A 108384-nucleotide genomic window follows, 5' to 3' on the forward strand; every position below is an offset into this window, starting at 1 on the left:
CATTGTATTACTTCTATTGTAAAACAAAAAAGACTGAAGACAAGCACGATTTTAATCGAGTTTGTCGACAGTCTGAAAGCTTGGGATGTCCCAAGCTTTTTTTGTCCGCTAATTGTATTGTTAACTCCCTTGCTATTTACGTAACGGAAAAGTATGTTATTTTATTTGCGATTTCAAGTTTTCTCCACATTATCTGAACTACTTAGCTAATGACGGGGGACTTTTTTTATAGCTAAAACAATTTTCGGAAAAATAACACTTGTGCGACAAATAGACAAAAGTTTATAATCTAGACAAAAGTCAAAAAAAGACAGGGCTGATCCATTGTGAACGATAAAGAACTATTCATTTTGCAGCTGATTAAAGAGGATCCATTTATTGCCCAAAACGAGCTGGCTGACAAAACAGGGCTCTCAAGGTCCGCTGTAGCCGGCTATATCTCCTCACTGACCAAGCAGGGGAAAATTCTTGGCAGGGCTTATGTCCTGCCGCAAAAGAAAGAAGTGCTTTGTGTGGGAGGGGCCAATGTGGACAGAAAAATACAGACAACCGGACAGCTCCAATACGGAACATCGAATCCCGCCGAGAGCTCACAATCCTGCGGAGGTGTGGCACGGAACATTGCCGAAAACCTTGGCAGACTGGGCTGTAATGTAGGTCTGATGACCGTAGTGGGAGGCGACCCGGAAGGCGAATGGCTTCTGGAATATACGAAAGCCTTTGCTGACGTGACACCTTCACAATCCCTGGGAGGGGCCGTTACTGGAACCTATACAGCCGTGCTTGATCTGGAAGGGGAAATGGCTGTGGCGTTAGCTGACATGTCCATTTATGAAAGCGTTACCAGAGAGTTTGTCGAAAAAAAGTGGGGGTACATGGCATCAGCTGAGATGGTCATTTTGGATACCAACTTTCCACCAGAAGTTTTAAAGCAAATCATTACAAGGTGTTACGAAGAGAGTATTCCGCTATGTATCACACCTGTTTCAGCACCAAAAATAAAGAATCTTCCGGAAAATCTGCAGGGGGTTACCTGGCTGATTGCCAACAAAAATGAGGCAGAAGCCCTGACAGGGATGGAAATCATCAAGGAGGGAGACTTCTTTAAAGCAGCACAGGAAATGATCAATAAAGGAGTCGAAAAAGTGGTGATTAGCCGAGGAGATAAAGGGCTGATCTACTTCACAAAAACAGGTGAAGCAGGTGTGCAGCTGCCGCCAAAAGTGAAAATCGCTGATGTGACAGGTGCAGGTGACTCGCTTGTATCGGGTATTATTTTCGCCCATTTAAAAGGCTTAAGCACAGAGGATGCCTGCAAAATTGGCATGTCCTGCTCGATGCTTGCCCTGCAGTCCATTGAAACCGTTAATCCCAACCTGAACAACAAACGCCTCCAAGAAACATTCAATCAATATTTCGACTAAGGAGAAGTGACATCATGTTAGAAAAATGGCTTGAGTACTCAGAAGAAGTGTTAGAAGCGAAGAAAGCAAATAAACCGGTTGTGGCCCTTGAATCCACCATCATTTCACATGGAATGCCATACCCGCAAAACGTCCAGACAGCAAAAGAGGTGGAGGACATTATCCGCAAAAACGGTGCGGTTCCTGCAACCATTGCCATTTTAAACGGGAAAATTAAAATTGGTCTGTCAGATGAGGAGCTGGAGTTCCTGGCACAAAGCAGGGACGTTGAAAAAGCAAGCCGCCGCGACCTTCCATATTTAGTTGCGAAGAAAAAAAATGGTGCCACAACGGTAGCAGCCACCATGATCTGTGCAGAGCTTGCCGGCATTGAAGTCTTTGTCACAGGCGGAATAGGCGGCGTTCACCGCGAAGCGGAAACCACCATGGACATCTCAGCTGACCTTCAGGAGCTGGCGATGACCAATGTCGCCGTTATCTGTGCAGGTGCGAAATCCATCCTGGATCTCGGTTTAACGCTTGAATACTTAGAAACCTATGGCGTACCGGTAGTTGGGTTTGAAACAGATGTATTGCCTGCCTTCTATACCCGTACTAGTCCGTTCAGCGTGAACTACCGTGTGGACAATGCAGAAGAAGCAGCCGAAATGATTCGCACAAAATGGGAGCTTGGCCTAAAAGGGGGAGTTGTCATTGCCAACCCAATCCCTGAAAAAGATGCAATGGAAGAGGCGTTTATTAATGGGGTTATTGAAACAGCTTTAAAAGAAGCGAATGAAAACAATATCTCAGGGAAAAAAGTGACTCCATTCCTTCTGGGAAAAGTGAAGGAATTGACAGAAGGAAGAAGCCTGACAGCGAATATTGCATTGGTGAAGCATAATGCGGAAGTGGGTTCTAGGATTGCTGTAAGTTTGCATAAGTAAAGGGAAAGCCAGGCTTGGGAAGTCTGGCTTTTTTATACTGATAGAATGATAGTGGTGATGATGATGCCTAGATATAATAATAATCTTAAAAGATTGATCATTAGGATAACGTCCCTTCTGGAAACCCATATAGTAAAGGATATGTACAGGTTCTTGGATGGGGGACGGGTGTTTGTCTAGATGAAGTAAAAAGGGCACTTGAAATTAAAAAAAGAGAGCTAAGTGTGAATCACACTTAGCTCTCGGGAACTTTTCATTTAGCTTCTTCTGAGGTGGTTTCTGCATTTTCGGATGGGGATTCGTTTTGTTGTGGTGTTTCACTATCACTCTCAGATGTGCTGTTTTGTTCCTCTTGTGGCTGTTCTTCTTGTGATTGTTCCTCTGTTGGTTGCTCCACTTCTGGTTCATCAGCAGGTTTGGTTTCCACCTCATTTGGCTTATCATTAGTTGGAGGTGTTGCTGGCTGCTCTTCAGGAGGCTTGTTTTCTTTCTTTTTCTTATCAGCGGCTTCCTTTTCAGCTTTTTTCTTTTGTTCAGCTTCCTGTTGTTCTTTTTCAAGCTTTTGAATTTGAGCATCGATATCTGAAATACGGCTATTCAGATGATCAATGCTGCTTTCAAACTTAGAAATCTCGTCCTGAATATTGCTTTCCATATTCCTTAACTGATTTAGTTTGTCATTATAGCTTTTGATCTTTTCCAGGGAAGCGGTTTGTTCCTCTTTGGCTTGGGTTATAAGAGTTTCAGCATCCTTTGAATAACTCTCCATCTTGGTAATTTGCTCTTCAAAGTAAGTTTCTTCATAAGTGCATTCTGTGATAGCTTGATCTTTGAATCCGTTTATTGTATCTAAAAGGGTTGTTATTTCTTCAGTATGAGTTTTTGACTTTGTTACTGCAGTTTCGAGAGCGTTATTGTAATTCTCCAGCTGCTGGATTGAAGCAGATAATTGACTGCTTAAGGAGCTAATCGCATTTAAGTCCTGTTTAGCTGTGGATATGTTATTTTGCAGACTGTTTATATGTGATTCTAACGAAGAACGGGTAGCTGTTAGCCCTTTTATTGAGGCACTGCTATCAGATGCTGGTTCGGATGGATTGGTATGGCCGTTGGGATAAGGCTTTACGTTCTTTAGTTTAGCATCAGCATCTATTTCAGAAATACTGCTTTTTAGAGACAATGCCTGTTGTATTTCCTCATCCAATTTTTTGAAGACATCTTCTGACTTGATTACATAATCTTGTTCTATTGTTCTGGGAAAAATAAAGCATGCCTCAATAGTCGAGTTTGCTTCATCAGTGCTGTTGAATTGAGCATATGTAGGCGATATGAAATGTGCTCCAACAACAATGGAGGATGAAAGTGCAAAACTGGAAGCAGCGGCTTTTGCCATTTGTTTTCTTCTTTTCCTTCTCATTCTTTTAATTCTCACCCCTCTCGGTTCCATCAATGTAACCTCCTTTGAATGTTCATTATTAAAATTGAATTTGTTCTTTATATAGAATTAAAATTCATTATACTATTAGGAAAGTAAATTTGGAAATGGAATAATTTAAGTTTTTGGCAGGTAAATAGTATCTTTTCTCTCATTATCTAGATTTTACTCAAATTTTCGCATAGATATTCTTTATTGAGAACATTTCATAAAATTTAATTTAATTAACTAATCTTTTAGCAGATAAAATATAACGATTTGGTGCATTTCCTACATATGAAAAAGGATAGCAAGTGGAAACAGTGAGAATTTCTTGTGGAGCAGTGGAATTAATCACTGTAGTATCATCCGCATCAACAATCTCTGTTTCTGTTATCTCATATCTATATTCTCCATAGGGCATGATAACTTGAAGTATATCTCCAATTTCAAGTTCACCAAGCCGGCGAAAAACTGTATCCCGATGCCCTGATAATAAAATTTGATCAGACTGGCCCGGAAGAACAGTTGTTGAGTAATGGCCAACCCCCTTTTCAAGTTCATCCTCATCTGTTCCTTCTATAATGGGAAGTTCAGCTTCCAAGCGGGGGATCTTTAGAATCCCAATGGCTTCACCCTGCTCAAAGGAAACATCCAGTGGTTGTTCTGTTTGGAGAACATTTCTTCTTTCTTTATTCACTGCGTTATGAACTCTTTCTTGTGCCTGGGCTAAAGAATCCTTGGTTTTCTTCTCCTGAGCGTACATTTCCTGCAGTGAAAACAGGACCACACCGCCTCCGATTAGAATAAGGAAGGAGGCAGCTATAATCAGCAAACGGCCTCTAACCTTCAACTAAACGTTCCCTCCATTCATTTTCTTAAATTTAATGAACTCAAGATAATAGGAGAAATCCTCTTTTGTGATTCCCTGCCTGATTGCTTCCTTGACAAGGGAAACCCACTCCTCATCCAGCTTAGACAAATCGGTAATCTGTTCTTTATTCTCCTCCAGCAGCTCTTCAAGATTAGCATCCAGTGTCCTGGCGATTCGCGATAAAACCTGCAGTGAAGGGTTCTCCTGTATACCTCTCTCAATGTAGCTCAAATATGATTTGGATACCTCGGCTTTTTCGGAAAGCTCATTAATCGAGTATCCCTTTTTGATCCTCAAACTTTTAATCCGGCCACCTATCATAGGCATAATACTCCCTTATCATAAAATATAAAGATATTTTCATTATAACGAACAAAACGTTCAATAAAAAATACAAAATAGTGAGAATTCTCGAGATATACTTAGAAAAAGAACGAAAAATGTTCTTTAAAACGAAAAAACGGCTGAATTTGGAATTTTTCAAAATAAGAAGGATGGACTATACTCGACTTAACGGTTCGATAAAAAGAACAAAACGAACATAAAGAAAGAACAATCTTCTTTCTTTAAAGGAAGGTGACGGTGAATTGAAAGTTAGCTGGAAAACAGCAGGAAAGATTATTAGCAATTTGATTACAGCAATATTGTTTATCAATTTAATCATTATGGCAGTGCTCGTTGTTTCATCTAAAGCCTCTGGCGGAGAACCTCAGGCATTTGGTTACCAGCTTAAAACCGTGTTATCAGGTTCAATGGAGCCAACCTTTATGACAGGATCTGTCATTGCAGTCAAGCCGGTTGATTCATCCCAAAGTAAAGACTTGAAAAAGGGAGACATCATTACTTTCCAGGCCGATGAGCAAAAGCTGATCACCCACCGCATTGTTGGTGTCACTACAAGCGGCGAACATGTCATGTATGAAACAAAAGGGGATAACAATAACGCTGCAGACATGGACCCAGTGCTTTCTGAAAATGTAAGAGCCGTATACTCTGGTTTCACGATTCCATATGTGGGATATTTCATAGATTTTGCACAATCAAAAGAAGGCGGAGCGATTCTGCTGATTGGTCCGGGAGTTCTTCTTCTGGCATACTCAGCATTTAGCATCATGCAGGGCTTAAGAGAACTTGATTCCAAGAATAAGAAAAATGATTCAAATGAAAAAACGGCTTAGCTTTGGTTGCACTCCTTGTTAATAACAAGGGTCAATATAAAAAATCATACATACCCGAATGGGGTAGAGGAGGAAAAGGGAAATGACTTTAAAAAAGAAATTAGGTATGGGTATTGCATCTGCAGCACTAGGGATTTCATTAGTTGGTGGGGGAACATTTGCTTATTTCAGTGACACTGCTGAAGCAAATGCTAAATTTGCTGCTGGAACGCTAGACCTAAGTGCAAATCCTACTACAATTATTGATGTGGGAGATATCAAACCTGGTGATACTATGTTGCGTTCTTTCCAACTTGTAAATGGAGGTTCGCTTGATATTGCCACTATTGATTTAATGACAGATTATACAGTAACTGATGCAAATAGTAATAATGCAGAAGATTTTGGTAAGCATATTCGAGTTAATTTCTTACTTAATGCTGACAAAATTGATACACCAATTTGGTCAACAACATTATATGATTTGAAAAATATGAGTCCTGATGTGATTGAGGGTAACTTCTGGAGTGGTTGGTTCGCTGAACACGGAGGAAATTTAGCAGCCGGTACAACGGATACACTTTATGTTCAATATGAGTTTGTAGATAATGGTCAAGAACAGAACGAATACCAGGGCGATTCTTTAGAACTAGAATGGACATTCGAAGGTAAGCAAGGCGAAGGAGAAGCAAAATAATCATCTCTTAAAACAAGGGGTGGGGAATTTCCCCGCCTCTTGTTCAATATAATTTGTGAGGTAATGCCATGAAATCAAAATGTTTATTGGCAAGACCACTTATATATTCAATTATAGCATTTTTACTGTTTGTTATCTTTTTAGGAGAAAAAACTGCATTAGCAGCTGATAAAGAACTAGATATCAACACAAACATAAACGGCTACTTTTTCGAAGTAGGTGACCTCAAACCAGGTGACTGGATGCCCCGAGATATAACCATCCTAAACCAGGGAAAACAGGATTTCAGATACACAGCGCAAATTGGAAAGAAAAAATCCGTAAAAGGGCTTTTCGAAGAACTTGATCTTTTGGTTAAGAAGGATTCAGATATTCTATTTGAAGGAAAGTTAAAAGACTTTGAAGGGTTTACTCCAAGGAAGCTGGCAAAGGGCAGCTCTGAGCAGTTATTCTTTCAAGTTTCAATGCCTTACACTCTTGGAAATGACTTTCAGGATTCTTCTGCTGAGGTAGAAATCATATTTCTTGCTGAGGCATTAACGGATCCAACTGACCCGCCAGATGATGGAGACCCGCCAGATGATGGAGACCCACCAGGAGATGGAGACCCGCCAGATGATGGAGATCCACCAGGAGATGGAGACCCGCCAGATGATGGAGACCCGCCAGGTGACGGAGACCCGCCAGATGATGGAGACCCGCCAGGTGACGGAGACCCGCCAGATGATGGAGACCCGCCAGATGATGGAGACCCGCCAGGTGACGGAGATCCACCAGATGATGGAGACCCGCCAGGAGATGGAGATCCTCCAAGTGAAGAAGAACCTTCTGATGAAACCACGGACGAAGGAGCGAAACCTGGTGATTCTAAAGACAATATTGTTATAAATCCTGAAATGACCGATAATCTTTTGCCAAACACAGCTACCAATACTTATAACTTACTATTGATCGGCGGATTGTTATTGGGAACAGGAAGTGTATTAATCCTTGTTTTTTATAGAAGGATAAGAAGTGAACGATAGAGAAGGCCAGGAGAGTAAAAACTTCGTGGCCTTAATTTTTATTTATAAATACTCACCTTAGCTAAAAAGTGGTGATCACATGAAAAAGCTGCTTTATTATCTTGCCATCTTAAATCTGCTGGACGGATTTCTTACTGCCCTAGGACTCCACTTTAATGTTATAGAAGAAAGCAATCCGCTAATGGGTAATCTTTATGACCTTCACCCTTTTTTATTTCTTTCTCTTAAAATAATTCTTTCTTGTTTACTTATCATATTATCAATAGTTATCTCCGCAGAATCTAAAGTCAAGCTATTAGCAGCCGGAGCTTCAATTATGTATTCAATCGTATGCCTGCTGCACGCTGTTTGGCTTTTCTCATTAATTGCTTAACAGCATTCATTAAAACCCAAATAGGAAATATATATCAATATAAAATAGTTCAGGCGGTGTCTCATGTATCAAAAAAACTGCACTAAATGCCATAACCCATCTTTCAGCAGCACTGAAACCGGAGAGTGGCTTTGCCCGGTTTGCGGAACTGATTTGACGAATGAAACTTTTCTGGATGCGATGACACGGGAACCGGCCCATATTATCTATAAGAAAAAGAAAATTTCGCACACCTATTCTCTGCAGGAAATTAATAAGAATTATAGGAAAAGAATCGGCCATTCTTACTATTCTAAACAGAGAACACTTAAATAAGTGAGGGATTTGAGAGACTTTTGTCGAAAAATAAATTAATTTAATATTAAAATAATTAATTATATTTACAAAAAAAGACACCATTAGCAATACGCCCATAGTAGAATACATCTATGGAAAATATTTCTTTGAGCCGATAGGCGCAGAAAAAGGCAAACTCATTGAAAGATGGGGACGCAAAGTCGCGGGTCTAAGGTATTGAAAAATACTACGATGGCTGGATTGCCTGGAATACGATACGTATCCTGGGGGGAAGAATGTTGACAGAGCAAAATATTAAGGTCGAAGAGATTGATTTAGAGTGGCTGCAGTTAATTATGGAAGCAAGAAACTTAGGCCTGCAAAAGGAAGAAGTTAGAGAGTTTTTACATAATAACAGAGCCAAAGAGGTTCTGATCGAAGCTTAAATATCCGATATTGCTAAGTATTTCTGTTAGAGGCATCTCTAAATGGAAATGCTTTTTATTTTTGCCAAAAAAATAAGCCTGTGTATTCAGGCTCATGGCTATTATGATTTTTGTCCGCTTTTCCACTTATTAAAATCCAAAAACTCCCTAAATTGCTCCTTGGAAACACCAGACTCCATGGCTTCTTTCACAATTTTCATCCATTCGGAATCCAGATCTTCCTTGTTGATCTGCTCATGGATCAAATGGTCCACGGGAACATTCAGGACACCTGCGATTTTTTCAAGGAATTGAATCGATGGATTGGTCTGCAAATTTCGTTCAAGTGAGCTTAAGTATGATTTTGCCACACCGGCCTGGTCTGCAAGCTCGGATAAGGACATTTTCTTTTCCTGGCGAAGTTTTTTTACACGATCACCGATCATCGTATACCACACACCTTATTTTGTATGTAATAGGATTATATCATAATGAGTTCCATATTAAGAACGTTTTGTTCAATATTATTATCATCATACCACAGTGTCAACCGATTTAAATAGCTAGTTATCACAGTTTTTAAAAAATATATCTTTTGTCGCTCTCAAAAAGTAATGCTCCTCGTCATAAGACGGGAGCATTTTGCTTCTCAATTATTTGAATAACCTGCTGTGCAGCTGCTTCCACATCATCTGCATTCACATGGTGGAATTCGCCTTCATAATCATGCTGTTTAAAAGCATAGCGCGGGTCGTAATAGTGTTCTAATAAAAGCTTAATAAATAGCTCGTAGTTCTCCGTTTGAACTGATTCATCCAGCTGCTCGCGGATTTCGGTATCCTTCAGCCGTTTTTTAATAAACACAAGGCTTTCATCCACTTTCGGCTTGAACCATCCTTCTTTTTGATATGGTTCCACATAGTCCCTCAGAATACGCTGGACACGGGATTCGATGCTTGCAAACATATCAATGTGGATTGCGTTTTTTTTAGTATCGAGCAGCTCGTCCGGCTGAACCACCTTGCCAATCCGCTTGCTTTCAGCTTCCATAATAATATAAGGGGAGCCTTTAACCTCAGAAAGGGCTTGATACAAAAGAGCATCAAATGTTTTCTGTGTGCTGCCTTCCCCCATGCCAAAGGAGCCGAAGATCGATCCGCGGTGTCCTGCCATTTCTTCCAGATCAAGAACAGGATATCCTTTTTGACTTAACACCTTCAGCACATCTGTTTTCCCGACGCCGGTCATCCCGTGGATCACAACTGCTTTTTCAGGAATCAGGCTTGCAGTGTTTTCAAGTATATATTGACGGTACGCTCGATACCCTCCAATTAAACGGGGGATTGAAACACCGGCATATGTGATAAATGTAGTAACGGCTTTGCTGCGCATGCCGCCGCGCCAGCAGTAAATGACAGGCTGGAAGCCATCATTTTTCAGGTCTCTGATTTTCTGCATCATGGACGGAATTTTAGGTGAAACGATTTCCATCGCTCTCCACTTAGCCGCATCAGAACCTTCTTTCTTATATAATGTTCCGATTTCCGCACGCTCTTCATTAGTGAAAAGAGGCACATTGACAGCACCGGGAATGCTGCACTCCTCGAATTCAATTGGAGACCTGACATCGACCGGAACTGCGTTGTCCATCTGGATATATTGTTCGACTGCTATTTCTCTCATTTTATTGCCTCCAAAATTAAAGTGAAACTCCGATCAGAGGGGGTGTTTTCCGCTGATTGGTTAGTTGAACTAATCGGGCCTTACGGGCAGTTTGGCACCATTAATTCACCTTTGAATTTTACTGCAGTTTCTAGTGGGGATCTTACTGCCCGTTAGACTGCGGTATTGCTATATATCGCCCTAAAAGGAACGTTAATTGATTTGACTCTCTCTATTATACAGGATTTTGAAATTATAGGTGTCTATCACAATCATACTCCTATTTTCAAAAGTTTGTTCTTATAATTTTTTCCAGACTTTGTAATATCAGCATATCCATTGGTTTTGCTTTTTAAAAAGAAGGTTAAATAAAAGGCAAAGGTGGTGGAAATATGTCCTTGAATACAGAGGTTGCCATTATAGGCGGAGGGATTGGCGGTTTGACACTTGGACTGAAGCTGGCCCAAGCCAATCTGGATGTCACAGTTCTGGAAAAGCTGGATGCCCCCTCTTCCGTTTATAAGGGAGAACTCCTGCAGCCAAAGAGCCTGAAAATCTTTAATCAGCTGGGTGCTTTGGATGAAATCCTTGATAATGGCTTTTCATTTTCCCGGATTGCGTTTGAGGAAGGGGAAAAAGAGTTTGCCATGGATTACAGCATCCTCCCTGGGAATTATGATTACTCGCTTATGATCGAGCATGAAAGGCTGAAAGGAATCCTTCTGAATCAGGCGCTTCAATATTCGAACTTTCATTATCTGTCAGGGTCCCTGGCAAAAGGGTATGACAAGGGCCAATTATTGGTTGAGCGGAAGGATGTAAAGGAGCAGCTGACAGTGAGGGCTGACTTTTTTATAGGCGCTGAAGGAAGGAATTCCATTACCAGAAAAGAAATGAACAGCAAAATTAAAAAGATTGAGTACAACCATCAATTTCTAACGGTAACCTTCCCCCGGCCTCAATCATTGGAGGAAGGGAAAATTATCTCTAAGGATGAGCGGTTCCTCGGATTATTTCCGCTGCCGGATGCGAAAGTGCGATCTGTTTATTTAATTCCTGAGGGCACGTATAAGGAGCATCTCAAAAAAGGAATTCACTATTTCCATAAAAATTATGTAGAGCTTTTTCCGGAATTGGAAGGGTATGTGACCAGGCTGAAAAATTGGAAGGATATTCAGTTAATGATTCCGACAGCCTTTTATGCAGATAAATATGTGGATGGAAGACTCGCGATATTGGGCGATGCGGCCCATACTGTCCACCCGATGGCAGGGGAAGGCATGAATATGGCGATTCAAGATGCCGATGTGCTTGGGGAATTGCTTGCAGAGATGTATGCGAGCGGAAGATTTTCGCCGGACAAGCTTAAATGGTATGAAAAAGTCCGCAAGCCACGCGCTGAAAACATGATTAGTCTCAGTCACTTATCCGCCATAGCCTATTCCTATTCGAACCGGGTTATTACAGGAATACGCCGCAAAGGCCTAAAGCAGATCGAAAGAGACAAAACTCTGCAATATAAGCAAATGCTGAATGTTTCAGGTCTTGGATATTGGCCGGAGAGTCTTTGGGACCGATTGATTCAGGCAGGAATGCTGCCGGCAAGAAAAACAGAATTATCAGCTGCTGATAAAAGCCATTATTTTTATACAGAAAAAGAAGACTATCCCTGGAAGAAGGTTGAACAGCCATGATAAATGAATATGTGAGATTGCTAAAAGCACGAAATTGGATGAAAAAGAACCAGCCCTTTTTATACAGCTGGCATGCATATGTTGGATTTGAGCTCGACCTTTTTTCACAGTTCCGCAGCTGGAGAACGGTAAAAGAAGTGGCCTCAAGCAGAAATCTTCAGGAGGAGCTGCTTTTAAGATGGGTGGAGGTGGGGCTGGCGATCCGCCATTTGAAAAAGAAGGGGAAGGATAAAATCAAGACAGCTTCTAAATTCAGCCTTCCATCCACGCCGAAAAACCCCCGTTCCACAGGAATCATCCTGAAGGAAATGATGGAATTGCATATCCCGACTTTACTCTCTTATCCTGAACTGCTCCGTTCCAATACGAAAAATACTTTTGATCATGAAGAGCATGGACCAACCGTCGCAAGAACTTCATCACTGCTTGAACAGCTTGCACTGCCGCGGCTTATGAAAACCATTAAGAAGAACAAAATGGAAAGAATTATTGACATTGGCTGCGGGGAAGGCGGCTATTTAAGCAGAATCAGCCAGAAGTTCCCGCATGCAAAACTGGCGGGAATTGAAATTAATGAAGACGTCGCAGAATCTGCCCGAACCAATTGCAAAGACATTCCCAACATTAATATTGTGACTGCAGATGTTCATGAATACTCACCTGATCATCAGGCTGATTTAATTATGGTCAACAACCTGCTGCACTATATCCAGCCGGAGGATCGCAAGCAGCTGCTGTCCCGATTGAAAAGCTGGCTTAGCCTTAAAGGATCCATTACGATTATCACACCCATTCTTCATTCAAAAAAAGGCGAGGAGTTTTCAAGTGTGTTTAACAGCTTCTTTTCAGCCTTTGAAAATCTTTATCCAACCCCGACTGAGGAGGATATCCACCAGCTTGCGAAAGAGCTGAAGCTGAAAGTGAAAACCTTCAAACCTGTTGTAACGGAAGGCGGGTGGTATTTTATCCAGCTGTCCAACCGATAATTCAAAGCAAGCTTGTTTAATGGTAGAATGGTGTTAACTTGACTGAAATGGTGATTGAAATGAGAAATAATAAATATTTAGTGATTTATGAGGAGCTTGCCCAGCAAATCCAGGAAGGCAAGTATCCCGCCAGATCCATTCTGCCATCTGAACATGAATTGACGGAGATGTATTCCACTTCAAGAGAAACCATCCGCAAAGCCTTGAATTTGCTTGCCCAAAACGGATTTATTCAGAAAATCCGCGGAAAAGGATCGATGGTCCTTGATTTGAAAAAGTTGCAGTTTCCCATATCGGGTCTGGTCAGCTTTAAAGAACTGGCCGGAAAGATGGGGCAGCGTGCTGAAACGATTGTGGACGAATTTTCACTTATTCAGCCTGACGCAGAGAAGATGAAGCATCTCCATATTGATAAAGATGAAAAAGTCTGGAAAGTTTATCGGGTCCGGAAAATTGAAGATGAGCGGATTATTTTGGACAAGGACTTTTTAATTGAGAAATATGTCCCCGGCTTAACGCAGGACATATGCCAGAGCTCTATTTTTGCCTACATTGAGGGCGATCTCGGCAAAAAAATAAGCTTTGCCAAAAAAGAATTTACAGTGGAAGAACCGACTGCTGAAGATCGCAGGCTTCTGGATATGGAAGGATTCCATGCCATTGTCGTGGTGAAAAATTATATTTATTTTGACGATGCCACCCTTTTTCAGTACACAGAATCCAGGCACAGGCCGGACAAGTTCAGGTTTGTTGATTTTGCGAGAAGAATGGACAGCGGAGTGTAACATGCTTTTTTACGTTTAAGATTGTTCATTCAGGGAAATCTCCTTATGTGAAGATTTTTAAAAGGAGATGGTATAGATGAGTAAAAAAATCGCATGCTTAATTACCGAGATGTTCGAGGATAGTGAATACACGGAACCTGCAAAAGGCTTCAAAGAAGCAGGTCATGAAGTGGTTACAATTGAAAAGGAACAAGGCAAATCCGTTAAAGGCAAACAGGGTGAAGCCACTGTTCAAATAGATCAGAGCATTGATAACGTAAATCCGCAGGACTTTGATGCACTGTTCCTGCCAGGCGGATTCTCACCGGATCAGCTTCGTGCCGATGACCGATTCGTCCAATTTGCGAAATCATTCATGGACGATAAGAAACCAGTCTTCGCGATCTGCCACGGACCGCAGCTGCTGCTGACAGCCAAGACTCTAGAAGGCCGCGACGCAACCGGCTACAAATCCATCCAGGTTGACATGGAATACGCAGGAGCCAAATTCCAGGACTCAGAAATCGTCGTCTGCCAAAACCAGCTCGTCACAAGCAGACAGCCGGAAGATATTCCTGCATTCACACGTGAATCACTTAAATTGTTAGGATAATGAAATGGACAGCCCTCTGCCTGATTTGGCAGGGGGTTTTTAATGTTTGATTAATGTATTACTTTCAGGGATTATCCATCCGGGCTTTGATATTGGAAAATTCCTTATTAATACCGTGCTGATTGGAGCGGAGGGGCCTCGATCCTCGAAAATGCTGACGCATTTTCTTCGTGCGGTGTTCAATCAGGGAAGCTTATTCAATGTCCTACGGGAGTAGCGAACCAGGGGAGGTCCCGCAGCGGAAATCAGCACCCTAGCTCAACAGCTGCAAATTCAGTCATATGCATAAACAAAAAGCAGCCCTCAAAAGGCTGCTCACATATTATTTATTCTTCCTCAAATTCCCAAGCTCCTCAACCAAAGCCTGCATTTCATTCGGACTAAACGAATCCTTTTTCATAACAAGATCATAAATATCCTTCAATTCCTCATACATTTCCTCATCAAAATGCGAAGGCTTAATAGCACCTAAATTCAAAACCTTCAGCTTCTCCTTAATAGCCTCAATCATAAACTCCACATTCTCAACCGATTTCTCCGATAAATTATTCATTACAGACACCCTCTCATAGCTATGTATTAGGACGAACACACTTTTCTTATCATCTTTCCACGATATCAGCAAAATGTCAACTTAAATTAGACTTGCATGTACCAAGGAAATTAGTAGAAAATAAAGGGGAAGTTTGTACAAATTACATAAGATAATACAGGAAAAGGACGAGTCAGGTTTCATTAAACGAAAAAAAGGGAAAAATTGAATAAAATTTTCATATAATAATTTTACTAAAGGAGAATAAAATATGGGGAAATCATTGTTTTGGAAAGGTGTACTATATGGAGCACTTGCAGGCGGTGCGCTAAGCCTTCTTGACAAATCCACAAGGGAAACCGTTTTTGATAATTGCCGGAAAACGTCCAGCAATGTTGGCTATTACTTAAAACACCCAAGTGAAGCAGTGAATCAGGTGAAGGATGTTTCCAACAAGGTCAAAACCGCTATTGACCAGGTTAGTGAAGACGTCGCTTTTATTACTGGCACTGTGGAAGAAATAAGAGAAATGGCACCGGAAGTTACACAGATTGTTCAGAATACAAAGCAGGCCTTTTCAGATATTAAGCTGAAGGGATCAGGCGAACTGCCGGAACAACCGGCTGACGATTCGGTTCAGATTCCGCATTAATGACAAGTGAGGTGTTGGAATGGGACGAACTTTTTCGGCTCTGATTCCAAACTTATGGAAAAGAGTAGAAGAAGATGATGTATTTGGACTTGCTGCCCAATTGGCCTATTTCTTTCTTCTCTCTCTTTTTCCTCTGCTGATTTTCCTGGTCACGCTCGTTCCTTATTTGCCGATCACGCAGCAGGATATTTTAAATGTTGTTCGTGATTTTGCACCTGGAGAGACCATGAAGCTCATTGAAACCAATATCTATGAAATAACGCAGCGAAATGGAAAGCTGCTTTCCTTCGGGATCATCGCTACGCTCTGGTCGGCTTCAAATGGAATCAATGCCGTGGTGAAGGCTTTTAATAAGGCGTATGATGTAAAGGAAACCCGTCATTTTATTATTGCACGCGGAATGGCGATTCTGCTTACATTTGCGATGATTTTTGTGTTTGTAATGGCCCTGCTTCTTCCTGTTTTCGGAAGACAGATAGGCTTATTTATATCTTCGGAATTTGGTTTATCAGGCCAATTTCTGGCGATATGGAATATGGTGCGCTGGTTAGTGAGCCCTTTCATCCTTTTTATGGTGTTTACAGGGTTATACTGGATTGCCCCCAATAAAAAATTAACCTGTATCAGCGCTGTGCCAGGTGCCATTTTCGCCACAGTCGGCTGGGTCCTGTCCTCGCTTGCTTTTTCATACTATGTCAGCAGCTTTGGCAATTTCTCCGCGACATATGGAAGCATTGGGGCCATAATCGTCCTTATGATCTGGTTTTACATATCCGGCATTATCATCATTCTGGGCGGGGAAATAAATGCCATCTATTCGAAGATCAATAAAGAGGATTGCTGATAAAAGTTTCCTTCTTAAAAAGTCCCTCTCCGTTACACACTAGTAATGGGGGAAAATGAATACATTGGAGGGGACCGATATGACAAAGCACACGAAAAAAGACGGCGGCACTAAGCAAAAAGGCAAAAACAAACCAAAACAAAAAACATCCGGTTCTGCTAACGGGCAGAACGGTTACCACTAAAAAAAAAGCGGAAGGGCCTTGCTTACCCCCGACACCTCGAGGGGGGCAGGCTGCTTGCGCCAGACATAAAAAAGCCTGGGAATCTGAATTCCCAGGCTTTCCTTATGATCTCAATAACCTCAGGCTGTTTAAAATAACCAAAATGGTTGATCCTTCATGGCCGATTACGCCATAAGGAAGGTCAAGCAGCTGCAGGAAGTTGGATGCAATTAGAAACATGATAACCGTGATGGAAAAAATGACATTCTGCTTGATGATCTTATTCATGCGTCTTGAAAGTTCGATGGCTTCCGCAATTTTCGGCAAGTCATTTTTCATTAAAACCACATCAGCCGTTTCAAGCGCTACATCCGTTCCTTCGCCCATGGCAATACCGACATTGGCAGTGGCCAGGGCCGGGGCATCGTTAATTCCGTCTCCGACCATGGCGACATTGCTGTATGTTTCCTTCAGCTTCTTCAAATGCTCCACTTTGTTTTCAGGCAGGCATTCGGCAATATGCAAGTTGACATGGCTTTCGCCCGCAATTGCTGCTGCTGTTGTCTGGCTGTCACCTGTCAGCATGATCGTGTAGATTCCCTGTTTCTTTAAAAGGTCAATGGCCTGTTTGGTTTCTTCCCGGACAACATCCTTCAGAGAAAGGAGGCCGATGATTTCATCGTTTTTCTGGACAAATACAACCGTCTTTCCTTCGCTTGCCATGCTGTCGGCAGCTCCGTCTGCAAATGCCATGGCCTCAGTTTTACCGACAAAAGAGGCTTTGCCGATTTTCCATTCATCATGATCAACCTTCGCTTTGACCCCGAACCCGGTAACATCTTCAATGCTCTCCGGGTGGATAAGGGACTCTGAAAGTGTGCTCTTGGCATATTTGACAATGGCATTAGCCAGCGGGTGGTTTGAATGACTTTCAATGGATGCGACCTTTAGAAGCAGTTCTTCTCTGGAAAGCCCATCCTTGACTACAACATCGGTTACTTCCGGTTTTCCTTTTGTCAGTGTGCCGGTTTTGTCAAAGGCAATAGCCTTAAGATGACTCAGGTTTTCGAGGTGCACACCGCCTTTAAAAAGGATGCCGTGTCTCGCTCCATTTGAAATGGCTGACAAAGTCGCAGGCATGATCGATGCGACCAGGGCACAGGGTGATGCTACAACAAGAAGGATCATGGCCCGGTAAAAGGTTTCAGTCCAGCTCCATCCTAATAGAAAATGTGGAGCAAACATCATCAAAACAACAACAGCCAAAACAATTTTGACATAGGTGCCTTCAAACTTTTCAATGAAAAGCTGGGAAGGGGATTTCTCGCTTTGAGCTGATTGCACAAGCTCAATAATTTTTTGAAAAAGGGTTTCGTTATTCGGTTTTGTGATTTCAACCGTGATCGATCCGTTCAGATTCACAGTCCCGGCAAATACCTGGTCATCCGCGCCTTTTGAAACAGGCAGGGACTCACCCGTAATGGCTGCTTCGTCCAGCGACGAATGGCCTTTTACAATCGTTCCATCAGAGGGAACCCTCTCACCCGGCTTCACCAGGATAAAATCCCCGATTTCAAGCTCTGAAACATGGACACGCTCCTCTGAACCGTCTGTGATCCTCAGGGCTTCTTCAGGCTGCAGCTCCATAAGAGAAGAGATTTCCTTATGGCTTTTGTTCATGGTGTAGGTTTCTAATGCACCGCTGACAGCGAAAATAAATATCAGGATTGCGCCTTCTGTCCAATAGCCGATAATCGCTGAGCCGATTGCAGCGAAGATCATCAGCATTTCAACATTCAATTCTTTATTCTCAATGGTTTCTTCGATGCCTTCTTTCGCTTTCGCAAAACCGCCGATTACGAAAGCCAGCAGATAAGCGGTAATCGATGGTGATTCCATTCCGCTTCGGTCTAACAGCCAGCCTGTCAGAATCAATACACCGCTCAGAAGTGCGGCAATTAATTCAGCATGGGGTTTGATTTTTTCTAAAAGATTTTCTTCAGATCGATTGCTGTTTTTAAGCAGGGCCTTTGCCTCCATACTCATCGTTTGTCCTCCTAAAAATGGTTTTAATGTTTTTCAGTTATCTTATTGAGAAGAATAATCACATTCAATACCCCTAAAAAACAACGAAAGCTGCCACCAGATAGGTGACAGCGTTAAAATCAGTAATGCAGCTTGCACTATGCAATTATGGTATTCTATTACACTTATATTACTATATAGCCTATGAAAAGAAAAGTTAAACGGTCTTTAAAAATTAATAAAATTAATTTTAGGTTACGAATTGTACCCGTTGATTTCCGCTGCGGGTACTTGCTTTCCGCGGGGAGGAACAGAGCTCCTCGGCTTCGCCTGCGGGGTCTCCCGCTCCCTCTCCTCCCGCAGGACATTGAATAAGCTTCCTCGGATAAACACCGCACGAAGGAAATGCGTCAGCATTTTCGAGGATCAAGTACCCTCCGCTCCAATCAACTCAGTAATTTAAACTTAATTTGCATTTGGAAGCTCAAACTAATATTAATCTTTTGAAGCTCCAACTATTACGAAGCTTAGAAAGACTGGCTTTTCTCCAATACCTGCCCTTTGTTCCCGAATAAGGTGACGGCACCAAAAATAATCAGCAGCATCACACTGATAATATTGAAAAAGCTGATTGTCTTGAATAAATCAATGAAAAGGCCGCCGAAGTAGGGGCCAATCAGGCTTCCAATGCTGAAGGCTACGCCGCAAAGCAGGTTGCCTGTTGGAAGAAGGTTCTTTGGCATTAAGTCTGCCATATAGGTGATCCCAAGTGAAAAGGTTGATCCGACGGCCATGCCTGCTATGAATAGGCAAATGGTTAGTGCTAGCACGATTTCCTCGAGCAGGCTTGCTGCGACAAAGCTGATAAACCCGATAAAAAGAACACTCATTAAAACATGGCGCCTTCCGAATTTATCACTCATGATGCCTAAAGGAAGCTGGAATAGGATGCCCCCGATCGCAAATGAAGTCAGCAGCAGGGAAACACTTGAAACTTCCAGCCCAATGCGCAGGCCATAGATGGGAAAGCTGCCATTCAATGAAGCTTCAAGAAATCCGTAGCCTAATGCCGGCAGGAAGGCAACCCAGCCATATTTTGACGCTTTTGAAAAACGCTTCATTGTTTCTCTGAATGAGTTAATTTCTATGGACTGATCAGGGAAATCATTTTTCAATGAGAATAAAAACAGCCAGGCAATCAGACATAGAATGGAAGAAATGATAAACGGCATGGTTTCATTGATTTTGATAAGCGGTGCCACTAATGGACCCGCAGCAAATCCCACTCCGAAGAAAAGTCCGTACAGGGAGATATTCCGGCCGCGTTTATTTTCCGGAGAAAAGGATGTGATCCATGTTTGCGTTCCAAAATGCAGGGCATGGTCGCCGATGCCGATAAGAAGCCGCAGTATGAACCAGAACCAAAACGATTTCCACAGCGGAAAAAGCATGAGAGATACAACAACTAATAATCCTCCAAGGATAATGACCGGCTTGTAGCCGTATTTTCGCAATGGATATTCCATAAAAGGTGAAATTAAAAGGATTCCAATATATAAACCAGTTGCATTTAAACCATTCAAGCTGGAGGAAATGCCGTCATTCTCAAAGATAATGGCAATTAACGGCAGGAGCATTCCCTGACTGAAGCCGGATATGGCCACAATGCTGATGAGAATCCAAAAACGCATTGTTTCTTTATTCATAAAAAAACCTCTTTTTCTGACGTGAAGTATAAATGTCTCCTAAATGATGGTATCGGGAATAGATTCTCTTGGCAAGAGTAAGTTTGTGGTCATAATAGTTTTGTTTGAAAGCAAAATAGTGTAATCTCTACTAATAATAAGATAAAAAGGGGCGAATACTATGGAATTTAAAATGAAGGAAGAAGCAGGCTTTTATGCCGATTTGCCATTCGGGCGTCTGGAGGTTTCCGGGGATGAAGAGTATGGCTTCAGGCCGTACCAGCTGCTTGTCGCTTCGCTGGCTGTTTGCAGCGGCGGTGTTCTGAGAAAAATCATGAAAAAAATGCGCATGGAATTCGAGGATATCCAAATAAAAACCAGTGTAGAAAGAAATCCTGAAATCGCTGACCGTGTGGAAAAGGTGCAAATCCACTTCATTATTAAAGGAACGGATTTAAATGAGGCGAAACTCCACAAGGCATTGGAATTGACCAGAAAGAATTGTTCAATGGTGCGCTCAGTGGAAGATAGCATTGAAATAGAAGAGACATTTGAACTTATTTAACATGCAGACAGGAAAGGGGATGCCTCTTTCCTGTTTTTTAATACAAGCGTACTTTTGTGAAAGGCGGGAGAATAATAGTATAATAATTCCTATACAAATAATAAGAATTTGAAGTGGAAACGAGGTGCCCCACATTGAAATTTCAAGACTTAAAAACCGCCGAAGAAAGAATCGTGCTCATGGAAGAGCTCTCACACAATTTTTTATCAAGAGCCGCTAAAAATGATGAAGAAGGTCTTTTTCCGTTTGAAAATATGAAAGAACTAAAAGAATCCGGCTACACCTCCTTGACCGTCCCTAAACGATACGGGGGAAAAGAAATCTCCCTTTCTGAATTCCTGCACCTCCAGGAAAAGATAGCGGAAGGTGATGGATCCACCGCCCTGTCCATTGGCTGGCATATGGGAATTATCAAAAGTCTTGGAGAGAAGAACAACTGGGATGAAGCTGTATTTAAGAAGCTGTGTGAAGATGTCAAAAAGGGTGCCCTAATGAATAACTGTGCAACAGAACCGCAGACGGGCAGCCCTACAAGGGGAGGGAAGCCTGTTACCTCTGCACGAAAAGAGGGGGATTCCTGGATCATTAATGGCCGGAAAAGCTTCACAACCATGGCTCCCGTGCTGGATTATTTTAATGTGAGCGCCACGATTGAAGAAAGCGGGGAAATAGGAAACTTCCTAATTCCGGGAAATTCCGCTGGCCTGGAGATTGAGGAAACTTGGGACAGCATTGCTATGAGAGGAACTGGAAGCCATGATCTTCTTTTAAAGAATGTAAGAGTGAGGGAGGATGCGCTTGTTGAGCTGTTTCAGCCCGGCAAAAAAGGCGCGGCCGGCTGGCTTCTCCACATTCCGGCCTGTTATTTGGGTATTGCACAGGCTGCACAGGATTATGCGATTAGGTTTGCGAAAGATTACTCCCCGAACAGCATAAAGGGTGCCATCATTGATTTGCCCAATGTTCAGCAAAAAATTGGCGAGATGGAATTTGAACTCATGAGAGCACGCCATTTCCTTTATTCAGTTGCAGATAAATGGGATGAAGCAGACGATGAAACGAGAAGCGGGATGCAGCCTGAATTGGGAGCGGTCAAGCTGGCTGTAACGAACGCGGCCATTACAGTAGTCGATTTGGCTATGCGGGTGGCAGGTGCCCGCAGTTTATCAGTAAAAAATCCGCTGCAGCGCTATTACAGGGATGTGCGTGCCGGGCTGCATAACCCGCCAATGGATGATATGACAATTCAGGCATTAGCAAAAAATGCGATAAAGTAACGAAGAAAGCTGCTGTTTTAGACGGCAGCTTTTTATATGCCATCCGCGGCAAGTTTGAGTTTTCCCAAAAATGGCTAAAGAGAAAGTACGTTTTACATAAACTCTCTGCATATAATCACATAGGCAGGAATGTGCAGGCAATACTAAAAAATATTATAAAACGTAAGGAGGTAAAGATATGACAAATAAAGTGTTCATGGTATTGGCGTTTGCGGGTGTTCCGCTGTCTGTCATCGGAACATTGATGCACTGGTCCAATATATTGCTGTTTGGGATATACTGCATCACGATTATCGCATTGGCCAGCTATATGGGAAGGGCGACAGAAAGCCTTGCCGTAGTAGCGGGTCCCCGAATTGGCGGATTACTGAATGCCACCTTTGGAAATGCGGTTGAACTGATTATATCCATTTTCGCGTTAAAGGCCGGCCTGATCAGTGTCGTTCTTGCATCACTGACTGGATCTGTTTTGGGGAATTTGCTGTTAGTAGCAGGATTATCATTTTTCGTGGGTGGGGTAAAATACAAGACCCAGTCCTTTAATGTCTTTGATGCACGCCACAACTCAGGGCTTCTGATGTTTGCTGTCATTGTGGCCTTTGTGATTCCTGAAGTTTTTGCTATGACCATGGATGAAACTGAAACGATTACGTTCAGCATCGGCATTTCTGTCATTTTAATCGCTCTGTATTTAGCGGCTTTGTTCTTCAAACTGGTCACCCACCGGGGTGTCTATCAATCAAAAGAAGAAGGCAAAAGCTCTCATGAGGAGGAAACCCCGGAATGGAGCAAAGGGAAGGCCATTGCGGTACTTGCCATTTCGACCATTGCCGTTGCCTATGTATCGGAGAATCTGGTGCACACCTTTGAAACAGTCGGAGAAGCGTTTGGCTGGACAGAGCTGTTTATAGGGGTAGTGATTGTGGCCATCGTTGGAAATGCGGCAGAGCATGCTTCTGCCATCATTATGGCTTATAAAAATAAAATGGACATTGCTGTTGAAATTGCTGTTGGTTCCACACTTCAGGTGGCGATGTTTGTAGCGCCAGTCCTCGTACTGCTTTCGCTGCTGTTCCCGACAGCCATGCCGCTTGTTTTTACATTGCCTGAGCTGATTGCCATGGTGACGGCTGTCCTGCTGATGATTGTCATTGGCAATGACGGGGAAACCAACTGGTTTGAAGGAGCTACTCTGCTGGCAGCTTACGTGATCATGGGAATCGGATTTTATCTTTTATAGCACATAGAAAACCGGCTCTGAAAATTCTCAGGGCCGGTTATTTATATGGGTATTTAAGTACTTTTCTTAAAGGATTATGTTTTTTCAGAGAATTGTTCTGTTCGCTTTCTGTCATTGATCACCAACCTTCATGCTGATTTTTGATCATTAACCTGACTTGCAGATGACTTAACAAAAAAACGATTCTCCTCCTTTTACATTAGTAGTGGGGTTGATTTCCACTGCCCTCCTTTAATTTAGTAATCTCATTATAAACCTTTATTTGATATTTGTAAATATTCTGATTTTTACAATTGTGTTACAAAATAATCGAAACAAAGCTTATTTTTCATGGGAGGGATAATATCCCCTTTCTCCGAAAAAACTAATATCAACCTAAAAAGATTGTGACTTGAAAGGAGAAAGACACCATGAAAAAATACGTAAGCATTCTTTTTTTAGGTCTTATACTATTGCTGTCATTCCATCCGGCCGCAGAAGCGCAGAAAGGGGCTGAGAAGCCGGCAAAACAGCCAGCGAAAGCAATCACTATCCCAAATTCGGTGCTGAATATAACGAAGGAAAATACGTATCCGAACCCTGCGCAGGATATGCCGACACTGCAGCCGAGCGAATTAACCCAGCAGCTCATTGATTCATCGAAGGTTACGATCGAAAATCCGGATCTCATCCGGATGCTGAATGAAACCTCTGTCAGCAGCACTCCATTCGCGCTTGGCTATAGAGCGATCGTCTATCTCGGACAGTGGCCGCTAAATTATGAGTCTGCCGAAACTTCCCCAAATTGGGAATATCAGCGGATAAACACGAATTATTTCGATAACCGGGGCGGCAAAGCGCCTTACCAGATTCATTATGTGCAGGAAGCCCAGAAGGTTGTCCGCGGGGGTCTGACTGCCAAGGTTCCCAATGCAGAGGATGTTAAAAAGATGATGCTCCTCAAAGCCATGGAGAAGTCAGGTCTGCCACTTGCTTTTGAAACGATTATAGGCGCGGGCACAAAAAAGGATCACATCTATAATATTCCGCCTAAAAGATTAGGCTATCTATACGGCTATGCTCCTGCCATCAACGAAAAGGGGAAAGTCACGTATGGAGAAGTGTATTTGATGCTGAAAGGCAGCAAAAAAATGATCGTCATTAAAAATGTCACTTCACAGGGAATAGGTGCCTGGATTCCGATCCAGGATCATGTGACATTCGGGTTTGTTGTTTCGGAAAGGCCGAGGTAAAAAAATCAGCCAGCCCAATATCCGGGCTGGCTGATTTTTTTAGATGTTCGAGCGTCTCGTCTTAAAGTTGGTTTCTTTATAATAACTGTTCTTCACAAGAACGTTAGGGCCAAGGCATTTAACACCGGCACAATGACAGTTCAGTGAATCGGCAAGCTCCGTTCTGCTCCACTTCTGATAAATATCCTCAAGCTGATCGGTCTGGATATTCCCGAGCGGCGGTGCATCGCCAAAATCAGTGACAATGACATCGCCCGTGAAAATATTAACATTAAGACGTGATCTTCCGTCAGGGTCATTTCGGACCGTCACATTTCTGGAAGCGTGCAGTCTTCTCAGCAGCTCCAGGTCTTCCTTCTGACTGCTGCAGGCATAAAAGGGGAGGGTGCCAAACAGCATCCAGGTATCCTCATGCCGGACATCGAGAAGATGATGGATGGCTGATCTCATTTCTTCAAGAGTTAACGTTTCTAATGAGGAGGCGAAGTCTGATGGGTACATAGGATGCACCTCATGGCGCTGACAGTTCATTTCTTCCGTAATCTGTTTATGGATGTTCTCAAGATAAGGCAATGTCCGTTTATTAAGCATGGTTTCAGCGGAAACCATTACCCCGGCTTTTACGAGCTCCCTGCTGTTTTCAATCATCCTGTAAAAAAGGCGCTGGCGTTGCTCTATTGTCGGCTTTCGTTCCATCATTGCAAAGCCGCCTTCAATAAAGTCCTCCTCTGTTCCCCAGTTATGAGATATATGAAGGACATCCAAATAAGGAATAATTTTTTCATAACGGGCTAACTCAAGCGTCAGATTTGAATTAATCTGTGTTTTGACCCCTCTGTCGTGTGCATAGCGCAGCAGCGGCGCAACATAGTTTTCAACCGATTTTTTGGAAAGCATCGGCTCCCCGCCTGTTATGCTCAGTGATCTTAAAAGGGGAATTTCATCCAGCCTTTTGAGAAGCAGATCGATTGGCAGTGCGTCAGGATCTTTCGGCTGAAGGGTATAGCCGACAGCGCAGTGTTCGCAGCGCATATTGCATAAGACTGTTGTGGTAAATTCAATATTTGAAAGCACCATTTTTCCGTGCTGATCGATGTCGGAATAAGCTTCCCATGGATCATATTCCGGTGTGATGGGTGAAAGTTGTGTTTTCATATGTATCTCCTTAAAAAATCTAAGTCCTTTGTCATTATTTAATCTTTGGGATCTATTGTCAATCGATAGTTAGTACTAAAAATAACATAATAACGTTTAATTTCTCCTCCTGCGGGAATTAACTCAATATCAAACGAGAAACACTTTTAAACCAAAGAGGAGGAAATGAACATGGAACAGAATAACACTTATAATACGACAAACACAACAACTGCTTTGAGGTCTGATTACGGTCAGAATATGGACATGAATTATGACAATGGACAAAACAGCAAGCTGATGAAAGGGATTGTGATTGGCGGTATTATTGGCGGTGCCTTAGCTATGCTTGATACCTCAACAAGAACGAAAGTGAAAACGAAAGCAATGGATCTTAAGGATTCTTCTGCAAATCTCATTTCAGAAGTAAGGGAGAATCCCGGTGATGTAAAGGAAAATATGATTAACCAATTCAAGAGTGCTTCCAATACCCTGAAAGATGCCATTAAAGACGCACAGAGTTTATATCAGCGGGTCAATGAAGATGTTTTCGGCAACATGGATGTGGTAAAGGAAGTGTCAACCGACGCTATGTCAACAGCGAAGGATGCGAAAAGCGAGCTGGCTGATATCGGTTCAAAAGTAAAAGAGGCTGGCTCGGAATTAATGGAAAGCCCTGTTGAAAACAGTGGAAATTCCACAGGCTCAAACTATCAAGGTACAGGCGCAGTGAGCAGCACAAATACTGCTTTTCCGGCAGAGCGCGGTGAAAGTGCAGTTACTTACAGCCCTGAGACTCAAAAAAACAGCAACAACCTTTAATAGATGATATGAAAATCCTCTGCTCTTATGAGTGGAGGGTTTTTTATTGGTTTTTTTTCCTTATGATGGTTGTTTTATAAATACACGGCGGGGGTAACCCTTAATTATAGGTACAGGACAATTTTTGGAGGTTACATTATGGGTTATAGACGAGGGAAATCATTATCAAACGATATGGAAAAGCAATCACACGAAAGAGAAACAGCTGTTGGTACTGCGGGGATGGTCGTCAGTCCTCATTCAGTTGCCACAGATATAGGTGAAAAAATATTGCGGGAGGGCGGCAATGCAGTAGATGCTGCAGCAGCCATTCAATTTGCTCTTAATGTCGTAGAACCAATGATGACAGGTATTGGCGGAAGCGGATTTTTAATGGTATACGACAATAAAAAGAAAGATGTAAAAATATATGATGGCCACACGCGGGCGCCAAAAGGCGTGCATCCGGAAATGTTTCTCGATGATAACGGGGAAGTAATCGATTTTCGCAAACGCTCTACTCATGGGTCAGCGGTGGGCATTCCGGGTATCTTAAAGGCTTTTGATACAGCTCTTGAGGAACACGGCTCCAAGCCGTTAGCCGATCTGATCCAGCCGGCAATCGAAGCTGCTGAGAGCGGTGTGGAAGTGAACTGGGTACTGGAGGAAGCTCTTCAGAACTTTCATTACAGACTTGGTGAAGAGGCTAAAGCTTTCTATTTTCCTGAAGGAAAAACTCTGAAGGAGGGCGACAGGTTAGTTAAGGATCATTTAGCCCAGACATTCCGGATCCTGCAAAAAGAAGGCATTTCTTCTTTTTACGAGGGGGAGATCGCAGAAGCAATTATAAAGAGTCTTAAAGAAGAAGGCGGCTTTATGACGCTTGAGGACCTGAAGAATTACCGTCTTACGATTGATGAAGCGATATGGGGCGAGTATAAAGGCTATAAGATTGCTTCGTCCGCACCACCGAGTGCAGGCGGAGTAACCGTCATTCAAATACTGAAAATCCTGGAGAAGTTTGATCTAAGCCAATATGATCCAAAGTCCTGGGAGAAGTATTATCTGATTACAGAAGCCATGCGCTTGGCGTTTGCTGACAAAGTTGCCTATTCAGGTGATCCGGAATTTTCAGATCTCCCGATTGAAGGGCTGCTTCACGATGATTATATTGCTGAAAGGGTCAAATTCATTAATTTTAAAAGAAGAAATGATGCCATCGATTTTGGGAACCCATGGAAATACCAGGAGGGCGAACCAAAGCAGATTATCCGCCAGCCGGATGATTTAGAGAAAAGTGAAACGACCCATTTCACGGTTGTCGACCAATGGGGCAATATTGCTGCATGTACATCAACCGTTGAGCACCCATTTGGGTCAGGTATTATGGTAAAGGGCTACGGATTTTTATTAAACAATGAGCTGACAGACTTTGATGCCAACCCTGGCGGCATCAATGAACCAAAACCGGATAAAAGGCCGGTCAGCTGTAAAAGCCCAACGATTCTGTTTAAAGATGATCAGCCTGTCCTGACACTCGGTTCTCCAGGCGGACCGACCATTATCGGCTCGGTTTTCCAGACGATCGTGAATGTTATTGATCATAACATGAATTTAAAGGAAGCGATTGAAGAGCCCCGGATTTTTGCCACAACAGGTCCGCTTATTGAATGGGAACCGGGCATCAGCATGGAATCCAAGGGAGAAATGGAGTCCATGGGGTACGAATTTGGAGATAAGCCAAGCCGGATTGGAAATGTTCAGGCCATCCAGATCGACCGGGAGAAAGGCCGTTTATTTGGAGCGGCTGACTCCAGCCGTGAAGGAAAGGCAGCCGGAATTACTGAGGAGCAAATAAAGAGCTGATGCCGTTTTGGCATCAGCTTTTCTTTTGGCCAATATCAGACAGGGTGCTCATCGTGCTGGTTGAACTGCTCCTTTGAATAACTGACATACTGCCGTCAGTTTCAAACACAACCGCTTCAATTTCATCCATTGAGGAATGACCGCCCGAGCGCACTGCCTGCAGCACTTCTGAGCGTAAAACCCTGTTCTCTTTTAAAGCCGATTCAACGAAATGGCCTCTATAATAGAGAAGTTCTGGACTGGCTTTTACGAGCTTATTGAATTTGGCTGAATGAAGAGATAGCCAGGAAACGATATACTGCAGGCTGATCAGTAGAATATAGGCAGTCAGCCCCTCGGCAAGTGATACCTGTTTATTAAGGAATATAGTGGCAAGGGTAGAGCCGATGGCAACTGTCACCACTAAATCAAATGCATTCATTTTGGTTAACGTTCTCTTTCCTGCTATCCTTAGGAATATAACCAGGAATATATAACTCATTGCCCCAATCGAGAGAACTCTCCATATGTCCTGCCAGCTGGAAAAAAGCATGGTTTGCCTCCCTTCTATATAGTTTCTATTCCTTTAAAAGGAAGACAATAAACAGACGATTTTTAATCAATTTTCATGTTGCAGGGTGGCATTGACGGGTATATTAAGTAAAAATACTTATTTGCTGAAATAACAGATTTCATGTAGGATGTAATCGAGACGAAAGGAGAGAACGTTTTGGGCAGTCCGATTCAAGATAAAAATTCACAGGTTACTTTTCTAAAGCAGCGCTTAAATATGTTCCTGGACGTACTGGAAGCTATTGAGCCGGAAGACACTGAAATCGAAGACATCGACCGTCTGATTGAAATGATCGATGACCTCGAATCCAAATGCCGTGAATTTAATAACCGCGATTAACAATAGGAGCCTGAGGGCTCTTTTTTAGTTGCGGAAAATTCCTTTTTCACCCTGTAAACGATTGCAACCTTTGTCTTTAAATACAATCAAGATAGGAGTATAATGATAGACGATTAATAATTATAATTTTCATAAAAGATATAGCGATATAGGGAGCAAAGGGAAGGGGACTAAAGCAATGAATATCGACAAATTTCAGGAAAGCATGTATCAGCTGATTGTTCAGACATCCACGAATCTTCCGCGTGACGTGCGCCGTGCGATCAAATCAGCGAAAGAAAGAGAAAATGCCGGCACGAGAGCGGCGATGAGCCTGGATACAATTACGAATAATATTAAAATGGCTGATGATAATGTCTCGCCAATCTGCCAGGATACCGGCTTGCCGACATTCAAAATCAAGACGCCTGTCGGTGCGAACCAGCTGGTCATGAAAGAAGCGATTAAAAACGCAATTGTCCAGGCAACCAAGGACGGAAAGCTTCGCCCAAACTCTGTTGATTCTTTGACAGGAGCCAACAGCGGGGACAATCTTGGCTTTGGCACTCCCGTTATTAAATTCGAGCAATGGGAAAAAGACTATATTGACGCACGCCTGATTCTAAAAGGCGGCGGCTGTGAAAATAAAAATATTCAATACAGCCTTCCATGTGAACTTGACGGCCTTGGCCGCGCTGGACGCGACCTGGATGGAATCCGCAAGTGCATCATGCACTCTGTTTACCAGGCCCAGGGACAAGGCTGCAGCGCCGGTTTCATCGGTGTGGGAATTGGGGGAGACCGCTCTTCAGGCTACGACCTGGCCAAAGAGCAGCTGTTCCGTTCTGTAGATGATGTGAACCCGAATGAAGATCTTCGCAAGCTTGAAGATTATGTGATGGAAAATGCCAATGAGCTTGGCATCGGAACAATGGGTTTCGGCGGGGAAACAACGCTTCTAGGCTGTAAAGTCGGTGTGATGAATCGCATTCCGGCAAGCTTCTTCGTATCTGTTGCTTATAATTGCTGGGCGTTCCGCCGACTTGGCGTGGCAATCAGCATGGAAACAGGCGATATTAATGAATGGATGTACCAGGAAGGCGAGCACATCGACTTTGGTGCAGCTGAAGCTGAACTTGAGACAGCGGCAGCAGCAGAAACAGCAGAGCAAACAAACATCGTGACACTGCAGGCTCCGATTACGGAAGAACAGATTCGCGGTCTTAAGGTCGGTGATGTCGTTCAAATCAACGGCATGATGTACACTGGACGCGACGCCATCCACCACCACTTAATGGATCATGATGCACCAGTTGACCTTAATGGACAGGTTATTTATCACTGCGGGCCGGTCATGATGAAAGATGAACACGGCAAGTGGCATGTAAAAGCAGCCGGTCCGACTACAAGTATCCGTGAGGAGCCATATCAGGGCGATATCATGAAAAAGTTCGGCATCCGTGCTGTTATTGGAAAAGGCGGAATGGGGCCGAAAACATTGGCAGCACTTCAGGAGCATGGCGGCGTTTACTTAAATGCGATTGGCGGAGCTGCACAATATTATGCAGACTGCATCAAGTCTGTTGAAGGTGTGGACCTGATGGAATTCGGTATTCCTGAAGCTATGTGGCACCTTAAGGTTGAAGGCTTTACCGCAGTGGTGACAATGGATTCACACGGCAACAGCCTTCATCGTGATGTAGATAAATCTTCACTTGAGAAATTGGCTCAATTTAAAGAGCGTGTATTTTAATATTGGAACGAGAGAGAGACTGCATGCGGTCTCTCTTTTTTTGTGCATTTTTGCCAGCCGGCCCTGTGAATGTTTTTTTTTCATTCACAAACACTAAGAAAAAATATTGGAGGAGCTCAGATGAAAAAATTAAGTATCTTCCTGAGTGTTTTTATTCTGTTTTTTTCCGGAACAGCTTATGCGAACTACGGCAATTCGCCGGTTCATTGGGGATTTAAAAAGGCTAAAAATGAGGTGCCCGCTGAAGCAGGCAAGCCGCTCGATTCACTTCTTGAACGGCATGGCTCTTATTATAAAGGCGACACAAGCAAAAAGGAGATCTATTTAACATTTGATAATGGATATGAAAACGGCTATACCGGACAGGTCCTGGACGTTTTAAAAAAGGAAAATGTCCCTGCAGCCTTTTTTGTGACAGGCCATTATTTAAAAAGCGCACCGGACCTCGTCAAGAGGATGGCGGCTGAAGGGCATATCATAGGCAACCACTCCTGGCATCACCCTGATATGACCAGAGTGAGCGATGAGAAATTTATCAGAGAGCTCGAAATGGTCCGTGCTGAAACCGAAAAGCTGACTGGTGTTAAGCAAATGGCTTATTTGCGGCCGCCGCGCGGGATATTCAGTGAGCGTACACTGGCTCTTGCTAAAAAGGAAGGCTACACGCATGTATTCTGGTCACTCGCTTTTGTAGACTGGCACACGGACCGGCAGAAGGGCTGGCAGTATTCTTATGACAATATTATGCGCCAGATCCACCCTGGCTGTATTCTGCTTCTGCACACAGTCTCCAAGGACAATGCCGATGCTCTTGAAAAAGCCATCCAGGATCTGAAAAAACGCGGGTACACGTTTAAGAGCCTCGACGACTTGACATGGGAGCAGGCGATTGGGGAGCGGATGCTGTACTAAAGTTTGGCAGGAATACAATGATCGGAGAAATAGACCCGGCTCGTCAGGGTCTATTTTTGCATAGGTAAACAATTTTAGCGAAAAAATGCTATAATCGGGGAAAATGATAAAGGACGGATTCTTCTTGGAAAAGATACAAGTAGAAGGACCTTATAATTTTGATCTCGTACTGGACAGGCTTTCGAACGATCCTCTTAATCAGGTTAATATAGAGGAAAGATCTGTGAAAATACCTATGATGCTTAAGCGTCAGCCGGTCGTGGCAGAAGTAAAAGCTATCGGAACAACGGAACAGCCGGAATTTTTAATTTCCGGAACGGATGGCCCCCTTAAAGAAAAAGCAGCTGAGCGCTTATCGGAAATATTCCAATGGCATCTGCCGCTTGAGACCATTCACAAACATTTTCAAAACACAGAATTACAGCCGATATTTGAAGAGCATTATGGTACGCCTATTGTGCTCGACTTTGATCCATACGGCTGTATCTTGAAATGCATTATCCACCAGCAGCTGAACCTTGCGTTTGCACACACATTAACAGAACGGTTTGTGAAAACCTTTGGATTTGAACAAGACGGTGTGTGGTTCTATCCGCTGCCTGAAAAAGTGGCAGAATTGAAGGTGGAAGACCTAAGAGAACTGCAGTTCAGCGGACGGAAGGCGGAATATGTCATTGGCATTGCAAAAGAAACAGCCGCGGGAAATATAAACTTTGATGAGCTTAAAAATCTTTCAGATGAAGAAATTTATGATAAACTGATCAAATTGCGCGGTGTCGGTCCCTGGACTGTCCAGAATTTCTTAATGTTCGGGCTTGGCCGGCCAAATCTTTTTCCGGCTGCAGACATCGGCATCCAGAATGCCTTGAAAAAATTATATAAATTAGAAGCGAAACCGACTCTTGAGGAAATGGAGACATTTTCAAAGAGCTGGAATCCTTATTTGAGCTATGCTTCGCTTTATTTGTGGAGAAGCATCGAGTAATTTGGAGTGATGAAGGATCATGAAACAAGAACAAACAGCTAAATTAAAACTAAAGCAGACGTTCCCGCTGACAATCAAAAGGCTTGGCATCAATGGCGAAGGTGTCGGTTATTTTAAAAGGCAGGTCGTATTTGTCCCGGGTGCTCTGCCAGGCGAGGAAATTGTAGCAGAAGCAACAAAGGTAAATCCAAAGTTTTCTGAGGCCAAAATCAAGAAAATCCGCAAAAAATCGGAGTTCCGCGTCCAGCCCCCATGCCCGGTCTATCATGAGTGCGGCGGCTGCCAGCTGCAGCATCTCCGCTATGACCAGCAGCTGAAGGAAAAGCGAGATATCATTATTCAAGCTTTAGAACGGCACACAAAGCTGAATCCTGAGAAGCTGGATATAAAAGAAACCATTGGAATGGAAGATCCATGGAGCTACAGAAATAAAAGCCAGTTCCAGGTTGGCCAAAAAGACGGGAAAGTGCTGGCCGGTTTATATGGCATGAATTCGCACCGCCTGATTAATATTGAGCACTGTGCGGTCCAGCATCCGCAGACAACAAAGGCAACAGAAGCAGTGAAGCGGATTCTTCAGGACCTGCGAATCCCCATTTATAATGAGAGAAACCGCAAAGGCATCGTAAGAACCATCGTTGCCAGGGTGGGTATACAGACAGGCGAGCTGCAGATCGTATTAATTACAGCTCAAAAAGAGCTTCCTAAAAAAGAAATCATTATCGAAAAAATAAAAAGTGAGCTGCCTGAAGTAAAGTCCATCATCCAAAACGTGAACGGTGAAAAAACCTCCATTATTTTTGGGCAGGAAACCACCAATCTGGATGGAAACGACTTTATCCAGGAAACACTTGGAGACCTTCAGTTTGAACTATCGGCCCGGACTTTCTTCCAGCTGAACCCTGAACAGACCGTCAAGCTTTATAATGAAGTCAAAAGAGCAGCGGCTTTAACCGGCAAGGAAAAAGTAGCTGACGCATACTGCGGCGTAGGAACGATTGGACTATGGGTAGCCGATCAGGCAGCCGAAATCCGCGGCATGGATATCATCAGAGAATCCATTGAAGATGCAAAGAAAAACGCGGCCCGCCATGGAATCAAGCATGCCCAATACGTAGTCGGCAAAGCAGAAGAATGGCTTCCGAAATGGACAAAAGAAGGCTGGAAGCCGGACGTCATCATTGTTGATCCGCCAAGAACAGGACTGGATCAGCAGCTGTTAAAGACGATTTTGAAAGTCCAGCCGAAGAAAGTGGTTTATGTCTCGTGTAACCCATCCACATTGGCGAAGGATATTTCAGTCTTGAGTTCCAAATATAAAGTAAATGGGATACAGCCTGTGGATATGTTTCCGCAGACTGCGCATGTTGAATGCGTGGCCCAGCTCATTTTAAATGGAGGCAACTAACCCTTATGGGCGTTGCCTTTTTACATTTCTTGAAATGGATTAACGAAGCTGTATTGAATCTGAACACTGCGGTCATGCTCACATGTGATATTTTCTGCGAGTGACCATTGGCCGTAACCAATCGAAACTCCAGCCGAACCGTTACTACATGAAGTCGTTCCCACTTTTCTAAGTCTAGCTTAGCGTGACTTAAGGGCACTCCCACGGTTATTCCTATCAGCAGTTGTTTACATATAATGATATTGCCATAAAGAAGTGGCAGCCTTGCTTATAAATCTCGAAACTTAAATACTCAATTCACAGTATCCTGTCTACTGTAAAATTGGGTTTTTTTCTATTGAAAGGAAAAATTTACACGTGTTTTAAAGAATACTTTTTTTATATAATTAGCGAGATTAATAAAAATTTAATCAAAATTTAATAATTGTAAAAAAAGTTTTTAAGAGTTTCGATATAAATCTGAAACTTTTAAACTGAAAATTGGGGGTAAAGTTTAAATTAAAATGAATAAATTATTTAAAGTTATCGTAATAGTAGGATTAAGTTCTAGTTTATTGCTCTTAGGTTGTTCATCAAATACATATGGACTTACAAGTGAAGAGTATAAACTTGTTGATAAGTATTTTGATGCAGATAAATTGGCAAAGGATCTTAAACAACTGGGATATAGTGATCAAGAAATTGAAAAACAGTTAAGAGCAGCACTAGCTGAGGCTAAATCTCAGAAATCTGGAAACAAAATATGCGGATATACTGATGAAGAATGGGAGTTACTAAGTTCAAAAGGAGTAAACGATAAGAGCATAGATGAAATGATATCTAATGCATCTAGCCCAGGAGTGGTATGTGAAACTCTAGATGGAATATTATACTCTAGCGGAGATTCTGATGAAGATTTATCAGAAGAGGAAGAATACTCGGTAGATGAGGAAAAAGTCGAAGAACCAGTTGACGAAGAAAAAACACCTCAAGAAAAAATTCATGATGAGTCAATGGTCAGTCACAAGGTATTTCTAACAGAAGAACTGCCTTCTCTCTTACAACCTCTTGATGAAGCTGGCATTGAATATGAAACTGAAATAGCTATTCAAGGAGCAGAGAGTACTGGGAGTGTTTATATCCGTGTAGTCATTGAAAATACTAATTATTCTTCATGGGATATTAAACAACTTATCCCTAAAAGCACAAATGAAAAGTATATTAATGTTATATATACAACAATTGATGGTGAACGTCTTGCTTATGAAATTTATTAAAATTGCCCTGCTTTAGCTGTTTTATACTTAAAACTCACCAGCACCCCTTGTGTTGCCACAACACTCTGGATATGTTGAGTGTATAGTGTCAACATATCTAAAGGATGAAAAATAAAGGGACGCCTTACCTTTATAAAGAAACGAAAAGAAGCTCATGCTCTTTTTACTTTATCAGATTGCATCTCAGAACTTGTAATTGCAAATAAGCAAACATTGATATAGCTATAACATGAGAAAAAATATTTTTTAGCCTTGTTTCAGAATCCATCCTGAAACAAGCCCGAAGGAGGAGTGGTATGCTGACAACCGCTCTTTTTTTGTTGAAATAACAAAATGTTATGCTCGAACGATGAACCTGTCCCCCTGACCCGCCTGATGAATTCAGTTTGACCCCTTTGAAGCATGCCCGCCTGAGCAAACCAATACCATAGAGTACTACAAAGAATACTTACAAAATGATATACATAGCCTCACTTTTTCAGTCAGCTGAAAGGTTTCATTTCTGATGTTTTAATCAGTCATATTAAAAATTTTTTAATTTACCCTGTCCTTTTTGCTGTTTTCTTTATATATAAGGGGTGAGGGAGCTGAATCAATGGATAGTGTCAATGATGACCTTTTTGAGATTCAGCGAACCATTTCTGGAGATATTCTGGAGGGATTCAAATGAGCAAGTTTTTGGTGGGGGAGCGGCCCATTATAGTGATTCCATCGCTCGCGGTGAAGCTGGGAATGAAGGAGGCGATAGTGCTTCAGCATGTCCATTATTGGCTTTCGGTCAGCAGGAATGAGAAGGATGGCCGAAAATGGGTTTACAACACATATGAAGAATGGAAGAAACAATTGCCTTTCTGGTCGCTGAGTACAATTAAACGGACGATTGCCATTCTTGAGGAAAAGGGTTATCTCCTGTCGGATAACTTCAATGCACATAATTGGGATCAGACGAAATGGTATTCGATTGACTATGAAAAGCTGAAAGAGATTGAGGGAGAATTAAAGGGGCCAATTCAAATGAAGGGCAGTGAATATTCCCATCAGGATGGCGAGGAAACGGACATTCCGTATGCTGCCATCATCCAATATCTTAATGAGAAAACGGATTCGGGCTACCGGGAGAGCTCCAGGAAATCGAGGAGTCTGATCAGGGCCTGGTGGGAACAAGGCTTCACCTTTAAGGATTTTCAAAAGGTTATTGATTTGAAGGCGGCCGAGTGGAAGAGAGACCCGCAATATTCCCGCTACCTGAGACCTGAAACACTGTTTGGCTCAAAATTTGAAGCGTATTTAAATCAAAAGCCGCAAACGAAACAGCTGCGGGAGGAAGATTTTAACCTAGACTGACTAACTGGAATTGCTAAAGAGCCGCTGATTAAAAACTAAGGAAAAAATATCTAATGTGAAACCTCTGCAGGCAGTTTGATAAAAAGTGACCAACCATGGTATAAGTGTATAAGTAGCAGAAATAGGCTGCTTTTTAATTTTGGGATATGGGTAAGCATGGTATCCCATAATGAGAGGATTGGAATGTAAAGATGAAAGAAAATTTCTGGCGTGAGTTACCGCGGCCATTTTTTATACTGGCACCCATGGAAGAGGTGACAGATGTTGTTTTCCGCCATGTGGTGAGTGAAGCAGCAAGACCTGATGTGTTTTTTACAGAGTTTACAAACTCAGATAGTTATTGTCACCCTGAGGGGGTCAATAGTGTGCGCGGGCGTTTGACTTTTACTGAGGATGAACAGCCAATTGTCGCACATATCTGGGGAGATAAGCCTGAATACTTCCGTCAAATGAGTATTGGGATGGCGGAAATGGGTTTTAAGGGATTGGATATCAATATGGGCTGTCCGGTCCCCAATGTGACCCAGAATGGGAAGGGAAGCGGGCTGATCCGCCGTCCCGAACTGGCAGCAGAACTAATACAGGCAGCCAAAGCAGGAGGTTTGCCTGTAAGTGTAAAGACAAGGCTTGGTTTCACGGAGGTAGATGAATGGAAGAACTGGCTGAAGCATATTTTGGAGCAGGACATTGCGAATCTTTCCATCCATCTGCGTACACGGGACGAAATGAGCAAAGTGCCGGCGCATTGGGAGCTGATTCCTGAGATTAAGGAACTTCGTGACCAGGTTGCACCGGATACCCTTTTGACCATCAATGGAGATATTCCTGATCGTCAAAAAGGCTTAGAGCTTGCCGAGAAATACGGGGTTGATGGAGTCATGATTGGACGCGGCATATTCCATAATCCATTTGCCTTTGAAAAAGAGAAGAAGGATCATACTAGTGAGGAATTGCTGGACCTCTTAAGCTTGCATATGGATCTCCATGATCAATATTCACATTTAGAGCTGCGGCCGTTCACCGCTCTTCACCGCTTCTTCAAAATCTATGTCAAAGGATTCCCAGGGGCAAGTGCACTAAGAAATCATTTGATGAACACAAGGTCAACAGACGAAGTGCGTGAATTACTTGATGTCTTTGCGTCAAAGAACCTTGAACAAAATAACTGATTACTATAGGAGGATGGGCTTGTGGTCCATCCTCCTTTTTTAAAAATAAATTTTGGCTTTTTCACAAGGTTTTTTGCTTTTTGTATTGTATTTACTGAGTTGATTGGAGCGGAAGGTGCGAGATCCTCGAAAATGCATTCGCATTTTCTTCGTGCGGTGTTTACTCAGGGAGCTTATTCAATGCCAGCGGGAGTAGCGGGACAGGTGAGACCCCGCAGACGCGGAGCGCCGAGGAGGCTCACCGCCCGCCCCGCGGTTCGCTGAGCAGCCTGGAGCGGAAATCAACGGACAGCATTGCTAAGCGAAAACAACAATTTATACGCAAGAGCCAAAATATTAAACTTGAGGTATGAGGATGAAAGCTTTTTTATTATGCACATTCATAGTATTTTCTTTTGCAACCATATCAGGCTGTCAATCAGCTGAAACAATGGTTCTGCTTGATGAAGAGATCAGAGAAATCAAAGTTTCAAAATCAGAGGGTTTAGGCGGAATAAATGAAGAAAGTTTTATTGCTTTCAAGGACAGAAAATCGATCGCTATATTTGAAAAAGCAATAAAAACTGCGGTAAAACAGTCAGGGAAGGCAGATATCAGGAAACCTGAGTATGATATAGCAGTTGAATACAAAGGAGATCTCCCTTCTCACGGCATTCATTTATGGCTCGGCGAGGATAATAAAAAGAGCGCCTTCATGTATATTACCAATGAAGATATTTACCAGACCTCACCGCAAATGACAAAGAAACTAAGAAGCCTAATCCTCTCAGACTAACTCCCTCAAGGAACATTCCGCCTCGATTTGGAATATTATCCCATATGGTTAACGATCAGAAAAAGGGGTATATAATCACTAAACCAAAAGGAGGTGGCCAAAAATGGAAGTAGAAGTTTTGTGTAACGTGGAAAACTGTAAGTACTGGGCTGAAGGTGATAAATGTGTAGCTGACTCTATTTATGTGATTGGCCAGAATGGCCGGGAAGCGGATGAAATAGAGGAAACAGCCTGTAAAACGTTTGAGCAGGATGCATAAGCATGAGAAAGCCTGACCGCCGGAGGATTAAAACAATCCCGGCTGTCAGGTTTTTTTACATACAAAAAGATGCCCGCTATGTTTTACAAGAAAGGGTATAATAAAGAAAATGACTATAAAACCATGAAAACAAGGAAGGAGTTATGATGACAATTAGCAATGAAATCGGATGGAATTTTGACAATAGCTATGCGCGGCTCCCGCAGACATTCTTTTCAAAAATGAAGCCCAACCCTGTACAATCCCCTGAGCTGGTGATCCTTAACGGGGAACTGGCGAAGTCTCTGGGATTAAATATGGATGCATTGACAAGTGAAACAGGTATTGAGGTCCTTTCAGGCTCTCAAGTTCCAGAAGAAGCTGAACCTCTCGCTCAAGCTTATGCAGGACATCAGTTTGGACATTTTAATATGCTTGGGGATGGCCGGGCAATGCTGATTGGCGAGCAGATAACACCAGAGGATAAAAGGGTCGACATTCAGCTGAAGGGCTCCGGCAGAACGCCATTTTCGCGCGGCGGAGATGGGCGGGCGGCACTGGGCCCTATGCTTCGGGAGTACATTATCAGTGAAGCCATGCATGCCCTTGGAATTCCCACTACCCGCAGTCTGGCGGTTGTAACAACAGGGGAAGCCATTATCCGGGAAACCATGCTTCCGGGTGCGATCCTGACAAGAGTGGCGGATAGCCATATACGGGTGGGGACTTTTCAATATGCGGCGAATTGGCGGCCTGTTGGGGAACTTAGAATCCTGGCAGATTACACGATTGAGCGTCATTATCCTGAAATCAAAGAAGATGACAATCCTTACCTGGCTCTCCTAAAGAAAGTGATCCAGCGTCAGGCTGCACTCATTGCGAAATGGCAGCATGTAGGCTTCATCCATGGAGTCATGAACACCGACAATATGGCAATCAGCGGAGAAACGATTGATTATGGTCCGTGCGCCTTTATGGATAAGTATGATCTGGCAACTGTCTTCAGTTCCATTGACAGGGAAGGCCGTTATGCTTATGGAAATCAGCCGTATATTGGCGGCTGGAATCTGGCGAGATTTGCGGAAACCCTTTTGCCTCTGCTGCATGAAGAGGAAGAGGAAGCTGTTAAAATAGCTCAGGGCGCTATTTCAGAATACAATAAAATGTATCAGGACTATTGGCTTGCCGGCATGAGGGCAAAGCTTGGGATCTTTAATGAAGAAGCAGAAGATGAAGCCCTTTTTACCGGACTTCTAAAGATTATGCAAAAGTCTGAAGCCGATTATACGAACACATTCCGTGCCTTAACTCTGGGCGACCTTGAGAACACTGTGTTAGGTAATGATCAGGAATTTGCCGGCTGGCATGGTCAATGGCAGGAAAGGCTGACCAGGCAGAAGGAAACCAAAGAAGAAGTAAATCAGTTAATGAGGGCCAGCAACCCGGCCATCATCCCGCGAAACCACCGGGTGGAAGAAGCTCTGGAAGCAGCGGTTAACAATGGAGACTACAGCGTAATGAAAAAGCTTCTTGCAGCGCTGGAGAATCCTTATGCTTATAGGGAAGATCAGGAAGAATACTGCAGACTTCCAGAGCCAGCCGGCGCACCATATCGAACATTTTGCGGAACTTAATAACAATAAATAGGCAAAGCCTGACCCCATTATCGGGTCAGGCATTTTTTATTATGCAGGAATTTTCATTTTAGAAAAGAATACTATCTATGATTAAAAAAAGGAGGAAATTTCCATGTTAAATCAATTATGTGTTATTACGATCAAAGTAACGGATTTGAAACGTGCGGTGAATTTTTATACTGGGGTTTTAGACTTCAAAGTATCGAAACATTATGGAGATAAAATTGTCAGTCTTGTACATAATGATGTGCCGGTTGTTCTGGAAGAAAGCGCAGATGAAAAAACGGGATCAAACGTATTGCCTGGAATCCTCTCAAAGAATATCGAAAATGATTTTATCAGAATGAGAGAAGCTGGTGTGAAAATGCTTTTTGAAAATCCTCAGCCATGTCCACCTGGACGTTACTTCATTATTGAGGATCCTTCAGGAAATCAGATTGAAATAGTTGAGTTCTCTAATTGATAGAAGAGTTCTAATGGCAGGAGAAGCTAGTGCTTATTGTTGACATCATGAACTCAAAGTGTTACTTTCAATATAGAACATACATTCGATTTGGTGATTGACTTGAACATACAGCTTAAAGAAATTATATCAAAAAGTATCTTAACACCTGCAAAAGGTGCTATAGACAATTTTACTCATTCAATGAACCCCTATGCAGGCTGTACGTTTGGATGTAAATATTGCTACGTAAGGGAGCTCCCTGTTTCCATTTTCCGTGAAGAGGAATGGGGTTCGTGGATTGATATAAAATCAAATGCGGCCGAGCTTTTGGAAAAAGAATTGACTAAAGCTAAGAAAAGGGGAAAAGTTTCTTTATTTATGTCCTCTTCCACTGATCCTTACCAGCCGATTGAATATACCTCAAAACTGACCAGAAGTTTATTGGAAGTTATGCTTGAAAATCAGCCTGACTTTTTACATGTACAAACCCGTTCACCACTGGTGAAGCGGGATATCGATTTATTCCAGCAATTCAGAGACAGAATCAGAATTTCTATGACAATCGAGACAGACAAAGAAGAGGTCAGAAAGGCATTTGCACCAGCAGCACCTCCCATCCCGGCAAGAATGGCTGCACTAAAAGCTATAAAAGATGCAGGAATTATAACTCAGGCAACACTGGCCCCTTTACTTCCATGCTCAAGGGAATTTCCGGCAAAACTAAAATCTATTGCGAACCGTGTTACGATTGACGATTTTTGGATGGGGGATGGAAGCGGAGGAAGAAGGACCGAAAGACTGGGAATCCGCAAGATTTTTGATGAGCTTGGTTTGGAGAAATGGTATAATCCGTCTGCATATAAAGTGGTTCTTAAAATGCTGGAGCAGGAATTTCAAGATGCACCCATTCAATTAGGTGTATCCAAGGCGGGGTTCAGCCCAGATGGCAAATAGCTGACTAAAGTATATATGAGGTATTTTTATGGATCTATTAAGTTCACCATACGTAAGAGGCATTAGGCTTAAAAGAGAAGATATACCATCCTTCCATCAGTATCCCTTCAGCCTTCCGAGCCTGAAAACGCTGGATGAGATGGCGTTTCACCCGAAAGTCACCTTTCTGATCGGCGAGAATGGGATGGGTAAGTCGACCCTGCTGGAGGCGGTTGCGGTTGCACTGGGATTCAATGCGGAAGGCGGATCATTTAATTTTAATTTTTCTACCTTTGATTCACATTCCATACTGGGCGAATATTTAAAGGTTATAAAAGGCGTAGATAGGCCGTCTGATGGTTTTTTCTTAAGGGCAGAGAGCTTCTATAATGTAGCTTCCAATATTGAAGAGATGGATAGGGAAGGCGGCGCACCAAAAGTGATTGACTCCTTTGGGGGCCGTTCTTTACACGAGCAGTCGCATGGGGAAGCATTTTTCTCCACCTTTCTTCATCGCTTTCGCGGGAGCGGAATCTACATTCTGGATGAGCCTGAAGCGGCACTTTCACCATTGCGGCAAATGTCCATGCTGACAAGGATTCATGATTTGGTCAGCGACCATTCACAATTTATTATTGCTACCCATTCTCCGATCATTATGGCCTATCCGGATGCAGCCATATATGAATTCACTGATGACGGCATCTCGGAAAAGAAGCTCGAAGAAACGAATCATTACCGCATTATGAAGCAATTCTTTGATGATAAGAATCGAATGCTCCATCATTTGCTGAATGAATAAAAAAATGGAGGCTGCATGCCTCCATTATTCTCTATGTATGTTATTCGCTTTCGTGGCTGAACATCCAGTTAACCCCGAATTTATCTGTTAACTGGCCAAAGCTCTTGCTCCAGAATGTTTCCTGCAGCTCCATGGTTACATTACCGCCATCTGCCAGATTGTTGAAATACTTTCTCATGTTATCCACATCATTAATGACAACTGCGAGATTAATGTTATTTCCTACTGTAAACGGCATACCTGGAAATGTATCTGAAAACATGACAGTACTGCCGCAAATAGTAAGGCTTGAATGCATAACCAGATTTTTGGCTTCCTCCGGCAGAGGATATTCAGGATTCTGCGGAGTTTCACCAAAAGTTGTAATCTCCGGCATTTCCAGTTCAAAAGCCTTTACATAAAATTCAATTGCTTCCCGTGTATTACCATTAAAATTTAAATAGGGATTAACAGCCAACCTGTCCACTCCTTCCTTTAAATACAATTCCATTATAGACAAAATATTCTAATATTAATATAGTTCAAAAGTCAAAATCACAACAATCTTTATAATTCCTGAAGTGCTTTTTCTATACTGGTAAATCCGCTTCTATCAGCACGATCGGGTTCATCTGATTCAATGGTCCACTCATTTCTTTCAGGTGATAATCCTCCATTCCCATCTTTAAAGAATGGACTGTGCACATGGTACGTTTTCCCTGCTTTTTTCACCGTGTATCCCATATAGCAGTGCTGGTCCTGGCCTTCTTCCTCGAAAATGCCAATATCATCGATTCCATATTTGTCTATATAGGACTGAAATGGCTCCTGCAGTGAATTTAAAACTTGCTCTCTTGGTAAAAACTCCATTATGCTTGCTCCCTTCCATATTAGCTATCCTTAATATGGCTATTTTTGGAGGGATTAAACACGGAACTGTGAAAAGAGTACCCCGCATCAGCGAGGTACTCTGCTTCTTAGCTTTATTCTCAGGTTTCCGAGAAGCTTCATAAGTTCTTCATATTCTTCGAGTTCAATGCTGCACGTCTGAATGGCCTCTCCGACACTTTTAGTGATATACAGTTTTTCGTTGTGTGCTTTTTCCTCAAGGAAGATATACACCTTGCGTTCATCCGCTTTGGAGCGTTCTTTTCGAAGCCATCCGTTAGAAATCATCCTTGAGATCATCGGGGTGAGTGTCCCGGTGCCAAGGTTCAGTCTTTCTCCAAGCTCTTTGGCTGTCATGCCATCCTTTTCCCAAAGGGCCAGAAGAACCAGATACTGCGGATAAGTTAAGCCGAATGGCTGAAGGGCACTTGTATACAGTTTGGTAAATTCGCCTGCTGTTTCATAAACAGCAAAACAAAGCTGTTTATCCAGTGTAAAAAAATCTTTCACATTATCACCTGATTCCGGCATTACAATAACTTCGTCAAATCATCCTCAATTTTTCCAGGCTCTGTTGTTGGAGCATAGCGTTCTACAACCTGGCCGCCCTGGTCCACGAGGAATTTGGTAAAGTTCCACTTAATGTTTTTGGACAGAATGCCCTTTTTCTGTTCTTTCAAGTAAGCAAACAATGGATCCGCATTGTCGCCATTTACATCAATTTTTGCGAAAATCGGGAAAGACACACCATAATTGAGCTGACAAAACTCAGTGGTTTCTTCAATATTATCGAATTCCTGGTTATTGAACTGATCACAAGGGAATCCAAGAATTTCAAGGCCCTTGTCTTGATACTTTTCATAGAGCTCCTGCAGCCCTTTAAATTGGGGCGTCAACCCGCACTTGCTTGCTGTGTTTACGATAATTAGAGGCTTTCCTTCGTATTCTTTCAGAGATTTCAATTCACCATTCGTTTTCTTGACTTCAAAATCATAAACCGTTGTCATTGGGATACCTCCTATTTTTTAATCGTGTGCGATTTAATCTTAAGCGATTTAAATTCCTTTTGCAACAAATCAGCTTTTTATGAAACTAGCATTAAGGTTCATTCGTAGGAAAGATAGATTTCCAATTCATTTACAAAGGATGATTATAATGTTGGACGAATTGCGGGAAGCAATTGAGAAACTGCCGGAGCATGGGGCGAAGAGCTATTTATTTAACATATTGCTTCGGGTTCACTTATTAAAAAACAGTGCTGATTCTCAGGAAGAGATCATGGAACTGCTTAATGATATTCAAAAAAAGATATTTTTTTATTCCCAGGGGAGGAAATTGGAGCGGGAATATGAAACATACCACATTGTGTGTGGAGAATCACCGGCAGGCGCTTTAAAGGTTGGTCTCAGTAAAGAGAATAAAGTCATTGGCTTTCCTGACTTTTTCAGCAATGGACCTCTCTGGAGGATGGATGAAGAGGAGGGGAGAAAACATCGATTAGAATGGCTGAAGGATCATATTAATATACCTGAGGATTATCTGGAAAAGGAATATGAAAGAAAAATAGCCTCAGCACTCGAGGAGATTGGTGCCATTCCTGAAAGAAAACCGATCGTGATCTGGACCGCTGACAACGCCGATGAACAAACCGGTTTGCGGTTTTTCCTGTACGTATTAAGAAACAAAGATAATAATGTGCATGTTATTAATACTGCTCAGTCATATAAGGAGCTTTTTCCTGCGAAAAAGAATCAAGTCCTTTTAAGGCACTCAGGTGAAGCAGCTCCGGAAAAACTGAAGATCATATTAGATAAAAACATGGGAAGCCCCTTATCTGCAGAAGAAAGAACCAGGTTTGTATCGGATTGGCAGGCGCTCTCCATGACAAAGGAAGTACTGCGCATATGGGAAGAGAATGAAATACATAGTATGCCAGAGAGTTATTTTGATGACTATATCATCGAATCAGCCAGGAAGCTTCATAAAAGCAACAAGGGTTTTATAAAATCAGCCAGATTAATCGGGGAAGTGATAGGGCATCTGGATGAGCCAATTGGTGATGGCTTTGCTGAGTTTAGAGTAAGATCCCTAATTTATAACGGTGTATTTGCGATAAAAGGAATTCCGAAAAGTATGAGGTTTTATAGCATTAAACTGAAAGAGATATAGAATTTCATAAATCCCTCGGCTGGAATTTCGTGCAGCCTTCCTTTATTCTAAATAAAAGAAACGAATAGAAGAGGGATCAACTTTGAAAAAGATTTACAGTGATATTATTCAATTTCGCGGCACTCACTTTGATTTTGGCTTTATGCAGGGAGAGCGAATAAAGGATTCTCTTTCTGTTAAAAATCGGGAGGATCAGTGGAAGGTACGGAAGCCGCGTTTTTCAATAAATGAAGCAGAAGTGAAAAAAGCAATTACGAGGTTTGCGCCCGGAATCTGGGATGAGCTGCTTGGGATACAGGAAGCGCTGCAATGGCCGATGAAGCGGGTGTTACAGGAATTTGGCGGGTATCGACTTGATTATGTCCGTTCAGGCTGTTCCATTCTGACAGGGGCTGATTACCTGGTCCGCAATTATGATTACCATCCGAAAACCTATGAAGGGCGCTATACCTTTTATCAGCCAACCGATCAGGGCTTTGCGATTATGGGTCCCAGCCAGAGGGTGACTGGCCGGATGGATGGCATGAATGAAAAAGGGCTTGTCATCGGCTATAATTTCATGAACCGTAAAAAGCCTGCTGATGGCTTTATCTGCTGCATGATCGGCCGCCTGATTTTGGAGGCATGTGCAAATGTCAAAGAAGCGGTTGAGATGCTGAAGGAAATTCCGCACCGCCATTCCTTTACCTATGTGGTGTATGATACAAGCGGAGAGACATATGCAGTGGAAACATCTCCGAGAGGTGTAGAGGTCCGTCAGACGACTGCCTGTACAAACCATTTTGAAATCATGAAGGATGAAAACCGCAACCATCTGGCTGACAGCTTGCGCAGGCTGGATGTCATGAAAAGCCGTCAGGATGGGCGCCTGGATGCACATGATGCATTCCGCCTTCTGAATGATAGTGATAAAGGTGTCTTTTCAGATCTTTATGGAAGCTGGGCAGGGACCATTCATACATCAGCCTATCTGCCGGGAGAGATGAAAGCCTGGTTTGCGCTCGGCGGCGACAGAGAGCCAGTAATTTTTGACTTTGGGCATTGGCTCGATGGCCAGGATATTGAAATGAATAGAATCACTGGTGAAGTGGATACGGACATTCCCTTTTTGCATATGGATGAGCATGCGAACTGGTTCAGGAAATGATAATGTTTTTGAAAAATGGACAAACCCTCACGTACTTTCATCTCTACATGTTGTGGTACACTTTATATATGAATTGGATGTAAACTGAGGTGCATACGAGTGAAAACAGTATTAGTCATAGGCGGCGGTGTAACAGGATTGTCCGCTATGTATGAACTGAATAAGTGGAAAAAAGAAAACGATCAGGATATACGGCTGGTGCTGGCGGAATCAGCAGAACAGCTTGGCGGAAAAATCCGCACAGTAAGAGAAGGCGGCTTCACAATCGAGGCGGGTGCTGATTCGATTGTTGCCCGCAAAGCGGATGCGATGAATTTTATCCAGGAGCTCGGTTTGGAAGAAGAGGTTGTGTACAATGCGGCGGGACGGTCGTATATTTACACTGACGGCGAGCTGAAGCTGATCCCGGCAGATTCTGTATTTGGGATTCCGGCCAGTGTTGAATCTCTTGCCAAATCAACACTTGTTTCAGCAGAAGGAAAGGTTGAAGCCCTGAAGGATTTTTATACGAAAAATGACCGATTTACAAAGAACGATTCGATCGGCGATTTCCTTGAGCACTTCTTTGGAAAAGAATTGGTGGAAAAACAAATTGCGCCTGTTCTTTCGGGAGTATATTCCGGAAATCTCAGTGAATTAACCATTGCTTCGACTCTTCCGCAGGTGTTTGATTATAAAGAAAAATACGGCAGCATCATAAGAGGGTTCGAGGAAAATAAAAAGGTGTTCCAGAGCGGCGGGGGAAAGAAGTTCCTTTCCTTTAATAAAGGCCTGGATACATTAATTGATGCTTATGAAGAAAGATTGGACGGAACAGAAATAGTAAAAAGCACACAGGCTGTTAAAATAGAAAAGACAGATCGCAGATATAAGGTTGATTTCTCAAATGGCGAAAGCCTGGAGGCAGATCATATAGTGCTCGGCATTCCGCATAATGCAGCTGCAGTCCTGTTTGATGATGAGGAGCTAAAAGCGGAGTTCGAACCGTTGAAGAACAGTTCCCTGATTTCTATTTATCTTGCTTATGATATTCCAGACAGCGAACTGCTTGAAGACGGGACAGGCTTCATCACGGCCAATACGGATGAACTAACCTGCAATGCCTGTACATGGACAAGCCGCAAGTGGAAGCATACATCGGAAAGCGGTAATTTGCTTGTAAGATTATTTTATAAAAGCAGTCATCCGGCCTTTGCCTCTCTAAAGGAAATGGGTGAAGAAGAGCTCTTGAAGACGGCTCTGGCTGATATTGAAAAAAGTCTTGGCATTACGGCCGAGCCTGCAGCCAGTGAAGTGACAAATTGGACTGAAAAAATGCCGAACTATCTGATTTCCCATCCTGAGACAGTAGCAGCCATTGAAAGCAGACTGGGCCGGGAATACCCTGGAATATGGCTTGCAGGCTGCTCTTATTACGGTGTCGGCATTCCTGATTGCATTGAAAATGGGGCAGAAACGGCCGGTAAAATTATTGAGAAAATGTAAAACGAAAATCGTGTAAGTAAATGGTTCCGTTTTCGGGTGCTTTAATTGAATTAGCAAATCCTTAAATTATAAAAACTCGCAATTTTCTAATGCGAGTTTTTTTGTTATAACCTGATAGTAAGCAACAATGTTTACGAAAACAGCCCAAAAAATTAAGAGTGGGTTATGCAGCTATGTTTTACCTTAAGTCGGGATCAATGATGACTACAGCATATTTAAAGGAATTAACAGCTTTTAAGGAACTTTTTACACTATTTCATGCCTAAATTCCTATTCAACTAATTGCCCGGGTCCTTTAAGATGAAATAGAAGAAAATGGAATTTATAATGCGGAGCTGATTCTATTGAAGGTATTAGAAGCAGATTCCTTGCTTGCAGGAATCGACGAGACGAGCAATCAATTATCTATCCTTAAAGATCAGGTAAATCAAGTTCAGGTATCCATCCAGGAGCTGGTGTCTCTCGAAGATGCTTTTAAAGGGCAGGGCGGCCATGCTATACTTGCGTATTACCAGGAATGCCACCAGCCTTTTCTGCAATTCCTTGAATTCTGGATTGGCGAGTATCAATCCTATTTAAAAAGTTTCATAGGTTCATTGCGGGATCTTGAACCCTCTCATTCAGGCTTAATCCGCCAGGAATTCCTGGTGTATGAGCTCAAACAGGGGCTGAGAAGCACCCTGCAGATTACCGCAGATCTAACACATGAAGCAAATGAGATTATGAAGTCAGTAAGTGATATTGTTGTGCTTCCACGGCTGGAGGATGGCCGTTTTATCCAGACATCAAAGCGAGCTGAGGATTCAAGTCGAGAAACCGTTGAGAAACTGGAGGACTTCGACCATCAGGAAACGGCTGCATTGGAGCCTCTACTGCAAGATCTATCCCTCATGAACCAGTACATCCAAAAAATGGCGGGCATGTTCCAAAGCGGCAGCTTATCTCTGGCCCAATATCAGCCTAAATCTCTCAGCTGGAAGGATTACCAGGAGGAAATATCGAATCCTAATCCAGGAAGTGGCCAAGGTATTCTTCAGGATATAGCTGAAGGAGCTATTGAGGGGGCATCCAAAGCCGTAGGGGATACATGGGATGGGCTGAAGTCGACCTATGAGCTGGGCAGGAACATCATGGGCCCATTTAATCCACTGTTTTTGGGCAGTGAATTGCTGTTTAACCGTGACCAGTTAATCGAAAACCAAAGGAAGCACCAGGAATTCTATCTAGGAATATTAAATGATCCCATCGGAAAAGTAAGCCAGGCTCTGGATATGCCGAAATACATATGGTCCGCTGTTACCAATGCCTGGCAAAGGGATGTTGTCAATGGAGATGCTAAAAGTCGGACAGCCTTTTTTACCTATGGCCTGACTACCCTTGGAATTGGATTTCTCGGGGATAAAGGAATTGGTAAAGCCGGTACAATCGCCAAAACGGTAGGCCAGGTTACTAAGGGAGAAAAGGGACTTTCATTTCAGACGCATGGGCCAACACCAGCAATGGTAGGAGGATCAGCTCAGGGCATAGTACCTTACAATGTACTTCATAATCCTTTGACACAGATTAAGAAGTTAACAGTTGAGGGGTATAGTTCCAAGCCTACAGATAAAATTGAAAAAGATGATTACTTTATCGGTACATTAAAGGGAGAAAAAGTCCACTTAAAAGGCGTGAAAGTAGAAGAGATTATATATACAAAAAGACTTCCAGAAGAAACTGCGCAATTAAGAAGGACCTTTAATAATTCTGTAAAGAAAAGTTTCCTTAAAACTTTTGCTAACGACCCAATAAGAATACAAACTCTTCGAAACGCAGGGTTAGATAATAATGATATTGCCAGAATGAAAGATGGCCTTAATCCAAAGGGATGGCAAGTCCATCACAATTTGCCTTTAGATGATGGTGGTACCAATGATTTTACTAACTTGGTATTGATAAAAAATGATCCATATCATAAAGCAGTTACGAATGAACAAAACTCTCTAACAAGAGAGTTAACTCCTACACAAAGTAAGAAGATTAATTGGCCAATTTTTGAAGATGAGGTTTACCCACCGGAACCTTTTAAATAAAGAAGGGATGAGAAGATATGGCCCAGTGGAAAGAATTATTGATACAAATAAAAAAAATTGAAAAGAAATATGGAAGTTCACTAAGGAATCCAGTTACGGATGTAGAGATCAGCAAGTTGCAGCTGGACATTCAGGAGAAATTAGGGAATATTGAATTACCAAAGTCTTATGTAGAGTTTTTGAAAACTGTAAATGGATTAGACTTTAATGGGTTGGTCATTTATGGTGTTGATGAACATCTACTTGATGACCAAGAAGTTGAAGATCTTCAGGGGTTTGTTGATACAAACGAGATTTGGTATGAAAATGAATGGCAAAAGCAATATATATTTTGGGGAGAGTCTGATACAGCCTGGTACTGTTTAGACCTGCATAAGGAAATATATCTTGAATTAGACAAACCCTCTGGAACCCAAATCCAATCATTTGAAAGTTTTGATTCCATGTTAACTGAGGCTTTACAAACAACTTTATTATAACAGTTTCCAAATGGATAATAGTACTGTCATTTTCTCAATGGCTATTATCTCAAACTTTAATTCACTTGAAAGCACAAAAAATGCATGTCTTGATAACAATAAGACATCAAAGGCTGAAAAGAACTTCTTAGCTATTATCTGGTCTGTAGCTTGTGAATAATTCATATTCGTTATTTCACTAACTGTGATTATTTTAGGTGTTTTAAGTGGAATCGTTGGTTGGCTTATAGGGATGTTCGTCAGTAATAACTTAATGTAGAGTACAGCATGTAACGAGGGAGTTAATCGAGATTGGAACGAACGGGTATTAGCTCAATAAGAACGACTAATTTATTACAAAGAAAACTCGCCATTTTAGGGGCGAGTTTTGCTATTTGTATGCCATATTGGATGTCAAAGGACTGTCATTTCTGTGCATTTTTTTAGAAAAGTACTTCAAAACGGAACCCTTTTCTGTGTAAGATGGGGATTTTTTGCTCATATGATTTTGGTCAGATCCTTAGGACTTTCAATCTTCATTTGCTCCAATTCGAGCTTCATCTTTTCTGTTTCAAGCAGAAAGTTTTCCTGCTTCAGCTTTTCCAGGGTGATTTCATCTTTTATCATATTATGTTTGATCTTTGCGAGTTTTTGAGTGTGAACAGTCATGATGGCAATGATGGGAATAGAGAAAATCATAATCACGGCAATAGTACCTGTCAAATTTCCTGCACCTCACATTTGATTGAATTAGAAAAAATTGTATATTATGTTTATAATAATAGCAAATCACAAGGGATATACAAGGGGTGTCTTAAATTGACCGGAATTTTCATTAAAAGAATTTATGACCCATACGAAGAAGAGGACGGCTATCGGGTGCTGATTGACCGGCTGTGGCCCCGCGGAATTAAAAAGGAAGATGCCCGTTTGTCAGCATGGGAAAAAGAGGCTGCGCCGAGTCATGAACTGAGAAAAGCATTTAACCATAAGCCTGAGCTTTTTGAAGATTTCCGGGAAAAATATCTTGAAGAGCTGCGGACACAAGACGGTAAAATCCGCAAAATAGATGAGCTGGCAAGAATGGCAGAAGAGCAGAATGTTACATTATTATATGCTGCGAAAGATCCCATTCATAACCATGCGCGGGTTTTGTGTGAGGAAATCACGAGGAGGAAGGTTTAGTCTCTCCAAAAAGGAGGGAAAGCAAGATAGAAAGAATAGAGTTCATCTTAAATACAGGAGGAAATGATATGAATACAGATATCCAAAAAGAAGAAAACCGGTTTTTTATGAATGATGAAGAAGGGAATATGATAGCGGAAATTACGTATATTCCAAGCGGCGATTCTGTCATAACCATAGACCATACATATGTAAGCGACTCCCTGCGCGGACAGGGAATTGCAGGAAAGCTTCTGGAAAGCGTTGTTCAGGAGGCACGCAGCAAGGGATATAAGATTGTGCCTGCCTGCTCATATGCCAAAGCTGTTTTTGACCGAAAGAGCGAATATCAGGATTTGCTTGCAAACTAAAGGAGGTTTTCAGAATGGGCGCAAAAAGAATAGATGTAAATGGAACAGCCATTTCATACTATGATGAAGGCAAAGGGGAGCCGCTTGTACTGCTGCATGGATTTTGCGGCAGCAAAGATTACTGGGCAAGGGTCATTCCATTATTGGCAGAGGACTTTCGCGTGATTGCGGCCGATCTTCCGGGGCATGGAGAGTCAGGACTGCCGGATGGCGAACCCTCTATTGAGAGGATGGCTGAAGCAATCAAAGGGGCTATAGATGAGCTGGAACTTGAACAAGTATCTCTTTTCGGCCATTCATTGGGCGGCTATGTAACCCTTGCATTTGCTGAAGTGTATGAGGACAAGCTGAAGTCCTTTTCCCTTATCCATTCAACAGCCAGCCCGGATTCTGAAGAAGGGAAGAAGGGAAGGGATGTCGCTGCCGGTAAAATTGATAAAGAGGGAATGGAATCCTTTATAGATGGACTGGTGCCGAAGCTGTTTGCACCAGGGGAGAAACTTCCCGAAGAAATTCAACTGGCAAAAGAAATTGGCTATCGTACAAGTGCTGAAGGGGCAAAGGCTGCCCTAAAAGCAATGAAACAGCGCGGTGATCGCAGTCATGTTTTAAAAAAGACAGAGCTGCCGGTATTAATTGTTGCTGGAGAACAGGACGAGATTGTCCCTCCTGAGAAATCATTTGCAGTCAAAGAATCTAACATCAAGCAGGTGACCATTGATGATGCGGGGCACATGAGCATGTACGAAGCACCGGAAGAACTGGCTGAGGTTATCCGCGGGTTTTTGAAAGAGTAAGCAGTCTTTGTTTTGGAGCGCACATAAGATTTTTTTTCCGCACATAAAAAATCTTATCCGCACATAAATTGGCGTTATGCGCACAGAAAGGTTCCTGTGCGGCCAAATTAATCATTTTTCGATTGAAATATAAAAAAAAGCTCCTTTTCAAGCCGAAAAGGAGCTTTTGCTTATTTAAAAATTACCGAAATGATTTCGTCCGATGTCATTCCGCTTTCTATTTCAAACGTGCCGGGACGCAGATCATTCTCGAGACCGCGTTTTTCTACATCTTTATAGAATTGGATGCCGCTTTCAATAATATGGGCTTTTTCAAGCGCGTTCCCAACATCAATGCTGGTCATGCCCATTGATACGGTTAAAATAGTCCGGTAAACAACTTTTTCGCCGGTTTTGTCATCGGTCTTCTTTTCTGCTTTATCCTCTTTTTTCTCGCTGGACTTTGCGGCAGCAGCGAGCTGCTTGCTCCATTCATCTTCTGTGTTGATGACGTAGCCTTTGGATGCCAGCAGGTCAATCATTTCTTCATCTGACAGCTTTTCCGCTTTCTCTGTTTTATCCGCTGGTTTTTCAGTACTCTTGGCTTCAGAAGGTCCAAATAGGTAAACGCTTCCTGTCAAAATGGCAGCCGCTAAAAGGCCCGCTGCAAAACTGCGCAAGGAATTTGGTGTCATTGGGCAACCATGCTCCTTTCACCCTTGTTCGCTGAATAAGGCAAGAGCATCAGATCAACCTCGTTAGGCGTAAGCTGTTTTTTTAATGCAATGCTTTCATTGGAATATCCGCGTTTATGCATATCCAGTACTTCGCGAAGCAGCAATCTTTCTTCTGATGGCCCGCTCATAGCTCCTGATTGCTTAGCCGTAATCTCCGCGTCCAATTCAATATTTCTGATCTGCTGCTGAAGCTCATGAATTTCATTTTTTAGTGTAAAAGTAACCTGATCAATTTGCTGCTCAATATTTGATTTCGACTGCGCCGTTTTAAAAAACGATAAAATGAGCAGCACGACTGCTGAACCAAATAATATGGCAATTACCCATCCCATCCTAAAATCCTCCCTTATGTAAACACTTTTTTTCTCGGTATCTATTTTTTTACCAAACTAAATTATACCTTTATTGCGGGGGGATTTCGAATGATAACCTCAAAATAACACGATAGTCCTGTTTTTATCGCAGTTTAACGGGCAGTAAGACCCCTTTTTCAAGACTCAGAGGAATCAAAGGAGGATAAGTGGGGGTCTAACTGCCCGTAAAAGCCCGATTAGTTCAACTAACAATCAGTGGGGGATAAAGAACCCCCCACTGATTGAAGTTTCACTTTATGTCAGAAAAAGGTGCGGATGGTAAATCTTATTTCTTATAAAAACCCGGACCATTCAGGACCGGGCTTTCATTTGTTTAGTTTTCCTTCTGCAGCTGTGCGCGTTTGGCGGCATGCAGAATATCCTCGATAGGAGAGACTCTCCCGAATTTATCTTTATGGACAATATGTTTTCTTTCAAACTGGGTGGGGTTATCAATTCCTGCCGCTGCCGCCAGATTGTAAAGCCCTTCTCTGAGCGAAATGACATAGTTGCAGACACGGTAATGCTTTTCCTCAACAATTAATCCATCCTGAAGCTTTTTGTCGGTTGTCGCCACCCCTGCCGGGCAGTGATTGGTATGGCAGACACCGGCCATAATGCAGCCGACGCTGATCATAAAACCGCGGGCGATATTGACCAGATCCGCTCCCATCGCAAGCGCAATGGCAATTTTATCAGGAGTGATTAATTTACCGGAAGCGATGATTTTCACACGATCCCGTACCCCATACTCCCTCAGCATTTCATCGACAACTGTCAAGGCGGATTGGATAGGGAGCCCCACACTGTCTGCAAGCTCCTGATAAGTCGCCCCTGTTCCGCCTTCGCCGCCATCCACTGTGATGAAATCAGGGCCTTTGCCGCTCTCCTTCATATAGGAAATCATGTTTTCGAGAGCATCCAGGTCACCTACTACAATTTTCATACCGACAGGCTTTCCGCCAACACTTCTGAGCTCCTCTATAAAATCGAACATGGAAGGGACATTATCAAATTCATAGAAACGGTTTGGACTATTAATGGTTTTGCCGACTTCGACAAGCCGGATACTGGCGATTTCTTCGGTTACTTTTTGGCCTTCCACATGGCCGCCGCGGGTTTTTGCACCCTGTGCAAGCTTGAGTTCAAAGGCCTTGACCTCAGGTATTTCACTTTTCTTTTTAAATTCTTCCCATGAGAATTCCCCATTGGCCTTTCGGACACCGAACATATCAGGACCGATTTGCATAATGATGTCGGGACTGCCGGCTAAATGATATTGAGAAAGGCCGCCTTCACCGGTATTCATCCAGGTTCCTCCTGCAAGGCCAAGCCCTTTGGAAAGGGCCGTGATGGCTTTTTCACCGAGAGATCCATAGCTCATGGCCGATTGTCCCACAAGTCCCTTGACCCTGAATGGCTGCCGGCAGCTGTTTTCTCCCAGTACGACCGCATCCTCATCCCGAAGATAGTAAGGATCAGCCAATTTTTCTTCGCTGTGCTCCTTTCTTGAAAAAAGATTATCCCCATCGACCTTATAAACACGTGTGTTTATTTTCCTTGTATTATCCACCTTCATTTCATCAACCAGTTTTGGAAACAGGGTGTTTCGTATATAAAAGCCTTCTTCGTCAAAATTCCTTATCGATCCGAAGCCTATTAATCTTTCTTTGTATTTGCCGGCTTTCACAACATCCTGGTATTCCTTTCTGGAAAAAGGCTTGCCTTCTGTATCATTATTGAACAGGTACTGTCTTAGCTCAGGCCCCACATTTTCTGCGAAATAGCGCACCTTTCCGATTACCGGGAAGTTCCTCAGTATGGAGTGCTGCTTCTGCCTGTCATCTTTTATATACCAATATATAAATAGAATGACAGGGACGAAAATAACCAATGAGATAAATACGAATAATGCAATGACAAGGTAATCTGTTAAACTCATTTTATCCTCCTTCTATTAAAACTGGCTTAGGGCTTCACTGATAGGGGTGTCTCCCGAGGCTGCTTCAATGGTTGAATGAAAGATCGCTTCCTGGTCAAGGGACTCGACCAGAACTTCAGCAGCATCCTCTCGCGGTATCTCAGCCTTTCGGTCATGGATTTTCTTCGACAGGGTAATGGTTCCATTCCCGGGATTGTCCGTCAATTGGCCAATCCGAATCACTGTGTATACTAGATTGGCAGCTTTAAGCATATCCTCCGGCAGATCCTTCGCCGCAATTTTGCGTGAAGGGTCTGTTTCGCTTTCCTCCGCTTTAACTGCACTCAGCATCACAAATCGCCTGACATTTGATTTTTGTGCCAATTGGATGATGTCGGATATAGATTGGTGATCGACCATAACGGTTTTGCCCGTATGTTTTTTAGGATTGACGCCTGTTAAATAAATCACGGCATCTGATGCCTGAAGATAGGGGATCAGCTTCTCCTCGTCATAAACAATTGCCTGTGCTGCTCCCAGCTTGATCAGATCTTCCAATTGGTTTTCATTTGCCGCAACGGCAAGAGCTTCATGCTTCCTGTCAGCGAGCTTCCTGATTACATGCTCACCGACATCTCCATTGGCACCGATTACAATCACCTTCATGCTAACGCCTCCTTTTTTACCTTTTTTCCACAAGGGGTTTATTTAAAACCAAAATCAGGCAAACAAAAAAGCGGCCCATTAGGAGGACCGCGCTGATTTCACTATAAATCGATACATGACTGAGGAGTTTCACTGTATATAAAATAAAGCTCCATCCTTTGCGGATGGAGCTTTGCCGTTTAGGCCAGCCGTTTAAAATTCTGTCCGAGTATTTCATTCATCGTGTGTACTGTGATAAATGCTTTATTGTCAACCTGGGTAATATAGCCTTTCAGCTTAGTAAAATCTTTTCTGCCCAGGATGGTTGTAATGACTTCTTTCTTATCTGAAGTGAAGGCACCGGTTGCCGTGTGAATGGTTGCACCCTTCCCCAGTTCATGAACTATATAGGTTTTAATTTGATCACTGTGGTGGCTGATAATCACAATTTCCTTGTTTGAATTGAATTGCTGAAGTGCATAATCAATCACAAATCCATTAATAATGACTCCAAAAAAGGCATACATGCCGACTTGCGGCCCAAATAGAACGGCGGAAGACAGGGCAATGGCTAAATCAGCCAGAAGCACTCCTCTGCCAACTTCAATATTTAAATATTTATTAAAAATCATAGCGATGATATCTGTACCGCCAGTGGAGGCCTGCTGGTTAAACACAATCGCCATGCCGGTTGCGGCGATGCATTGCCCAATGATCAGCTGAATAAGCAAGTCATCACTAAGCGGCTGAGCCATCGGGGCGAACTTCTCAAGCGCCCACACATAAAAGGACAACGCAAAGCTTGCATAAATGGTTTTTGCCCCAAAACCAGATCCAAGAAAAACAAACCCAACTGCAAACAAAATCAAATTGACAAGAATCATGAATGTACCGATTGAGAAATCTGGAAACAAATCATTCATGATAATCGACAATCCGCTGACCCCTCCAGTTGCTAAATTATTGGGGGACAAGAAAAAATGGACATTTATAGAAACCAGGAAAGCTCCCAGGTTGATCATCATAAAAGAAAACAGTTTTTGCCGCATCGCCGCAACCTCCTTTTTTATAGTTTTTTTTCGGATTCCGTAAAAAGTGGAACAACGGGATTATAAAGCCCATCGAGACCCTTTGTAAAGGGAATGAGAGGAAAAAAATAAGGTTTAATAATTATGAAAATTGGAAGGGATTTCACCAGGGGGGTGCTAATATCTATTTTTGTATAATTCTTATATAATAGATATGACTAGCACGAGCACGAAAGGATGTAAGAAATCTTGAAAAATAGAAAGCTTATTGTCATTCCCATTATGATACTTGTAGCCGGGGCTGCCATGTGGATGCTGAATAAGGATTATCAGCAGATAGACCTGATGATCCGCTTGATGATAGCAGCCGGTGCAGCACTATTATCAGGTGTTATCTCCTATTTTTTATTCAAGCCGGAAAAAGAAGAACAATAAATTGCCTGCTCCCTGGAAAGGGGACAGGCATTTCATTTTTGGGGAACTTTTACAATTCTGATGCGTATATAAGCTGAAGGGAGCTGATAAAGGTGAACCATGTTAAAGAATGCCCGAGATGCAAAGGGACAGAATTTGCAGAAGGCACTGACTATGTGGCAGTCAGGCCATTGAATAAAAAACTCTCAGTCGGATCTCAAAAAATCTTTCGCTTTTGTTTAAGCTGCGGGGAGATTGTTTCTATCAGAGTTGAAAATCCAGGCAAGTTTAGAAGCAAGTGACGGAAAAAGAGGCGGGATGAAGCGGAAAGGCAGGGAGCAGCTAGGAAACCGGTCGCCAAGAGCGCTCCATGAATCATCCTATGTGCATTTCATCCTCAACCACAGCCTCTCCTATTTCCTCCGCTTAAGCAGCTGTAAATCTATGTACAGCTGGCATCTAGTATTAAAGTCGTCAAAGTCAATTGAGGTCAGGTCAGTAATTTGTTTCATCCGGTATTTTAATGTATTGGTATGGATGAAAAGCTGTTCCGCTGTCGGCTTGAGGCGACAGTTGTTCAATAAATAGACTTCAAGCGTCTTCAGCAGGCTGGTTTGGGTCTCCAGATCTTTTTTCTGCAGCTTCATAAGATCTTCATTTTCATAATTGGTCTTGCTGTTATGCTGGGCGATCGGTTCCAGGTAACGGAACACCCATAGTTTTTTATACTCATAAGGCAGCTCTTCAGGAGAGCCGATGAATTTGGCGGCTTTGATGACCTCCAGGGCCTCTCTATAGCTTTTACGAAGTTTGAGGATGGATGAGTATTCTCCTCCGATTCCTGCATACACAGTCTGCTGCCTGAATTGGCTTAGAACGGTGTTGGTTAATTCGTGTGCGTCTTCTGAAAGGCTGCCGGGTGCAGGAGAGCTGCTGCCGATCATAACGATGATTTCATGCTGATTCGTAAAGATGTGAGCGGGGTGGCTGAGAGCATTAGCAAACAGCCGAACGGTTTCATTTAATTCCGCAAACATCTCTTCATCTCCCTGTACGACCGTAAATACATTGATGATAAAGGCCTCCGGGAGAATGATTTTCACATTGGCTGCTTCCCACTTAATCTGATCTTCCGTGTGATACGTACGATCAATGATTTTTTGATAAAATTGATGTTTTTCTTCTTCTTTGCGGAGCTTCTTCAGGTTTTTCTGATATAAAAGCTTTCCAATATGGAAGGAAACGTCATGAAGAAACTTCATTTCGCTTTCTGACAGACTGCCGTCCAATTCCTGAACCCAGATAAATCCAAGTATCTGCTCTTTATATTTAGCGCTTACAACTACACGCTGGTTAAGGCCGATTTCTTCCATCTTCTTAATTCTAAAAGGCTCAGGGATTGTCTTTAACTGATCAACAATGCCTTCATCCATAAATTTCTCCAAAATGGGAATCGGCCATCTCTTCGAAAATATGGTTTGCTGGTTCGCCAGATCAAAATGCTCTATATAATACGAGCTATAAGCCAGCAGCGAGAATTGCTCATCCTCGATGACAACAGGCTTCTTCAAAAAAGTGCTGACCATTTCTGTAATCTCATCAATTTCAGTCAAAGTAAGGATTTTCTCCAGCGGCTGGCTCATTAAGCTCCCTCCTCATTATTGCTGTTCTTATTATAGTGAAAAAAGGTGACAGGCACCACCCGGATTTTGCCGAAAGAAAAAGGACTGGGCATTTTCTTAGCCCAGTCCTGATAAGTCTAGTTTATTTTAAGGATTTTTCAAAGTCTGCAAACTGTTTTTCAACTTCAATAGATGGCTTCTCAGTCAGAAGACTCACCACGATGACGGCAATTAAGCTGGCAGCAAAGCCTGGAATCATTTCATAAAGGAAGTCGGATAATCCGGCTTGAGACCAAATGATGACAGTGCTTGCTCCAATAATCATCCCTGCTAATGCTCCCCATCTTGTCATGCGCTTCCAGTATAAGCTGAGAATGATAAGCGGACCGAAAGCGGATCCGAAACCAGCCCATGCATAACCCACAAGGTCGAGAATCGTTTCATTTTTCTCCCATGAGATAAATAATGCAATGACAGAAACCAGCAATACAGATAATCTTCCTATTGTAACCAATTCTTTATCTGTAGCAGAGCGGCGGAAGAATGTCTTATATAAATCTTCCGTTAATGAGCTTGAGGTTACTAGCAGCTGTGATGAGATGGTACTCATGATAGCCGCAAGGATTGCCGAGATTAAAAAACCGGTAATGATCGGGTGGAATAAGACCTCGCCAAGGAGGATGAAGATCGTTTCGGGATCTTCGATGCTAATCCCTGTATCCGCCACATAAGCAATTCCCACAAAACCAGTCAGCATAGCGCCAATACTCGAGAAAATCATCCAGCCCATCCCAATGCGGGTGGCTTTCTTGATTTCTTTAACAGAACTGATAGCCATAAAGCGGACGATAATATGAGGCTGCCCAAAATAGCCAAGGCCCCATGCAAAAAGGGATACGATGCCTAATAGACTTGTCCCTTTAAAGATATCAAGGAAAGCCGGATTGATTGTTCTGGCAGTATCAATTGCCGGCCCAAATCCTCCTACATGAAAAAGGGTTACGATTGGTACAAGAATGAGGGCAAGAAACATAATCAAACCCTGAACAAAGTCTGTCCAGCTAACCGCAAGAAATCCTCCAAAAAGTGTATACGCAACCACAACACCTGTAATGATCCATAAACCTGTGTGGTAGTCCAGCCCGAAAGTGCTCTGGAATAAAACTCCCCCGGAAACCATGCCTGATGATACATAAAAGGTAAAGAAAATTAAGATAACTAATCCCGAAATCAGGCGAAGGATTTTGGAAGTATCCCCGAATCGGTTTTCTAAATAACCGGGAATCGTAATAGAATCATTGGCTACCTCAGTATACGTGCGGAGCCTTGGTGCCACATAGATCCAGTTTGCCCATGCTCCAAGAGTCAAGCCGATGACAATCCAGGAAGCGCTTAGGCCAGTGGCATACATGGCTCCAGGAAGGCCCATCAAAAGCCATCCGCTCATATCGGAAGCTCCCGCACTTAAAGCGGTTACCGCAGGACCCAATGTTCGTCCTCCGAGCATGTAATCTGATAGATTGGAAGTCCGTTTATACGCATAATAGCCAATCCAAAGCATTCCAATCATATACACAGTAATGGATATTATTAATGCATAATCCATTTTGTCAGCCTCCTTTTTGTTGGTTTAACAAAATATTTAGATAAAATAAGCGATGAGAAAGCGGTGGTTTGCTTTCTCATTACCTAGAAATCAAGAATGGTTTCTTTTATTATAGTTATTATTTAATATTTTGGAAGAAAAATATTATTTTTTGAAAATGCCCTTAAAAGCAAATGCAATATTAGCCGGCCGTTCAGCAAGCCTTCTCATGAAATAGCCATACCAGTCCATGCCGTATGGTACATAGACACGCATCTTATAGCCTTGCTTTGCCAGCTCCAGCTGTGTTTTATTCCTCATGCCATATAGCATTTGGAATTCAAAGCGATTGTTTGGAATGTTATGCTTCTTTGCTAATTTTTTTGTGTACTCGATAATCTGATCATCGTGGGAAGCTATTGCTGTATAATTTCCATTTAACAGACTTTGCTCAATTAACTTCTTATAGTTTTCATCTACATCTGTCTTTTCAGGAAATGCATGCTCCGGTGATTCTTTATAAGCCCCTTTTACCATTCTTAAGAAAGGCTGGTATTTTCCCAGATCCTCGAGGTCCTTTTCAGTCCGGTACAGGTACGCCTGCAGAACCGTGCTTACAAAGCTGTACTTCTCTTTAAACTGTTTAAACAAATCGATAGTGGCCTGGCAGCGCGGAACATCCTCCATATCGATTGTCACCATGATCTTATGCTTCTCGGCAGTATCAAGAATTCTGGTCATGTTTTTCACAACAAGATCATGATCGATATCCAGGCCAAGGGAAGTCATTTTAAGGGATACTTGTGAATCCAGTCCTTCTTTGCTGATCATTTCTATAGTTGAAATACATTCCTCTGTCCGTTCATTTGCCACTTCAACAGAGTCAACAAATTCACCCAAATGGTCCACTGTTACAGAAAGTCCCTGGTTATTCAGGTCTCTGATAAAACGGACGCTGCTTTTGAAATCAACTCCGCCAATTAATTTACCTGCGGCAAAACTTCCGCCTCTGTTTTGGGCAATTTTATTCAGTAAGCTATTTTTTGATAAATATAGAAAAAAGTCTCTTGTAATCGCTTCCATTTTAACAAGCACCTCCAATGGTTATATCTTTAGATTAATCTTACAATTCTGTGACAAGTTACGACAATGTTCATAAAAAACAAAGATTCTATAATTCTATTGTTGACAGCAGACAATGAAAGGCTGCATTTTCCATATTCCGCTGCTAATTAATATGTAAGAAAAGTTTCCATATTATTGTTTACAATGACAAGCATTTGTATTTAAATAGTAATATAGTTTTGAATATTAACTTATTTCTGAAAACGGGGGTTAGAGAAAATGAGAAAGCAGTTAAAGAAATTTGCTCAATTTACAGCATTGTCCAGTTTGCTTGTCCTCTCTGCATGCGGCGGCAACCAGGCTGCAGGGGATGAGGAAGGGGAGAGCAGCGGAGGAGCAGTGAAAGCGGATATTGGAGTTATTTCTTATATCAGCGGACCTGGTGCAGCTTATGGTGAAGCTATCACAAATGGGTTAAAACTAGCACAGGAAGAAATCAATGGCAACGGAGAAGTCAAGATTAACCTTGTAACTGAGGATTCCGCCGGTAAGCAGGATCAGGCATTGACAGCAGCACAAAAGCTTATGAATTCCGAGAATGTGACAGCCATTATCGGGCCTACCTTAAGTACAGAAATGAACGTAGTCGGTCCGGAAGCCGACCTCAACGGAGTGCCGATCATGGGGACTTCCACAACGGCAGAAGGGATTCCGCAAATTGGGGACTATGTCTTCCGCAACTCACTGCCTGAAGCATTGGCGATTCCGGCTGCAATAGATAAAGCCATTGAAAAATATGATGCTAAAAAAGTAGCAATTCTATATGGAAATGATGATGTTTTTACAAAATCAGGCTTTGACACAATGAAAAAAGCAGCGGAAGAGAAGGGTCTTGAAATCTTAACGATTGAAACGTTCCAAAAAGGCCAATCAGATTATAATGCTCAGCTGACAAAAATTAAAGGTTTAAAACCGGACCTGATTCTGGCTTCGGCTCTATACAATGAAGGTGCGGTCATCATGGATCAGGCCAGGAAAATGGGCATCGATGTTCCATTTGTCGGAGGAAACGGCTTCAATTCTCCTGAGGTCATCAATATTGCAGGGGATGCAGCGGATGGCCTGATTGTGGCAACTCCCTGGTATGGTGAAAAAGAAGATGATAAGGTCAAGGAATTTGTAAGTAAATATGAAAAGGAATACGGCAAAAAGCCGGATCAGTTTGCAGCACAGGCATACGATGCGCTTTACATAATGGCTGAGGCATTGAAGAATGCAGGCGAAGCTGATCGTGATGCACTCCGGGATGCTCTGGCAGAGGTCAAGGGCTTTAATGGAATTCTTGGAGAGTTCTCTTTCGATGAAGAAGGAGATGTCGTGATGGATCCGACCGTTTTAGTTATTGAAGAAGGAGCATTTAAGGAATTTAATTAAAAAGCTGTGAAAGTGAAGCTCTGGCGCCTTCAGTGCCAGAGCTTACTTTTAAGAAAATTACGAGTAAGCAGGTGAATGCCGTGTTAATCGAACAATTAATAAACGGAATTACCCTTGGCAGCATTTATGCCATCGTTGCACTTGGGTTTACATTGGTTTTCGGGGTGCTTGGGATTATCAATATGGCACACGGAGAAATTTTTATGTTCGGAGCCTTCATTGGCGTTGTGGTCACTTCCACTTTTAAAGGGCCTCTTTGGCTGGCTTTTCTGGCTGCGATTGCGGTAACTGCTGCAATGGGATATCTGCTTGAGCGATTTGCCCTGAGGCCGCTCCGGAATAAACAGGGTGTATCCCATCTGGCGCCATTGATCAGCACCATTGGTGTATCGATACTGCTGGAAAACCTTTCCCACCATATTTTTGGACCGGGCAACCATCCTTTCCGTGCTTCTTTTGCGGAAATCAGCTTCCAGATCGGTTCGATAACTGTATATCTTGTGCAGATTGTTATCTTTGTCATTTCTGTTCTTCTCATGTACGCCCTTTCTTTTTGGCTGGGAAAAACAAAGGCAGGAAAAGCCTTAAGAGCAACTGCTGAAAATCTGGAAACGGCAAGCCTTCTTGGTGTTGATGTCAAAAGAACAATTACAATGACGGTTATTATCGCATCGGAAATGGGCGGGATTGCCGGTATCCTTGTCGGAATGGCCTTTAACTCTGTAACGCCGCAGATGGGTTTATCCATTGGGCTAAAAGGACTTGCCATCATCATTCTTGGCGGCATGGGGAATGTCAAGGGAGCGATGGCCGGGGGGCTTATCCTTGGTCTGGCCGAAACCTTTGTCGTTGTCTACGGCGATTCAGGATACAAGGATGCCATCGCTTTTGCGGCCATCATCATCATACTTCTCATCAGGCCGCAGGGATTGTTTGGCCAAAAAATTTCAGCGTAAGAAGGTGAACTCATGCTTGCAGAATTAATAAATCCATATTATTTACAGGTAGCTTCTTTTATATTAATCAACATTATATTAGGGGGTAGTATTTATATTACTCTATCAACTGGACAGCTTTCACTCGCCAACGCAGGATTTATGGGGATCGGTGCCTACACATCTGCACTATTGACGCTGAATTTTGACCTTCCGATTATTGTGGGCATACTGGCAGGTACTTTATTGGCAGGTGTTTTCGGAATCCTGATCGGGATACCGACATTAAGGCTTCAGGGTGTTTATCTCGCCATTGTTACCCTCGGGTTTGGAGAGGTTATCCGCGTTATTTTTGTAAACTGGGAGTCAATGACAAAGGGAGCTGTCGGTCTATCAGGCATACCGCATATGGGCCGTGAGCTGCTGAATACATTAAAAGACTTAGGCTTTGATCCGAAAATACTTGGACTTCAAAATAACCAGTTTGTATTTCTGGCTATCTTCCTCATTTTATTAGGGGTGACAATCAGCATCATCGCATTTTTCAGAAGGCAGAACCGCTCAAGAGTAGGACGGGCTTTCGCAGCGATTAAGCTGGATGAAAAAGCTGCAGAATCAATGGGCATCAATATCACGTATTATAAGGTCCTGGCATTTGCACAGGGTGCACTGGTAGCGGGATTTGCAGGTGCACTATTTGCACATGTTCTTGCATACATAAGTCCTGCCGATTTTGCCTATCACCGTGCAGTTGAGATTCTGATTTTCGCCGTTTTCGGGGGAAGTGAAGTAATCTGGGGACCGGTGTTTGGGGCGCTCTTTTTAACTGTAATGCCGGAAGTGCTACGATTTATCAGCGAATACCGCTACATGATTTACGGTCTGATCATTATTATTATGATGGCAGTCAGGCCGCAGGGATTAATTGATGTAAATATTTTAAACTGGGTCAAGCTTAAAACATCAAAGAGGAGGCAAAAGCATGGTACTTCAAGTCAAAAAAGCATGTAAAAACTTTGGCGGGCTGAGTGCCCTGTCTGATGTCTCGTTCTCTATAAATCAAGGTGAGATCTTTGGGCTGATTGGTCCAAATGGAGCCGGGAAGACAACGATGTTCAATCTGATAACATCGATGTTTACTCCTACCTCAGGCGAGATCATTTTTAATGAAGATAATATCAATGGCTTAAAGCCGCACCTGATCACGAAAAAAGGCATCTGCAGGACATTCCAGAATATTCGCCTGTTTCCGCAGATGACAGCAGAAGAAAACGTGATGGTTGGGGAGCATTGCCGAAGCAAATCAGGGGTTTTCAGCAGTGTATTCAGGACAAAATCACAGCGGCAGGAAGAAGAGAGAATCCGCAGCAAAGCGAATGAACTATTAGAGTTTGTGGGGCTGGGCGGGTTCGCGGAAACGGTATCAGACAGCCTCGCATACGGCCAGCAAAGAAGGCTAGAGATTGCCCGTGCGCTGGCCAGCTCTCCTAAGCTTCTGCTGCTCGATGAACCGGCAGCCGGAATGAATGAAACTGAAACAAGCGAATTATTTCAGCTCATCAAAAAAATTCAGGAACAGGGCGTCACGGTCCTGCTGATTGAGCATGATATGCCGCTTGTCATGAAATTATGCGACCGTATTGCCGTCCTTAATTTCGGCAAGAAGATTGCTGAAGGCACACCTGCTGAAATCCAGAATAATCCTGATGTCATCGAAGCCTATCTCGGCAGTGAGGAGGAGGATATGTATGCTTAAAGTAAATGGGATTAACGCTTTTTACGGGAAAATCCAGGTTCTTAAAAACATCAGCCTCGAAGTGGAAGAAGGCAGTATTGTTACGATCCTTGGCGCAAATGGTGCAGGGAAGACAACGACCATGAAGTCTATTTCAGGAATGCTTAAGCCTCAAGCCGGCAGCATTCAATTTCAGGGGCAGGATGTAACGGGACTCAGGCCGGACCAGCTGCTGCGCAAAGGGATTGCCCTTGTTCCGGAGGGCCGCCAGATTCTTGCCGGAATGACAGTGCTTGAAAACTTGGAAATGGGGGCATACCACCGGAAGGATAATGAAATTGACCGGGATATTAAGAACGTTATGGAGCGTTTTCCCATCCTCGAAGAAAGGCAGAAACAGCTTGGCGGAACATTATCCGGCGGACAGCAGCAGATGCTGGCCATTGCGCGGGCCATCCTCAGCAAACCAAAGCTGCTTCTTCTGGATGAACCGTCAATGGGGCTGGCCCCGCTGATCGTGGCTGACATCTTTAAAATTATAAAAGAAATTAATGAAGCGGGCACGACTGTTTTATTGGTAGAACAGAATGCAAGGCAGGCCCTGAAAATATCACATTATGGGTACGTCCTGGAAACAGGCAAAATGGTTGCTGAGGGAAGTTCAGAGAAGCTGCTGAATGATCCGCGTATCATGGAAGCCTATCTGGGGCGTAAATCAAGTTAAAGATAAAAGGCCGAATCTTTTGATTTGGCCTTTTATCTTTTTTTCTATTGCATTATGATAATAACAGAAATCAACAAGCGAAAACCGGAGGACAAATGAACAAGAGAAAGAAAATCTTTAAAAGGATAATGATAACTTTATTAATTCTCGGCGTATTTCTATTTTTAAACAACAGCTCCATGCTTACAAAAGAAAGAAACGATAAGCCGCTGCTTCTCGCTCATAGAGGAATGGCACAGACCTTTCATATGGAAGGGATCACAGGGGAGACGTGTACGGCTGAAAGAATTTACGAGCCTGAGCATAACTTTCTTGAGAATACGATTCCTTCCATGGAAGCAGCTTTTGAGGCCGGGGCAGACGTAGTCGAACTGGATATTCAGCTTACAAAGGATGGACAATTTGCGGTGTTCCATGATTGGATGCTGGAATGCAGGACAAATGCAAAGGGAAATACGAGAGATTATACAATGGGGGAATTAAAAAAACTGGACATTGGATACGGCTATACAGCCGATCACGGAAAAACCCATCCGTTTCGCGGTAAGGGAATCGGAATGATGCCAAGCCTGGATGAAGTCTTGAAAGAGTTCACGGAAGGAGAGCTCTTAATCCATATTAAAAGCAATGACTCCCAGGAAGGAGTAAAGCTTGCTGAATACCTTTCCTTGTTTCCAGCGGAGAGATTGGAGAAGATATCTGTATATGGAGGAGACAATCCAATTGCAGCTCTGAAGGAAGAAATGCCTGGAATGCGGGTGATGTCTAAGGCTACATTGAAAGATTGCCTCCTGCCATATATAGGTGCGGGATGGACAGGTTATGTGCCAAATGCCTGCAAAAACACACAGGTTCATATTCCTGAATCGTATACAAAGCTGATGTGGGGCTGGCCAAATAAGTTCTTAAACCGAATGGATGAGGCAGGCACGAGAGTTATAGTGGTTGCAGGGGATGGCAGCTGGTCGGAAGGATTTGACAGACCAAAAGACCTAAAACGGCTCCCTGCTGGCTATTCAGGAGGCATCTGGACAAACAGGATTGAGCTGATTGCCCCAATATATAAGAAAGAATAGACGTCTGGTCTGATCCAGGCGTTTTTAAATTTTTTCTATAGAATTATTTAAAAATTTTGTAAAAAGGATTATGATATGGATAGGATTATTTAGTTTTTCGAAGGATTTTAAGAGTATTATTATACATATATTAACTGCAATTACAGCTTGGGGGACTATAAATGGCGAAAGTATTGGCATTTCTTAAGCCTTACCGGATAGCGGTGGCTATAGCTCTATCATTAATGCTGACTGAGCTTGCTGTTGAGCTTATTCAGCCATTATTAATGGCAAAAATCATAGATGAAGGCATCCTGCAGAATGATCTTCAGGAGATCCTGAAGTGGGGAGGGATCATGCTGGCTGCTTCGTTTGTGGCTTTTGCGGCTGGAGTCATTAATTCCTTTTATGCTGCACATGTCAGCCAGAGCTTTGGTTTTGATGTAAGGAAAAGCTTATATGACAAGGTTCAATCCTTCTCCTTTGCCAACTTTAATTTATTTCCGACCTCTTCATTAATTACCCGTATGACGAATGATATTACGCAGCTTCAGAATACTGTTTTTATGAGCCTTCGAATCATGATGCGTGCGCCATTATTAATCATCGGCGGTCTGATCATGGCATTTGTGGTAGATGTGAAGCTTGCTCTTATCTTATCAGCTGTGGCCCCATTCCTTTTTCTATTTCTGTTTTGGGTCATGGGAAAAGGCGGTGCGCTTTTTAAGGCAGTCCAGGAAAAGCTTGATTCTGTGAATAGCGTCATGCAGGAGAACCTGACGGGGATCCGGCTAATTAAAGCTTTTGTCCGCAGAAATCATGAAGTGAAACGCTTTACGCGCACAAATGAGGATCTCAGAGATGGAACCGTTAAAGCATTGCGTCTGATGGAAGTGACTATGCCTGTTCTGCTTTTCATTATGAATCTTAGTATCCTTGGAGTCCTTTGGTTTGGAAGCATACAGGTAAATGCAGGGGATGTAAAGGTAGGCGAGGTAGTTGCGATTGTGAACTATGCAACCAGAATAACGGCCGCCTTCTCCATTTTCTCCTGGATTATCATGGCTTTTTCAAGGGCCAGGGCATCTGCAAACCGTGTAACAGAGGTACTGGACACTGAAGTGGATTTGACTGACCGCTCAGAATCTCATGATAGGAAGGACTTAACAGTGACCCGGGGGGAAATTCACTTTAAAGATGTATCTTTTAATTATCCCGGCACTTCAGAGAGGGTACTCGATGGCATCAGCTTTACCATTCATTCCGGGGAAACTGTGGCAATATTGGGTGCAACAGGCTCCGGGAAAACCTCTTTATTCCAGCTGATCCCTCGCCTTTATGATGTGACCGGCGGGAGAGTTGAAATTGATGGGCGGGATGTCAGGGAATTGAAAATGGAGAACCTCCGCAGGAAAATCGGTTTTGTTCCTCAGGAAGCCCTGCTCTTTACAGGCAGTGTGAAAGAAAACATATCATGGGGAAAAGAAGATGCAACGATGGAGGAAATCACTGAAGCAGCTGTCAATGCGCAGATTCATGATACCATTATGAAGCTTCCGCAGGGATATGAAACAAGAGTGGGGCAAAAGGGTGTTAACTTATCCGGCGGGCAAAAACAGCGTCTTTCCATTGCCCGGGCGCTTGTACGAAAGCCTAAAATCCTTCTTCTTGATGACAGTACAAGTGCACTGGATATGAAAACAGAAGCAAAACTTCTGAGTTCATTGAAACAATATACCTGTACAACCATGATAATTACGCAGAAAATCAGTACAGCAGTGGAAGCAGACAGAATCCTGTTGCTTGAGGATGGCGTGCTTCTTGCTGAAGGAGACCACGAGACTCTTCTTAAATCATCCGGATTGTATAAACGGATTTTTCAATCCCAGTCTGGAGAGGAGAACAGAAACTATGTTTAAGCAAATTAAAGAACCTTTCCAGCATAAAAGAATTCCTCTTGAGCTGAATGGTGAATTTTCAAAAGGGAAAAAGCCTAAGTCTGAAAACATGGGGGCCACACTAAGGAGAATCTGGTCCTATTTAGCCTATAATAAGGGATTGTTATATCTCGTTTTACTAATGGTGGTCATCAGCTCGGCGATGGGGCTGCTTGGCCCCTATTTAGTAGGAATGGCTATTGACGATTATATTGTCACAAAGAACAGCGATGGATTTATCGCTTTACTGATCTGGCTGGGAGTCATTTATGTGATGAACTCGCTTGCCCTCTGGTTTCAGAACTATTGGATGATCGGCATTGCACAGGAAACGGTTTTTACAATGAGAACGAAGCTTTTCGGCCACTTGCACAGGCTGCCTATTCCGTTCTTTGACAAGCGGCAGCAGGGGGAACTGATGAGCAGGGTCACAAACGATATTGAAAATGTAAGCTCAACTCTGAACAGTTCAGTGATCCAGGTCTTTTCCAGCCTGCTGACCTTGATTGGCACTGTCTCCGTTATGCTTTGGCTAAGTCCTTTGCTGACGCTCATTACCCTGATCATTGTGCCGCTGATGTTCTTTGGAATGAAATGGATTACAGCACGGACAGGAAGGCTGTTCAAAGAGCAGCAGAAGAATCTTGGAGAGCTGAACGGTTTTATTGAAGAAACCATATCCGGACAGAGGATCATCAAGACCTTTTCTCAGGAACAGAAAGTGATGGCCGAGTTCCGGGAAAAAGGGGAAAAACTTAAGCTGGCAGGGTTTTGGGCTCAAACTTATTCCGGGTTTATCCCGAAGCTGATGAATGTCCTGAACAACTTGAGCTTTGCCATTATCGCCGGGGCAGGGGGCATTTTTGCCCTGAATGGGATGATCTCAATTGGTGTGATTGTCGTGTTCACTGAGTATTCCCGCCAATTTACACGTCCGCTTAATGATCTGGCAAACCAATTTAACACCCTTCTATCTGCGCTTGCAGGAGCAGAGCGGGTTTTTGACATCATGGATGAGGATGAAGAATTCCGGAATGAAGAGCAGCTGAAAGAGCTTGCCGAAGTGAAAGGCGAGGTCGAATTTCGAGATGTATCTTTTTCGTATGAAGAAGACGGAAATACGGTAAGAAACGTAAGCCTCCATGTCAAAGCAGGCCAGACCGCTGCTTTCGTTGGTCCGACAGGTGCAGGAAAGACTACTATGATCAATTTGCTCTCCCGCTTTTATGAACGGGAATCAGGCCGTATTTTAATTGACGGTGAGGATATCGCAAATGTGAAAAAAGAAAGCCTTAGAAAGCATATGGGATTTGTCCTGCAGGATTCATTTCTATTCCGCGGCACTGTGCGCGAAAATATCCGCTACGGCAGGCTGGAAGCTTCAGATGAAGAAGTGGTGGAGGCGGCTAAGCTTGCCAATGCCCATTCATTTATCATGAAACTTCCTCAGCAGTATGATACAGTGCTGAGTCAGGACGGAAATGGCATCAGCCAGGGGCAAAAGCAGCTTCTTTCCATTGCACGTGCATTTCTGGCCAACCCGGACATCTTAATTCTGGATGAAGCAACAAGCAGCATTGATACCGTGACAGAGCTGAAAATTCAGGATGCCCTTCAGGAGCTGATGAAAGGAAGGACCAGCTTTGTCATTGCCCACCGTTTGAACACCATTCAAAATGCGGATAAAATTTTTGTTCTGGAAGAGGGCAGGATTATTGAGGAAGGAACACATGAATCACTGCTTGAACAGGAGGGCTTTTATTACCGGCTGCATGGTAAAGCGGCAGCAGGGGCAAATGCTTGAAGTCAATGGCTATCCCAACACAAAAGGCGGACTTGATTACGATCAAATCCGCCTTTTCGCTATCGCTCAAATGACATTTTTTTCTCTTGCTTCTTTTAGCCAGTCCGGGAATTCGTTCAGCAGGAGGTCATATAGTTCGCTATCAGAAATGGCCTCTACATCTTTAATGTGGAAAAAATTTGCGTTATCAATATAGCGGCCATCCATTTCATCCAGCTTTTCCAATACCTCAAAGTTTGAATCGCCTATCCCGACAAACTGCCAGAACAAGGGTTTATCGGATGATGAAACAACAGGTTTTTTGATGGTTCTTTTGCAGCCGCCATCATTAATGAAAACAATGAAGGCAGGATCTTTGCTCGGATCTTCAGAGGTATATTTCTGAATGACATCCTCCATTACCGGAGGTTCATCATTTCTTCCGAATTTGTGTATCAGATCATTATTTAAAATATACTGATCCACATATCCTTCAAAGTCATGTTCGGTTACCGGCTTCAGCCTGGAAAATTCATTATCATAGACCCAGACATCCAATGCGCCATCATCATCAAATTGGCTGGCAACAGCTAAGATTCTCTCCACAACCCTCTGGACGGTCCCGTTTTTATATAACTTGCGCATGGAGCCGGAAATGTCCAGCACCAGACCGACTCTGGCAGTGACATTTGTCAGGTTCTTTTTCTCCAGTACAATGCCTGCTGATTTTTTTAATAAACTAATAGAGCTCATTTTTTTGGAATCCCCCTTTAATCATATATTCTGATTTTTACCATATCGGGAGACTATCCGCATTAAAAAAGCCTTCTAATTTGAAAATTTCATAGCAAAGTCGATAAGCATTTTTACATATAAATGGATGGAATGCGGCAGAACGTATTCCTTATCACCGTGCCAGTTCATGCCGGTTGGGCCAAATTCGATAGCTGGAATCCCGTAATTGGCAAAGAACACAGTATCCGCAGAACCATGCTGTCCAAAGAAAACCGCTTTATCTTCTGTGTGTTTTTCCACAATAGGTTCAAGCATCAGGATGAAAGGATTATCTCTGGCTGTCACAAGCGGCTTTGAGAACATATTCATGATAATTTCCCCATCTGTGATATTTTCAATTTGTTTAATGATTTCTTCATGGTTCTGCTGGGGCAAATAGCGGATATCATACGACATAACACATTTTTCAGGCACCTTATTATAAACATCCCCTCCGGTTATTTTTGCAAGATTAATCGAAGGGTATGGGTAAAATTCCGATGATTCCTTTGCAAAAGGCAATTCTAATAGTTTTTGATGTACTTCAAAAGCCTTTTCGATAGCATTGACTCCTTCCCATGGACGGCTGCCGTGTGCAGGATCTCCTTCTATCTCGATGTCCAGCCTGATAACCCCTTTTGCTTCGAGCGCAATTCCAAGCTGAGTGGGTTCAGAGCAAATGACAAAGTCGCCGCGATATCCCTGTTCTGCTAAATATCCGGAACAGTTAAAGCCGCCGATTTCTTCATCTGAAACAATTTGAAGCTGTATTTTTACGCCTATGGGCATATTTTTGAGCTCTTTTACCGCGCACATCATGGCGGCAACCCCGGCCTTCATATCCGCAGCTCCACGCCCATAGATCTTATCGCGGACTTCTACAGGAATGAACTGTTCATCCTTTCCTGAAACAACATCCACATGTCCGTTAAAAATAATGGTCTGATCCCCGCTTCCAATTTCACAGACAGCCATTTTATAGCCATTATTTTCGATGACTCTGGAAGGGAGGTCATGTCCTGACAGCCATTGATGGCAATATTCAATGGCCTGGTTTGCTCCCTCCTTTGAAGAGCTGTCAATGGAAATGAGATCTTTCAGTAAGTTTTCAAGCATATGTCAAAGGTCCTCCTTTATTACAGCAATAAATTTACACAGTCCCCTTTTACTATTCCCGCTTTGGGAGGATGAAAACAGCCTGTTTTATGATGGCCCAATAATTGTGAAGAATTGGTGAAGTGTATTGCGAAAAGGGGAGGGATGGAGTATATTATAAGTGAGGAAAGTTAGTGAAATGCTTCACAAAAAAATTCAAAAAACAACTTCACTAAAGCATTCCTTCCTCCTAAGAGCTGGCCGGCTTTTTAAATCCCCAAGAGGGAAAAAATTTTAAGATATTATGTGAAATTATTCACAATAATAATATGGAGATGATTATGATGATGAAATGGTGGAAAACTCCTCAGGCAGCAGCTGTTTGGACCGTATTAAGGGTTTGGCTGGGTATTCAGTGGCTTGAAGCAGGATGGCATAAGGTAGCAGACGGATTTGATGCAGGCGGATTTATGCAGGGGGCCATTGCCAAAGCAGCTGGCGATCATCCGGCAGTGCAGGGCTGGTATGCGGGATTCCTGGAAAATATAGCACTGCCAAACGCGGACTTATTCAGCACTCTAGTGGCATGGGGCGAAGTTCTTGTCGGGGTTGGCCTTATACTTGGAGCTGCGACCATACCGGCTTTGATTGCAGCAGCTTTCATGAATCTAAACTTCTTATTAGCAGGAACAACAAGCACTAACCCAATACTGTATACAGCAGCAATCATCCTTCTATTTACAGGCGCAGGTGCTTACTACTGGGGAATTGACAGATTCGCTTATCCATATATAAAGACAATGATGAAAGGCGGTCACGGCATAGGCAAAAGAGAAGCACACACCCATTAAGCACAAAAGAAGAAGCAGGAACCCGATGGTTCCTGCTTCTTTATTTACCTTTGAGCTAGCGCTTCTTTCGGCTTTTTGCCCGCTGATCGGCAGCCTTGGAACGTGCCATTGCCTCGAGATCATCTTGATCGGCGAGTTCGCGGTTAAATTCTACGTCAATGCCGTCAGATTTCATGTTTTTCGGTACTTGTGGAAGTGATGCTTTGTTTTTATCACGAGTTTTATGTCCATGTGCACGGCCCATTGCAAATAACCCCTTTCAGCAATAAAGGTACGGAAACTCAGGTGTTTCCGTACCTTTATCATGTACCATCGATCAGGGCGGTATGAGTGGAAATTAATGTTTGGACTGTCTGCCTGCAAATCCGCCGGCCTTGTCAGCCCGTTTGAATTCTCTTGAATAAGTTACTTCCTGCATGCTTGATAACGTGCTTTTGGATTTGTCTTTTTTCTTTTTATCCACTTTGCATCATCCTTTCAGAATAAGGGTACACACTTACCTTATTTTTCCCTTATTTGACATAAATGATACAAATTTCATTGATAAATATTCCTTAGAGCTGAACGTAAATCCGGATATAAAAAGTCATAGCCTAATGCCTGCAGTTTTTCAGGAAGCACCTTTTGCCCTTCCAGTACCAATGTACTCATCTCCCCGAGAGCTATTTTTAAAGCAAAACCGGGAGCGGGCAGCCAGTGGGGGCGATTAAGGACTTCACCGAGTATTTTTCCAAATTCTTTCATTGTCAGGGGATTTGGTGATGTAAAGTTAACGGGCCCCTGCAGCTGCTCGTGTTCAATGCAATAAAGGATTCCGTTTACAACATCATCTAAATGAATCCAGGAAACCCATTGATCCCCTGTTCCAACAGACCCTCCGGCAAATAGCTTGTAGGGAAGGGCCATTCGCGGAAGAGCTCCATCGCTCTTTTCGAGAATGATTCCAAATCTGCAGAAAACGGTCCGGACTTCAAATTCTTCTGCTTTGGAGGCCTCTTCTTCCCAGCATCTTACTGTTTCAGCTAAAAAATCAGTGCCGCTTTTGCTGTTGGCTTCTGTAAAGGTTTCATTCCGGGATGTGCCATAGTAACCGACCGCACTGGCATTGATTAATGTATACGGCTTTTCTTCAAGGCGGCTAACAATGCGGAGAACTTCCCTTGTGGCAGTAATGCGGCTGTTTAATATACGCTTTTTACGTTCATCTGTCCATCTCCCGCTGTTAATGGACTCACCAGCCAGGTTAATAAACACGTCAATGCTTTCCAGGGCATCCTCAGGTGAGTCATCATCGTTCAGCCATTGTACATAATTTAAATTTTTAGAAGAGTGTTTATCAGCTGTACTCCTTGTAAGAATAAACAGTTCATGTTTTTTATCCAGTAATTTTTTAACCAAGGCGCTTCCAACAAAACCAGTTCCGCCGGCGATGGCAATTCTCATGGGAAATTCCCCTTTCAAGTGTCATATACTTTGGTACATTTTACGACGTTTTCTTTCAAAATCCTTTTTTGGATGTGTTACATTTAAGATAAGAGGTGGAGAAAATGCCGACTATTACGAAAATCACAGTTCAGAAAAAAAACACAGACCGCTACAATATATATATGGATTATGGGAAAGGTGAAGAATATGCATTTAGTGTGGATGAAGATGTTTTAATTAAGCATCAGCTAAAAAAGGGAATGGAGCTTGATGAATTCTCCTTAAATGAAATTGGCTATCAGGATGATATCCGGAAAGCCTATAACAGGGCTATTCATTATTTATCCAGAAGAATGCGCTCAGAAACCGAAGTCCGCAAACATTTAGCTGAAAAAGAAGTGGAAGAACCGGTTATTCAGGAAGTTATCCACAAATTGTATGATTACCATTTTTTAAACGATGAAGAATTTGCAGCTGCTTTTGTGCGTACACAAATGAACACATCCGATAAAGGAAAGAGTCTGATCCGCACAGAACTGAAGGAGAAAGGGATTTCCCCTCAATTGATCGAAGTGGCATTGGAGGAATATCCAAGGGATGCTGAAGTAGCTGCGGCCATAAGGCTGTGTGAGAAGTATTCCAAGAAATATGCCCGTGATTCATCAAAAATCCTTAAACAAAAGCTGGAACAGATGTTAATGCGCAAAGGCTTTAATTTCGACATCATTCAAGAAGCCGTATCTGAAACAGAGATTGATAAAGAAGAGGATGAAGAACTGGCTGCCCTGAGGTTCCAGGCGGAAAAAGCGAAGAAGAAATATGCGAACCTTCCTGAGTTCGAATATACGCAGAAAATGAAGCAAGCCTTGTTCAGAAAAGGTTTTGCTTTTGATTTAATAGAGCAATTTTTAAGTGAAGAAGAATAACACATGGAAGCCCATGTGTTATTTTTTTGACTCGATGACAATTGAGTCTTCCTTCATATGATCCAGAATCATTTCTGCCACTTCTTTAGGAGAACGAAGTCTCGATTTGTCCTTGATATGATCGCTTTCATCCCAGAAAGGGGTGTCCATGCCGCCCATATAAACCGCTTTAACTTTAATATTTGTATTCTCCAGTTCCTTCTGAAGGCTCTCCGTAAACCCTCTTACAGCGAATTTGCTAGCCACATACACGGATTCATTTACTTTCCCTTTTAATCCCGCAGTCGAAATGATATTCATCAGCAAACCTTCGTTTTTTTCCTTTAAAAGGGGGAGAACGGCCTTTGTCATATAAATAGTGCCCAGCGTGTTAGTGTCGAACATGTCCTGGATGTTTTGCTCTGTAAGGCTGTTAACTGGCCCGAAATGCCCAACCCCGGCATTGTTAATCAGGCCATGGAGTTCAAGATTTTGGATTTGCGTCATCAATTTGCTGATGTCTTTGGTTTGTGTGATATCTAAAGTATAGGATTGAGCATTTCCTCCGGCTTCATGAATTTCCTGTTCCACGCTCTGCAGCTTGTCCAATGTCCTGCCTGTTAAAATAATATGAAATCCCTGTCCCGCAAACAATAAAGCAAGCTCTTTTCCCAAGCCCGACCCTGCGCCGGTAATGATGACTGACTTCATCTGAATCCTCCTTTAGAACGTCTTATAATCACCATCTTAGCAAAAAAGTCCAGCACATGCGAAATGCATCAAAAACAAAAAGCAGGAGCCTTTTCTAAACGGGCATTTTCTCATATACTTAGCTATGGAAGCCTTAACAGTAAATGTAACTATCTGAAGAAAGTAAGAGGATATTAATATGCAGGAAAAAAGATACAGTACAATGACTACGTATGAGCTTCAGCAGGAAATTGCCAGTTTAAATGAAAAAGCAAAAAAAGCGGAACAGATGGGTATGGTAAATGAGTTTGCCGTGCTTGAACGCAAAGTCATAATGGCGAAATCCTACCTGCTCACTCCAGATGATTTTTTACCCGGTGAAATTTATGAAATCGACGGGGATCCGGGAGTTTACTTTAAAATTGACTATATGAATGGTGTATTTGCCTGGGGATTCCGGCTGAACGGAAGCAAAGGCGAAGAAGCTCTGCCCATTTCCATGCTGAAAAAGTTAGAGAAAAAAGGATGACCTGACGGGCAATAAGAAACAATCAGAGGGGGAAAGCCCCCCTGATTGATGTTTCACCTTAAGAATTTTTGCGAATCTGCCGCTTTAAAATAATGAGGTCTTGAGTTTGCTGGGTCTCGCCATTTACTTGTGAATGTGCACGTTTTGGCCTAAAGTGCGGTGAAGTAAATGGACTGGAATACGGATTATCACCAAAAAAGTTTTTGCTGTTTCCCATAACCAAGCCTCCCTGTATTTTAAAATTCAGGTGTGTCACTTTCGCGGTCTGTTGAAGCTTTCATTCGTTCCTGAGGGTGTGTGTTAATGGTGCCATCAGCCCGGCGTGAAGCATACTCTGCTTTTGCCCGCGGCTCCCCCTCCAATTTTATATTGTTCTGATTTGGGAAATTTCTCGCTTTATTGCGCATAACAAGCCTCCTAAACCGGAATAAGAGCGTGACCGGCAAATAGCTGATCACGTAATACTATTATTTGTATTTTACGGAAGGCTATGAAGGATTAAAGGAATTAATAATTGGAAAAGAGGTGATTTTTATGAATGAGTACCAGCAAAAGCTTTATGAGCTTTTATTGGAAAAGAATAACCTGCTTTCTGCAAGTCAGGCCCAGACATGGATTGAGCTTCTATGGGAGGATTTCGAGGCAACATATGCCAAGGCTGGCAGAGAATATAAGGGTGCCGAAATGACAGAAAGAATTGTAAGGCAATGGATAGAAAACTATGGAAGCAGGCTCCATGAATTTGTTGCCAATAATCCTAAATACAAGCATTTGCTTGAGCAGGATAAGAATACCCTAAATTAAAAACAGGCTGCCCAATCGTAGCAGCCTGTTTTTTATTAAAGGATAAGAAAGTATGAACGTCGATAACTGTCTAGCTCCAGCGCCTACCCCCTCGAGGTCACAAGCCAATCCTCCCAAAAAGGCAAAGAACGCCTTTCCGGGAGGCTCGTCTTGTGCTTGTCGGGGGTGGGCAAGGCGCTTGCGCTTTTCTTATCCCGGAAGAATATCCAGTTTTTTTCGAAGCTTTTCCTCGCTGAAAATCCAGCCTGTATAGGATGATTGAATGTTAAACTCCCGATCGAGCTGGACCACGGCTACAAATGGATAATGTCCATTGCTCCGGTAGCGGAGGTCAATAAAGCGAACTTCATAATAATCATCATATTCATCCACTTCCCAGCGGTAAACCGGTGAGAAGGAAAGGAATGCAGATAGATTTTTATCTTTCTTCGCAGCTTCTATAACAGGTGTCTCGGGAACGGGAACGCGATTAAATTGATCGAGAATCCTCACGTGGTTTTTAACAGCACGCCCGACAAAAAATTGCTGCCTGCTCATAACCGCCACACGCCACTGATTAAATCTCATCGTTGGGGCAATGATGATTTCAGTTGCATCCGGTATCATAACCTTTACGGCATTTAAAACACTTCTCTGGGCCGCAAACCGCAGAAGATAATAAACGAAAATAATGCCATAAATGATTAGAAATGTATAACCTGGATGAGCCCCAAATGCCCAAATGAATAATCCGGCGACATGAATCCCGAAAATGAATGGGTCAAATGTGTTAATAATCCCCAGTGCTACCCATTTGGATGAAAAGGGCCGGAGTGCCTGTGTTCCATATGCATTGAATATGTCTACAAAAACATGCAGGAATACAGCCAAAAAAGTCCATAGCCATAAGTGCAGCAGATCCGCTGACGGAAAAAACGGATAAATCACAGCAAGTATGGCAAGCGGCCAAAGCAGGACGGCCGGAATGGAGTGAGTAATTCCCCTGTGATTGCGAATGTAAACGGCATTATTTCTTAGTTTTAAGACAGTGTCGATATCAGGTATTTGCGAACCGATGATGGCTCCAATCATGACACTTGTTGCTGTAGCAGAACTCTCAGCAACAACGGGATCAAGAGTGGCTATGCCGCCAAGCGCCAGCCCCATCACTACATGTGTGCCGGTATCCAAGAGGAAAATACCTCCTTCCCTGGTAATAAATCTTATGTGGAGTGCCTAATTTACTAAAAGTGTAACAGCAAAATTCTTGTATTAACAGCTGATTATGGGTACCTTTAAAGGTGTCGCAGAAGTTGATGTTCAATTATGAATAAGCAGCAACTGTACTAATATATTCCCATATTTTCCGATTGTTTAACATCAGGAGGATTAAAAAATTGAAAGAAGTTAGTCAAAATACAATCGAATCAACCGATATAAAAGGTTTTCAAGATGATTTGCTCAGCTGGTTCGAAGCCGAGCAAAGGGATTTGCCCTGGAGAAAGGATCAGGATCCGTACAAAGTCTGGGTTTCTGAAATTATGCTTCAGCAGACGCGGGTGGACACCGTAATCCCCTATTTTCACCGTTTTATTGAACAGTTTCCGACCATCAAGGATCTTTCTGAAGCAGATGAAGAAAAGGTATTAAAAGCCTGGGAGGGTCTAGGGTATTATTCACGGGCTAGAAATCTTCAGGCTGCCGTCCGGGAGGTACATGAAAAATATGGCGGGAAAGTTCCGGATACGCCAAAAGAGATCTCCTCCCTAAAAGGAGTGGGACCCTATACAGCAGGGGCCATTCTCAGTATTGCGTATGGCATACCCGAACCGGCTGTGGATGGCAATGTAATGCGTGTCCTGTCGCGAATCCTCTCCATCTGGGAAGATATCGCCAAGCCTTCTTCCAGGAAAATCTTTGAGTCTTCCGTTCGAACATTAATTTCACATGAAAACCCGTCCCATTTCAACCAGGCGCTTATGGAGCTTGGCGCATTAATATGTACACCAACGTCGCCTTCCTGCTTATTATGCCCGGTGAGAGAACATTGTACTGCTTTTTATGAAGGGACTCAGCAGGAGCTGCCCGTAAAAACGAAAACCAAAAAGCAGAAAAATGTGCAATTGGCTGCAGCTGTCCTTATAGATGATCAGGACAGAGTGCTAATTCACAAAAGACCCGGCAAAGGCCTGCTTGCTAATCTCTGGGAATTTCCTATGGCAGAGATCAATATTGCTTATGTAAGCGACAAAGAGCAGATGAAGGATGCGTTCAGCACACAATATGGCGCCGATGTGGATATACAGGAAATGACGGGTCAGATCGAACACATTTTTTCCCATTTAACATGGAACATAAATGTTTATAAAGGAAAATTATTAGAACTTAAAGAGGAAAAAAGTGATTTGAAATTAGTCACCCTTGAAGAAATGAAGGAATTTCCTTTTCCGGTTTCCCATCAGAAAATCTGGAAGCAATATTTGGAAAGCTGAACATAGAAAAAAAGGGGAATAATCCCCTTTTTCCTTCACTCATAGCTAACCCTGGTCCCATGAGTATAATCGGCTTCCTGCCTTTTCAGGCCGCCGCGGTTTTCTATTTCTTCAACAATCTCCCTATGAATCGTCTGGCCCTCAGAATTTAAATAAGGCATGATCTGCTGAAATGAATGATGGTAAAAAGCAAGCTCACTGTCCTTCCAGTCCGATTTCGACATCATGGATAGCTCAGTCATATCACGACCCACAAACATATGCCATCTTCCTTTCCTCAATTGGATTACAGATAGTGTTTTAATTCGAATTGCCATATATACATGGAAAAAGCTAAAATGAAATCGGTAAGGTGTTTTGTTTATAAATTCCCTTGATAAAAATCCTTAAACAACAGAAATACATAACAGAAAGGAAATTGAATCATGACACAAAAAGTAGCACTGGTAACAGGAAGCAGCAGAGGAATTGGAAAGGCGACAGCCATCAGGCTTGCCAAAGAAGGCTATGACATTGTCATCAATTACGCACGCAGCAAATCAGCTGCAAATGAAACAGCAGCTGAAATTGAGGCGCTCGGCAGAAAAGCCCTGGTTGTAAAAGCAAACGTTGGGGATGTAGAGAAAATTAAAGGACTGTTCGCTGAGATTGACCGTGAATTCGGAAGACTCGATGTGTTTGTCAACAATGCAGCTTCCGGGGTTCTGCGTCCCGTTATGGAACTGGAAGAATCTCATTGGGACTGGACGATGAATATTAACAGCAAAGCCCTGCTTTTCTGCGGTCAGGAAGCTGCAAAGCTAATGGAGAAAAGTGGCGGCGGAAAAATTGTAAGCATCAGCTCACTGGGATCGATTCGCTACCTGGAAAACTATACGACTGTAGGGGTTTCCAAGGCAGCATTGGAAGCATTGACACGTTACCTGGCTGTTGAACTGGCTCCTAAAAATATCACTGTAAACGCTGTTTCAGGCGGTGCAGTGGATACAGAGGCTTTAAAACATTTCCCTAACCGTGCAGAGCTTCTCGAAGAAGCAAAAACAAAAACACCTGCAGGACGAATGGTTGAAATTGACGATATGGTGAATACGGTTATGTTTTTGTTAGGTGAGGAATCCAGCATGATCCGCGGTCAGACGATTATTGTAGATGGCGGCATTTCTCTGCTTGTTTAATTAAATATGGATATTTTTGGTTTGCAAAAAAGTTGGATAGTTTCCTCCACTCCCGGTTAAATTAATGAGCGTGGAGGTGATTATAATGGCTAAACAACCAAACCAATCTCAAGCTGGAACTAACGTTCAAGAAGTGAGACAACAAAACGCACAATCTGCTGGCCAAGGCCAATACGGTACTGAATTTGCCAGCGAAACAAATGCTGCTGAAGTAAGACAGCAAAACCAGCAAGCTGAAGCTCGCAAAGGTCAAAATGCAGGCAAACAAAGCCGCTAATTACATCTAAAGAAAGAAGCCGCCTTTTAAATGGAAAGGGCGGCTTCTTTTTTTGTGCTGCTCTGCTCCTTCGACAAAACTTCCATAAAGTCAACATAACTAGTCAAAGGGTTAAAAAAAGGTACAGCGAAATTATAGAAATAGGAAAAATAATGGGGACGGTGGAACAAACATGGAGAACTTTAACAGTTTAGTTTCAGAACAGATGAAAACGATGGAAAAACTTCTTTATCTGCAGAGTGAGCTGGAGCGCTGCCAGGAGATTGAAGAGGAATTAAAAGCCATTCAGCAGGAAACAGAGCTTGAAAGTGTTCAGTATGAAATTGCCAGAATGAAAGAAGAGCTCAAACAAATTCATCGTATATTTGAGGAACAGACCGAAGAGGTCATCCGCTCCTATCAGAAAGTAAATGTAACCGTTTAAAGATAAACTCTCTATAATCTTTCGTTGTCTTCAATACCTATAAAATAAGCTATTATATCCTTTTTTTACAGCCGTTGATACATTTCAATGGCTCTTTGTTTTAAAAATTTCCTTTTACCGTTATAATAGTAGAAAACAGGAATCGTACTTTGTTGCCTTTTTCTTTTGATATTATTGAGTCATGCTGTGCAGTATATGCTAAGCATGAAGGGGAGGAAGCCTATTAAAGGCGCCAAAAAAGTATTATCAGGTTGCAAAGCTTCCGGAAGGAAAGTAGGGGAAAAAGAATGGCGGTACCCATCGAAGGCGAACCAATGCAAATACACAGCTATAAACATAATGGGCATATCCACCGCGTCTGGGAGGAAACAACCGTATTAAAAGGGACTCAAAATCTTGTGATTGGCGGAAATGACCGGACAATCGTAACAGAATCTGACGGAAGAACATGGGTGACGAGAGAGCCAGCCATTTGTTATTTTCATTCTCAGCACTGGTTTAATGTGATTGGAATGATTCGGGAAGATGGTGTTTATTATTACTGTAATATTAGTTCACCATTTATTTTTGATGGAGAAGCGTTAAAGTATATTGACTATGATCTCGATATTAAAGTATATCCGGACATGACATTCAATTTGCTTGACGAAGACGAGTATGAACGGCACCGTCAGGAAATGAATTATCCCGATGTGATTGACAGCATCCTTAAATCAAATGTGGACAACCTCATCCATTGGATCCGTCAGAGAAAAGGTCCTTTTGCACCCGACTTTATTGATATATGGTATGAACGTTATCTTACTTACAGACGCTAAAAAAGGGCTGAATGCCGAAAAAAACGCCTGTTGGACCTTGAGTCAGCAGGTTTTTATTTTTGTCCAGCGCAAGCAGTCTGCCCCTCGGGGTCACAAGCTTGCCGAGGGGGGCAAGGCGCTTGCGCTTTTCGCCATGAATCTGCATGATTGCCGGGTTTAGGGGTAAGTTTAAGAAAATAACAGGGAATGAGACAGAGAGGGGGAGCGATCCGGTTGGACAGTATAAAAAGATATTTGAAGTTCGTTAAGCCGTATCGGCTTCAGATTATCGGAACCATTATCATAGGCATCATTAAATTTGCCATACCGCTTTTGATTCCGCTTCTGATTAAGTATGTAATAGATGATATTATTGGCAATGATGCTTTGAGTCAGAGCGATAAGAACAGCACACTGTTAATGGTTATGGCTGTGATGATTGCTTTATTTGTCATCGCCCGTCCGCCAATTGAGTATTACCGGCAATACTTTGCCCAGTGGGTGGCAAGCAAAATTCTGTATGATATCAGGGATAAGCTTTTTACCCACATTCAAAAGTTAAGCTTCCGATTCTATGCAAATACCAGAACAGGGGAAGTGATCTCCAGGGTCATAAATGATGTTGAGCAAACCAAAACATTCGTCGTGACCGGTTTAATGAATTTATGGCTTGATGTGGCAACCATATTAATTGCAGTTGTCATTATGCTGAATATGGACGTTACGCTGACGATTGTGTCGCTGCTGTTATTTCCATTTTATGCTTTCTCAGTCAAGTACTTTTTTGGAAACCTCAGAAAGCTGACAAGGGCCCGTTCACAGGCTCTTGCAGAGGTGCAGGGCTACCTGCATGAACGTGTTCAGGGAATGGCAGTTGTTAAAAGCTTTGCCATTGAGGATTATGAGCAAACCCAATTTGATGCGCAAAATAAGAATTTCCTGACAAAAGCGATCGACCATACAAAGTGGAATGCAAAGGCATTTGCAGTAGTGAACACCATTACAGACATATCACCGCTTTTAGTCATTGGATATTCAGGATATCAGGTTATCCAGGGAGATATTTCCCTCGGAGTCATGATGGCATTTGTCGCTTATATAGATAGATTGTACGGACCGCTCAGAAGACTTGTTAATTCTTCAACCACCTTAACCCAATCAATCGCATCCATGGACCGGGTCTTTGAGTTAATAGATGAGAAATACGATATTGACGATTCACCTGATGCCATTCAATGCCGTGATGTTAAAGGGCATATCCAATTTGAAGGAGTGAGCTTTTCCTACAATGAGACTGAGCCTCCGGTATTAAAGGAAATAAATCTCGATGTATCAGCAGGGGAAACGATTGCCCTTGTAGGGATGAGCGGAGGAGGAAAATCCTCACTGGTAGGGCTGATTCCGCGTTTTTACGATGTGAATGAAGGCCGAATTCTTCTTGACGGCACTGATATCCGTTCGTTTAAAGTAAGGAGCCTTCGCGATAAAATCGGGATGGTGCTTCAGGATAATATCCTGTTCAGTGAATCGGTCAAAACTAACATTCTGCTCGGCAAACCCGATGCCACTGAAGAGGAAGTAATCGATGCTGCCAAGGCTGCAAATGCCCACGAATTTATTATGAATTTGCCTGAAGGCTATGATACCAAGGTTGGCGAGCGCGGTGTGAAACTGTCGGGAGGGCAGAAGCAGCGAATTGCCATTGCGAGAATCTTTTTGAAAAATCCGCCGATCCTTGTGCTGGATGAAGCCACTTCAGCCCTTGATCTGGAGAGTGAACATCTGATACAGGAAGCACTGGAAAAATTGGCTAAAGACCGCACGACTTTTATCGTGGCCCATCGACTTTCCACCATCACACATGCAGATAGAATTATTCTGATAGAGCATGGTGAAATTTCTGAAGCGGGAAGCCATGACGAATTAATGAAAAAACAAGGGAATTATTATAAGCTTTTTCAAGTTCAGCAGCTTGAAAATTAGGTATAAAAGCCGGCTCTATTACAGGGCCGGCTTTATTTGTGTGCTTTTTTATAGCAATGCGTTAAATTACTATAGTGTTAAAACAGCTTCCGGCAATTAACGGTCATTAATCTCCATCTTTTTCATAATTATTAGTAGGATATTACTTACAAATCCATATTTAAAAATATATAATGTTTACTATATTTAAATAATTTAGAAAAATGAGTAGACTTAACCAATCTTTTTTTATAGAATGAAAAAAAGATAGTGACCTAAGGTCCAAAATTGTTAAAAATGTCCCATTTCATAGAAAAGGACGATCAGGAAAGGAGTATCCGTGTGACTCAAGCTCCAGTTTTAGATGTAAAACAGCTAAGGACATCCTTTTTCTCTTCAGATGGAGAAGTTCCGGCTGTGGATGATATCAGCTTTTCGGTCAACAAGGGTGAAATTCTGGGGATAGTAGGAGAATCAGGCTGCGGGAAGAGTGTTACATCTCTATCCATTATGAAGCTGATTCCACAGCCCCCGGGAAAAATTGTTGGCGGTGAAATTCTTTTAGATGGAGAAGATCTCGTTAAAGCATCAGAAAAAAGAATGCGTGAATTAAGGGGAAATGAAGTGGCTATGATTTTTCAGGAGCCGATGACTTCATTGAATCCGTTATTTACAATAGGAGATCAGCTGACAGAAGGAATCAAATTACATAAAAAATTAAATAAGAAGGCTGCAATCCAGCAGGCGGTTGAAATGCTTAAGCTTGTTGGTCTGCCAAGGGCAGAGCAGATAGTAAAGGAATATCCCCACCAGCTGTCAGGGGGAATGAGGCAGAGGGTAATGATTGCCATGGCCTTGTCCTGCCATCCTCGGCTTCTGATTGCAGATGAGCCGACAACTGCTTTAGACGTGACCATCCAGGCCCAGATATTAGCCCTTATGAAGGATCTTAATGAAAAGCTCGACACAGCCATAGTCATGATTACGCATGATCTCGGCGTAGTAGCGGAAGTATGTGAGAGGGTAATTGTCATGTATGCCGGGAAAATAGTGGAGGAAGCTCCAGTAGAAGAGATATTCAAAAATCCAAAGCATCCTTATACCCAGGGGCTTCTGCAATCAGTGCCTGATGTAAGAGAGAAAAAGGAGCGATTATATTCCATTCCGGGAAATGTCCCAAAACCGGGCTCCATCAAGACTGGATGCCGTTTTGCAGCGCGCTGTGAATTTGTCCATGACCGATGCATGACGGAAAGTCCTCCGCTTTATAACGCCAATAATGCTGAACAGCATACAGTGCGCTGTTTCCTGCATGAGTCTGGGGGTGTCATTGATGACCGAAGTGCTGTTGGAAGTTAATCAGTTAAAGAAATACTTTCCCGTAACAGGGGGTCTGTTTGGAAGAAAACAGGGTGACGTGAAAGCGGTTGATGATATCAGCTTCTTCGTTAACAAAGGAGAAACGCTTGGCCTTGTAGGTGAATCTGGCTGCGGCAAATCAACCACAGGAAGAATGCTGATGCGTCTGATTGAACCAACAGAGGGGAAAGTAGTTTTTGATGGCAAGGACCTGACTTCCCTAAACTCATCGGAAATGCGCAAGATGAGAAAGGAAATGCAGATGGTGTTCCAGGATCCGTTTGCGTCATTAAATCCCCGCCATACTGTTGAGCAAATTTTGGAAGAGCCTCTCATTGTCCACGGTATTGGGAACAAAGAAGAACGTAAACAGCGGGTAAGAGAGATGCTTGAGGTTGTCGGCCTCAGCAGCTACCATGCCAAACGCTATCCGCACCAATTCAGCGGAGGCCAAAGGCAGAGGATTGGCATCGCAAGAGCATTGATGACCAAGCCTAAGCTGATCATTGCAGATGAGCCTGTTTCAGCACTTGATGTATCCATTCAATCACAGGTGCTCAACCTGCTGGAAGATCTTCAAAAAGAATTTCAGCTGACGTATATATTCATTGCCCATGATCTCGGGGTAGTTAAACATATCAGTGATAGAGTTGGTGTTATGTATCTTGGAAGATTAGTAGAGATCACAACCTCTGACCAGCTCTACGATAAGCCGCTGCATCCTTACACAAAGGCATTGCTTGGTGCAGTTCCCATCCCTGACCCGACTTTAAAGAAAGACAGGGAGCTATTAACTGGGGACATTCCAAGTCCGCAGAATCCGCCAGCCGGATGTGCCTTCCATACGAGATGTAAAGAATGCATGGAAATCTGCAAAACAGATAGGCCGCAGCTGAAGGAAATTGAACCGGGTCACTTTGCAGCCTGCCATCTTTATAGCTGAGCTATATAGGGCAGAACTGCATGGATGATAAATATGTAAATAGCCGATACCGGCAAAAGAAAAAAAGGGGGAAAACAATGAAGAAGCGCAATGGCATTTGGTTCCTGGTTGCAGCTTTGTTACTGTCGCTGGCTCTTGCCGGCTGCAGCAGCAACTCAAGCAGCGGAACGAAAGACGAAAAGGATAAAGAGAAAGGTACAGATACAGAAGAAGCGTCATCAGGCGGTACATTAGTATTTGGCCGCGGCGGTGATTCTACTTCACTTGATCCCGCTATTACAACAGAAGGCGAATCTTTTAAAGTTACAAAAAACATCTATGAAACTCTGATCGAATTTGGTGAGCAGGATACAGAAATTCAGGCTGGCCTTGCTACTAAATGGGAAATGAGCGAAGACGGGCTAAAGCATACATTGAAGCTTCGTGAAGGCATAAAGTTCCACGATGGAACTGATTTCAATGCTGAAGCAGTTGTCTTCAACTTTGAAAGATGGAAAGCTGGAAGCGCTGAGCAGTTCTATTACTATAACTCTCAGTTTGGGGATAAAATCTCTGAAGTAAAAGCTGTAGATGATTACACAGTTGAGTTTACTTTAAACAAGCCAATTGCACCATTCTTAAAGAACCTTGCAATGTCTCCATTTGGAATTGCAAGCCCGGCTGCGATTGAAAAGCACGGTGAAAAATTCCTTCACAACCCGGTGGGAACAGGTCCATTTGTATTTAAGGAATACAAAGCAAACGACCGCATCACTCTTGTGAAAAATGAAGAATACTGGCAGGAAGGCCTTCCAAAGCTTGATGAAGTTATCTTCCGTGTCATTCCTGAAAACTCTGCTCGTCTGAACGCCCTGGCTACAGGCGAAGTCGACTTAATCGATGGTGTTAACTTCAGTGATGTTGGCCAAATCGAAGGAAATCCGGATCTTCAAACGTTTGAACGTCCATCATTAAACGTAGCTTACCTTGGATTGACAAGCACACGTGGACCATTAAAAGATAAAAAAGTCCGCCAGGCATTGAACTATGCAGTTGATAAGCAAGCTCTTATTGATGCTTTCTATGCCGGTGCAGCTGAACCTGCGAAAAACCCAATGCCTTCAGTTGTAGCAGGTTACAATGATGACGTTAAGGATTATGAGTATGACCCTGAGAAGGCTAAGGAACTTTTAAAAGAAGCAGGATATGAAGATGGTTTTGAAATGGAGCTATGGGCAATGCCGGTTCCTAGACCATATATGCCGGATGGACAAAAAGTGGCTGAAGCACTTCAAGCCAACTTTGATGCAATCGGCGTAAAAGCAAAGATTGTAACGTATGAGTGGGGTACTTACCTGGATAAAGCCAAGAATGGTGAAGCTGATACATTCCTATTAGGATGGACGGGCGATAATGGGGATGCTGATAACTTCCTGTATGTTCTTCTAGATCAGGACAGCATTGGTTCCAACAACTACTCTTATTACAAAAACCCTGAAGTGCATGAACTGCTTGTAAAAGCTCAGGCAAGTGCAGACCAGGCAGAGCGTGAAAAACTTTACAAAGAGGCTCAGCTTCTGATCAAAGAAGATGCTCCGTGGATTCCGCTTGTTCACTCAAGACCAATCCTTGCGGGTAAAGCTGATATCACTGGCTTCAAACCGCATCCAACAGGTTCTGATTTACTGGCAACTGTAGAATTTAAATAAGCTGTAGTACAAGTGACATAAGTATACTTCTTATATTCAAGGAAAAGGGAGTACAGTTCTGTAGCTCCCTTTTCTATTCCAAAATATTTTAACCCTTCAAGAGAGGTGAGATGGCAATGCTGTCCTACACACTTAAACGTCTGTTTTCCCTAATTCCCGTTCTGTTGGGGCTTTCGCTGATCGTCTTTTTTATGATCCGGGCAATACCAGGTAATCCGGCACAGATTATCCTGGGACAATTGGCAACAAAAGAAGCAGTAGAGGAATTAACGAAGCAGCTGGGGCTGGATCAGCCTTGGTACCTTCAATATTTTACATATCTGGGCGGGCTTATTACGGGAGATCTTGGAGAATCACTCCGGACTAAAACGGAAATAAGCCAGGAAATTTGGCCGTATCTGGCTGCAACAATTGAACTTACATTCGTTGCCATGTTAATTGCTGTTTTTATCGGTGTGAATGCCGGAATCATCAGTGCCTGGTATCAGAATTCATGGTTTGATTATGTGGCAATGGTGCTGGCGCTTATTGGCGTTTCCATGCCAATCTTCTGGCTCGGCTTGATGGAGCAGTGGGCATTTGCCATTAAGCTGGACTGGCTGCCTACATCGGGAAGGGAAGAAGTAAGAAATCCGATTGAAGCCATAACGAACATATATATGATCGATACTCTCCTGCAGGGAAGAATCGATCAATTCTGGGATGTCATCAGACACCTGATTCTGCCGGCATTTGCCCTGGCGACCATCCCAATGGCGATCATTGCGAGAATTACCCGTTCTACGATGCTTGAGGTAATGAGATCCGATTTTGTCAGAACAGCGAGGGCCAAAGGCTTGAGAATGTTCTGGGTTGTTTATAAGCACTCATTAAAGAATGCCATCATTCCAGTTCTTACGATTATCGGCCTTCAAATGGGATTATTGCTGGGAGGCGCCATTTTAACGGAAACGATCTTCAGCTGGCCGGGAATCGGACGGTATATTTATGAGGCTATCAACTATCGGGACTATCCTGTTATCCAGTCAGGCATACTTATCATTGCATTTATCTTTGTCATGATCAATCTGGTGGTGGACTTGCTGTATGCAGCAATTGATCCGCGGATTAAATATAATTAAGGAGGGGGAACAGACTTGGAACTTTCAACACAAAAAGACCTTCAGCCGCCTATTATGCCAGCTGAAGAAAAAGCGGTTTCCCCCTGGGTGGAAGCATGGAGGAGCTTTAGAAAAAATAAACTGGCTTTAATCGGCACCATTATTGTATTGTTTTTCGTTCTTCTTGCTGTATTTGCACCGCTTATTGCACCGCAGGGGATTAATGAACAGATGCTCTCAAAAAGGCTTCAGGCTCCATCCAGCCAGCATTGGTTTGGAACAGATGACTTCGGCCGGGATATCTTTTCCAGGGTTGTTTATGGGGCAAGGATCTCATTATGGGTAGGTTTTTTGGCCGTAATCGGATCTATTGTGGTTGGATGCCTTTTAGGTGTAGTAGCAGGGTATTATGGCAAATGGGTTGATACCATCATCTCCCGTATTTTTGATATCATGCTTGCTTTCCCAAGCATATTGCTGGCTATTGCGATTGTGGCTGTACTTGGTCCATCATTAAGAAATGCCCTGATTGCCATTGCGGTTATCAATATTCCCAATTTTGGCAGACTGATCCGTTCAAGGGTGCTGAGTGTCAAACAGGAGGAATATATTATGGCTGCAAAAGCGATTGGGATGAGCAACAGCCGTATTCTCTTCAGGCATGTTCTGCCAAATAGTATGGCGCCAATCATTGTACAGGGAACACTTGCGATTGCAACAGCGATTATTGAGTGTGCTGCCCTTGGATTCCTTGGCCTTGGTGCAGAAGCGCCAAATCCTGAATGGGGGAAAATGCTCTCTGATGCGAAGGCATATTTGATACAGGCTCCATGGACGATGATCTTCCCGGGACTTGCGATCATGCTTACAGTTCTCGGATTTAATTTAATGGGTGATGGATTAAGGGATGCACTTGATCCGCGTATGAAGAATTAACAAAAAGCAGCTGAACATCAGCTGCTTTTTCCTATGAATTAAGTTGAAAATAGACCACAGTCTACTCGGCATTCTCCGGTATGGAAACCTCATTTTCTTCCTTATGATATGACTGAAAGCTTGATATAAGCTTATCCAGGTGCTCCACATGTTCATCGTAATCAACAATAGCTGATACTATCTGCATGATATGCGGGAGAATGGATTCTTCATCATGTTCATGTTCTTTTTGCTGAGCCAGGAAAAGGTTCACCAGTTCCTTTCTGCTCAGACTGAAGTCGCCTTCCTCAAACACTACATTCGGACGAACTTTCCCGATGAATTTAAGCATGACGTGTTCGTGATAATGAATAAGAATATCAAGCTGCTGCTGCACAGCATGCTGGAATTCCTCTGGCATTTGCTGCAGATCATTTTCAAAGCGATGAAGCTTTTTTAATGTTTCCAGTGACCGTTTAACAGTGGAAATCATTTGGCGGTAAATAACGAGTTTCCTGGATTTAACCAGATCATTTCGTTTAAAATAATTTCTTTCCTCTTTATACATTAGATACAGCTGTTCAAGCTTAACATTGCTGTCTTTCATTTTATCAATATCGTTTTTCAGAAGTCTGTGTTCAGATGCATGGCGTATGGTAAGCCTGATCCATTTGGTAATTTCCTCTGTGTTATTGGATATTTTAAAATATAGCTTGTTTTCGTATTTAGGAGGCAGAAATACAAGATTAACGATAAAAGCTGACAATACCCCGAGCATTACGGTTGAGAATCGAATAAGAGCAAATTGCAGAAAGGTATCGCCCGGTGTCTCCATGATGACAATCAGGGTTACAAGTGAAAGTCCAATTGTGTTTTCTATTTTAAGCTTAAGATTAATCGTGATAACAATAATAGCTGCCAGGCCTATGATGAAGACATGGTTGCCGAATAAAAGCACAAAAATCACGGCAATTAATGCGCCAATTGCGTTCCCCTGGATCTGTTCCACAATAGAAAGATAAGATCTGTAAATGGTCGGCTGAACGGCAAAAATAGCGGCAATTCCTGCAAAAATAGGAGCAGGAAGCTGAAAGAGTTCTGATAATAATAGAGCTAGAATGATTGCGATTCCCGTCTTAAGTATGCGGGCGCCAAGTTTCATACAATGTATGTCCTTTCTTTCGTAAAAATTGGGTTCATTGAAAAGCGATTTAACGTAAAAGCAGTAATTATACCTACTTTAAACGATTTTGCTCATTGTTAAACAATATTGTACTATACAGGGATATGGAAAGAAGTTCAAGGGGCATTTTTATGAAATTATTATTAAAAGTTAGTAAAAAAGTTAAGGGTGCCTTAAAGAAGACAAAAAGCCCCATCCGCAGAAACGGGTGGGGCTTGATTGTGCAGATGCAGATAATCACTCTGTGGAAACAGACGGGTCTGCCTGCTCTTTGACCGGAATAACTTGAACAAAGTGGTCTTCCGGATGATTAAGAAGGGAAGCAAGCTCTGAAGCTTCTTCTGTCTGTCCTTGATCATTCAGCATGGCAATGTATTGGCCAAGCAGTTCATTAACATCTTCCTTTCCTTTATCAGAAAGAGAAGTAACGGAGACTTTAGCTCCTTTGGCAATTCTGCGCTGGATGGCTTCTTTTGTTAAGCCCATTTCCGGCTGGTGTCTTAAGTAAACAACACCGCCTGTCATACCTGCGCAGATCCATGGACCGGCATCGCCCAGCACAAGGCCTCGGCCATTCGTCATATACTCAAAGGCAAACCCTTTAATGTTGGCATTTGAACCGATATTGCCGTATTCCTTTTCAGGAAGCGGCTTTCTTACCTGGCCGCCGATAATCATATCCGCTCCGGATAATCTGATTCCGGCACGGGCGTCAGCATTTCCTTGAGCTACAAGCAAGCCTTCCTGTGCTCCATAGCCGAAGCCTTTACCAACAGAGCCATTATAGAACTTGCCATTTTTGCCTTTTGCTTTAAAGATTTTAATTTGTCCGCCGAAAGAAGTTTTTCCGATGCCATCCTGTGCTCCTCCGGCAACTTCGATGTTGATGCCGAAGCTGTTGTAAGCTCCAAGGCCATTGCCCGGGATGGAACCGCCTTTGTATTTCAAATCAACTTGCGGAAGCGTTTTGTAAGAACCGTCGAGTCTGTTTCTTACACGGTGGCAGGAAACCCGGCTACCCAGTACACGCTGCTCGGAAGTGACGCTATGGAATTCACGTGACTGATCCAGTTCTTCTACACTTGCGTCGAGATACTCTGCTCCAACAGCTACCTGCAGCTGTGCTTCCTGCAGGGCTTCAGGTGCTTCCTGGGCAGAAAATTGGCCGATTTCAAGTGTTTTCAGCAGGTGAGTCAGGTCCAGCTGATCCTGTCCTTTAATCTGTACAAGCAGATCAGAACGGCCTACTGCATCCTGCAGATTTTTTATGCCAACAGAAGCTGCCAATGCTTTCAGTTCTTCGCCAAAAGCAGTAAACAGGTTCATGATGCCTTTAACAGCAAGGTCGAATTGGCGCGGAACAAATCTTCTTAAGCCATGTTCTTTCGCCTGTGCCTCTGAATCTATTTGTGTGGCAATCCCAACATGGCAAGTATCAAGATGGCAGCCGCGGCATGTCGTACAGCCGATGGCAAGCATGGAAAGTGTACCAAAGCCTACACGGTTAGCACCCAGCAGCATAACCTTCAACACGTCTGCAGCACTCTTGATGCCGCCATCAGCCCAAAGCTCCACATTATCGCGGATGCCTGCTTCCAGCAGTGCGTTGTGAGCTGCCTTTACACCAATCTCAACTGGAAGGCCTACATGCTGAAGGGCGTGAATTCTCGCTGCCCCTGTACCTCCGTCGAAACCGCTCAAAGTGATGATATCAGCACCAGCTTTTGCAATCCCGACTGCAATGGTTCCGATATTCGGTACAACCGGCACTTTAACAGCAACCTTGGCTTTGTCATTGGCTGTCTTAAGCTCGTGAATCATCTGTGCCAAATCTTCAATCGAGTAGATGTCATGATTGTTGGAAGGTGAAATCAAATCCGATCCAATTGTTGCATTACGCGCCTCTGCAATTTTTGCCGTTACCTTGGATCCAGGAAGGTGACCCCCTTCACCAGGCTTTGCACCCTGCCCAATTTTTATTTCCAGCAGGTTGGATGAATTCAGGAGCTCGGCATTAACACCAAAGCGTCCTGATGCTACCTGCTGTCCGCGGGTTCTCGGATATTTTCCAAGCATATCCTTGATTTCTCCGCCTTCACCATTCAGGCTGACCATGTTCAAGCGGTCAGCACCTTCAGCATAGGCTCTGAAGGCTGTTTCATTTTGTGATCCAAAGGACATGGATGAGATGACAAATGGCAGGTCATGCTCGCCCACATGCAAGCTGATATCTTCCGGCTTCAGATGAGAAGCCGTTTCCTTAAATCCGGTTAAATGGCGGATTGTTGTAGGGTTCTGGTCTTCCTGTTCAGTGATTTTTTCCTTGTAAACACTATAGTCACCAGTCGATGCCACTTCGCCGATCGCTTTCCAGATGCGCGGGAAAAGGCTGAACGTTTTTCCGATCCGTTCCTTTTCATTCTGGTAATCTTCCGCTCTGGCAAAAGCGTCTTCCTTTAAAACGCTGAAGCTGAATGAAAGTTCTTTAGATCCGAAGAAGTTGACGATATTCAGATATCCGGCTACTTCCTCATGAAGACCGATGGCAGAGAACAACCTGCCATAGCCCCTTAATTCATGAATCCCGATAGTGGAAATGACTTTTTCAAGTCCTTTAGTCAGTGCTGAGTATAAATTCTTCAGCGGTGTATCAGATTCGCCAAGGACCGTCATAAACATATAGTAAGGGCTTATAATATCAGCGCCTAAACCGAATGCGGTAATGATATCATGAAGCGATCTGATTGAAGCTGACCGGAGCAGCAGGGAACATTCACGGCGCAATGCTTCTTTGACAAGAGCCTGATCGATCGCAGAGACGGCCAGGTGCGGATCAATCCAGTAAGCGTCCTCCTGATGAGCATTGGCATCATCCAGGACAAGCAGGGTTTTGCCATTTTTGACCGCATCAACCGCTTCTGCTGCTAAACGGTCTAAAGCTTCTTTTACCGTTTCATCTTTCGTAAATGTGGAAGATAAATAAGATATCAGCTTTTGTTCCTGATAGAAGCCGGTTACCTGGTCATAGCTCGGCTGATTGAGCTCATCGGAACATTCAAAGCCTGCTTTGCCTTCTAGTAAAATAGGAGTCTGCAATTCAATAACGGCCCCTTGCTCCTGTTTCTCAAATAAAGAAGGACGCTGGCCGATAATCGTGCGGGTTGAGAAATGCTCGGTTTCCCGGTCACGGTCAATGGCAGGGTTTGTAACGACAGCAACACTTTCCTTAATAAAATCTGCGATGTTTTTCCGCTGAGGATTCAGTGCTGCTAAAGGTGAGTCGTGTCCGAGAGAACGGATTGGCTCTGCTCCTTTTTCTGCCATCTGCTCGACAAGCTGGACATGGTCTCTCTCCCAGCCGAACGCTTTATACTGCCCGTTATGAATCTTATCCGGGTAATTTACAGTAATGGTTTTTTCCAATTTTGGTGACTGCAGGCGAACCCTGTAGTTTTCAGCGTTCACTCTCATTGAAAATCGGTTGAAAACTTCAGCCTGATAATGGCTGTGCTCGTAAACAGCCAGGGTATCACCGTCCCATTTCAGCCCCACCTTTTCACCTGGTGACAGCTGCTTTGGCTCATTAACATATTCACTGGATGAGATGATTCCTGGTTCTGATGAGAACAGGTAGGAGCTTTCGGTTTCCAGCATCCACAGCGGGCGAAGGCCCAATGCATCGACACTGAACACTGCCTCATCGGCAAATCTGGAAATAATTCCTGCAGGCCCCTGGGCAAAATGTCCCCATGCTTCCCGGATATAGGCGTACATATCCTGAAGATGCTCAGGGTATGACTTGATTTCATTCACGATAGGAGGGAACATGACGTCCATTGCTTCAAAGAGAGTATAGCCGTCACGGCAAATAAACGTTTCAAGCGTTCTGCTCAGATCCTGTGAGTCACTGCCGTCTTTTACTAGCGGAACGCCGACCATTTTGGCTTCATCCCTAAGCTTGGCAATGGTGTTGATTTCCCCGTTGTGTCCCAGCACGCTAAAAGGCTGCACACGGAAGAAGCTTGATAATGTGTTAGTTGAATAGCGATTATGCCCAAGCGTCATGGTTGAGGCAACAAGGGGGCTTGCCAGGTCGTGATAATATTTCGGAAGAATATCTCCGGCTCCCATAACTTTGTACACAGCATGATGCTGGCTAAGGGAGGCGACATGGACATGTTCGTTCTCTTCAAAATCAACAATTAATTCAAACAGTTTTTTGGAAAGCTCTGCACTATTCGATTCTGCTAAACAGGCAAACTGCCAGAATACCGGATTTTCCTGGATGGCAATCGGTCCTAAAGCTGAAGATTCGGTTACTTCGTCAGATGCATAAATAACCGTCAGATTTGCGTCAGCGAGTTTTTGCAGCAAGATTGTCTTCAGTAATTCAGTATCCTGTTTCCTGGACATAAATACATGTCCAACTACAAATCCATCTTTTTCTGATGCGTTAGAATCGGCTCCCGCTTCCTTTAACTTTTCTTTCCACAGCTCTCTCGGGATATCAATATGGATCCCTACACCGTCGCCTTCTCCATTAATAAAACCGGCACGGTGATTCATCGTAACAAGTGCATTGATGCAGCTGAAAATATTTTCGCGGGTTGGGACTTTCTTTTTCTCCATAGCAGAAACGATGCCGCATGCATCGTGCTCCTGGCGGTGAAACTCTTTAAAAAGTGAAGGACTCCATTGCTGTAATGTCATAAAATTCGGCTGAAAATAAGGCTGCGCCTTAAAGCCGTTCACCTCCTGAAAAATAGTAATCTATAAGTTTTTTTGTTTACGGGTTTTAAATGAGGGTATTGCAAAATTATCTTTGGTTTGAAAGGTAAATGCATGTAGCATTTATTGAATGAATAGTTGGATAATTCGGGATATGCTGCAAGGACATAATGTTCTTTATGTCAGCGTAATCCGCTCTTACACAAAAGATTTCTCCCATCATATCATATGAATTTTCAGAAATCAATTATTTATACAAAAAGTTGGATATGGTTTGTAGGAGGAAATAGGCAATTGTATAAAAAAACTCTACTGTTGTAAACGTTTTCATTGTTGGGGATAAAGAAAACGGAAGCATTTCTGCTCCCGTCGGTGTATAAAATAGTGAATATTTATTCGTCTTTTAATTGCTGAAATGCGTTTTGCACCGCATGAATGGTGGCTTGAATATCATCCTCTGTATGCGCGATTGTCATAAACCAGGCTTCGTATTTTGAAGGAGCCAGGTTTATACCCTGATTGAGCATCAGCTTGAAGAACTTTGCAAACATTTCTCCATCTGTATTTTCCGCCTGCTCATAATTCACTACTTTTTCTTCCGTGAAGTAGATGGTCAGGGCACCTTTTAATCGATTAATGGTAATGGGGATGTTATGTTCTTCAGCTGCCTCGCTAATCCCTTTTTCAAGCATTTCTCCCAGTCTGTCCAGATATTCATAGACACCAGGCTGCTTTAAAACTTCGAGACAGGCAATGCCTGATAGAATCGATGCCGGATTTCCAGCCATTGTGCCAGCTTGATAAGCTGGACCTAAAGGAGCTACTGTTTCCATAATCTCTTTCTTTCCGCCATAAGCACCGATTGGAAGGCCGCCTCCAATGATTTTCCCCATGGCTGTCAAGTCCGGTTTTACACCAAGCAGATCCTGAGCGCCGCCATACATAAAACGGAAAGCTGTGATGACTTCATCATAAATGACAAGCGCACCGGCTGCATGTGTTAATTCGTTAACCTGCTCCAGGAACCCCGGTTTTGGTTCAACAATTCCAAAGTTGCCGACAATCGGCTCCACCAGCACAGCAGCGATCTGGTCACCCCATTTTTCCAGCGCTTCCTTATATGGTTCGATTTCATTGAAAGGAACCGTGATCACTTCCTGGGCAATGCTCTTTGGAACTCCGGCAGAGTCAGGCGTTCCAAGTGTTGAAGGCCCTGAGCCTGCAGCAACCAGGACAAGATCGGAATGGCCGTGATAGCAGCCGGCAAACTTAATGATTTTGTCCCTTCCCGTATAGGCCCTTGCCACACGGATCGTTGTCATAACGGCTTCAGTACCTGAATTCACAAAACGGACTTTGTCCAAATTAGGCATTGCTTCCTTAAGCATCTCGGCGAACTTCACTTCATGTGGTGTCGGAGTTCCATATAATACTCCGCGCTCAGCAGCTGTTTTTATGGCTTCTGTAATATGCGGATGGGCATGCCCGGTAATGATGGGGCCGTATGCAGCCAGGTAATCAATATATTGATTGCCGTCCACATCCCAGAAATAAGCGCCATGTGCCCGTTCCATTGCGACCGGTGAGCCGCCGCCAACTGCTTTATAGGAGCGGGAAGGGCTGTTTACTCCTCCAACAATATGTTCTATAGCTTGTTTATGCAGCCGTTCAGAATTAGTAAATTGCATGTTAATCCTCCTGAAAAAATCCATTTATATTTCCGTCATTATTTTAACATGTTTGGAAGGGGCTTCGTCCAATCCTAAGGGAAGGCGGATTATTCTGTATTTTAAAAATAGGATTTGAAGCAATCTAGTTGTGAAGAAGGCGCTGTTTGTCTAAACTATTTCATTAGGGCATTAATTGGCAGGAGGAATAAAAATGAATGATGCAATAACAGTCCGGAACTTAAAAAAGGAATTTAAAGCTTATTCGAGCCGTGCCGGATTAAAGGGTGCTTTCCGTGACTTGCTTACAAGAAATTATAAGATTGTGCCAGCGGTAAACAATATCAGTTTTAATGTAAAGCAGGGCGAGATGGTTGGCTATATAGGTGAAAATGGAGCGGGGAAGTCAACGACCATAAAAATGCTGACAGGAATCCTGACCCCGACAAGCGGCGAAGTGATCGTAAATGGAATGAATCCTCATAAAGACCGAGAAAAATTCGTCAGCACAATTGGAGTTGTCTTCGGCCAGAGATCCCAGCTTTGGTGGGATATTGCTGTTCAGGAATCCTTCAGGCTGCTCAAGAAGGTGTACAAAGTTACTGATGAGCAATACGACAGCCATATGGGTCATGTAATCAAAACCCTGGATATTGAGCCTCTGCTCGATAAGCCGGTCCGGAAGCTTTCACTCGGACAGAGAATGAGGTGTGAACTGGCAGCAGCACTCATCCACAATCCGCCGCTCTTGTTCCTGGATGAGCCGACTATTGGGCTTGATGTGCTTGTTAAATTGAAGATCAGGGAGTTTTTAAAAGAAATTAATGAAAAATATAATACAACCATTCTGCTGACTACTCATGACCTGTCTGATATCGAGGCGCTGTGCGAACGCGTAGTGATGCTGGATGAGGGGAAAATCATTTATGATGGAGCCTTAAAAAGCCTTAAGGAAAAATGGGGGGAAGGGAAGGAAATAGAATTCCAGTTCCTTGAAGATGTAACCCTAAACGACTTAAACCGAATAACGGCTTCATCGGAAGTGAAATGGGAAAAAGATGAAAAAGAAGCGATCTTTACAGCCTTTACAGAGGATAATGATGAACTGATTTCCCTGCTGATTGCCAAGGTGGTTGCGGATTTGAAAGTGAAAGACATCAATATTAAAGAAACTTCAACAGAGGAAATCATAAGAAATATTTATGACCGGGGGATATCTTAATGAAAGAATTTACTTTTACCCGGGGGTGTTCCTGTGGATAAGTATATCGAAATGATTCGGATCCGTTTTTTGATGATGCTTGCCTACAGGACCAATTATTATACAGGCATTCTGATCTACAGCATTAATATTGGCGCTTACTATTTCTTGTGGAGTGCCATTTATGGAGAAAAAGATGCTATTGAGGGCATGTCTGTGATCCAGATGTCGACATATGTGGCGGTAGCCTGGATGGCCAGAGCGTTTTACTTTAATAATATAGACCGGGAAATGGCTGCTGAAATTAAAGAAGGAAAAGTAGCGGTGGAGCTGATCCGCCCATATAATTATCTGGGGATGAAAACGATGCAGGGACTGGGGGAAGGAATATTCCGTTTCTTCTTTTTCTCCGTTCCGGGCATGGTTATCGTCTCGTTCATTTTTCCGCTTCAATTTTCTGCGGATTGGACGACCTGGATTTTCTTTGCGGTATCGATTGTATTAAGTTTTTTTATTAATACGCAAATTAATTTGCTGACAGGTATTACCACTTTCTTCTTATTTAATAACACCGGGCTTATCCGGGCAAAAAGAGTAGTGATTGATCTCTTTTCCGGCCTTCTGATTCCTATCAGCTTTTTTCCGGTATGGGCACAGGATGTATTAAAATTTCTGCCCTTTCAAGGTATCAGCTATGTGCCGAGCATGATTTTTACAAATAGTTTTTCGAATAATGAAACCATCCAGGCGATTATTATGCAGGGGATCTGGGTTCTTATTCTGATCATACCCATTCAGGTTCTGTGGATCATAGCGAAAAAACAGCTCATTATTCAAGGAGGGTGACGCATGTTTTATATAGCCATTTTCTTTCAATATGTCGCCCAATATATGAAAACAAGAATGCAGTACCGTGCAGATTTATTTGTAGAAATCTTTTCTGATCTTCTTTTTCAGGCAGTTAATTTAATTTTTATCTTAGTCGTATTTGGGCATACCAATTTGCTTGGCGGCTGGACGAGGGATGAAATTATCTTTATTTACGGGTTTTTCCTTGTGCCTTATGCGCTGTTTTCATCGTTCTTTAATATTTGGGATTTTAATGAGAGATATATAGTAAAAGGAGAACTAGACAGGATATTAACCAGGCCGATTCATAGTTTGTTTCAAATCGTATTGGAACGGATGGAGCTTGAATCCCTGTTTGGGGCCGTAACAGGCATTGGTGTTATGATCTACGCCGGAAACAGCCTTGGTTTAGGGATTTCCTGGACTGACCCGTTCTTGTTTTTCTTATTTGTGATAGGCGGAATGCTTGTGTATGGAGGCATCTTTGTCCTGATTGCCTGTATCAGCTTTTGGGCAGATGCCAGAACATCTATCATGCCGATGATGTATAACATCGGGAATTATGGAAGGTATCCGGTTGATATTTACAATAGTGTTATACGCTTTGTCCTCACCTGGGTTCTTCCGTTTGCCTTTGTCGGTGTATATCCGGCTTCCTACTTTCTGGGGAAAGAAGAATGGTTTTTGTACTCCTTTTTAACACCTGTAATCGGAATCGTATTTTTCGGCATCTCGATCCTCACCTGGAATTCAGGTGTTAAGCGATATCGGGGAGCGGGCAATTAAAACTGGGATAAAATCCCGGTTTTTTTTTGGGGGCGAACAGAAAGAGTTTCCGAGACAGGCTGTCATATGGGAAAGGCCATGAGCGTATAAATGAATTGGAAGGCATTTCGAAATGAGGTGCAGTATGGCTTTTTATTTATCGCTGATTTTAATCGTGCTGTGCATGATCATGAGTCTGCAGACTCTTTTTTCATCCGCCAAGATCAAGGGAAGATGGGTGTCTGTGGAGAATTTCCTTTATCTCATAAGTTTATATGCAACGATTCTGATTGGATTTGGGCTGATATATATTTGGCTTGATTTACATGGGCTGGTGGTTTTGATGGACGGCACTGAGTATATGGAAACCGGTTTCCTCGAGAGGCTGGAAACGGGTTTTTATTTTAGTGCGGTAACTCTTTTTTCTGTTGGGTATGGAGATGTCAGTCCTGTTGGAATAGGCAGGCTTATTGCCGTACTGGAAGCGTTAATCGGCTATGTCATCCCGGCCGCATTCGTAGCCAGGGTAGTATTTGATGCAGGTGACCGTGCTTTATAATGATATCAGTTGTTTTTGACGGAAAAGTTGGATAGGCTTAGAGTAAGAAACCTATTCAACAGGAGGAATGAAAATGGCAATTGAAATAGGTAAACCGGCTCCGGAGTTTGAGCTTGAGGCAAGCAATGGTGAAAGAGTGAAATTATCAGATTACCGCGGGAAAAATGTTGTTCTGTATTTTTACCCGAAAGACATGACACCTGGCTGCACGACTCAGGCATGTGATTTCAGGGACCAGCATCAGAATTTTGCAGAGGTGAACGCAGTCGTTTTAGGAGTAAGCCCTGATCCGCTTAGCCGGCATGAGAAATTCATTGAAAAACACGGACTGCCTTTCCTGCTGCTTGCAGATGAAGACCATCATGCGGCAGAGGCGTACGGTGTGTGGAAATTAAAAAAGAACTTTGGGAAAGAATATATGGGGATTGAGCGTTCAACCTTTATTATTGACCAGGAAGGCAAGCTCGTGAAAGAATGGCGCAAGGTAAAGGTCAAGGATCATGTTGAGGAGGCACTGGAGTATATTAAGGAGAATTTGACCCAGCCTTAAATGGGTTGCCTATTTTTTACAGGAACAAGGCTTTTGTCCATTCCGAAGAACAAGTTTTGCATATCATTTTATTAGGGCATACCTCCTCAGATACTTTTTCGAAACGGACCTGAACAGGTTCGTTTTTTTTATAAAGATAAGAAAGTATATAATTTTTGAACGTCGATAACTGTCTAGCGCAAGCAGCCTACCCCCACGAGGTCACAAGCTTGGCTTGTTGCGGCTCCTAGGGACTCGAGACATAAGCCAATCCCTTCCAGAAGGAAAGAACACCTTCTTGCAGGGCTAGTCTTATGCTTGTTGTCCCTGAGCAGTCGCCTCCACATTTCGGGCAATCCTCCCAAAAAGGCAAAGAACGCCTTTCAGGGAGGCTCGTCTTGTGCTTGTCGGGGGTGGGCAAGGCGCTTGCGCTTTTCTTATTACCATTCAGCAATGGATGGTATGATGAATAAAACTACGTTGGAGTGGAGTTTATGAAAATTGTGTCTTCCATTTTGCCTCATGAAGAGCTGCGCCAGGAAGTAATTCGGGATTTTCCTGAAGGAGATTTCCTGTTTTTCGATGGAATAGAAGCTGCAGGGGAATCCTTTTATAATGCTGAAGTATTTATTACCTATGGAGAAGATTTGACAGAGGAATATATTCATAAAGCGACAAAACTAAAGTGGATTATGGTGATGTCAGCGGGAATGGATGAAATGCCCTTGAAAGCCTGCAAGGAGAAAGGCATCTTAATTACAAATGCAAGAGGAATCCATAAAATCCCTATGGCTGAATTTGCACTTGGAACTATGTTAGGGCATGTTAAACAAAGAGCATTGCTGGCTGAAAATGAAAAGGCAGAAGTTTGGAATCGAAATCTGCCAATGGAAGAGCTGCATGGAAAAACCTTATTAATTATCGGTGTTGGTGCAATAGGGGTAGAGATTGCAAGGCTCGCCAAATGCTTTGGAATGAAAGTGGCTGGAGTGAATAGGAGCGGACGGGAAAATGTGTGGACAGATCGTATTTTTCCACTCAGCAGGCTCACCGTGATCCTTCCTGAAGCTGATTTTATCGTTTCTGTCCTTCCCAGCACGACTGAAACTAAATTTCTGTTAAAAGAAAAGCATTTCGCTGCTATGAAGAATTCTGCTGTGTTTATGAATATAGGAAGAGGGGATCTTGTCGAGGAAAAGGTGCTTCTATCTGCACTCGAAAAACACCAGATTTCACATGCGTATCTGGATGTTTTTGAAAATGAGCCTCTGCCTGAAGGACATCCTTTCTGGAGGATGGAGAATGTAACCGTCACACCTCACCTTTCAAGCCGAACAAAAAACTATTTACCAAGATCTTTTGAAATTTTTAAGCATAACCTTCATACATATATAAAAAATAACAAAGATTATATGAATGTGGTCGATGTTGAAAGAGGGTATTGATATGAGAATTTATACCAAAACGGGGGATAAGGGGACAACATCACTGATGTATGGACAGAGAGTCAGTAAGAATGACATTCGTGTAGAGGCCTACGGTTCATGTGATGAGGCGAATTCCATGATTGGATTGGCCTTAAGCCATTTAAGAAGCGAGTATTTCAGCGGTAAAGAAAAAACGGAGCAGGTATTCCATAAAGTGCAGACTGACTTGTTCCATGCAGGAGCAGAGATGGCAACGCCCTCAGGAAAAGAAGTTAAATGGACGATAAAGGAAGAGGATATCACCTTCATGGAAACGCAAATTGATGAGTGGGAAGCTGATCTTACTGTGCTTAATAACTTTATTTTGCCTGGCGGTCATCCTTCAGGAGCGGCATTCCACGTAGCGAGAACTGTTGTGAGAAGAGCGGAAAGATGTGCGGTGTCACTCGGTGAAGAAGTGAATCCGCTCGTTCTAATCTATCTGAACAGACTGTCAGATCTGCTGTTCGTTGCTGCGCGATTTGTGAATCACCATTTGGGCACTGGTGAGCAGTCGCTTCATGATGAAGAGAGCTGATTCCCTCTATTAAGGTGTTTGTAATATTGACAAATGTGGTAAAAAATTAGTACACTATTTATAAAGATTATAAAGTAAGAATATTTGTTAGAAAAGAGGTGCATGGCGGTGGCGCATATGGAATTAAAAGAGGCGCTGGATACTTTAAAAGACACTGGAGTGCGTATCACTCCGCAGCGTCATGCGATACTTGAATATTTAATAAACTCCATGTCACACCCGACTGCTGACGATATATACAAAGCATTAGAGGGGAAATTCCCAAATATGAGTGTGGCAACAGTTTACAATAATTTACGAGTATTCCGTGAGGTTGGCCTGGTAAAGGAACTGACATATGGTGACGCATCTAGCCGCTTCGATTTTGTTACCACTCATCATTATCATGTCATTTGTGAAAGCTGCGGCAAGATTGTAGACTTCCACTATCCTGGCCTGGATGAAGTAGAGCACCTTGCTTCGCATGTTACAGGTTTTAAAATCAGCCATCATAGAATGGAGATTTACGGAACATGTCCGGATTGTGCAAGTAAAGAAGCTCACTAATAAAATTTTAAAGCTGCCGGCGCAATGCTGTCAGCTTTTTATTTTTAATCCAATAAAAAACCGGCTGTTGGAGAGCCGGTCATTTTAGAACTTGAATATGGAAGCAGGAGATAAATCAGCTCTGCTTCGTATTTTTTTTGTTGTATTTTTCATCAAATTCAGCGCCCTCAAGATTTGGATCAAGCGTCAAAGGTTCATTGCAGTACATGCACATATCAACGCGGCCAAGCATCTTTGTGTGTTTTCCGCAATTCGGGCAAACCACCTGCACGGTTTTTGTTGAAAGCATGCCGATCCAAAAATAAACACCGGTGCTGGCAAGAATGCAGAGCATTCCGAGAAGCATAAATATTGTCATGAGAAGAGCGGAATTTCTGAAGAATATTCCGAGATACATAACGATAAATCCGATGAAAATTAAACTAAGGGCAAATGTACGAATCTTATTGATTTTATTTGAGTACTTAGCCATACTGCTCCCTCCTAAAAACTAACTATACCACATTCCTTTTGCTTAAATAAATATTAATATAGAATGGTGTCGAAAAATGTCTCACCTTTAGGAAGGATTTCATTTATAATTGTCGAAGATATACGCTATCAATAAAATGGAGGAATTATGATGGAAGATATTCTCCGTCCTATATACCAGGAACGGGCAAGCCAGACAAACACTCTAGGCGTGATTATGACCGAAAAAATGCAAAAGGCTATTCCTGCTACTGATACATTTGATGCTGTACTGCTGATCCTTGTTGAGGAAGCAGATGAACCTGTATTTGTTAAACATTACACATATAAAGATAAAAAAGCGGCTCTGCATATCGTGACAGATAAGCAGCTTCGCGAATGGATCCTGCTGGGGTCGAACCGGAAAATCTTTGATTGGCTCTATAATGGAAAAGTTTTATTTGATCGAAACGAATATATTCATAACCTGAAGGTGGAATTAAGAGAGTTTCCTTTCTATGGGCGAAAATTAAAAATGGGTCTTGAGTTTGCCAAGCTGATCAGACGATATATGGATGGCAAAGCCTTCTTTGAAAACCGCCATTATTTTGATGCCTATAACCATATTGTTCATTCCCTTCATCATCTGGCCAGGCTTGCTGTTATCGAAAATGGATTCCATCCGGAAGTAACTGTCTGGAATCAGGTAAAGCAAATTGAGCCTGAAATCATGAAGCTGTATGAAGAATTGGTGAATAGCCAGGAGCCGCTTGAAAAAAGGCTGGAGCTGCTGTTTCTTGCAAGTGAATTCTTAATCCATTCGAGAACGAAACAAGGAATCAGTCATCTTGCCGACGTGCTTGCTGAGAAAGAAGAATGGTCCATCCACGATATTATGAACCATGATGAACTTCATCTTTATGCGGTTGACTTAAGCATGCTTCTTGAGTATTTGATTGATAAGCATTTCATAGAAGTAGTAAACATAGAAACAAAAGGTCAGGGAATTTATCACAGGTATTACAAACTCAAAAAAAAATTATCGTAAAAAAACTTTAAAAGCTATTGACCTTTATTTAAATCCTTGTTATATTTATATCCGTCGCTGCGATATGAACGAAAAACATTTTCACAGACGGCGGATAACTTGTAAAAAAAGTGTTGACAGATAAAAACAACACATGTTATATTAATAAAGTCGCCTCTGAGCGATTAGGTAAAATATAACAAGAGAAATTGATCTTTGAAAACTGAACGAACAATACGTCAACGTTTAAATCATTAGTCTTTTTTGAAAAGACAACTCGAGCTTAATCAACTCTTATATGGAGAGTTTGATCCTGGCTCAGGACGAACGCTGGCGGCGTGCCTAATACATGCAAG

General features: G+C 42.8%; 113 protein-coding genes, 1 rRNA gene and 1 riboswitch. Of the genes, 77 read left to right on the top strand and 37 right to left on the bottom strand.

Going from position 1 to position 108384, the window contains the following annotated elements; genetic code table 11:
• The first annotated feature begins 326 nt into the window (after nucleotides 1-326).
• Both ACTHRG_RS16050 and ACTHRG_RS16055 read left to right on the top strand, forming a co-directional pair.
• Nucleotides 327-1424, top strand: coding sequence for a carbohydrate kinase (locus ACTHRG_RS16050; RefSeq protein WP_076260141.1), 1098 nt, complete (start codon nucleotides 327-329; stop codon nucleotides 1422-1424).
• A gap of 14 nt (nucleotides 1425-1438) precedes the next feature.
• Nucleotides 1439-2350 (top strand): pseudouridine-5'-phosphate glycosidase, encoded by a 912-nt coding sequence (locus ACTHRG_RS16055; protein WP_440231586.1) that lies wholly within the window; start codon nucleotides 1439-1441, stop codon nucleotides 2348-2350.
• A 253-nt stretch (nucleotides 2351-2603) separates the two neighbouring features.
• Here ACTHRG_RS16055 and ACTHRG_RS16060 read toward each other — a convergent pair whose 3' ends face one another.
• From ACTHRG_RS16060 to ACTHRG_RS16070, 3 genes are all read right to left on the bottom strand, one after another.
• Nucleotides 2604-3800, bottom strand: coding sequence for a hypothetical protein (locus ACTHRG_RS16060; RefSeq protein ID WP_440231587.1), 1197 nt, complete (start codon nucleotides 3798-3800; stop codon nucleotides 2604-2606).
• A gap of 205 nt (nucleotides 3801-4005) precedes the next feature.
• Nucleotides 4006-4617: a class D sortase gene (locus ACTHRG_RS16065; protein WP_440231588.1), complete on the bottom strand. Its 612-nt coding sequence runs from the start codon at nucleotides 4615-4617 to the stop codon at nucleotides 4006-4008.
• On the bottom strand, nucleotides 4618-4959 hold the full coding sequence (locus ACTHRG_RS16070; RefSeq protein ID WP_404359428.1) for a helix-turn-helix domain-containing protein: 342 nt from the start codon (nucleotides 4957-4959) through the stop codon (nucleotides 4618-4620). It lies immediately after the preceding gene.
• Nucleotides 4960-5225: 266 nt separating this feature from the next.
• On the opposite strand from ACTHRG_RS16070, the gene sipW reads away from it, so the two are divergent.
• The 6 genes from sipW (at nucleotide 5226) to ACTHRG_RS16100 (ending at nucleotide 8612) form a co-directional block, all read left to right on the top strand.
• Nucleotides 5226-5816, top strand: coding sequence for a signal peptidase I SipW (sipW, locus tag ACTHRG_RS16075; protein WP_440231590.1), 591 nt, complete (start codon nucleotides 5226-5228; stop codon nucleotides 5814-5816).
• Between the two features lie 82 nt (nucleotides 5817-5898).
• Nucleotides 5899-6492, top strand: coding sequence for a CalY family protein (locus ACTHRG_RS16080; protein ID WP_440231591.1), 594 nt, complete (start codon nucleotides 5899-5901; stop codon nucleotides 6490-6492).
• 68 nt (nucleotides 6493-6560) lie between these two features.
• On the top strand, nucleotides 6561-7517 hold the full coding sequence (locus ACTHRG_RS16085) for an LPXTG cell wall anchor domain-containing protein (RefSeq protein WP_440231592.1): 957 nt from the start codon (nucleotides 6561-6563) through the stop codon (nucleotides 7515-7517).
• A gap of 79 nt (nucleotides 7518-7596) precedes the next feature.
• On the top strand, nucleotides 7597-7890 hold the full coding sequence (locus ACTHRG_RS16090; protein ID WP_440231594.1) for a DUF5658 family protein: 294 nt from the start codon (nucleotides 7597-7599) through the stop codon (nucleotides 7888-7890).
• 63 nt (nucleotides 7891-7953) lie between these two features.
• Entirely contained in the window at nucleotides 7954-8205 is a 252-nt protein-coding gene (locus ACTHRG_RS16095; protein WP_076260160.1) for a hypothetical protein, read from the top strand.
• Between the two features lie 141 nt (nucleotides 8206-8346).
• A riboswitch (cyclic di-GMP riboswitch) is annotated at nucleotides 8347-8435 on the top strand.
• Between the two features lie 27 nt (nucleotides 8436-8462).
• Nucleotides 8463-8612 (top strand): anti-repressor SinI family protein, encoded by a 150-nt coding sequence (locus ACTHRG_RS16100; RefSeq protein WP_076260163.1) that lies wholly within the window; start codon nucleotides 8463-8465, stop codon nucleotides 8610-8612.
• Between the two features lie 101 nt (nucleotides 8613-8713).
• Here the strand turns inward: ACTHRG_RS16100 and ACTHRG_RS16105 are convergent, their stop codons facing one another.
• Entirely contained in the window at nucleotides 8714-9037 is a 324-nt protein-coding gene (locus tag ACTHRG_RS16105; RefSeq protein ID WP_035326424.1) for a helix-turn-helix domain-containing protein, read from the bottom strand.
• 178 nt (nucleotides 9038-9215) lie between these two features.
• Nucleotides 9216-10274 (bottom strand): tRNA 2-selenouridine(34) synthase MnmH, encoded by a 1059-nt coding sequence (mnmH, locus tag ACTHRG_RS16110; RefSeq protein WP_076260165.1) that lies wholly within the window; start codon nucleotides 10272-10274, stop codon nucleotides 9216-9218.
• A 371-nt stretch (nucleotides 10275-10645) separates the two neighbouring features.
• Here mnmH and ACTHRG_RS16115 point away from each other — a divergent pair, with 371 nt between their 5' ends.
• The 5 genes from ACTHRG_RS16115 (at nucleotide 10646) to ACTHRG_RS16135 (ending at nucleotide 14527) form a co-directional block, all read left to right on the top strand.
• Nucleotides 10646-11947 (top strand): FAD-dependent oxidoreductase, encoded by a 1302-nt coding sequence (locus tag ACTHRG_RS16115; RefSeq protein ID WP_440231596.1) that lies wholly within the window; start codon nucleotides 10646-10648, stop codon nucleotides 11945-11947.
• Complete coding sequence (locus tag ACTHRG_RS16120; RefSeq protein ID WP_440231597.1) at nucleotides 11944-12933, top strand: class I SAM-dependent methyltransferase; 990 nt, start codon at nucleotides 11944-11946, stop codon at nucleotides 12931-12933. Before ACTHRG_RS16115 ends, ACTHRG_RS16120 begins: the two co-directional genes overlap by 4 nt.
• 59 nt (nucleotides 12934-12992) lie before the next feature.
• Nucleotides 12993-13718, top strand: a complete 726-nt coding sequence (gene treR, locus ACTHRG_RS16125; RefSeq protein ID WP_440231599.1) for a trehalose operon repressor — start codon at nucleotides 12993-12995, stop codon at nucleotides 13716-13718.
• A gap of 76 nt (nucleotides 13719-13794) precedes the next feature.
• Nucleotides 13795-14310 carry a type 1 glutamine amidotransferase domain-containing protein gene (locus tag ACTHRG_RS16130; protein WP_440231600.1) on the top strand — a complete coding sequence of 172 codons (516 nt, stop codon included), beginning with the start codon at nucleotides 13795-13797 and terminating at the stop codon, nucleotides 14308-14310.
• Between the two features lie 46 nt (nucleotides 14311-14356).
• Nucleotides 14357-14527, top strand: a complete 171-nt coding sequence (locus ACTHRG_RS16135) for a hypothetical protein (protein ID WP_175609132.1) — start codon at nucleotides 14357-14359, stop codon at nucleotides 14525-14527.
• Between the two features lie 105 nt (nucleotides 14528-14632).
• On the opposite strand, the gene ACTHRG_RS16140 is transcribed toward ACTHRG_RS16135, so the two are convergent.
• A complete protein-coding gene (locus tag ACTHRG_RS16140) occupies nucleotides 14633-14863 on the bottom strand; it encodes a DUF1128 domain-containing protein (RefSeq protein WP_035326433.1) in 231 nt (76 codons plus the stop codon).
• 250 nt (nucleotides 14864-15113) lie between these two features.
• Between ACTHRG_RS16140 and ACTHRG_RS16145 the strand changes: the two genes are divergently transcribed.
• Together ACTHRG_RS16145 and ACTHRG_RS16150 are read left to right on the top strand one after the other, a co-directional pair.
• On the top strand, nucleotides 15114-15494 hold the full coding sequence (locus tag ACTHRG_RS16145) for a YtxH domain-containing protein (RefSeq protein WP_227888971.1): 381 nt from the start codon (nucleotides 15114-15116) through the stop codon (nucleotides 15492-15494).
• Between the two features lie 19 nt (nucleotides 15495-15513).
• On the top strand, nucleotides 15514-16338 hold the full coding sequence (locus ACTHRG_RS16150; RefSeq protein ID WP_163140189.1) for a YihY/virulence factor BrkB family protein: 825 nt from the start codon (nucleotides 15514-15516) through the stop codon (nucleotides 16336-16338).
• Nucleotides 16339-16624: 286 nt separating this feature from the next.
• On the opposite strand, the gene ACTHRG_RS16155 is transcribed toward ACTHRG_RS16150, so the two are convergent.
• Together ACTHRG_RS16155 and ACTHRG_RS16160 are read right to left on the bottom strand one after the other, a co-directional pair.
• Nucleotides 16625-18547, bottom strand: coding sequence for a heavy metal translocating P-type ATPase (locus tag ACTHRG_RS16155; protein ID WP_440231604.1), 1923 nt, complete (start codon nucleotides 18545-18547; stop codon nucleotides 16625-16627).
• Nucleotides 18548-19053: 506 nt separating this feature from the next.
• Nucleotides 19054-20232: an MFS transporter gene (locus ACTHRG_RS16160; protein ID WP_440231606.1), complete on the bottom strand. Its 1179-nt coding sequence runs from the start codon at nucleotides 20230-20232 to the stop codon at nucleotides 19054-19056.
• Nucleotides 20233-20392: 160 nt separating this feature from the next.
• Here ACTHRG_RS16160 and ACTHRG_RS16165 point away from each other — a divergent pair, with 160 nt between their 5' ends.
• The 4 genes from ACTHRG_RS16165 to ACTHRG_RS16180 all read left to right on the top strand — a co-directional run bounded on the left by ACTHRG_RS16165 (nucleotide 20393) and on the right by ACTHRG_RS16180 (nucleotide 24525).
• The gene (locus ACTHRG_RS16165; protein WP_335687671.1) at nucleotides 20393-20776 is read left to right on the top strand and encodes an OsmC family protein; all 384 of its coding nucleotides are present in this window, start codon (nucleotides 20393-20395) and stop codon (nucleotides 20774-20776) included.
• 134 nt (nucleotides 20777-20910) lie between these two features.
• Nucleotides 20911-22053, top strand: a complete 1143-nt coding sequence (locus ACTHRG_RS16170; RefSeq protein ID WP_440231609.1) for an acyl-CoA dehydrogenase family protein — start codon at nucleotides 20911-20913, stop codon at nucleotides 22051-22053.
• A gap of 178 nt (nucleotides 22054-22231) precedes the next feature.
• Complete coding sequence (gene cax / locus ACTHRG_RS16175; RefSeq protein WP_440231611.1) at nucleotides 22232-23293, top strand: calcium/proton exchanger; 1062 nt, start codon at nucleotides 22232-22234, stop codon at nucleotides 23291-23293.
• Between the two features lie 410 nt (nucleotides 23294-23703).
• Nucleotides 23704-24525, top strand: coding sequence for a YfkD family protein (locus ACTHRG_RS16180; protein WP_440231613.1), 822 nt, complete (start codon nucleotides 23704-23706; stop codon nucleotides 24523-24525).
• A 39-nt stretch (nucleotides 24526-24564) separates the two neighbouring features.
• Here ACTHRG_RS16180 and yfkAB read toward each other — a convergent pair whose 3' ends face one another.
• Nucleotides 24565-25680 carry a radical SAM/CxCxxxxC motif protein YfkAB gene (gene yfkAB / locus ACTHRG_RS16185; protein WP_440231614.1) on the bottom strand — a complete coding sequence of 372 codons (1116 nt, stop codon included), beginning with the start codon at nucleotides 25678-25680 and terminating at the stop codon, nucleotides 24565-24567.
• 171 nt (nucleotides 25681-25851) lie between these two features.
• Here yfkAB and ACTHRG_RS16190 point away from each other — a divergent pair, with 171 nt between their 5' ends.
• Nucleotides 25852-26481, top strand: coding sequence for a hypothetical protein (locus tag ACTHRG_RS16190; RefSeq protein ID WP_440231616.1), 630 nt, complete (start codon nucleotides 25852-25854; stop codon nucleotides 26479-26481).
• Nucleotides 26482-26619: 138 nt separating this feature from the next.
• Nucleotides 26620-28326 (top strand): gamma-glutamyltransferase, encoded by a 1707-nt coding sequence (ggt, locus tag ACTHRG_RS16195; protein WP_440231617.1) that lies wholly within the window; start codon nucleotides 26620-26622, stop codon nucleotides 28324-28326.
• Between the two features lie 13 nt (nucleotides 28327-28339).
• Here the strand turns inward: ggt and ACTHRG_RS16200 are convergent, their stop codons facing one another.
• On the bottom strand, nucleotides 28340-28858 hold the full coding sequence (locus ACTHRG_RS16200) for a DUF421 domain-containing protein (RefSeq protein ID WP_440231619.1): 519 nt from the start codon (nucleotides 28856-28858) through the stop codon (nucleotides 28340-28342).
• A gap of 177 nt (nucleotides 28859-29035) precedes the next feature.
• On the opposite strand from ACTHRG_RS16200, the gene ACTHRG_RS16205 reads away from it, so the two are divergent.
• The 14 genes from ACTHRG_RS16205 to ACTHRG_RS16270 all read left to right on the top strand — a co-directional run bounded on the left by ACTHRG_RS16205 (nucleotide 29036) and on the right by ACTHRG_RS16270 (nucleotide 42854).
• Complete coding sequence (locus tag ACTHRG_RS16205; RefSeq protein WP_035326476.1) at nucleotides 29036-29218, top strand: SE1561 family protein; 183 nt, start codon at nucleotides 29036-29038, stop codon at nucleotides 29216-29218.
• Nucleotides 29219-29396: 178 nt separating this feature from the next.
• Nucleotides 29397-30950, top strand: coding sequence for a fumarate hydratase (locus ACTHRG_RS16210; protein WP_440231622.1), 1554 nt, complete (start codon nucleotides 29397-29399; stop codon nucleotides 30948-30950).
• Between the two features lie 120 nt (nucleotides 30951-31070).
• Nucleotides 31071-31862: a delta-lactam-biosynthetic de-N-acetylase gene (gene pdaA / locus ACTHRG_RS16215; RefSeq protein ID WP_440231623.1), complete on the top strand. Its 792-nt coding sequence runs from the start codon at nucleotides 31071-31073 to the stop codon at nucleotides 31860-31862.
• Between the two features lie 103 nt (nucleotides 31863-31965).
• Nucleotides 31966-32847, top strand: a complete 882-nt coding sequence (locus tag ACTHRG_RS16220; protein WP_440231625.1) for a DNA-3-methyladenine glycosylase family protein — start codon at nucleotides 31966-31968, stop codon at nucleotides 32845-32847.
• Nucleotides 32848-32866: 19 nt separating this feature from the next.
• A complete protein-coding gene (rlmD, locus tag ACTHRG_RS16225; protein WP_440231627.1) occupies nucleotides 32867-34255 on the top strand; it encodes a 23S rRNA (uracil(1939)-C(5))-methyltransferase RlmD in 1389 nt (462 codons plus the stop codon).
• Between the two features lie 503 nt (nucleotides 34256-34758).
• Nucleotides 34759-35511 carry a hypothetical protein gene (locus ACTHRG_RS16230; protein WP_440231630.1) on the top strand — a complete coding sequence of 251 codons (753 nt, stop codon included), beginning with the start codon at nucleotides 34759-34761 and terminating at the stop codon, nucleotides 35509-35511.
• Nucleotides 35512-36177: 666 nt separating this feature from the next.
• Nucleotides 36178-36855 (top strand): conserved phage C-terminal domain-containing protein, encoded by a 678-nt coding sequence (locus ACTHRG_RS16235; protein ID WP_076260229.1) that lies wholly within the window; start codon nucleotides 36178-36180, stop codon nucleotides 36853-36855.
• A 191-nt stretch (nucleotides 36856-37046) separates the two neighbouring features.
• Complete coding sequence (locus tag ACTHRG_RS16240) at nucleotides 37047-38024, top strand: tRNA dihydrouridine synthase (protein ID WP_076260231.1); 978 nt, start codon at nucleotides 37047-37049, stop codon at nucleotides 38022-38024.
• A gap of 355 nt (nucleotides 38025-38379) precedes the next feature.
• The gene (locus ACTHRG_RS16245; RefSeq protein WP_440231631.1) at nucleotides 38380-38799 is read left to right on the top strand and encodes a hypothetical protein; all 420 of its coding nucleotides are present in this window, start codon (nucleotides 38380-38382) and stop codon (nucleotides 38797-38799) included.
• A gap of 103 nt (nucleotides 38800-38902) precedes the next feature.
• Entirely contained in the window at nucleotides 38903-39058 is a 156-nt protein-coding gene (locus ACTHRG_RS16250) for a DUF1540 domain-containing protein (protein ID WP_076260238.1), read from the top strand.
• 146 nt (nucleotides 39059-39204) lie between these two features.
• Entirely contained in the window at nucleotides 39205-40671 is a 1467-nt protein-coding gene (locus ACTHRG_RS16255; RefSeq protein WP_076260241.1) for a protein adenylyltransferase SelO, read from the top strand.
• Nucleotides 40672-40786: 115 nt separating this feature from the next.
• Nucleotides 40787-41137 (top strand): VOC family protein, encoded by a 351-nt coding sequence (locus ACTHRG_RS16260; RefSeq protein ID WP_440231632.1) that lies wholly within the window; start codon nucleotides 40787-40789, stop codon nucleotides 41135-41137.
• A gap of 93 nt (nucleotides 41138-41230) precedes the next feature.
• The gene (locus ACTHRG_RS16265; RefSeq protein ID WP_139325640.1) at nucleotides 41231-42073 is read left to right on the top strand and encodes a radical SAM protein; all 843 of its coding nucleotides are present in this window, start codon (nucleotides 41231-41233) and stop codon (nucleotides 42071-42073) included.
• 28 nt (nucleotides 42074-42101) lie between these two features.
• Nucleotides 42102-42854: an AAA family ATPase gene (locus tag ACTHRG_RS16270; RefSeq protein WP_076260247.1), complete on the top strand. Its 753-nt coding sequence runs from the start codon at nucleotides 42102-42104 to the stop codon at nucleotides 42852-42854.
• Between the two features lie 40 nt (nucleotides 42855-42894).
• Here ACTHRG_RS16270 and ACTHRG_RS16275 read toward each other — a convergent pair whose 3' ends face one another.
• The 4 genes from ACTHRG_RS16275 to ACTHRG_RS16290 form a co-directional block, all read right to left on the bottom strand.
• Nucleotides 42895-43311 (bottom strand): VOC family protein, encoded by a 417-nt coding sequence (locus ACTHRG_RS16275; RefSeq protein WP_440231633.1) that lies wholly within the window; start codon nucleotides 43309-43311, stop codon nucleotides 42895-42897.
• Between the two features lie 89 nt (nucleotides 43312-43400).
• Complete coding sequence (locus tag ACTHRG_RS16280) at nucleotides 43401-43703, bottom strand: DUF5634 family protein (RefSeq protein WP_076260251.1); 303 nt, start codon at nucleotides 43701-43703, stop codon at nucleotides 43401-43403.
• Between the two features lie 87 nt (nucleotides 43704-43790).
• A complete protein-coding gene (locus ACTHRG_RS16285) occupies nucleotides 43791-44252 on the bottom strand; it encodes a MarR family winged helix-turn-helix transcriptional regulator (RefSeq protein WP_286148936.1) in 462 nt (153 codons plus the stop codon).
• Nucleotides 44252-44728, bottom strand: a complete 477-nt coding sequence (locus ACTHRG_RS16290; RefSeq protein WP_076260253.1) for a glutathione peroxidase — start codon at nucleotides 44726-44728, stop codon at nucleotides 44252-44254. The genes ACTHRG_RS16285 and ACTHRG_RS16290 overlap by 1 nt, the downstream gene beginning before the upstream one ends.
• Before the next feature lie 148 nt (nucleotides 44729-44876).
• Between ACTHRG_RS16290 and ACTHRG_RS16295 the strand changes: the two genes are divergently transcribed.
• From ACTHRG_RS16295 to ACTHRG_RS16315, 5 genes are all read left to right on the top strand, one after another.
• The gene (locus ACTHRG_RS16295) at nucleotides 44877-45890 is read left to right on the top strand and encodes a DUF1835 domain-containing protein (RefSeq protein WP_076260255.1); all 1014 of its coding nucleotides are present in this window, start codon (nucleotides 44877-44879) and stop codon (nucleotides 45888-45890) included.
• A gap of 82 nt (nucleotides 45891-45972) precedes the next feature.
• Entirely contained in the window at nucleotides 45973-47037 is a 1065-nt protein-coding gene (locus ACTHRG_RS16300) for a C45 family autoproteolytic acyltransferase/hydolase (protein WP_076260257.1), read from the top strand.
• Nucleotides 47038-47136: 99 nt separating this feature from the next.
• Complete coding sequence (hemG, locus tag ACTHRG_RS16305; RefSeq protein WP_076260259.1) at nucleotides 47137-48522, top strand: protoporphyrinogen oxidase; 1386 nt, start codon at nucleotides 47137-47139, stop codon at nucleotides 48520-48522.
• Between the two features lie 344 nt (nucleotides 48523-48866).
• Nucleotides 48867-50594: a T7SS effector LXG polymorphic toxin gene (locus ACTHRG_RS16310; RefSeq protein WP_440231635.1), complete on the top strand. Its 1728-nt coding sequence runs from the start codon at nucleotides 48867-48869 to the stop codon at nucleotides 50592-50594.
• Between the two features lie 17 nt (nucleotides 50595-50611).
• Entirely contained in the window at nucleotides 50612-51073 is a 462-nt protein-coding gene (locus ACTHRG_RS16315) for a YrhA family protein (RefSeq protein WP_076260264.1), read from the top strand.
• A gap of 477 nt (nucleotides 51074-51550) precedes the next feature.
• On the opposite strand, the gene ACTHRG_RS16320 is transcribed toward ACTHRG_RS16315, so the two are convergent.
• Nucleotides 51551-51775, bottom strand: coding sequence for a hypothetical protein (locus ACTHRG_RS16320; RefSeq protein ID WP_076260266.1), 225 nt, complete (start codon nucleotides 51773-51775; stop codon nucleotides 51551-51553).
• Nucleotides 51776-51871: 96 nt separating this feature from the next.
• Here ACTHRG_RS16320 and ACTHRG_RS16325 point away from each other — a divergent pair, with 96 nt between their 5' ends.
• The 3 genes from ACTHRG_RS16325 to ACTHRG_RS16335 all read left to right on the top strand — a co-directional run bounded on the left by ACTHRG_RS16325 (nucleotide 51872) and on the right by ACTHRG_RS16335 (nucleotide 53384).
• Nucleotides 51872-52237 carry a DUF488 domain-containing protein gene (locus ACTHRG_RS16325; protein WP_076260268.1) on the top strand — a complete coding sequence of 122 codons (366 nt, stop codon included), beginning with the start codon at nucleotides 51872-51874 and terminating at the stop codon, nucleotides 52235-52237.
• A gap of 68 nt (nucleotides 52238-52305) precedes the next feature.
• Entirely contained in the window at nucleotides 52306-52587 is a 282-nt protein-coding gene (locus tag ACTHRG_RS16330; protein WP_061794303.1) for a GNAT family N-acetyltransferase, read from the top strand.
• Between the two features lie 14 nt (nucleotides 52588-52601).
• Nucleotides 52602-53384, top strand: a complete 783-nt coding sequence (locus ACTHRG_RS16335; protein WP_076260270.1) for an alpha/beta fold hydrolase — start codon at nucleotides 52602-52604, stop codon at nucleotides 53382-53384.
• A gap of 170 nt (nucleotides 53385-53554) precedes the next feature.
• On the opposite strand, the gene ACTHRG_RS16340 is transcribed toward ACTHRG_RS16335, so the two are convergent.
• The 5 genes from ACTHRG_RS16340 to ACTHRG_RS16360 form a co-directional block, all read right to left on the bottom strand.
• Nucleotides 53555-54058 carry a hypothetical protein gene (locus ACTHRG_RS16340; protein WP_440231636.1) on the bottom strand — a complete coding sequence of 168 codons (504 nt, stop codon included), beginning with the start codon at nucleotides 54056-54058 and terminating at the stop codon, nucleotides 53555-53557.
• Nucleotides 54055-54432 carry a hypothetical protein gene (locus tag ACTHRG_RS16345; protein WP_248348734.1) on the bottom strand — a complete coding sequence of 126 codons (378 nt, stop codon included), beginning with the start codon at nucleotides 54430-54432 and terminating at the stop codon, nucleotides 54055-54057. Before ACTHRG_RS16345 ends, ACTHRG_RS16340 begins: the two co-directional genes overlap by 4 nt.
• Before the next feature lie 355 nt (nucleotides 54433-54787).
• Entirely contained in the window at nucleotides 54788-56395 is a 1608-nt protein-coding gene (locus ACTHRG_RS16350; RefSeq protein ID WP_076260276.1) for an FMN-binding glutamate synthase family protein, read from the bottom strand.
• A gap of 15 nt (nucleotides 56396-56410) precedes the next feature.
• On the bottom strand, nucleotides 56411-57040 hold the full coding sequence (locus tag ACTHRG_RS16355) for an NAD(P)H-binding protein (RefSeq protein WP_076260278.1): 630 nt from the start codon (nucleotides 57038-57040) through the stop codon (nucleotides 56411-56413).
• A 179-nt stretch (nucleotides 57041-57219) separates the two neighbouring features.
• A complete protein-coding gene (locus ACTHRG_RS16360; RefSeq protein ID WP_440231638.1) occupies nucleotides 57220-58068 on the bottom strand; it encodes a YitT family protein in 849 nt (282 codons plus the stop codon).
• A gap of 228 nt (nucleotides 58069-58296) precedes the next feature.
• Here ACTHRG_RS16360 and ACTHRG_RS16365 point away from each other — a divergent pair, with 228 nt between their 5' ends.
• Nucleotides 58297-58482, top strand: a complete 186-nt coding sequence (locus tag ACTHRG_RS16365; protein ID WP_035326541.1) for a hypothetical protein — start codon at nucleotides 58297-58299, stop codon at nucleotides 58480-58482.
• A 392-nt stretch (nucleotides 58483-58874) separates the two neighbouring features.
• Here ACTHRG_RS16365 and ACTHRG_RS16370 read toward each other — a convergent pair whose 3' ends face one another.
• The 3 genes from ACTHRG_RS16370 to ACTHRG_RS16380 all read right to left on the bottom strand — a co-directional run bounded on the left by ACTHRG_RS16370 (nucleotide 58875) and on the right by ACTHRG_RS16380 (nucleotide 62751).
• Nucleotides 58875-60104 (bottom strand): PucR family transcriptional regulator, encoded by a 1230-nt coding sequence (locus ACTHRG_RS16370; protein ID WP_440231639.1) that lies wholly within the window; start codon nucleotides 60102-60104, stop codon nucleotides 58875-58877.
• 121 nt (nucleotides 60105-60225) lie between these two features.
• Nucleotides 60226-61689 carry a sodium/proline symporter PutP gene (gene putP / locus ACTHRG_RS16375; protein ID WP_440231640.1) on the bottom strand — a complete coding sequence of 488 codons (1464 nt, stop codon included), beginning with the start codon at nucleotides 61687-61689 and terminating at the stop codon, nucleotides 60226-60228.
• Between the two features lie 144 nt (nucleotides 61690-61833).
• Complete coding sequence (locus tag ACTHRG_RS16380) at nucleotides 61834-62751, bottom strand: proline dehydrogenase family protein (protein ID WP_440231641.1); 918 nt, start codon at nucleotides 62749-62751, stop codon at nucleotides 61834-61836.
• A gap of 261 nt (nucleotides 62752-63012) precedes the next feature.
• Here ACTHRG_RS16380 and ACTHRG_RS16385 point away from each other — a divergent pair, with 261 nt between their 5' ends.
• The 8 genes from ACTHRG_RS16385 to ACTHRG_RS16420 all read left to right on the top strand — a co-directional run bounded on the left by ACTHRG_RS16385 (nucleotide 63013) and on the right by ACTHRG_RS16420 (nucleotide 72357).
• Entirely contained in the window at nucleotides 63013-64167 is a 1155-nt protein-coding gene (locus ACTHRG_RS16385) for an ABC transporter substrate-binding protein (RefSeq protein ID WP_440231642.1), read from the top strand.
• Nucleotides 64168-64247: 80 nt separating this feature from the next.
• Nucleotides 64248-65123: a branched-chain amino acid ABC transporter permease gene (locus tag ACTHRG_RS16390; protein ID WP_440231643.1), complete on the top strand. Its 876-nt coding sequence runs from the start codon at nucleotides 64248-64250 to the stop codon at nucleotides 65121-65123.
• 12 nt (nucleotides 65124-65135) lie between these two features.
• Nucleotides 65136-66113, top strand: a complete 978-nt coding sequence (locus ACTHRG_RS16395) for a branched-chain amino acid ABC transporter permease (RefSeq protein WP_440231644.1) — start codon at nucleotides 65136-65138, stop codon at nucleotides 66111-66113.
• Nucleotides 66085-66858: an ABC transporter ATP-binding protein gene (locus ACTHRG_RS16400; protein ID WP_076260299.1), complete on the top strand. Its 774-nt coding sequence runs from the start codon at nucleotides 66085-66087 to the stop codon at nucleotides 66856-66858. Before ACTHRG_RS16395 ends, ACTHRG_RS16400 begins: the two co-directional genes overlap by 29 nt.
• Complete coding sequence (locus ACTHRG_RS16405; RefSeq protein ID WP_076260301.1) at nucleotides 66851-67561, top strand: ABC transporter ATP-binding protein; 711 nt, start codon at nucleotides 66851-66853, stop codon at nucleotides 67559-67561. The genes ACTHRG_RS16400 and ACTHRG_RS16405 overlap by 8 nt, the downstream gene beginning before the upstream one ends.
• A gap of 95 nt (nucleotides 67562-67656) precedes the next feature.
• A complete protein-coding gene (locus tag ACTHRG_RS16410; protein WP_440231645.1) occupies nucleotides 67657-68637 on the top strand; it encodes a glycerophosphodiester phosphodiesterase family protein in 981 nt (326 codons plus the stop codon).
• Nucleotides 68638-68798: 161 nt separating this feature from the next.
• Nucleotides 68799-70535, top strand: a complete 1737-nt coding sequence (locus ACTHRG_RS16415) for an ABC transporter ATP-binding protein (protein ID WP_440231647.1) — start codon at nucleotides 68799-68801, stop codon at nucleotides 70533-70535.
• On the top strand, nucleotides 70528-72357 hold the full coding sequence (locus ACTHRG_RS16420; RefSeq protein WP_440231648.1) for an ABC transporter ATP-binding protein: 1830 nt from the start codon (nucleotides 70528-70530) through the stop codon (nucleotides 72355-72357). The genes ACTHRG_RS16415 and ACTHRG_RS16420 overlap by 8 nt, the downstream gene beginning before the upstream one ends.
• A 66-nt stretch (nucleotides 72358-72423) precedes the next feature.
• On the opposite strand, the gene ACTHRG_RS16425 is transcribed toward ACTHRG_RS16420, so the two are convergent.
• Both ACTHRG_RS16425 and ACTHRG_RS16430 read right to left on the bottom strand, forming a co-directional pair.
• Nucleotides 72424-73089: a vWA domain-containing protein gene (locus tag ACTHRG_RS16425; RefSeq protein WP_076260313.1), complete on the bottom strand. Its 666-nt coding sequence runs from the start codon at nucleotides 73087-73089 to the stop codon at nucleotides 72424-72426.
• A 75-nt stretch (nucleotides 73090-73164) separates the two neighbouring features.
• Entirely contained in the window at nucleotides 73165-74226 is a 1062-nt protein-coding gene (locus tag ACTHRG_RS16430; protein ID WP_076260315.1) for a M20 family metallopeptidase, read from the bottom strand.
• Nucleotides 74227-74552: 326 nt separating this feature from the next.
• Between ACTHRG_RS16430 and ACTHRG_RS16435 the strand changes: the two genes are divergently transcribed.
• Nucleotides 74553-75056 (top strand): DoxX family protein, encoded by a 504-nt coding sequence (locus ACTHRG_RS16435; RefSeq protein ID WP_440231656.1) that lies wholly within the window; start codon nucleotides 74553-74555, stop codon nucleotides 75054-75056.
• A 55-nt stretch (nucleotides 75057-75111) separates the two neighbouring features.
• On the opposite strand, the gene ACTHRG_RS16440 is transcribed toward ACTHRG_RS16435, so the two are convergent.
• The 3 genes from ACTHRG_RS16440 to ACTHRG_RS16450 form a co-directional block, all read right to left on the bottom strand.
• Entirely contained in the window at nucleotides 75112-75300 is a 189-nt protein-coding gene (locus ACTHRG_RS16440) for a YfhD family protein (RefSeq protein ID WP_061793375.1), read from the bottom strand.
• 93 nt (nucleotides 75301-75393) lie between these two features.
• Nucleotides 75394-75519: a YfhE family protein gene (locus tag ACTHRG_RS16445; protein WP_081757217.1), complete on the bottom strand. Its 126-nt coding sequence runs from the start codon at nucleotides 75517-75519 to the stop codon at nucleotides 75394-75396.
• A gap of 74 nt (nucleotides 75520-75593) precedes the next feature.
• Nucleotides 75594-76499 carry a TIGR01777 family oxidoreductase gene (locus ACTHRG_RS16450; RefSeq protein WP_440231649.1) on the bottom strand — a complete coding sequence of 302 codons (906 nt, stop codon included), beginning with the start codon at nucleotides 76497-76499 and terminating at the stop codon, nucleotides 75594-75596.
• Between the two features lie 104 nt (nucleotides 76500-76603).
• Here ACTHRG_RS16450 and recX point away from each other — a divergent pair, with 104 nt between their 5' ends.
• The gene (recX, locus tag ACTHRG_RS16455; protein ID WP_440231650.1) at nucleotides 76604-77407 is read left to right on the top strand and encodes a recombination regulator RecX; all 804 of its coding nucleotides are present in this window, start codon (nucleotides 76604-76606) and stop codon (nucleotides 77405-77407) included.
• Nucleotides 77408-77425: 18 nt separating this feature from the next.
• Here recX and ACTHRG_RS16460 read toward each other — a convergent pair whose 3' ends face one another.
• Entirely contained in the window at nucleotides 77426-78097 is a 672-nt protein-coding gene (locus ACTHRG_RS16460; RefSeq protein WP_440231652.1) for an SDR family NAD(P)-dependent oxidoreductase, read from the bottom strand.
• 178 nt (nucleotides 78098-78275) lie between these two features.
• Between ACTHRG_RS16460 and ACTHRG_RS16465 the strand changes: the two genes are divergently transcribed.
• Nucleotides 78276-78605 (top strand): YfhH family protein, encoded by a 330-nt coding sequence (locus tag ACTHRG_RS16465; protein ID WP_440231653.1) that lies wholly within the window; start codon nucleotides 78276-78278, stop codon nucleotides 78603-78605.
• 58 nt (nucleotides 78606-78663) lie between these two features.
• Here the strand turns inward: ACTHRG_RS16465 and ACTHRG_RS16470 are convergent, their stop codons facing one another.
• A complete protein-coding gene (locus ACTHRG_RS16470; RefSeq protein ID WP_009335831.1) occupies nucleotides 78664-78822 on the bottom strand; it encodes a YpzG family protein in 159 nt (52 codons plus the stop codon).
• Nucleotides 78823-78841: 19 nt separating this feature from the next.
• Complete coding sequence (locus tag ACTHRG_RS16475; RefSeq protein ID WP_048011772.1) at nucleotides 78842-79012, bottom strand: small, acid-soluble spore protein K; 171 nt, start codon at nucleotides 79010-79012, stop codon at nucleotides 78842-78844.
• A gap of 127 nt (nucleotides 79013-79139) precedes the next feature.
• Here ACTHRG_RS16475 and ACTHRG_RS16480 point away from each other — a divergent pair, with 127 nt between their 5' ends.
• Nucleotides 79140-79409 (top strand): YfhJ family protein, encoded by a 270-nt coding sequence (locus ACTHRG_RS16480; protein WP_048011773.1) that lies wholly within the window; start codon nucleotides 79140-79142, stop codon nucleotides 79407-79409.
• A 189-nt stretch (nucleotides 79410-79598) separates the two neighbouring features.
• Here ACTHRG_RS16480 and ACTHRG_RS16485 read toward each other — a convergent pair whose 3' ends face one another.
• Nucleotides 79599-80579, bottom strand: a complete 981-nt coding sequence (locus ACTHRG_RS16485) for a metal-dependent hydrolase (protein ID WP_076260333.1) — start codon at nucleotides 80577-80579, stop codon at nucleotides 79599-79601.
• A gap of 206 nt (nucleotides 80580-80785) precedes the next feature.
• Here ACTHRG_RS16485 and mutY point away from each other — a divergent pair, with 206 nt between their 5' ends.
• Nucleotides 80786-81880, top strand: a complete 1095-nt coding sequence (mutY, locus tag ACTHRG_RS16490) for an A/G-specific adenine glycosylase (protein WP_076260336.1) — start codon at nucleotides 80786-80788, stop codon at nucleotides 81878-81880.
• Between the two features lie 35 nt (nucleotides 81881-81915).
• Here the strand turns inward: mutY and ACTHRG_RS16495 are convergent, their stop codons facing one another.
• Nucleotides 81916-82140 carry a hypothetical protein gene (locus tag ACTHRG_RS16495; protein ID WP_076260338.1) on the bottom strand — a complete coding sequence of 75 codons (225 nt, stop codon included), beginning with the start codon at nucleotides 82138-82140 and terminating at the stop codon, nucleotides 81916-81918.
• A 165-nt stretch (nucleotides 82141-82305) separates the two neighbouring features.
• On the opposite strand from ACTHRG_RS16495, the gene fabL reads away from it, so the two are divergent.
• The 10 genes from fabL to nikC all read left to right on the top strand — a co-directional run bounded on the left by fabL (nucleotide 82306) and on the right by nikC (nucleotide 92541).
• A complete protein-coding gene (gene fabL / locus ACTHRG_RS16500) occupies nucleotides 82306-83055 on the top strand; it encodes an enoyl-[acyl-carrier-protein] reductase FabL (RefSeq protein WP_076260341.1) in 750 nt (249 codons plus the stop codon).
• A gap of 85 nt (nucleotides 83056-83140) precedes the next feature.
• Nucleotides 83141-83332 (top strand): gamma-type small acid-soluble spore protein, encoded by a 192-nt coding sequence (locus ACTHRG_RS16505; RefSeq protein ID WP_048011778.1) that lies wholly within the window; start codon nucleotides 83141-83143, stop codon nucleotides 83330-83332.
• Nucleotides 83333-83504: 172 nt separating this feature from the next.
• Nucleotides 83505-83756 (top strand): YgaB family protein, encoded by a 252-nt coding sequence (locus ACTHRG_RS16510; protein WP_035333110.1) that lies wholly within the window; start codon nucleotides 83505-83507, stop codon nucleotides 83754-83756.
• Between the two features lie 287 nt (nucleotides 83757-84043).
• Nucleotides 84044-84574 carry a nucleoside tri-diphosphate phosphatase gene (ntdP, locus tag ACTHRG_RS16515; protein ID WP_009335840.1) on the top strand — a complete coding sequence of 177 codons (531 nt, stop codon included), beginning with the start codon at nucleotides 84044-84046 and terminating at the stop codon, nucleotides 84572-84574.
• A gap of 213 nt (nucleotides 84575-84787) precedes the next feature.
• On the top strand, nucleotides 84788-86536 hold the full coding sequence (locus ACTHRG_RS16520; protein WP_076260345.1) for an ABC transporter ATP-binding protein: 1749 nt from the start codon (nucleotides 84788-84790) through the stop codon (nucleotides 86534-86536).
• 321 nt (nucleotides 86537-86857) lie between these two features.
• Nucleotides 86858-87874, top strand: a complete 1017-nt coding sequence (locus ACTHRG_RS16525; RefSeq protein ID WP_076260348.1) for an ABC transporter ATP-binding protein — start codon at nucleotides 86858-86860, stop codon at nucleotides 87872-87874.
• Nucleotides 87849-88817, top strand: a complete 969-nt coding sequence (locus tag ACTHRG_RS16530) for an ABC transporter ATP-binding protein (protein WP_076260350.1) — start codon at nucleotides 87849-87851, stop codon at nucleotides 88815-88817. The genes ACTHRG_RS16525 and ACTHRG_RS16530 overlap by 26 nt, the downstream gene beginning before the upstream one ends.
• 77 nt (nucleotides 88818-88894) lie before the next feature.
• Nucleotides 88895-90505 (top strand): ABC transporter substrate-binding protein, encoded by a 1611-nt coding sequence (locus tag ACTHRG_RS16535; protein WP_076260352.1) that lies wholly within the window; start codon nucleotides 88895-88897, stop codon nucleotides 90503-90505.
• A 116-nt stretch (nucleotides 90506-90621) separates the two neighbouring features.
• Nucleotides 90622-91626, top strand: a complete 1005-nt coding sequence (locus ACTHRG_RS16540; RefSeq protein WP_048010462.1) for an ABC transporter permease — start codon at nucleotides 90622-90624, stop codon at nucleotides 91624-91626.
• 54 nt (nucleotides 91627-91680) lie between these two features.
• A complete protein-coding gene (nikC, locus tag ACTHRG_RS16545; RefSeq protein ID WP_076260380.1) occupies nucleotides 91681-92541 on the top strand; it encodes a nickel transporter permease in 861 nt (286 codons plus the stop codon).
• A gap of 61 nt (nucleotides 92542-92602) precedes the next feature.
• Here the strand turns inward: nikC and ACTHRG_RS16550 are convergent, their stop codons facing one another.
• The 3 genes from ACTHRG_RS16550 to ACTHRG_RS16560 form a co-directional block, all read right to left on the bottom strand.
• Nucleotides 92603-93682: an FUSC family protein gene (locus tag ACTHRG_RS16550; RefSeq protein WP_076260354.1), complete on the bottom strand. Its 1080-nt coding sequence runs from the start codon at nucleotides 93680-93682 to the stop codon at nucleotides 92603-92605.
• Nucleotides 93683-93940: 258 nt separating this feature from the next.
• Nucleotides 93941-98413 (bottom strand): glutamate synthase-related protein, encoded by a 4473-nt coding sequence (locus tag ACTHRG_RS16555; protein ID WP_076260382.1) that lies wholly within the window; start codon nucleotides 98411-98413, stop codon nucleotides 93941-93943.
• A gap of 410 nt (nucleotides 98414-98823) precedes the next feature.
• Entirely contained in the window at nucleotides 98824-100119 is a 1296-nt protein-coding gene (locus tag ACTHRG_RS16560) for a glutamate-1-semialdehyde 2,1-aminomutase (protein WP_076260356.1), read from the bottom strand.
• A gap of 193 nt (nucleotides 100120-100312) precedes the next feature.
• Between ACTHRG_RS16560 and ACTHRG_RS16565 the strand changes: the two genes are divergently transcribed.
• The 8 genes from ACTHRG_RS16565 (at nucleotide 100313) to perR (ending at nucleotide 106551) form a co-directional block, all read left to right on the top strand.
• Entirely contained in the window at nucleotides 100313-101320 is a 1008-nt protein-coding gene (locus ACTHRG_RS16565) for an ABC transporter ATP-binding protein (RefSeq protein WP_076260358.1), read from the top strand.
• A 33-nt stretch (nucleotides 101321-101353) separates the two neighbouring features.
• Nucleotides 101354-102145: an ABC transporter permease gene (locus ACTHRG_RS16570; RefSeq protein ID WP_076260360.1), complete on the top strand. Its 792-nt coding sequence runs from the start codon at nucleotides 101354-101356 to the stop codon at nucleotides 102143-102145.
• Nucleotides 102146-102148: 3 nt separating this feature from the next.
• Nucleotides 102149-102934 (top strand): ABC transporter permease, encoded by a 786-nt coding sequence (locus tag ACTHRG_RS16575; protein ID WP_076260363.1) that lies wholly within the window; start codon nucleotides 102149-102151, stop codon nucleotides 102932-102934.
• A 124-nt stretch (nucleotides 102935-103058) separates the two neighbouring features.
• Nucleotides 103059-103472 carry a potassium channel family protein gene (locus ACTHRG_RS16580; protein WP_076260365.1) on the top strand — a complete coding sequence of 138 codons (414 nt, stop codon included), beginning with the start codon at nucleotides 103059-103061 and terminating at the stop codon, nucleotides 103470-103472.
• A gap of 73 nt (nucleotides 103473-103545) precedes the next feature.
• Nucleotides 103546-104022 carry a thioredoxin-dependent thiol peroxidase gene (gene bcp, locus ACTHRG_RS16585; RefSeq protein ID WP_440231655.1) on the top strand — a complete coding sequence of 159 codons (477 nt, stop codon included), beginning with the start codon at nucleotides 103546-103548 and terminating at the stop codon, nucleotides 104020-104022.
• 473 nt (nucleotides 104023-104495) lie between these two features.
• Nucleotides 104496-105446, top strand: coding sequence for a D-2-hydroxyacid dehydrogenase (locus ACTHRG_RS16590; protein ID WP_076260370.1), 951 nt, complete (start codon nucleotides 104496-104498; stop codon nucleotides 105444-105446).
• A gap of 1 nt (nucleotide 105447) precedes the next feature.
• Nucleotides 105448-106005 carry a cob(I)yrinic acid a,c-diamide adenosyltransferase gene (locus ACTHRG_RS16595; protein WP_076260372.1) on the top strand — a complete coding sequence of 186 codons (558 nt, stop codon included), beginning with the start codon at nucleotides 105448-105450 and terminating at the stop codon, nucleotides 106003-106005.
• Nucleotides 106006-106113: 108 nt separating this feature from the next.
• Complete coding sequence (gene perR, locus ACTHRG_RS16600; protein ID WP_162272000.1) at nucleotides 106114-106551, top strand: peroxide-responsive transcriptional repressor PerR; 438 nt, start codon at nucleotides 106114-106116, stop codon at nucleotides 106549-106551.
• Nucleotides 106552-106666: 115 nt separating this feature from the next.
• Here the strand turns inward: perR and ACTHRG_RS16605 are convergent, their stop codons facing one another.
• A complete protein-coding gene (locus ACTHRG_RS16605) occupies nucleotides 106667-107023 on the bottom strand; it encodes a YgzB family protein (RefSeq protein ID WP_048010460.1) in 357 nt (118 codons plus the stop codon).
• Nucleotides 107024-107173: 150 nt separating this feature from the next.
• On the opposite strand from ACTHRG_RS16605, the gene ACTHRG_RS16610 reads away from it, so the two are divergent.
• Nucleotides 107174-108049, top strand: a complete 876-nt coding sequence (locus ACTHRG_RS16610; protein WP_076260375.1) for a nucleotidyltransferase-like protein — start codon at nucleotides 107174-107176, stop codon at nucleotides 108047-108049.
• A gap of 274 nt (nucleotides 108050-108323) precedes the next feature.
• Nucleotides 108324-108384, top strand: a 16S ribosomal RNA gene (locus tag ACTHRG_RS16615); the annotation flags it as partial.

This window comes from Cytobacillus sp. SAFR-174 (assembly GCF_051964675.1).
Lineage (GTDB): Bacteria > Bacillota > Bacilli > Bacillales > Cytobacillaceae > Cytobacillus.

Bases quoted from the DNA above. Each gene is read 5' to 3' on its own strand.
- treR (WP_440231599.1), top strand. From the start codon at position 12,993: ATGAGAAATAATAAATATTTAGTGATTTATGAGGAGCTTGCCCAGCAA.
- bcp (WP_440231655.1), top strand. From the start codon at position 103,546: ATGGCAATTGAAATAGGTAAACCGGCTCCGGAGTTTGAGCTTGAGGCA.
- ACTHRG_RS16330 (WP_061794303.1), top strand. From the start codon at position 52,306: ATGAATACAGATATCCAAAAAGAAGAAAACCGGTTTTTTATGAATGAT.
- ACTHRG_RS16105 (WP_035326424.1), bottom strand. From the start codon at position 9,037: ATGATCGGTGATCGTGTAAAAAAACTTCGCCAGGAAAAGAAAATGTCC.
- ACTHRG_RS16505 (WP_048011778.1), top strand. From the start codon at position 83,141: ATGGCTAAACAACCAAACCAATCTCAAGCTGGAACTAACGTTCAAGAA.
- ACTHRG_RS16240 (WP_076260231.1), top strand. From the start codon at position 37,047: ATGAAAGAAAATTTCTGGCGTGAGTTACCGCGGCCATTTTTTATACTG.
- ACTHRG_RS16540 (WP_048010462.1), top strand. From the start codon at position 90,622: ATGCTGTCCTACACACTTAAACGTCTGTTTTCCCTAATTCCCGTTCTG.
- ACTHRG_RS16145 (WP_227888971.1), top strand. From the start codon at position 15,114: ATGGGGAAATCATTGTTTTGGAAAGGTGTACTATATGGAGCACTTGCA.
- ACTHRG_RS16260 (WP_440231632.1), top strand. From the start codon at position 40,787: ATGTTAAATCAATTATGTGTTATTACGATCAAAGTAACGGATTTGAAA.
- ACTHRG_RS16580 (WP_076260365.1), top strand. From the start codon at position 103,059: ATGGCTTTTTATTTATCGCTGATTTTAATCGTGCTGTGCATGATCATG.
- ACTHRG_RS16345 (WP_248348734.1), bottom strand. From the start codon at position 54,432: ATGGGATGGGTAATTGCCATATTATTTGGTTCAGCAGTCGTGCTGCTC.
- ACTHRG_RS16435 (WP_440231656.1), top strand. From the start codon at position 74,553: ATGAAATGGTGGAAAACTCCTCAGGCAGCAGCTGTTTGGACCGTATTA.
- ACTHRG_RS16220 (WP_440231625.1), top strand. From the start codon at position 31,966: ATGATAAAGGACGGATTCTTCTTGGAAAAGATACAAGTAGAAGGACCT.
- ACTHRG_RS16605 (WP_048010460.1), bottom strand. From the start codon at position 107,023: ATGGCTAAGTACTCAAATAAAATCAATAAGATTCGTACATTTGCCCTT.
- ACTHRG_RS16080 (WP_440231591.1), top strand. From the start codon at position 5,899: ATGACTTTAAAAAAGAAATTAGGTATGGGTATTGCATCTGCAGCACTA.
- ACTHRG_RS16200 (WP_440231619.1), bottom strand. From the start codon at position 28,858: ATGCTTTTTTCCAGCTGGCAGGACATATGGAGAGTTCTCTCGATTGGG.
- ACTHRG_RS16465 (WP_440231653.1), top strand. From the start codon at position 78,276: ATGCAGGAAAAAAGATACAGTACAATGACTACGTATGAGCTTCAGCAG.
- mnmH (WP_076260165.1), bottom strand. From the start codon at position 10,274: ATGAGAGAAATAGCAGTCGAACAATATATCCAGATGGACAACGCAGTT.
- ACTHRG_RS16160 (WP_440231606.1), bottom strand. From the start codon at position 20,232: ATGAATAAAGAAACAATGCGTTTTTGGATTCTCATCAGCATTGTGGCC.
- ACTHRG_RS16495 (WP_076260338.1), bottom strand. From the start codon at position 82,140: ATGTTTGTGGGTCGTGATATGACTGAGCTATCCATGATGTCGAAATCG.
- ACTHRG_RS16100 (WP_076260163.1), top strand. From the start codon at position 8,463: ATGTTGACAGAGCAAAATATTAAGGTCGAAGAGATTGATTTAGAGTGG.
- ACTHRG_RS16290 (WP_076260253.1), bottom strand. From the start codon at position 44,728: ATGACAACGGTTTATGATTTTGAAGTCAAGAAAACGAATGGTGAATTG.
- ACTHRG_RS16535 (WP_076260352.1), top strand. From the start codon at position 88,895: ATGAAGAAGCGCAATGGCATTTGGTTCCTGGTTGCAGCTTTGTTACTG.
- ACTHRG_RS16410 (WP_440231645.1), top strand. From the start codon at position 67,657: ATGAACAAGAGAAAGAAAATCTTTAAAAGGATAATGATAACTTTATTA.
- ACTHRG_RS16295 (WP_076260255.1), top strand. From the start codon at position 44,877: ATGTTGGACGAATTGCGGGAAGCAATTGAGAAACTGCCGGAGCATGGG.
- recX (WP_440231650.1), top strand. From the start codon at position 76,604: ATGCCGACTATTACGAAAATCACAGTTCAGAAAAAAAACACAGACCGC.
- ACTHRG_RS16425 (WP_076260313.1), bottom strand. From the start codon at position 73,089: ATGAGCTCTATTAGTTTATTAAAAAAATCAGCAGGCATTGTACTGGAG.
- ACTHRG_RS16510 (WP_035333110.1), top strand. From the start codon at position 83,505: ATGGAGAACTTTAACAGTTTAGTTTCAGAACAGATGAAAACGATGGAA.
- ACTHRG_RS16210 (WP_440231622.1), top strand. From the start codon at position 29,397: ATGAATATCGACAAATTTCAGGAAAGCATGTATCAGCTGATTGTTCAG.
- ACTHRG_RS16480 (WP_048011773.1), top strand. From the start codon at position 79,140: ATGAATGAGTACCAGCAAAAGCTTTATGAGCTTTTATTGGAAAAGAAT.
- ACTHRG_RS16610 (WP_076260375.1), top strand. From the start codon at position 107,174: ATGGAAGATATTCTCCGTCCTATATACCAGGAACGGGCAAGCCAGACA.
- ACTHRG_RS16560 (WP_076260356.1), bottom strand. From the start codon at position 100,119: ATGCAATTTACTAATTCTGAACGGCTGCATAAACAAGCTATAGAACAT.
- ACTHRG_RS16230 (WP_440231630.1), top strand. From the start codon at position 34,759: ATGAATAAATTATTTAAAGTTATCGTAATAGTAGGATTAAGTTCTAGT.
- ACTHRG_RS16285 (WP_286148936.1), bottom strand. From the start codon at position 44,252: ATGCCGGAATCAGGTGATAATGTGAAAGATTTTTTTACACTGGATAAA.
- ACTHRG_RS16550 (WP_076260354.1), bottom strand. From the start codon at position 93,682: ATGAAACTTGGCGCCCGCATACTTAAGACGGGAATCGCAATCATTCTA.
- ACTHRG_RS16400 (WP_076260299.1), top strand. From the start codon at position 66,085: ATGGTACTTCAAGTCAAAAAAGCATGTAAAAACTTTGGCGGGCTGAGT.
- ACTHRG_RS16350 (WP_076260276.1), bottom strand. From the start codon at position 56,395: ATGAGTTTAACAGATTACCTTGTCATTGCATTATTCGTATTTATCTCA.
- ACTHRG_RS16450 (WP_440231649.1), bottom strand. From the start codon at position 76,499: ATGAGAATTGCCATCGCCGGCGGAACTGGTTTTGTTGGAAGCGCCTTG.
- putP (WP_440231640.1), bottom strand. From the start codon at position 61,689: ATGGATTATGCATTAATAATATCCATTACTGTGTATATGATTGGAATG.
- nikC (WP_076260380.1), top strand. From the start codon at position 91,681: ATGCCAGCTGAAGAAAAAGCGGTTTCCCCCTGGGTGGAAGCATGGAGG.
- ACTHRG_RS16595 (WP_076260372.1), top strand. From the start codon at position 105,448: ATGAGAATTTATACCAAAACGGGGGATAAGGGGACAACATCACTGATG.
- ACTHRG_RS16420 (WP_440231648.1), top strand. From the start codon at position 70,528: ATGTTTAAGCAAATTAAAGAACCTTTCCAGCATAAAAGAATTCCTCTT.
- ACTHRG_RS16155 (WP_440231604.1), bottom strand. From the start codon at position 18,547: ATGAGTATGGAGGCAAAGGCCCTGCTTAAAAACAGCAATCGATCTGAA.
- ACTHRG_RS16095 (WP_076260160.1), top strand. From the start codon at position 7,954: ATGTATCAAAAAAACTGCACTAAATGCCATAACCCATCTTTCAGCAGC.
- ACTHRG_RS16470 (WP_009335831.1), bottom strand. From the start codon at position 78,822: ATGGGAAACAGCAAAAACTTTTTTGGTGATAATCCGTATTCCAGTCCA.
- yfkAB (WP_440231614.1), bottom strand. From the start codon at position 25,680: ATGAAAACACAACTTTCACCCATCACACCGGAATATGATCCATGGGAA.
- ACTHRG_RS16115 (WP_440231596.1), top strand. From the start codon at position 10,646: ATGTCCTTGAATACAGAGGTTGCCATTATAGGCGGAGGGATTGGCGGT.
- ACTHRG_RS16280 (WP_076260251.1), bottom strand. From the start codon at position 43,703: ATGGAGTTTTTACCAAGAGAGCAAGTTTTAAATTCACTGCAGGAGCCA.
- ACTHRG_RS16140 (WP_035326433.1), bottom strand. From the start codon at position 14,863: ATGAATAATTTATCGGAGAAATCGGTTGAGAATGTGGAGTTTATGATT.
- rlmD (WP_440231627.1), top strand. From the start codon at position 32,867: ATGAAACAAGAACAAACAGCTAAATTAAAACTAAAGCAGACGTTCCCG.
- ACTHRG_RS16440 (WP_061793375.1), bottom strand. From the start codon at position 75,300: ATGGGCCGTGCACATGGACATAAAACTCGTGATAAAAACAAAGCATCA.
- ACTHRG_RS16335 (WP_076260270.1), top strand. From the start codon at position 52,602: ATGGGCGCAAAAAGAATAGATGTAAATGGAACAGCCATTTCATACTAT.
- ACTHRG_RS16555 (WP_076260382.1), bottom strand. From the start codon at position 98,413: ATGACATTACAGCAATGGAGTCCTTCACTTTTTAAAGAGTTTCACCGC.
- ACTHRG_RS16130 (WP_440231600.1), top strand. From the start codon at position 13,795: ATGAGTAAAAAAATCGCATGCTTAATTACCGAGATGTTCGAGGATAGT.
- ACTHRG_RS16565 (WP_076260358.1), top strand. From the start codon at position 100,313: ATGAATGATGCAATAACAGTCCGGAACTTAAAAAAGGAATTTAAAGCT.
- ACTHRG_RS16360 (WP_440231638.1), bottom strand. From the start codon at position 58,068: ATGCGGCAAAAACTGTTTTCTTTTATGATGATCAACCTGGGAGCTTTC.
- ggt (WP_440231617.1), top strand. From the start codon at position 26,620: ATGGGTTATAGACGAGGGAAATCATTATCAAACGATATGGAAAAGCAA.
- ACTHRG_RS16245 (WP_440231631.1), top strand. From the start codon at position 38,380: ATGAAAGCTTTTTTATTATGCACATTCATAGTATTTTCTTTTGCAACC.
- ACTHRG_RS16395 (WP_440231644.1), top strand. From the start codon at position 65,136: ATGCTTGCAGAATTAATAAATCCATATTATTTACAGGTAGCTTCTTTT.
- ACTHRG_RS16590 (WP_076260370.1), top strand. From the start codon at position 104,496: ATGAAAATTGTGTCTTCCATTTTGCCTCATGAAGAGCTGCGCCAGGAA.
- ACTHRG_RS16370 (WP_440231639.1), bottom strand. From the start codon at position 60,104: ATGAGCCAGCCGCTGGAGAAAATCCTTACTTTGACTGAAATTGATGAG.
- ACTHRG_RS16385 (WP_440231642.1), top strand. From the start codon at position 63,013: ATGAGAAAGCAGTTAAAGAAATTTGCTCAATTTACAGCATTGTCCAGT.
- ACTHRG_RS16415 (WP_440231647.1), top strand. From the start codon at position 68,799: ATGGCGAAAGTATTGGCATTTCTTAAGCCTTACCGGATAGCGGTGGCT.
- ACTHRG_RS16055 (WP_440231586.1), top strand. From the start codon at position 1,439: ATGTTAGAAAAATGGCTTGAGTACTCAGAAGAAGTGTTAGAAGCGAAG.
- ACTHRG_RS16085 (WP_440231592.1), top strand. From the start codon at position 6,561: ATGAAATCAAAATGTTTATTGGCAAGACCACTTATATATTCAATTATA.
- ntdP (WP_009335840.1), top strand. From the start codon at position 84,044: ATGGCGGTACCCATCGAAGGCGAACCAATGCAAATACACAGCTATAAA.
- ACTHRG_RS16190 (WP_440231616.1), top strand. From the start codon at position 25,852: ATGGAACAGAATAACACTTATAATACGACAAACACAACAACTGCTTTG.
- ACTHRG_RS16355 (WP_076260278.1), bottom strand. From the start codon at position 57,040: ATGAAGGTGATTGTAATCGGTGCCAATGGAGATGTCGGTGAGCATGTA.
- ACTHRG_RS16165 (WP_335687671.1), top strand. From the start codon at position 20,393: ATGGAATTTAAAATGAAGGAAGAAGCAGGCTTTTATGCCGATTTGCCA.
- ACTHRG_RS16405 (WP_076260301.1), top strand. From the start codon at position 66,851: ATGCTTAAAGTAAATGGGATTAACGCTTTTTACGGGAAAATCCAGGTT.
- cax (WP_440231611.1), top strand. From the start codon at position 22,232: ATGACAAATAAAGTGTTCATGGTATTGGCGTTTGCGGGTGTTCCGCTG.
- ACTHRG_RS16070 (WP_404359428.1), bottom strand. From the start codon at position 4,959: ATGATAGGTGGCCGGATTAAAAGTTTGAGGATCAAAAAGGGATACTCG.
- ACTHRG_RS16475 (WP_048011772.1), bottom strand. From the start codon at position 79,012: ATGCGCAATAAAGCGAGAAATTTCCCAAATCAGAACAATATAAAATTG.
- ACTHRG_RS16340 (WP_440231636.1), bottom strand. From the start codon at position 54,058: ATGACACCAAATTCCTTGCGCAGTTTTGCAGCGGGCCTTTTAGCGGCT.
- ACTHRG_RS16180 (WP_440231613.1), top strand. From the start codon at position 23,704: ATGAAAAAATACGTAAGCATTCTTTTTTTAGGTCTTATACTATTGCTG.
- ACTHRG_RS16255 (WP_076260241.1), top strand. From the start codon at position 39,205: ATGACAATTAGCAATGAAATCGGATGGAATTTTGACAATAGCTATGCG.
- ACTHRG_RS16250 (WP_076260238.1), top strand. From the start codon at position 38,903: ATGGAAGTAGAAGTTTTGTGTAACGTGGAAAACTGTAAGTACTGGGCT.
- ACTHRG_RS16090 (WP_440231594.1), top strand. From the start codon at position 7,597: ATGAAAAAGCTGCTTTATTATCTTGCCATCTTAAATCTGCTGGACGGA.
- pdaA (WP_440231623.1), top strand. From the start codon at position 31,071: ATGAAAAAATTAAGTATCTTCCTGAGTGTTTTTATTCTGTTTTTTTCC.
- ACTHRG_RS16575 (WP_076260363.1), top strand. From the start codon at position 102,149: ATGTTTTATATAGCCATTTTCTTTCAATATGTCGCCCAATATATGAAA.
- ACTHRG_RS16460 (WP_440231652.1), bottom strand. From the start codon at position 78,097: ATGAAGTCAGTCATCATTACCGGCGCAGGGTCGGGCTTGGGAAAAGAG.
- ACTHRG_RS16235 (WP_076260229.1), top strand. From the start codon at position 36,178: ATGAGCAAGTTTTTGGTGGGGGAGCGGCCCATTATAGTGATTCCATCG.
- ACTHRG_RS16270 (WP_076260247.1), top strand. From the start codon at position 42,102: ATGGATCTATTAAGTTCACCATACGTAAGAGGCATTAGGCTTAAAAGA.
- fabL (WP_076260341.1), top strand. From the start codon at position 82,306: ATGACACAAAAAGTAGCACTGGTAACAGGAAGCAGCAGAGGAATTGGA.
- ACTHRG_RS16315 (WP_076260264.1), top strand. From the start codon at position 50,612: ATGGCCCAGTGGAAAGAATTATTGATACAAATAAAAAAAATTGAAAAG.
- ACTHRG_RS16120 (WP_440231597.1), top strand. From the start codon at position 11,944: ATGATAAATGAATATGTGAGATTGCTAAAAGCACGAAATTGGATGAAA.
- ACTHRG_RS16380 (WP_440231641.1), bottom strand. From the start codon at position 62,751: ATGGAAGCGATTACAAGAGACTTTTTTCTATATTTATCAAAAAATAGC.
- ACTHRG_RS16430 (WP_076260315.1), bottom strand. From the start codon at position 74,226: ATGCTTGAAAACTTACTGAAAGATCTCATTTCCATTGACAGCTCTTCA.
- ACTHRG_RS16150 (WP_163140189.1), top strand. From the start codon at position 15,514: ATGGGACGAACTTTTTCGGCTCTGATTCCAAACTTATGGAAAAGAGTA.
- ACTHRG_RS16530 (WP_076260350.1), top strand. From the start codon at position 87,849: ATGACCGAAGTGCTGTTGGAAGTTAATCAGTTAAAGAAATACTTTCCC.